At 36.3% G+C, this 115,343-nt stretch carries 106 protein-coding genes and 1 pseudogene (1 of these 107 running past the window's edge); 75 read left to right on the top strand and 32 right to left on the bottom strand.

The features are described 5' to 3' along the window. Window positions 1-589: 589 nt before the first annotated feature. Together ACZ11_RS03115 and ACZ11_RS03120 are read right to left on the bottom strand one after the other, a co-directional pair. Window positions 590-1,114 (bottom strand): SpoIIIAH-like family protein, encoded by a 525-nt coding sequence (locus ACZ11_RS03115; RefSeq protein WP_049663701.1) that lies wholly within the window; start codon window positions 1,112-1,114, stop codon window positions 590-592. 361 nt (window positions 1,115-1,475) lie between these two features. Beyond that, entirely contained in the window at window positions 1,476-2,510 is a 1,035-nt protein-coding gene (locus tag ACZ11_RS03120; protein WP_049663704.1) for a YdcF family protein, read from the bottom strand. 272 nt (window positions 2,511-2,782) lie between these two features. On the opposite strand from ACZ11_RS03120, the gene ACZ11_RS03125 reads away from it, so the two are divergent. Next, the gene (locus tag ACZ11_RS03125; RefSeq protein ID WP_049663706.1) at window positions 2,783-3,292 is read left to right on the top strand and encodes a GNAT family N-acetyltransferase; all 510 of its coding nucleotides are present in this window, start codon (window positions 2,783-2,785) and stop codon (window positions 3,290-3,292) included. Between the two features lie 162 nt (window positions 3,293-3,454). Here the strand turns inward: ACZ11_RS03125 and ACZ11_RS03130 are convergent, their stop codons facing one another. The 3 genes from ACZ11_RS03130 to ACZ11_RS03140 form a co-directional block, all read right to left on the bottom strand. Then, window positions 3,455-3,880 carry a GNAT family N-acetyltransferase gene (locus ACZ11_RS03130; protein WP_049667016.1) on the bottom strand — a complete coding sequence of 142 codons (426 nt, stop codon included), beginning with the start codon at window positions 3,878-3,880 and terminating at the stop codon, window positions 3,455-3,457. Between the two features lie 17 nt (window positions 3,881-3,897). Then, window positions 3,898-4,440 (bottom strand): GNAT family N-acetyltransferase, encoded by a 543-nt coding sequence (locus ACZ11_RS03135; RefSeq protein WP_049663707.1) that lies wholly within the window; start codon window positions 4,438-4,440, stop codon window positions 3,898-3,900. 122 nt (window positions 4,441-4,562) lie between these two features. Continuing rightward, window positions 4,563-5,432: a cation diffusion facilitator family transporter gene (locus tag ACZ11_RS03140; RefSeq protein ID WP_049663708.1), complete on the bottom strand. Its 870-nt coding sequence runs from the start codon at window positions 5,430-5,432 to the stop codon at window positions 4,563-4,565. An 837-nt stretch (window positions 5,433-6,269) separates the two neighbouring features. Between ACZ11_RS03140 and ACZ11_RS27390 the strand changes: the two genes are divergently transcribed. Next, window positions 6,270-6,422, top strand: coding sequence for a YoaP domain-containing protein (locus ACZ11_RS27390; RefSeq protein ID WP_403089267.1), 153 nt, complete (start codon window positions 6,270-6,272; stop codon window positions 6,420-6,422). 9 nt (window positions 6,423-6,431) lie between these two features. Here the strand turns inward: ACZ11_RS27390 and ACZ11_RS26135 are convergent, their stop codons facing one another. Further along, complete coding sequence (locus tag ACZ11_RS26135; RefSeq protein WP_161804423.1) at window positions 6,432-6,587, bottom strand: hypothetical protein; 156 nt, start codon at window positions 6,585-6,587, stop codon at window positions 6,432-6,434. A gap of 207 nt (window positions 6,588-6,794) precedes the next feature. Here ACZ11_RS26135 and ACZ11_RS03150 point away from each other — a divergent pair, with 207 nt between their 5' ends. Next, on the top strand, window positions 6,795-7,787 hold the full coding sequence (locus ACZ11_RS03150) for a zinc-dependent alcohol dehydrogenase family protein (RefSeq protein ID WP_049663709.1): 993 nt from the start codon (window positions 6,795-6,797) through the stop codon (window positions 7,785-7,787). An 82-nt stretch (window positions 7,788-7,869) separates the two neighbouring features. On the opposite strand, the gene ACZ11_RS03155 is transcribed toward ACZ11_RS03150, so the two are convergent. Continuing rightward, window positions 7,870-8,865 carry a PLP-dependent cysteine synthase family protein gene (locus ACZ11_RS03155; RefSeq protein WP_049663711.1) on the bottom strand — a complete coding sequence of 332 codons (996 nt, stop codon included), beginning with the start codon at window positions 8,863-8,865 and terminating at the stop codon, window positions 7,870-7,872. A gap of 523 nt (window positions 8,866-9,388) precedes the next feature. On the opposite strand from ACZ11_RS03155, the gene ACZ11_RS03160 reads away from it, so the two are divergent. The 7 genes from ACZ11_RS03160 to ACZ11_RS03190 all read left to right on the top strand — a co-directional run bounded on the left by ACZ11_RS03160 (window position 9,389) and on the right by ACZ11_RS03190 (window position 15,424). Next, window positions 9,389-10,147 (top strand): formate/nitrite transporter family protein, encoded by a 759-nt coding sequence (locus tag ACZ11_RS03160; RefSeq protein ID WP_049663712.1) that lies wholly within the window; start codon window positions 9,389-9,391, stop codon window positions 10,145-10,147. Between the two features lie 283 nt (window positions 10,148-10,430). Continuing rightward, a complete protein-coding gene (locus ACZ11_RS03165; protein WP_049663713.1) occupies window positions 10,431-10,733 on the top strand; it encodes a hypothetical protein in 303 nt (100 codons plus the stop codon). A gap of 67 nt (window positions 10,734-10,800) precedes the next feature. Beyond that, window positions 10,801-11,226: a GatB/YqeY domain-containing protein gene (locus ACZ11_RS03170; protein ID WP_049663714.1), complete on the top strand. Its 426-nt coding sequence runs from the start codon at window positions 10,801-10,803 to the stop codon at window positions 11,224-11,226. Between the two features lie 808 nt (window positions 11,227-12,034). Then, the gene (locus ACZ11_RS03175) at window positions 12,035-12,577 is read left to right on the top strand and encodes a hypothetical protein (RefSeq protein ID WP_049663716.1); all 543 of its coding nucleotides are present in this window, start codon (window positions 12,035-12,037) and stop codon (window positions 12,575-12,577) included. A 179-nt stretch (window positions 12,578-12,756) separates the two neighbouring features. Next, window positions 12,757-13,284 carry a cell envelope integrity protein TolA gene (locus ACZ11_RS03180; RefSeq protein WP_049663718.1) on the top strand — a complete coding sequence of 176 codons (528 nt, stop codon included), beginning with the start codon at window positions 12,757-12,759 and terminating at the stop codon, window positions 13,282-13,284. A 539-nt stretch (window positions 13,285-13,823) separates the two neighbouring features. Continuing rightward, a complete protein-coding gene (locus ACZ11_RS03185) occupies window positions 13,824-14,402 on the top strand; it encodes a TetR/AcrR family transcriptional regulator (RefSeq protein ID WP_049663719.1) in 579 nt (192 codons plus the stop codon). 74 nt (window positions 14,403-14,476) lie between these two features. Continuing rightward, complete coding sequence (locus tag ACZ11_RS03190) at window positions 14,477-15,424, top strand: SDR family NAD(P)-dependent oxidoreductase (protein WP_049663721.1); 948 nt, start codon at window positions 14,477-14,479, stop codon at window positions 15,422-15,424. 80 nt (window positions 15,425-15,504) lie between these two features. On the opposite strand, the gene ACZ11_RS03195 is transcribed toward ACZ11_RS03190, so the two are convergent. Both ACZ11_RS03195 and ACZ11_RS03200 read right to left on the bottom strand, forming a co-directional pair. Beyond that, window positions 15,505-17,202 carry a methyl-accepting chemotaxis protein gene (locus ACZ11_RS03195; protein WP_049663722.1) on the bottom strand — a complete coding sequence of 566 codons (1,698 nt, stop codon included), beginning with the start codon at window positions 17,200-17,202 and terminating at the stop codon, window positions 15,505-15,507. Next, the gene (locus ACZ11_RS03200; RefSeq protein WP_049663723.1) at window positions 17,180-18,829 is read right to left on the bottom strand and encodes a pyridoxal phosphate-dependent decarboxylase family protein; all 1,650 of its coding nucleotides are present in this window, start codon (window positions 18,827-18,829) and stop codon (window positions 17,180-17,182) included. Before ACZ11_RS03200 ends, ACZ11_RS03195 begins: the two co-directional genes overlap by 23 nt. Window positions 18,830-19,537: 708 nt before the next feature. On the opposite strand from ACZ11_RS03200, the gene ACZ11_RS03205 reads away from it, so the two are divergent. The 3 genes from ACZ11_RS03205 (at window position 19,538) to chrA (ending at window position 23,237) form a co-directional block, all read left to right on the top strand. Next, a complete protein-coding gene (locus ACZ11_RS03205; RefSeq protein WP_049663724.1) occupies window positions 19,538-20,728 on the top strand; it encodes a DHH family phosphoesterase in 1,191 nt (396 codons plus the stop codon). Window positions 20,729-21,121: 393 nt separating this feature from the next. Beyond that, window positions 21,122-21,967 (top strand): DUF4179 domain-containing protein, encoded by an 846-nt coding sequence (locus tag ACZ11_RS03215; protein WP_236690765.1) that lies wholly within the window; start codon window positions 21,122-21,124, stop codon window positions 21,965-21,967. A gap of 109 nt (window positions 21,968-22,076) precedes the next feature. Further along, window positions 22,077-23,237 (top strand): chromate efflux transporter, encoded by a 1,161-nt coding sequence (gene chrA / locus ACZ11_RS03220; RefSeq protein WP_082172648.1) that lies wholly within the window; start codon window positions 22,077-22,079, stop codon window positions 23,235-23,237. A gap of 66 nt (window positions 23,238-23,303) precedes the next feature. Here the strand turns inward: chrA and ACZ11_RS24850 are convergent, their stop codons facing one another. From ACZ11_RS24850 to ACZ11_RS24855, 3 genes are all read right to left on the bottom strand, one after another. Next, a complete protein-coding gene (locus ACZ11_RS24850) occupies window positions 23,304-23,531 on the bottom strand; it encodes a helix-turn-helix domain-containing protein (protein WP_236690766.1) in 228 nt (75 codons plus the stop codon). A gap of 244 nt (window positions 23,532-23,775) precedes the next feature. Then, window positions 23,776-24,738 carry an RNA polymerase factor sigma-54 gene (rpoN, locus tag ACZ11_RS03230; protein ID WP_161804424.1) on the bottom strand — a complete coding sequence of 321 codons (963 nt, stop codon included), beginning with the start codon at window positions 24,736-24,738 and terminating at the stop codon, window positions 23,776-23,778. Further along, a complete protein-coding gene (locus ACZ11_RS24855; RefSeq protein WP_161804425.1) occupies window positions 24,710-25,039 on the bottom strand; it encodes an RNA polymerase factor sigma-54 in 330 nt (109 codons plus the stop codon). The genes rpoN and ACZ11_RS24855 overlap by 29 nt, the downstream gene beginning before the upstream one ends. Window positions 25,040-25,493: 454 nt before the next feature. Between ACZ11_RS24855 and hemW the strand changes: the two genes are divergently transcribed. The 17 genes from hemW to ACZ11_RS03310 all read left to right on the top strand — a co-directional run bounded on the left by hemW (window position 25,494) and on the right by ACZ11_RS03310 (window position 44,631). Further along, window positions 25,494-26,639 (top strand): radical SAM family heme chaperone HemW, encoded by a 1,146-nt coding sequence (gene hemW, locus ACZ11_RS03235; protein WP_049663734.1) that lies wholly within the window; start codon window positions 25,494-25,496, stop codon window positions 26,637-26,639. 89 nt (window positions 26,640-26,728) lie between these two features. Further along, window positions 26,729-27,757 (top strand): heat-inducible transcriptional repressor HrcA, encoded by a 1,029-nt coding sequence (gene hrcA / locus ACZ11_RS03240; RefSeq protein ID WP_049663736.1) that lies wholly within the window; start codon window positions 26,729-26,731, stop codon window positions 27,755-27,757. Between the two features lie 17 nt (window positions 27,758-27,774). Further along, on the top strand, window positions 27,775-28,350 hold the full coding sequence (gene grpE, locus ACZ11_RS03245) for a nucleotide exchange factor GrpE (RefSeq protein ID WP_049663737.1): 576 nt from the start codon (window positions 27,775-27,777) through the stop codon (window positions 28,348-28,350). 73 nt (window positions 28,351-28,423) lie between these two features. Next, window positions 28,424-30,262 (top strand): molecular chaperone DnaK, encoded by a 1,839-nt coding sequence (dnaK, locus tag ACZ11_RS03250; RefSeq protein ID WP_049663740.1) that lies wholly within the window; start codon window positions 28,424-28,426, stop codon window positions 30,260-30,262. A 235-nt stretch (window positions 30,263-30,497) separates the two neighbouring features. Continuing rightward, window positions 30,498-31,607 (top strand): molecular chaperone DnaJ, encoded by a 1,110-nt coding sequence (dnaJ, locus tag ACZ11_RS03255; protein WP_049663743.1) that lies wholly within the window; start codon window positions 30,498-30,500, stop codon window positions 31,605-31,607. Between the two features lie 21 nt (window positions 31,608-31,628). Then, window positions 31,629-32,570, top strand: coding sequence for a 50S ribosomal protein L11 methyltransferase (gene prmA / locus ACZ11_RS03260; protein ID WP_049663744.1), 942 nt, complete (start codon window positions 31,629-31,631; stop codon window positions 32,568-32,570). An 83-nt stretch (window positions 32,571-32,653) separates the two neighbouring features. Further along, window positions 32,654-33,391, top strand: coding sequence for a 16S rRNA (uracil(1498)-N(3))-methyltransferase (locus ACZ11_RS03265; protein WP_049663746.1), 738 nt, complete (start codon window positions 32,654-32,656; stop codon window positions 33,389-33,391). An 844-nt stretch (window positions 33,392-34,235) separates the two neighbouring features. After that, window positions 34,236-35,039 (top strand): CsxC family protein, encoded by an 804-nt coding sequence (locus tag ACZ11_RS03270; RefSeq protein WP_049663748.1) that lies wholly within the window; start codon window positions 34,236-34,238, stop codon window positions 35,037-35,039. Window positions 35,040-36,174: 1,135 nt separating this feature from the next. After that, entirely contained in the window at window positions 36,175-38,166 is a 1,992-nt protein-coding gene (locus tag ACZ11_RS24655) for a BC_2427 family protein (RefSeq protein WP_053093187.1), read from the top strand. 120 nt (window positions 38,167-38,286) lie between these two features. Continuing rightward, entirely contained in the window at window positions 38,287-39,093 is an 807-nt protein-coding gene (locus ACZ11_RS03280) for a CsxC family protein (protein WP_049663750.1), read from the top strand. 265 nt (window positions 39,094-39,358) lie between these two features. After that, entirely contained in the window at window positions 39,359-39,517 is a 159-nt protein-coding gene (locus ACZ11_RS26140) for a hypothetical protein (protein WP_161804426.1), read from the top strand. Between the two features lie 292 nt (window positions 39,518-39,809). Further along, window positions 39,810-41,159 carry a tRNA (N(6)-L-threonylcarbamoyladenosine(37)-C(2))-methylthiotransferase MtaB gene (mtaB, locus tag ACZ11_RS03285; protein ID WP_049663752.1) on the top strand — a complete coding sequence of 450 codons (1,350 nt, stop codon included), beginning with the start codon at window positions 39,810-39,812 and terminating at the stop codon, window positions 41,157-41,159. Window positions 41,160-41,361: 202 nt separating this feature from the next. After that, entirely contained in the window at window positions 41,362-42,033 is a 672-nt protein-coding gene (deoC, locus tag ACZ11_RS03290; protein ID WP_049663754.1) for a deoxyribose-phosphate aldolase, read from the top strand. 770 nt (window positions 42,034-42,803) lie between these two features. Further along, on the top strand, window positions 42,804-43,289 hold the full coding sequence (locus ACZ11_RS03295) for a DedA family protein (RefSeq protein ID WP_049663756.1): 486 nt from the start codon (window positions 42,804-42,806) through the stop codon (window positions 43,287-43,289). A gap of 184 nt (window positions 43,290-43,473) precedes the next feature. After that, window positions 43,474-43,701, top strand: a complete 228-nt coding sequence (locus ACZ11_RS03300) for a spore coat associated protein CotJA (RefSeq protein ID WP_049663759.1) — start codon at window positions 43,474-43,476, stop codon at window positions 43,699-43,701. Next, window positions 43,694-43,957, top strand: coding sequence for a spore coat protein CotJB (locus ACZ11_RS03305; RefSeq protein ID WP_049663760.1), 264 nt, complete (start codon window positions 43,694-43,696; stop codon window positions 43,955-43,957). Before ACZ11_RS03300 ends, ACZ11_RS03305 begins: the two co-directional genes overlap by 8 nt. A 104-nt stretch (window positions 43,958-44,061) precedes the next feature. Then, on the top strand, window positions 44,062-44,631 hold the full coding sequence (locus tag ACZ11_RS03310; RefSeq protein ID WP_049663761.1) for a manganese catalase family protein: 570 nt from the start codon (window positions 44,062-44,064) through the stop codon (window positions 44,629-44,631). Window positions 44,632-44,860: 229 nt separating this feature from the next. Here ACZ11_RS03310 and ACZ11_RS03315 read toward each other — a convergent pair whose 3' ends face one another. Together ACZ11_RS03315 and ACZ11_RS03320 are read right to left on the bottom strand one after the other, a co-directional pair. Then, the gene (locus tag ACZ11_RS03315; protein WP_049663763.1) at window positions 44,861-45,514 is read right to left on the bottom strand and encodes a potassium channel family protein; all 654 of its coding nucleotides are present in this window, start codon (window positions 45,512-45,514) and stop codon (window positions 44,861-44,863) included. Between the two features lie 25 nt (window positions 45,515-45,539). Further along, the gene (locus ACZ11_RS03320; RefSeq protein ID WP_049663764.1) at window positions 45,540-46,877 is read right to left on the bottom strand and encodes a TrkH family potassium uptake protein; all 1,338 of its coding nucleotides are present in this window, start codon (window positions 46,875-46,877) and stop codon (window positions 45,540-45,542) included. 411 nt (window positions 46,878-47,288) lie between these two features. Here ACZ11_RS03320 and rpsU point away from each other — a divergent pair, with 411 nt between their 5' ends. From rpsU to ACZ11_RS03390, 14 genes are all read left to right on the top strand, one after another. Continuing rightward, entirely contained in the window at window positions 47,289-47,462 is a 174-nt protein-coding gene (gene rpsU, locus ACZ11_RS03325; protein WP_004227078.1) for a 30S ribosomal protein S21, read from the top strand. Between the two features lie 299 nt (window positions 47,463-47,761). Next, the gene (locus ACZ11_RS03330) at window positions 47,762-49,090 is read left to right on the top strand and encodes an NfeD family protein (protein ID WP_049663767.1); all 1,329 of its coding nucleotides are present in this window, start codon (window positions 47,762-47,764) and stop codon (window positions 49,088-49,090) included. 3 nt (window positions 49,091-49,093) lie between these two features. Further along, window positions 49,094-50,098, top strand: coding sequence for a flotillin-like protein FloA (floA, locus tag ACZ11_RS03335; protein ID WP_049663768.1), 1,005 nt, complete (start codon window positions 49,094-49,096; stop codon window positions 50,096-50,098). A gap of 26 nt (window positions 50,099-50,124) precedes the next feature. Then, a complete protein-coding gene (locus tag ACZ11_RS03340) occupies window positions 50,125-50,601 on the top strand; it encodes a hypothetical protein (RefSeq protein ID WP_049663769.1) in 477 nt (158 codons plus the stop codon). A 54-nt stretch (window positions 50,602-50,655) separates the two neighbouring features. Next, on the top strand, window positions 50,656-50,916 hold the full coding sequence (locus ACZ11_RS03345; protein WP_049663771.1) for a hypothetical protein: 261 nt from the start codon (window positions 50,656-50,658) through the stop codon (window positions 50,914-50,916). After that, on the top strand, window positions 50,906-52,024 hold the full coding sequence (locus tag ACZ11_RS03350; protein ID WP_049663775.1) for a sporulation protein YqfD: 1,119 nt from the start codon (window positions 50,906-50,908) through the stop codon (window positions 52,022-52,024). Before ACZ11_RS03345 ends, ACZ11_RS03350 begins: the two co-directional genes overlap by 11 nt. A gap of 2 nt (window positions 52,025-52,026) precedes the next feature. Next, complete coding sequence (locus ACZ11_RS03355; protein ID WP_049663777.1) at window positions 52,027-52,983, top strand: PhoH family protein; 957 nt, start codon at window positions 52,027-52,029, stop codon at window positions 52,981-52,983. Between the two features lie 458 nt (window positions 52,984-53,441). After that, entirely contained in the window at window positions 53,442-55,562 is a 2,121-nt protein-coding gene (locus ACZ11_RS03360) for an HD family phosphohydrolase (RefSeq protein ID WP_049663779.1), read from the top strand. Window positions 55,563-55,570: 8 nt separating this feature from the next. Continuing rightward, window positions 55,571-56,044: an rRNA maturation RNase YbeY gene (gene ybeY / locus ACZ11_RS03365; protein WP_049663781.1), complete on the top strand. Its 474-nt coding sequence runs from the start codon at window positions 55,571-55,573 to the stop codon at window positions 56,042-56,044. Further along, window positions 56,045-56,395, top strand: coding sequence for a diacylglycerol kinase family protein (locus ACZ11_RS03370; RefSeq protein ID WP_049663782.1), 351 nt, complete (start codon window positions 56,045-56,047; stop codon window positions 56,393-56,395). Between the two features lie 467 nt (window positions 56,396-56,862). Further along, complete coding sequence (locus ACZ11_RS03375) at window positions 56,863-57,276, top strand: cytidine deaminase (protein ID WP_082172652.1); 414 nt, start codon at window positions 56,863-56,865, stop codon at window positions 57,274-57,276. After that, window positions 57,263-58,180 carry a GTPase Era gene (era, locus tag ACZ11_RS03380; protein WP_049663785.1) on the top strand — a complete coding sequence of 306 codons (918 nt, stop codon included), beginning with the start codon at window positions 57,263-57,265 and terminating at the stop codon, window positions 58,178-58,180. Before ACZ11_RS03375 ends, era begins: the two co-directional genes overlap by 14 nt. Window positions 58,181-58,501: 321 nt before the next feature. After that, window positions 58,502-59,296: a DNA repair protein RecO gene (gene recO / locus ACZ11_RS03385; protein ID WP_049663787.1), complete on the top strand. Its 795-nt coding sequence runs from the start codon at window positions 58,502-58,504 to the stop codon at window positions 59,294-59,296. Between the two features lie 778 nt (window positions 59,297-60,074). Next, window positions 60,075-61,790 carry an HD-GYP domain-containing protein gene (locus tag ACZ11_RS03390; RefSeq protein ID WP_049667019.1) on the top strand — a complete coding sequence of 572 codons (1,716 nt, stop codon included), beginning with the start codon at window positions 60,075-60,077 and terminating at the stop codon, window positions 61,788-61,790. A 50-nt stretch (window positions 61,791-61,840) separates the two neighbouring features. On the opposite strand, the gene ACZ11_RS03395 is transcribed toward ACZ11_RS03390, so the two are convergent. Continuing rightward, window positions 61,841-63,226, bottom strand: coding sequence for a glycine--tRNA ligase (locus ACZ11_RS03395; RefSeq protein WP_049663788.1), 1,386 nt, complete (start codon window positions 63,224-63,226; stop codon window positions 61,841-61,843). Window positions 63,227-63,852: 626 nt separating this feature from the next. Between ACZ11_RS03395 and ACZ11_RS03400 the strand changes: the two genes are divergently transcribed. The 13 genes and pseudogenes from ACZ11_RS03400 (at window position 63,853) to ACZ11_RS03460 (ending at window position 75,971) form a co-directional block, all read left to right on the top strand. Next, on the top strand, window positions 63,853-64,485 hold the full coding sequence (locus ACZ11_RS03400) for a helix-turn-helix transcriptional regulator (RefSeq protein WP_049663789.1): 633 nt from the start codon (window positions 63,853-63,855) through the stop codon (window positions 64,483-64,485). 19 nt (window positions 64,486-64,504) lie between these two features. Next, window positions 64,505-65,317: a pyruvate, water dikinase regulatory protein gene (locus tag ACZ11_RS03405; protein WP_049663792.1), complete on the top strand. Its 813-nt coding sequence runs from the start codon at window positions 64,505-64,507 to the stop codon at window positions 65,315-65,317. Window positions 65,318-65,524: 207 nt separating this feature from the next. Continuing rightward, window positions 65,525-67,360, top strand: a complete 1,836-nt coding sequence (gene dnaG / locus ACZ11_RS03410; protein ID WP_082172776.1) for a DNA primase — start codon at window positions 65,525-65,527, stop codon at window positions 67,358-67,360. A gap of 32 nt (window positions 67,361-67,392) precedes the next feature. Beyond that, entirely contained in the window at window positions 67,393-68,520 is a 1,128-nt protein-coding gene (gene rpoD, locus ACZ11_RS03415; protein WP_049663796.1) for an RNA polymerase sigma factor RpoD, read from the top strand. A gap of 299 nt (window positions 68,521-68,819) precedes the next feature. Beyond that, a complete protein-coding gene (locus tag ACZ11_RS03420; RefSeq protein WP_049663798.1) occupies window positions 68,820-69,383 on the top strand; it encodes a hypothetical protein in 564 nt (187 codons plus the stop codon). Between the two features lie 452 nt (window positions 69,384-69,835). Next, entirely contained in the window at window positions 69,836-70,183 is a 348-nt protein-coding gene (locus tag ACZ11_RS03425; RefSeq protein ID WP_049663800.1) for a c-type cytochrome, read from the top strand. A gap of 180 nt (window positions 70,184-70,363) precedes the next feature. Then, window positions 70,364-71,056 (top strand): tRNA (adenine(22)-N(1))-methyltransferase, encoded by a 693-nt coding sequence (locus ACZ11_RS03430; RefSeq protein WP_049663803.1) that lies wholly within the window; start codon window positions 70,364-70,366, stop codon window positions 71,054-71,056. A gap of 1 nt (window position 71,057) precedes the next feature. Then, a complete protein-coding gene (locus ACZ11_RS03435) occupies window positions 71,058-72,179 on the top strand; it encodes a Nif3-like dinuclear metal center hexameric protein (protein ID WP_049663805.1) in 1,122 nt (373 codons plus the stop codon). A 15-nt stretch (window positions 72,180-72,194) separates the two neighbouring features. Continuing rightward, the gene (locus tag ACZ11_RS03440; protein ID WP_049663806.1) at window positions 72,195-72,419 is read left to right on the top strand and encodes a hypothetical protein; all 225 of its coding nucleotides are present in this window, start codon (window positions 72,195-72,197) and stop codon (window positions 72,417-72,419) included. Window positions 72,420-73,181: 762 nt separating this feature from the next. Further along, the gene (locus ACZ11_RS03445; protein ID WP_049663809.1) at window positions 73,182-73,430 is read left to right on the top strand and encodes a DUF2164 domain-containing protein; all 249 of its coding nucleotides are present in this window, start codon (window positions 73,182-73,184) and stop codon (window positions 73,428-73,430) included. A gap of 206 nt (window positions 73,431-73,636) precedes the next feature. After that, window positions 73,637-74,173, top strand: a complete 537-nt coding sequence (locus ACZ11_RS03450) for an NADPH-dependent FMN reductase (RefSeq protein WP_049663813.1) — start codon at window positions 73,637-73,639, stop codon at window positions 74,171-74,173. A 292-nt stretch (window positions 74,174-74,465) separates the two neighbouring features. Continuing rightward, a complete protein-coding gene (gene lepB / locus ACZ11_RS03455) occupies window positions 74,466-75,032 on the top strand; it encodes a signal peptidase I (RefSeq protein ID WP_049663814.1) in 567 nt (188 codons plus the stop codon). A 49-nt stretch (window positions 75,033-75,081) separates the two neighbouring features. Next, window positions 75,082-75,971, top strand: a pseudogene (locus tag ACZ11_RS03460) (PhzF family phenazine biosynthesis isomerase). 67 nt (window positions 75,972-76,038) lie between these two features. Here ACZ11_RS03460 and ACZ11_RS03465 read toward each other — a convergent pair. Next, window positions 76,039-76,218, bottom strand: a complete 180-nt coding sequence (locus tag ACZ11_RS03465; RefSeq protein WP_049663817.1) for a hypothetical protein — start codon at window positions 76,216-76,218, stop codon at window positions 76,039-76,041. 218 nt (window positions 76,219-76,436) lie between these two features. Between ACZ11_RS03465 and ACZ11_RS03470 the strand changes: the two genes are divergently transcribed. Continuing rightward, a complete protein-coding gene (locus ACZ11_RS03470) occupies window positions 76,437-77,162 on the top strand; it encodes an alpha/beta fold hydrolase (RefSeq protein ID WP_049663819.1) in 726 nt (241 codons plus the stop codon). 195 nt (window positions 77,163-77,357) lie between these two features. On the opposite strand, the gene ACZ11_RS03475 is transcribed toward ACZ11_RS03470, so the two are convergent. The 3 genes from ACZ11_RS03475 to ACZ11_RS03485 form a co-directional block, all read right to left on the bottom strand. Continuing rightward, entirely contained in the window at window positions 77,358-77,894 is a 537-nt protein-coding gene (locus ACZ11_RS03475; RefSeq protein WP_049663820.1) for a tubby C-terminal domain-like protein, read from the bottom strand. Between the two features lie 185 nt (window positions 77,895-78,079). Further along, complete coding sequence (locus ACZ11_RS03480; protein ID WP_049663822.1) at window positions 78,080-79,342, bottom strand: dicarboxylate/amino acid:cation symporter; 1,263 nt, start codon at window positions 79,340-79,342, stop codon at window positions 78,080-78,082. Between the two features lie 288 nt (window positions 79,343-79,630). Next, window positions 79,631-80,680: a TRAP transporter substrate-binding protein gene (locus ACZ11_RS03485; RefSeq protein ID WP_049663824.1), complete on the bottom strand. Its 1,050-nt coding sequence runs from the start codon at window positions 80,678-80,680 to the stop codon at window positions 79,631-79,633. A gap of 112 nt (window positions 80,681-80,792) precedes the next feature. Between ACZ11_RS03485 and ACZ11_RS03490 the strand changes: the two genes are divergently transcribed. Next, window positions 80,793-82,373, top strand: a complete 1,581-nt coding sequence (locus ACZ11_RS03490; protein ID WP_049667020.1) for an ATP-binding protein — start codon at window positions 80,793-80,795, stop codon at window positions 82,371-82,373. A gap of 241 nt (window positions 82,374-82,614) precedes the next feature. Continuing rightward, the gene (locus ACZ11_RS03495) at window positions 82,615-83,316 is read left to right on the top strand and encodes a response regulator (protein WP_049663826.1); all 702 of its coding nucleotides are present in this window, start codon (window positions 82,615-82,617) and stop codon (window positions 83,314-83,316) included. Between the two features lie 186 nt (window positions 83,317-83,502). Here the strand turns inward: ACZ11_RS03495 and ACZ11_RS03500 are convergent, their stop codons facing one another. The 7 genes from ACZ11_RS03500 to ACZ11_RS03525 all read right to left on the bottom strand — a co-directional run bounded on the left by ACZ11_RS03500 (window position 83,503) and on the right by ACZ11_RS03525 (window position 91,566). Continuing rightward, window positions 83,503-84,471 carry a 4-hydroxy-3-methylbut-2-enyl diphosphate reductase gene (locus ACZ11_RS03500; protein WP_049663829.1) on the bottom strand — a complete coding sequence of 323 codons (969 nt, stop codon included), beginning with the start codon at window positions 84,469-84,471 and terminating at the stop codon, window positions 83,503-83,505. 74 nt (window positions 84,472-84,545) lie between these two features. Beyond that, entirely contained in the window at window positions 84,546-85,085 is a 540-nt protein-coding gene (gene vrrA / locus ACZ11_RS03505; RefSeq protein WP_049663831.1) for a VrrA/YqfQ family protein, read from the bottom strand. Between the two features lie 419 nt (window positions 85,086-85,504). Beyond that, window positions 85,505-85,684, bottom strand: coding sequence for a FeoB-associated Cys-rich membrane protein (locus tag ACZ11_RS24860; RefSeq protein WP_082172654.1), 180 nt, complete (start codon window positions 85,682-85,684; stop codon window positions 85,505-85,507). A gap of 10 nt (window positions 85,685-85,694) precedes the next feature. Further along, on the bottom strand, window positions 85,695-87,674 hold the full coding sequence (feoB, locus tag ACZ11_RS03510) for a ferrous iron transport protein B (protein WP_049663833.1): 1,980 nt from the start codon (window positions 87,672-87,674) through the stop codon (window positions 85,695-85,697). Further along, the gene (locus ACZ11_RS03515) at window positions 87,671-87,898 is read right to left on the bottom strand and encodes a FeoA family protein (protein ID WP_049663835.1); all 228 of its coding nucleotides are present in this window, start codon (window positions 87,896-87,898) and stop codon (window positions 87,671-87,673) included. The genes feoB and ACZ11_RS03515 overlap by 4 nt, the downstream gene beginning before the upstream one ends. 131 nt (window positions 87,899-88,029) lie before the next feature. Beyond that, on the bottom strand, window positions 88,030-88,734 hold the full coding sequence (locus ACZ11_RS03520) for a response regulator transcription factor (RefSeq protein WP_049663837.1): 705 nt from the start codon (window positions 88,732-88,734) through the stop codon (window positions 88,030-88,032). Window positions 88,735-88,845: 111 nt separating this feature from the next. Then, the gene (locus ACZ11_RS03525) at window positions 88,846-91,566 is read right to left on the bottom strand and encodes a sensor histidine kinase (protein WP_049663839.1); all 2,721 of its coding nucleotides are present in this window, start codon (window positions 91,564-91,566) and stop codon (window positions 88,846-88,848) included. Window positions 91,567-91,939: 373 nt separating this feature from the next. Between ACZ11_RS03525 and kdpA the strand changes: the two genes are divergently transcribed. The 4 genes from kdpA (at window position 91,940) to kdpC (ending at window position 96,735) form a co-directional block, all read left to right on the top strand. Continuing rightward, window positions 91,940-93,643 (top strand): potassium-transporting ATPase subunit KdpA, encoded by a 1,704-nt coding sequence (gene kdpA, locus ACZ11_RS03530; RefSeq protein ID WP_049663840.1) that lies wholly within the window; start codon window positions 91,940-91,942, stop codon window positions 93,641-93,643. A gap of 205 nt (window positions 93,644-93,848) precedes the next feature. Then, window positions 93,849-94,007 (top strand): hypothetical protein, encoded by a 159-nt coding sequence (locus tag ACZ11_RS26145; protein WP_161804427.1) that lies wholly within the window; start codon window positions 93,849-93,851, stop codon window positions 94,005-94,007. A 15-nt stretch (window positions 94,008-94,022) separates the two neighbouring features. Continuing rightward, window positions 94,023-96,086 carry a potassium-transporting ATPase subunit KdpB gene (gene kdpB, locus ACZ11_RS03535; RefSeq protein WP_049663842.1) on the top strand — a complete coding sequence of 688 codons (2,064 nt, stop codon included), beginning with the start codon at window positions 94,023-94,025 and terminating at the stop codon, window positions 96,084-96,086. Between the two features lie 10 nt (window positions 96,087-96,096). Continuing rightward, window positions 96,097-96,735, top strand: a complete 639-nt coding sequence (kdpC, locus tag ACZ11_RS03540) for a potassium-transporting ATPase subunit KdpC (RefSeq protein WP_049663844.1) — start codon at window positions 96,097-96,099, stop codon at window positions 96,733-96,735. Window positions 96,736-96,971: 236 nt separating this feature from the next. On the opposite strand, the gene ACZ11_RS03545 is transcribed toward kdpC, so the two are convergent. Continuing rightward, window positions 96,972-98,027 carry a 2,3-butanediol dehydrogenase gene (locus tag ACZ11_RS03545; RefSeq protein ID WP_049663847.1) on the bottom strand — a complete coding sequence of 352 codons (1,056 nt, stop codon included), beginning with the start codon at window positions 98,025-98,027 and terminating at the stop codon, window positions 96,972-96,974. A gap of 594 nt (window positions 98,028-98,621) precedes the next feature. Here ACZ11_RS03545 and ACZ11_RS03550 point away from each other — a divergent pair. After that, a complete protein-coding gene (locus tag ACZ11_RS03550; RefSeq protein ID WP_049663848.1) occupies window positions 98,622-99,923 on the top strand; it encodes a DEAD/DEAH box helicase in 1,302 nt (433 codons plus the stop codon). A gap of 12 nt (window positions 99,924-99,935) precedes the next feature. Next, the gene (locus ACZ11_RS03555) at window positions 99,936-100,829 is read left to right on the top strand and encodes a deoxyribonuclease IV (protein ID WP_049663850.1); all 894 of its coding nucleotides are present in this window, start codon (window positions 99,936-99,938) and stop codon (window positions 100,827-100,829) included. A gap of 50 nt (window positions 100,830-100,879) precedes the next feature. Here ACZ11_RS03555 and ACZ11_RS25540 read toward each other — a convergent pair whose 3' ends face one another. Both ACZ11_RS25540 and ACZ11_RS03560 read right to left on the bottom strand, forming a co-directional pair. Beyond that, window positions 100,880-101,038 (bottom strand): hypothetical protein, encoded by a 159-nt coding sequence (locus ACZ11_RS25540; protein ID WP_161804428.1) that lies wholly within the window; start codon window positions 101,036-101,038, stop codon window positions 100,880-100,882. Window positions 101,039-101,066: 28 nt separating this feature from the next. Then, window positions 101,067-101,303 (bottom strand): endonuclease IV, encoded by a 237-nt coding sequence (locus ACZ11_RS03560; RefSeq protein ID WP_049663851.1) that lies wholly within the window; start codon window positions 101,301-101,303, stop codon window positions 101,067-101,069. Window positions 101,304-101,534: 231 nt separating this feature from the next. On the opposite strand from ACZ11_RS03560, the gene ACZ11_RS03565 reads away from it, so the two are divergent. Genes ACZ11_RS03565 through ACZ11_RS03575 form a run of 3 tightly spaced genes read left to right on the top strand, consistent with a single transcriptional unit; the run spans window position 101,535 to window position 103,578 of the window. Next, entirely contained in the window at window positions 101,535-102,281 is a 747-nt protein-coding gene (locus tag ACZ11_RS03565) for a metal ABC transporter ATP-binding protein (RefSeq protein ID WP_049663853.1), read from the top strand. A 14-nt stretch (window positions 102,282-102,295) separates the two neighbouring features. Further along, window positions 102,296-103,159, top strand: a complete 864-nt coding sequence (locus ACZ11_RS03570) for a metal ABC transporter permease (protein WP_049663854.1) — start codon at window positions 102,296-102,298, stop codon at window positions 103,157-103,159. After that, window positions 103,156-103,578, top strand: a complete 423-nt coding sequence (locus ACZ11_RS03575) for a Fur family transcriptional regulator (RefSeq protein ID WP_049663857.1) — start codon at window positions 103,156-103,158, stop codon at window positions 103,576-103,578. The genes ACZ11_RS03570 and ACZ11_RS03575 overlap by 4 nt, the downstream gene beginning before the upstream one ends. 315 nt (window positions 103,579-103,893) lie before the next feature. On the opposite strand, the gene serC is transcribed toward ACZ11_RS03575, so the two are convergent. Continuing rightward, complete coding sequence (gene serC / locus ACZ11_RS03580) at window positions 103,894-104,982, bottom strand: 3-phosphoserine/phosphohydroxythreonine transaminase (RefSeq protein ID WP_082172655.1); 1,089 nt, start codon at window positions 104,980-104,982, stop codon at window positions 103,894-103,896. Window positions 104,983-105,619: 637 nt separating this feature from the next. Here serC and ACZ11_RS03585 point away from each other — a divergent pair. After that, window positions 105,620-106,156: a hydrolase gene (locus ACZ11_RS03585; protein ID WP_049663862.1), complete on the top strand. Its 537-nt coding sequence runs from the start codon at window positions 105,620-105,622 to the stop codon at window positions 106,154-106,156. 190 nt (window positions 106,157-106,346) lie between these two features. On the opposite strand, the gene ACZ11_RS03590 is transcribed toward ACZ11_RS03585, so the two are convergent. Both ACZ11_RS03590 and ACZ11_RS03595 read right to left on the bottom strand, forming a co-directional pair. Then, window positions 106,347-106,856 (bottom strand): PCYCGC motif-containing (lipo)protein, encoded by a 510-nt coding sequence (locus ACZ11_RS03590; RefSeq protein ID WP_049663864.1) that lies wholly within the window; start codon window positions 106,854-106,856, stop codon window positions 106,347-106,349. Between the two features lie 80 nt (window positions 106,857-106,936). After that, window positions 106,937-109,258, bottom strand: coding sequence for a YhgE/Pip domain-containing protein (locus ACZ11_RS03595; protein WP_236690767.1), 2,322 nt, complete (start codon window positions 109,256-109,258; stop codon window positions 106,937-106,939). Between the two features lie 184 nt (window positions 109,259-109,442). Here ACZ11_RS03595 and ACZ11_RS03600 point away from each other — a divergent pair, with 184 nt between their 5' ends. The 5 genes from ACZ11_RS03600 to ACZ11_RS03620 all read left to right on the top strand — a co-directional run. Then, entirely contained in the window at window positions 109,443-109,922 is a 480-nt protein-coding gene (locus ACZ11_RS03600) for a thioredoxin family protein (protein WP_049663866.1), read from the top strand. Between the two features lie 145 nt (window positions 109,923-110,067). Then, a complete protein-coding gene (locus ACZ11_RS03605) occupies window positions 110,068-110,769 on the top strand; it encodes a tetratricopeptide repeat protein (RefSeq protein WP_049663867.1) in 702 nt (233 codons plus the stop codon). 794 nt (window positions 110,770-111,563) lie between these two features. Then, complete coding sequence (locus ACZ11_RS03610) at window positions 111,564-113,741, top strand: bifunctional diguanylate cyclase/phosphodiesterase (RefSeq protein WP_134008333.1); 2,178 nt, start codon at window positions 111,564-111,566, stop codon at window positions 113,739-113,741. A 172-nt stretch (window positions 113,742-113,913) separates the two neighbouring features. After that, window positions 113,914-114,471, top strand: coding sequence for a hypothetical protein (locus ACZ11_RS03615; RefSeq protein WP_049663869.1), 558 nt, complete (start codon window positions 113,914-113,916; stop codon window positions 114,469-114,471). Window positions 114,472-114,783: 312 nt separating this feature from the next. Further along, window positions 114,784-115,343, top strand: partial view of an alpha/beta hydrolase gene (locus tag ACZ11_RS03620; RefSeq protein WP_049663870.1) — the 5' portion only. 94 nt of this gene lie beyond the right edge of the window; 560 of the gene's 654 nt are visible here — the first part of the coding sequence; the start codon lies at window positions 114,784-114,786; the stop codon falls past the right edge of the window.

Consider the following 115,343-nt stretch of genomic DNA (forward strand, 5'->3'; position numbering starts at 1 on the left):
TTCTGAAGATGGATGATTCGAAGTAACGTTGATATAACAGCGTTTATAAGGATTTGAAATGTGTGTTTTTATATTAGTATGGTGGAGGTTGCCACCGATTTGCCACCGCTTTAAAATTGTGCCAGCAATTTATAAATCTTTTGCGATGGAATCAAAAATATCGGCAGCATCTCTTGCCATCTTTTGAGTTAAATGGACATAGCGGTCTTCAGTAGTTGCTGACCTGCTATGTCCTAATCTTTTTTGTAACAGTTTTAATAGATGTGCCGTTCTCGATTAATGTTGTTGATGAATGGTAGTTAAAACTATTGTTTAATCTTTCACTAATTTTTCTAGTGTTATATTTAATGACGCTTTGCGTACAATGTTCGCCATTTTCTTTATTACATACATAATTACGTTCTGGACCCTGTTTAGACGCCCCAAGGGAAGAGTTCAGTCGGATCTGATATTAACCAACATTATGGTAATGATCCAAAATAATATGAGTTTTGTATAATAATTTATATATTTTAGTGAAGGCATGGTTGTGAATGATCTCTAATAACGCTGTTTTTCGTAAAGAAAATGAAAACCCCATTTTCTATTTTTAATAATTATTTGCGCCAAATTTAACTTGCACATTTGCATCCTCGTACTCTTCTTTTACCAGATAAATAATCTCATTAGCTTGATATTTTGATACTTCCTCGGCCATCACTGTTACGGAAACGTCTTCTCCTTCTATTCGTACTAAAGCATCGGGAAAGCCTAATGATTTAATTTGCTTCTCAAGTATTGCTTCTGTAGATTCTTCTTTATTGAGAGTCTCAATTTCCATAGAGGCCATATTTTTCTCTTCAACAAAAGACTCATCTGACGTTATTTTTTGCGTTAACTTTTGACGAATTTGGTTTCTTTCGTTACTAACTTGAAGGCGAGTTTCTTCAAATAAAGAGCTAGGAGAAGATACTTCCTTCGTCACACTCTGTATTGCTGCTTTTTGACCTGCATCTACAGGCAAGGTAATATCCTCTTTTGATTGTTTTGTAGAATCCATTAAATATAAAACTGAAATAACCGCTATTAGGGTTAATAATGCAAGAAACCAAGAAGATTTTTTTTGTAGGTGCATCCACAGTCCCTCCATCGATAAATTTGATGAAATACTTCTAAGCATCTTTTCAATGTCTGTTTCATTAGAGATATTTAAATAAAAAATGAAAATATATGAACACGTGTAGCAGTTTATTTTTATTTATAAATATGCCAGCATTTATACGAAAACAACTCATTTTGTCTGTCCGGTTTTTAGAAGCTACTTTAAATTATCAAAAATAAGTTTTGCATTCGCATTTAAAACAGGTGTCATGAACGAGCGTATTGTTATATTTCCTGTTTGGTGTATAGGAAAAACGCCTACTGCGAACAAAAAATAAAAGGGTACTAGAATATTATGATTCAGTACCCTTTTATTGATTAATTTTTATATTTAACTATAAGAATAATAAGCTAATTAAAGAAAGGAGAAGAGAAATTCCGAGAACTACCCCAACAACCTTCATATGTCTTTTCCGTCCCATTACAACAATTGCAACATACTCACGAACCATTGCATTTGGCCAATAATAAAATGCAGTTTTTGAGCCGATACCTTGGCTATTTAGACCAGCTTGTCTAGCGTATAGACCAGCACGGAAAAGATGGAAATTATTCGTTGTAAAGATACTGTTGTATTTACCATCTGGCTTTAACGTATCCATAACCTGTTTAGAAAATAACATATTTTGATAGGTGTTTACGGAACGATTTTCTTGCATAGTATGCTCAAGAGGGATCCCTTTTTCAACAGCGTATTTTTGCATCGCTTCCGCTTCAGGTAGATTTTCATCGGGACCTTGTCCACCAGAGAAAATAATTGTTGGTGGTGTGGTAACCGCTGCTTGTTTCTGATAAAACTCAATAGCTTTATTAATTCTACTTGCAAGAAGTGGTGGTACTTTATCGTTAATTAAACCACTGCCTAGTACGATGATAAAATCTTGGTTATACTTTGGTCTATTAAACTGATAGAGGAAATATGCAGATAGAAAGTTTGATAAATGAATCAAGAAATAAAAAATAATAAGCGATATTCCACCAAACATAGGTTGAAATATACTTGATAACAAACTGGACGGACTAATAATAGTCATGACAATAAATAATAAAATAATAATAGCTACTATTAAAGTTAAGGAATTTGCTAAGCGTCTTCCTTCTCTTTTCATTAAAATTCTCGCATTAAGAAATAGACCGAACATTAAAGCTACAATTCCAAAAGGTATAATAAAGAAAAGTGCTATTAAAGGAATAATAACTAAAAGCTTTATAATATTGCTTTCAGATGCTAAAGAAATAATCGTACAAAATAAAAGAAATGAACAGAAAAAAATATTAAATAAAAAGCCATTTACTATCTTTCTGGGATCTTTCAAGTAAGAATACAGAAAAATAAAAAATAGGATAAGCGGAATAATCCCAAAATACATCAAAATCCTACACCTCGACTATATATTATTGATTGTTCTATTTTATAAAAAATATCCACTAAAGAAAAAGCTGGGATTAATATATATGTTTTTCTATTAAAGCTTCTATATGTTAGCATAGTTTTTTGAAATTACATCCTTGTTACTTAATCCTTACATAAACCTTAAAAAATATTGTTAATTGTTCAATAGAATAAATGTATATATTTTGTACTGATTCTTTTAAAATTGGAATCAGGACAATAATTTACATATTTAAGGAGGAGAGTGTATTGAAAATTATGGAAACTGAAAGATTGGTATTACGAGAGCTAAATGATGATGATATTTCTGTCCTATATTCAATTTTTTCAGATGCAGAAACAATGAAATATTATCCGTCCCCATTCAATTTAGAACAAACAAAGAACTGGATTGAGAAAAATAAACAAAGATATCGAGAAGATGGTTATAGTTTATGGGCTGTATGTTTAAAAGAGTCGAATGAATTAATAGGAGATTGTGGACTTGTTAAACAAATAGTTGATGGAAAAACTGAAGTGGAAGTGGGCTACCATATTCATAAAAAATATTGGTCTAAAGGATATGCAACTGAGGCAGCTAAAGGTTGTATGGAGTATGGATTGTCACATTTAGGACAAGAAAAATTAATAAGTATTATAGACCCTAAAAATGGACCATCAATTCGTGTCGCTGAAAAAAATGGTTTTATGAAGGAGAAGGAGTCGTTTATCTTTAATAAAATTCATCATATATATTCAATACAACTTTCAGAAATATAATTAATGTATATTTAGTAAAAAATAAGTTGTGATTGTAAAAAGTGAAGACTAAGTGATTACAATTACAACTTATTGATACCTTTATATAGAGAATTATTGGATATTTCGTGTTTGATATAATTAAGTTAGATAGGATCTTTTCAAATAGTTACAAGGAAAATCCTATGAAAGATCCTTTTTTAAATAGTAGTGTTTATGATCCCTTCCAACGTTGTCCAATGTACCGTAGACTTGATATCCGTTATTTTTATAAAAATCTAAAGCCTGAAAACTTAAAGTATCTACCTTTATGAGATCACATTTATTATTCAAAGCAATTTGTTCAATTTCTAATAACAATTTAGATCCATAACCTAGACCACGAATATCCTCATCAATCATAAGTGTATGTATCTCTAACCAATTCCAACAAATTTCCCCCAATACGCCACCACAAATTTGATCATTTTCATCTGTAAGGAAGAGGTTGATTTCTTGATATCTGCCTCTTAGATCTTTTGGGAAATGTTTTAAATTGTATTCGTAAAGCTTATTATTAATCAAAGATTTTTTACGTTCATTTTGTTCTTGTGAGATTTTGTATTGCATAATTTTTTCCTCCTCTTTTATAATGTGATATTTCGTTTCCATATCATATGATGGCTATTTTCACTCCAATAATGTTCCAGTAAAAAGTTTGGCCTCCCAAATTTTTTCTGCCAAAAAATTTGGGCCTGTTTGTAGCCACTATCTAAACAAAAACCTCTCACATTTTTACTCTCTAGCGTAGTGACCATTTTTTGAAGTAATATTGATCCTATTCCACGTTTTTGATAGTTAGGGTGCACAAAAACCGTCCCTATCTCAGGAAAGTCTGTTAGATCTTCCTTTACTGTTTTTTGAATTAATTCATTCGCCGCGCCATATTCGATTGTACCAATAATTTCCTCTGTTTCCTCATTAACTACTATCCAGAAAAATCGTTGCTCTCCTTGGCTCTCCAAATCCCATTGTAAATAAAGTTTTTTTATTTCCCATTCGTCTTTTTGATCATCGTGTAGACCTGCAAGACCTTCTTTTGCAAAAGTATCGGTAATCACAAGGAGAAAAAACTCATGCAACTTTTCAGTATCTGTTGGATGAGGACGTCTTATATTAATTTTCTCCAAATAGCATCCTCCTTTTAGAATGAATGTAATATTATTGTAAATGATAAAATAAAAAAGTTAAATGTATTTAGCAATTAAACAAATAACCAGGTTCTTTAAAAAAAGACCTGGTCATTTGCAAATTATTCATTTATTTTTTCATTCTCCGGTTCTAGGTGAATAAGAATATTGGCTTGATGAAATAGGTTATTAATCTTTTCTTCAATACGATCACATAAATCATGAACGGTTTCAATGCTTTTATTTGATGCTACTACTAAATGGAAATCGATGTATTCTTCCGCACCAGAACGTCTAGTTCGAAAATCGTGATACTCGATGTATTCATCTTTAAATGATTCAATAATTTGAATAATTTGTTCTTCTTCTTCCTTTGATAATCGTGCATCCAATAATGGAGGAAACGCTTCTTTCATCAGTTTGAAAGCTTCAATCATTATATAACAAGCTAATATTATTCCGATAATTGGATCTAAAATGTACCAACCAGTTAAATGGACAATCAATAAACTCAAGGCAACACCCAATGATGTATAGACATCTGTAAGTAGATGCAGTGCATTTGATTTCATGGCAACAGAGTTGATATTCTTTGCAGTTCTATAAACAATTCTTGATACAACAAAGTTAATCAAGGCGCCAAGTAACATGACCAGTATTCCTAGAATTGGGAGTTTGATTGGAGTGGGAGTGATAATTTTATGAATACATTCATAAATAATCCAAATCCCAGCAACAAAAATTAAAAGTGTTTCAATTGTTCCTGAAATATTTTCAACCTTCCCATGTCCGTAAGGGTGTTCTTTATCAGCTGGTTTACTGGATATTCGTACAGAGAGAAAGGCAATAAAAGAGGCGAGTAAGTCTAGAAGTGAATGGATTGCCTCAGACAAAATTGCAACTGATCCAGTGAACAATCCAACGATAAGTTTTAATATGACAACAGTAGAATTACTTAAAACTGATAAAAATGCAACTTTTGATGAATTCACCTGAAATCACCTCCTGATATATATAGACCTATGATAACAAGTAAATTTTGAGTGGGTCTATAGCAACGTTTTTTCCTAACTCCGATTAAATAACTAGTGTGAAAAAAAGTTGTATAAAGGAAAATAATTAACCATTTTGAAACTCATATATCAAAAAAGAGTGGAGTTTGCTGCTAAATCCTTTGTGATAAGACCGTTAGAAAGCAAGTGAAGAATAATGACTATATTATGTGTTGATGTGATAAGGTTAATTTAACTTCTTTCAGTAGATGTTCTTTGTAGCGAAAGTGAAACGTCAGCTACAGAAGTCTCCTACCTCTATAGGAGATGGGATGAATGCGGATTTAAGTTACTTTTCAGTGGGGCTACAAACACCTGTACCTCCTGTCGCTACGCTTCTTAGAGGATGTTAGCCTAAAATCATCGCATCCATGCGATAACGGCTAACTGACCTGCGTCGGTGCCGCTGCCGCTACGCTTTCGCGCAAAAAACATCTGTTGCTGCGCTGCGTCAGCACTACGCTTCCGCGCAAAAAACATCTGTTGCTGCGCTGCGTTAGCACTACGCTTTCGCACAAAAAACATTTGCAGGCCTATGCACAAAGCCGATTCTGGACGCAATTATGCCGAGGCATAATTGATAGTTGTAGATCAAGCTCTACCTTATTTCCAGCTAATTGTCTATAAATTTAACGATTGTGCTGATGATCCTTCCTTTAAAATACAGGTGAAAAATCCTTTATCTAATAACAGTGGTATTGTGATATACTTCACTGCCCAATATCCGTTTACCGTAGGTGTTATAGATGATCTGAAAAAAATACAGAGAAAAGGGGCATTCCTTTTCATGCATATCAACTAATGACGAAAGATGAAGCACAGAATGCACCTATCATATGGACTACCGTTGGACTGTTTTACAATGGTATTTTTATGACACATGAAATACCGAGTGCAAACAAGTTCGAAAAAATATTAAATACATTATGAATAGGGAATTTATCTCTCTTTTATGATCATTAAAATTAGAGCAAATAAACAAATACCTATAAATGAACCTAGAGTAAACGACCAAGAAAAATAATCGAAAAAGATGTATGCAATTATTAATGCCAGCATATAGCCGAGAGCAGTGCCCAGCAATTGTGCTTTCAACGATCCCACTCCTTCTGCGTGATAGTTAATGTGCTTATTTGTATTTTATGAAAATATTGGATAAATATCTATAGCAATCAAGATAAAAGGAAGGTGAACATCGATTTTGAAAATTAGCAAACAGTATGCAGAACATTATTTAGTGAAGGAAAATGTTTCACTTTATTCTAAAAATATTATTAATCAATCATAAAGGAGTAATATTTTTTGAAAGCAAAAAGCATTAAATTATATGAATTTGGAAGCCCTCGGGAGGTTTTGAAGTTTGAAAATAAAACGATTCAACCTCCCCATGAACATGAGATTCTTGTTCGAATGCTAGCACGACCTATTAATCCTTCTGATTTAATACCAATATGGGGGAAGTACGCTCATCGAATTTCTTTACCAACTATTCCTGGCTATGAAGGAGTAGGAGTTGTAGAGGATGTAGGTCCATATGTTTCTCAAAATCTTATCGGAAAGCGTGTACTACCTTTAAGGGGAGAAGGAACTTGGCAGGAAATTGTAAAAACAAGTGCAGAATTTGCAGTATCCATCCCCGATTCCATTGATGATTTTACCGCAGCGCAAGTGTATATCAACCCAATGACAGCTTGGGTAACTTGTACTGACATATTACAATTGCAGCCAAATGATGTTTTACTAGTGAATGCTTGTGGGTCCGCAATTGGACACATTTTTGCTCAGCTAGCAAAATTGTTAGGCTTTCAGTTAATCGCGGTTACGAGAAATAATAGACATACTGACGATTTAATTCAGCTTGGCGCTTCCTATGTAATAGATACTTCAGTAACACCGCTCTATGAGACAGTCATGGAGCTAACAAATGGCAGGGGGGCTGATGCTGCTATTGATTCTATCGGGGGGACAGCAGGTAATGATCTTGCTTTCTGTCTGAAATCTGGAGGGAATTTTTTAGCTATTGGTCTTTTATCAGGTGTGCAAGTGAATTGGCAAAGAATCGTTAAAGAGGCAAATGTAAAGGCAAATATGTTCCATTTACGTCATTGGAACAAGCAAGTCTCGGTAGAAAGATGGCAAGGTACATTTCATCACTTAATCAATCTAGTTAATAGTGGAAAGTTAAAAATGATGGCAGTGGATTCACATTATGATTTGTTAGACATTAAAAATGCGATAACGGCTGTTGAATCGTCTAAAACCACTAAAGGAAAGATTTTTTTAACAAGTTATTAATTCGAACGAAGGGTAATTTATTTTACCCTTCGTTTTTTATAGAGTGTATATGCTACTGCGATATTCTTCGATGCACTTGTTTCTAAAATAAATCTGTTGATAAATATCGTAAACCAGTATCGGGTAGGATAACGACAATCCGTTTCCCTTTGTTCTCTGGGCGTTTGGCAAGGGCTGTGGCGGCAAATAAAGCAGCCCCTGATGATGTACCTACTAATAGACCATCTGATTTCGCAACAGCGCGTGCAGCCTCATAAGCTTGTGCAGTTTCCACCTCGAGTACCTCATCAATTATTTCTAAATGAACATTCGATGGCACACGAGCCTCGTCTGCATCGGAGAAGCGGTGAACACCTGTGATTTCAATAATATCTGGATTTTCGACAGTTGCAATGGAATTCACAGCAGGCTCTACACCAATGATTTGGATATTTGGATTTTTAGATTTTAAGTATGCACCAGCACCACTTATCGTACCACCTGTGCCAATTGCCGCTACGAAAATATCAATTTGTCCGTCTGTATCCTCCCATACTTCAGGACCAGTTGTTAACTTATGAATATTTGGGTTGGCATCATTATCAAGCTGATTTAAAAATACAACATTTTCTTCTTGTTCAACGACTGTTTCTCGAAATACTTTGATCGTTTCAACAAAGTCACCATCCGTTTCCTCGAAGGCAGCTACCATTTCCGGAACATCTGAAAAAGGTACAACCTCTGTTCCGTATGCCTTAACGACCTTTGTACGCTCTTCACTTACACCATCTTGCATGTAAATTCGTAGCTTATAGCCTTTTGCAGCTGCAATTGCTGCTAGACCAATACCAGTATTGCCACTTGTTGTTTCGATTATCGTTTTATCTTTTGTCAATACACCACGAGCTTCAGCATCCTCAATCATCGCTTTAGCAACACGGTCCTTCACACTATTAGCAGGATTAAAATACTCTAGCTTTACAATAATTTCAGTTTCTAGCTGTTGCTCTTTTACATACTGATTTAATGCTAAAAGTGGTGTATGACCGATTAACTCTGTAATAGATTGTTTAATTTTATTCGTTACAATTCGACCCATCCCAATCAACCCCTCCTGTTTAACCTACTTAACATACTTGTTTTATAGGAATTAGTGGAATCATATCAATATAAATCCATATAAGCAATAAAATCACTAATAGAAATATTAAATGTAGCAATAGAAAAAAATAATTAATTAAATCTATAAATTAATTTTTTCTTGATGTAGTACATAGGAGAAATATGGATTATTATGGATGATGTTTCTTTGCGAAAGCGAGTAGCCCCGAACACAAATTGACGTCTTCTTAGAAAGAAAATCCTGCACAATATTTGATTAACTATCTCATTTTAATCCAAATGAACTAAAAGAGATCCTAAAGTAATCTTTAAAGTGCATGAAAATATGTTTATTTGGAGGAATTTACTTTAAATTTGTTAATTAACGTTATTTTGGAATAATATCTGTTAAAATGTAAGTCTTGTATAAAAAATGGTTAAAGTGGGAATTTGATGCCTACTTGAAATCAGCGTAAATATGAGTTATTAGTTTAGCTTGATGTTGTTTGGGAGATGAAAGTATGAAAGAGACAATTTCTTCAGTTTGTATAACAGCTGAAACAAAAATTAACATGATGAAGCAAAGGCCAGTTAATTATTTATTGTTAGCTATTTTTGGCGGACTTTTTATCGGATTTGGAATTTTGCTCATCACTACTATTGGCGGCTTATTAAGTCCAGCTGGGGTACCGAGTATGAAGATCGTACAAGGATTAGCATTTGGTGTGGCACTTAGTATGGTCATGATGGCTGGGGCCAATTTATTTACCGGTGATAATCTAGTGTTAACGGTTAGTACACTATCAAAAAAATCATCACCATTAGAGATGTTGGGCATTTGGACGTTTAGTTACATAGGAAACTTTTTTGGTTCTCTTTTAGCAGCCGCATTATTTTTTTACTCGGGGCTAGCAGCAGGAGACACAGCAGCTTACATTGAAAAACTGGCTACAGCTAAGATGAGTGGTAGTTTCGTTGAACTTTTATGTCGAGGTATTTTATGTAATTTGCTTGTATGCTTGGCAGTATGGTGTACCTATAAATTAAAAACAGAGACTGGAAAATTAGTGATGATTTTCTGCTGTATTTTTCCTTTTGTTACAATTGGATTTGAGCACTGTATAGCAAATATGACATTGTTTTCACTTGCTTTTTTAGTACCTCATGGTGAACTTGTATCGTTTGCTGGAGCCTTTTCAAATTTATTACCTGTAACACTAGGTAATATTATTGGGGGAGCCGTTATTGGTTTTGTCTATTGGGTAAGTGGAAGAGATTAATAATTAACTAGATATTGTTATTCAGTTAATATCATTTGCTTGGCTAAGTAAAATACTACGTGCCATGGCAAATTAAGAAGTGAATTAAAGTCATTCAATTTAATTCACGGATGAGTACATGACAGATTTCATCTATTAATATTTTGACTTTGGAATAAATGAAAGATAGAATGACAGGTAGAGTTGCTTAAGTGACTCTACCTATTTTATTTATGTCAAAGTTATTAACGCTGTGAAATTTATAGATAATGTAATGAATATAAAAGAGCGGAGGAAGTTAAAAATGGAACAAGAAGTAAACCAACATACGATACTTCAAGCAATTTTAGAGCTTTCTAAGCAAATGCAAGACATGAAATCAGATCTTCAGCAACAAATAGAAGTGGTTGAAAAGAGATTAGAAGCGAAAATCGAAGCTGTTGAAAAGAAATTAGAAGCAAAAATTGAAACAGTGGAATCAAGATTAGAAAAGGTTGAACAAAATCTAAGTCGAAAAATTGATCTTGTAGATGCAAAATTTGAAATTTTATCACGAGATTTATTAACGACAAAAGCTGAAGTATCTATGCTCCAACAAGTGAAATAGTTACCGTATCCATTAAGGATACGGTATTTTTTTATGGTATAATAATTGTCACGAAGGAGTGAAAATATTGTTAAAAACAGAGGTATTTGAACAATTAAAAAAGGCAATGAAAGAAAAGGATGTATTAGCAAAAGGTGTATTAACGCTTTTGAAATCTGCCCTAGATTTAACTGAAAAAGAAAAGGGAGAGGCTTTATCGTCTGAAGAGGAAATGGCGATTATAAATCGTGAAGTCAAGCAAACAAATCAGGCTTTAGAGGGTGCTCAAACTGCAGGGCGAGCTGACTTAATTGAAAAAGAGGAAGCGAAATTAGCACTTTTAAAATCATTTTTACCTAAGCAATTAACTGAAGAAGAAATTGCAGAAAAACTTGTGGCAGCTGGTGTTATAAAAGGGATGAACATGGGGGAAGCAATGAAAATTGCAAAACCTTTGTTAACTGGTCAAGCTGAAGGCGCTGTTATTTCAAAAGTTGTGAAGGGTCTAATTTAACTTATTTCAGCGGATGCCCAAACATCGCTGGGATAAAGGAACTCAGTCTAAGAACGCCACGTCCTGTGGCAACGACTGAGTAACCAACATCGTATTGGCCCAAAGCCTCCGGCGGATGTCACGGAATCGGAAAGGAGTTAACAAAGGATGTTAGCCTAAAATCATCGCATCCATGCGATAACGGCTAACTGACCTGCATCATGGAGGCCTAAGCACAAAGCCGATTCCGGACGCAATTATGCCGAGGCATAATTGATTGGCGTTAAAAACAACCTCCTACTATTTATTAATATAGGGTAAATAGTATAATAAAATAAAACCAGACCTTATATTTAGATATTTTGAGTTTGATTATATATAATCAAACTTTTTATATTTCATTAAGTGTAGCTTTGTAATAAAGATTGATTATTTATATTAAAGTTCGATTATTTGTAATAAAGATTGATTAAAATCATCTCTCCTCTGTATATTCCTTAGAGGTTAGATGATTTTTTATTGGATATTTATGTTAATGTAATTGTAAGGATTGTGAAGAAATGTACTTAAACTAACGAAGCAGTTTAGTTGAAGAGTGTTGTTCAACAATCGGGCCAGATTGTGGAGCAACATTTTTTAAATAATAGGTGTTCTTATGACGAAATATGTTTAAAATAACGCGTCAGTTTTACTTAATAGGAGCCTGCCATAATTATTAATGACTGATATAAAACTACTAAATATTAAATACTTTCATGTCATAATGTAATATAATTTATTCAAGTTAAATTTTAACAAAATAATTAATTGTTTATATTTGGAGGTTGCCTTGAGACGTATTGCTGATATTATTTATCTAATTACTAAACCATTTATTTTATTTGAACTACTACTATTAATTATTAATTTAGTAGTTCGTCCAATTTTATTCAAAAGTCTATCAAAAACATTAGTTTATGATCGTATAACCAAAAAGGTGGCGATGGATATTCCACCGTGTACTTTAGTGAAATATTGGTTTTCTGGAAAAAATAGAGATGATATGGCGATTGAATTAGAAGATACATTTTTTGAGGGATTAATAAAATTAAAGGAAGTTTATGGGACAAATAAAGAATTTAAAACTGACGTTTATTCTGCTTTTTTTAGATTAATGAAACTTAAAGCGACTGAATTAAACGTCTCGTTTAATTACGAAATAATAGAAAAGATATCTACAAGACAAATTACTGCTAGGTTAATGTTAATTTCTCCTTTTCATTTTTGGTGCTACCTTTTTTCTTCTATGCTAGGAAATAAGGAATCACGTAAAAGGCTAAAAAGTATCTTTAAAGTAGTAAAGGTGTATAAAGTTACATTTAAATTTAATTAGTAAGAGTTAATTGATTTTAAGCTTAAAATTCTGTTTTAGTTATTCAAGTAAAGGGCGCGATTCTATAACAAGGATCAGCGCTCGTTTTCATTAAAGGGCCATCTTAAAAACAATTTAAAGGGAATAATCCACAAAGGAAAACATATATATTTATGAATAATTAAAATGGGGGTTATTAATTGCGCCTATTTGGTAAAAAGAGAGTTGAAAGTGTAAATAGTGAGGTATTGATACCTGAAAAAATTAAATTATCGACGTTATTAGATTTAGTTCAAAATGGGCTTCTGATTGGCTTAGAAATAAAAGATTATGATAGTTCTGATGCTATGTATAGGGTGTTAGAGTTTGATAATTTTAGGGTGCATTTCTCAGAGTGGTCTGAATGGACAGTTCGAATAGATGTTTATAATGAAAATGATACTTTTCAAGTGTATAAATCACCGGGACTAAAAATTGACTGGTATAAGAGAACAATAGAATTAGCACAGTTTGGAAATGGTAGTTTAGATATTGAGTGGGATCACGAAGGTACATGGTGTACTTATATTACAGATCAAATTAAAGAAGCGAAATCTAAACTGGAATTAAAAAGAGAGAAGAATAAAAGAAATGAAGAACTAAAGAGGAAACAAGAAGAAAAGGATGAAAAGAGAGTTATTGAAGAAAAAAGGAAGAATTTCAATAGCTTATTTAAAAATAAACTATAAGAATTTTTATGTTCATAACTTCAGTTATCATCTTTTTATGTTTATCGTAAGAATAATAACTAACTTTAGCGTTAATCCAACATGGATTTAACGCTCTTTAATTCGATTATTTAAAATAAAATATTGTGTGTTATGAAGAATTTTTTCTTATTCCACAATCAGGCGCGATTGTTGAATAAGCGTCTCTGTTCTTATTAAACTAACGGGGTGCGTTAGTTCTGTAATAGAGACAAAGTGTACTTTCTCTATTATATTTATTCGTTAGCAACAATATATACGAACAGAGCCTAAAAAATACATCCATTATCTCAAAAACGATTGATTTAATGGATGTATTTTTATATACAAATAAAAAGTTTAATTATAAAGTTTATATAAGGTCTAGTTTTATTTTATTATACTATTTACCCTATATTATTATACAGTAAGAGGTTGTTTTTAAGTTCCAATATTTTTTGTTTCATGTTATTGTCACTATTGCCCAAAAATGAAAACACCTATATACTAATTATTAACCACTGGTCAATAAGGAGGGCAATATGTCGCCACGTAAGCCGTCTACAAAAGATTTGACGAAAGAAATAATTATAAATGAGGCTCATAAGCAATTTATCACGAAGGATTTTCACCAAGTATCGATGCGTAGTATTGCTAAAGAGCTTGGTTGTAGTCATGGGGCAATCTACTATCATTTTAAAAATAAAGCAGAAATATTTTATGCTATATTAGGTGATTATTTTTCTGAACTAAATAATATTTTAGATGAAAATATGAACGGTCCTGAAGATCATAGCACTAAACTACTGAATGTTTTCGTAGGATATATGGCGTTTGGTTTAAATCATCAAAGTCAGTATGAATTAATGTTTATAATGAGGGATAGCGAAATTGATGGGCTTTCGCAAGAGGCAGCGAACCTTAGTTATGAGAAATTTGCACAATCTGTACAGTCCTTATCAAATACTGAACTATCGATTTCAGATATACATTCCACATTCATTGCTCTGCATGGATTTGTTGCACATTATCGTCATTATGTAAAAAATTATGAGGAAGCGAAAGAAGCAGTGGATGTACATGCAAAATTTCTTATCAAGGCTTTAAAGTACAGAGAGTAGCTCTAGTTAAAAATCTAGAGCTTTCATTTAAGAGTTATTTGACCAGTGGTTAATTAATAAAGGAGGAATAAAGTTTGCAAACAGCATTAGTTATTGGAGCATCTGGTGGTATGGGATATGCACTAGTAAATGAACTAGTGAGTCGAAATCTACAGGTGAAGGCATTTGCTAGAAATAAAGAAAAGTTAGTTGCACTTTTTCAGCATCACAAAAATGTAGAAATTATTTCAGGTGATGCATTTAATGAAAAGGATTTAATGAGGGCTTCAAAAGATGTGGATATAATTTTTCATGCTATTAGTTTTCCGTATCAGGATTGGGAAAAGCTCCATATGTGTTGCGTAGATATGGTGATTAATATAGCCGAAAGGCAAGGAGCGAAGATTGCACTTGTAGATAATATTTATGCATATGGGAGACCATCGACAAACCCTGTAATAGAGCAAGTTAGAAAGGAACCACAGACGAAAAAGGGGAAAATTCGTTTAACGATGGAAAATAAATTAAAAATCAGTAATGTGCCCTCGTTAATTGTACATTTCCCGGATTTATACGGACCAAATGCAGAGAATACAATACTCTATGAAACGTTAAAAAATGTAGCACAAGGTAAAAAAGCTAATTTTGTAGGAAGTATGCAGGTGAAAAGGGAATTCCTTTATACAGTTGATGGCGCAAAGGCTATGGTTGAGCTTGCTTTACGAGATGACACATATAATCAGAATTGGAACGTGCCAGCTGTTCATCCAATTGCAGGGGAAGAACTAGTAAAAATTTTACGAGAAATTACAGGCTATAAAAAAAGTATTCGTACAGTTTCTAAAGGCATGATCCAACTAATTGGATTATTTAATACTTCTATGAAAGAAGTAGTTGAAATGTTGTATTTAACAGAAGAACCAGTCATATTAAGTGGGGAAAAATTCGAAAAGGAAATAGGCGCTTTACCACGTACTTCATATAGAGTAGGGCTAGAAGAAACGATTGCATGGATGAACGAGAGAGCACTAAAAGGCTTTTAAAAATCAATGAAAAATCCGCATAGACTTCTATAGGTAAAACTTACCTACAGAAAGTAGCGGATTTTTGTTATTAGTTTTTCTTATAGCTGAAATTTTTGAATGATATTACGAAGTTGCTGTGCCATCTCAGCTAAATTATTTGAAGACGCCGTAATCTCCTCAATACTAGCGGATTGCTCCTCAGAAGCAGCAGCCACATTTTGAATGTTTCCTGATGATTGTACGGCTACTACACCAACTTCCTCAACAGAAGTTGCAATGCTGCTAACCCCGTCATTAATATTTGAAATGATGTTATTGACATAATCCATTTCTTGAGTTAGTGAAGTAATATTCGAATATATTGCCTTAAAGGCTTTACCTGATTCGTTAAAGGTAGTTGAGCTTTCTGCAAGGTTATTACTACTAATTTCCATAGATTTTACAGCTTGCATAGACTCTTGCTTAATCGTTTCAATACGTGTTCGAATACTATTCGTTGCTGCTAATGATTGGTCAGCAAGTTTACGTACTTCTTCTGCTACAACTGCGAAACCTTTACCATGCTCACCAGCACGTGCTGCTTCAATTGATGCATTTAAAGCGAGTAAATTTGTTTGATCCGTAATTTCATTAATTAAAGTTACAATGTCGCCAATCTCATTTGAGTATGTGCTTAAACGTTTTACAACCTCTGAAGTATCTTGAATAGCATTAGATGTGATAGACATCTTTTCTGTAGCGCTTTGAATAGTCGTATTACCTGTTTCGGAAATAGAAGATGCACTAATTGCTTTAGTAGTGACATCATTCACGCTCGATACAACCTCTGACATCTTTGTGGAGATTGTCGTAATATGACTTTCTACTTCTTCAATAGAGGATGTTTGTTTTTCTGATCCTGAAGCTACTTCTTGCATTGAAGATGTAATTTGTTGAATAGATGCACTAGTTTGCTCAGAACCTGCCGATAACTCTTCAGACATAGCAGCTACTTGCTCAGCATTTTCAGCAATTTGCTGAATAAGTGAGCGTAAGTCTTCAGTCATATTTTCAATGCCTTCAGATAGCTGAGCAATTTCATTTGAACCCTTTATTTGAAGTGACTCAACAGTTAAGTCTCCTTGTGCCACCTTACCAACATAATTCGTCATATTTTTAATTGGTTTGATAATGCCTTTACTAATGAAATACGCCACAATAACACCGAAAATCAAAAACATCACGGTCATAGTGATACAAGTCCAAAGAGTCTTAGTTTGAAGTTTAGAAATGAAGGAAGCGTCCATATCTAAACCAAAAAGAATATCGGTATCCTTAAATGGTATAAAAACTGATTTATGAATACCGTATTCATCTTTATAAATATCACTAGATTGAACGGTTCCAGTTTTTAGCGCTTCTTCCATATCCTTACTAAAAACATAGGGCTCTTGATAATCATCTTTTTTACTTAATGCCACAATATGTTCTTTGCCATTTGCACGTGAAAGAACGTAAGCATTTTGAATATCGTACTCGTTCATTGTTTCATTTAATGCATTTAATAATTCTTTATATTTATCCTTATCGCCGTTATCAGCAGCTTTGATGTCATTTTTGTCTAGATCATCAAAAATTGTTTGAGATATAACATCTAATGATGACTCAAATTGTGTAATAACGAAATTATCGATAATCTGATAAGATGAAATAAATAATACGCCACTAAATATTACCGAAATAATAGCAATTGGAATAGTAAAACTAGCAATATATTTATATAGTAAAGAGCTTTTAAACTTGTTGACTATACTCAACTTTAACACCCTCCAATACTTTTATCTTTTGTTGTAAGAAATGAATCATATCACTAATATGTTCTGTCTCTGTATAAGGAGAAATTGAAAAGAATTTTGCAGCAGCGACTGGAATTTGTTGTTTTGTATCGCTAGTGTTGACAGTGCAAACACGTGTTGTATCACCGAAAAATACTTCGTCGCGACCTTCTCCTATAATTTCAAATAAAGAAGCGTTAAGGCCATTAATATATTCAAGCTGATCTTGTGTATAGCTACCTGACTGTTCAGATTTCCAATTAAAGCCTTCAGGATACAAACGAAAGGCTGTGACTGGTCCAATATTAGACTCATTGACTACTTGTAACATTGGAGTTTTCTCTGCTAACTGCGCACGGAACGCTAAGTTTACACGCACATAATTAGCTAATATTTGTTGGTAGCCTTCTTTACCAAACGCCTGTAATGCAGCATAAATAGCAATTGAACTACCCATACGAGAGCACTCTAATGTATAGCCTGTATGATAAGAACCATAGCCTCGATTGCCAACATAAGGTGTGTCGAAGTCTTCAATATCTAATAATTGTAGATGTTTTCCTTCTTTTATTAAGAATAAGCTTGTTAAATACGGTGTTTGACCAAGCTTTTGGAAGTCGAAGCAAAGGCTATCTGCAATAGGTAGGTATTGCATACGTTCTTTAATTTGTTCTAGTGCTTGTAAAACATTAGCCTCTAATTGAAGTGGATTTGCCTTGAAATCATAATCGTTGAAAAATGCGTAAAAACCACCTAAAGCTGAATCAGCGTGAATATGTATAGGTTTTAAGGAATGTTTTTGTTCAAGGTCAGTTGTAACTTTTTTGATTGCTTGTACATCATCAATGGCAAATTGATCAGTTGCGCCTGTTGTAGCAACTACATACACTGGAATACCACCATTTTCGATAACCTCAGTCATACGCATACGTAAGTCTTCGATATCCATTGAATGATCTTTTCCAGCTTTAATACGAATTAAATGCTTGCTACCGATGCCGACTGCTTCAATTGATTTTAATAAGCTGTAATGAGCATTTTCTGAAGCGAAGCAATATAAATTATTCGGTACGCCATCTTCTTTTGCATTTGGGAATTGTTTAGCGATCGCAAGACGAAGCCCACTGAAGACTGCCCCTTGTCCACCCCAAGTTGTGTAACCAAAGCTTTGTGTATAGTCGTAGCCAACTAACTTCGACATCATTGCAACTACCTTTACCTCACATTCTGCGGCAGCAGGTCCGTATACATCCCATAGATTGTTACCGTTAAGCAGAGCATTAGTAAATTGGCCTAATATGCCTGGAATGCTAGCCATTGGCAAAACGTTTGTTACAAAGTTGCGTGTATGGTATGGATGTCCTTGCATTAATTGTGTTAGATCATTCACAACCTGATCAAGTCCGACACCTGCAGTTGGTACTTCATTTTCTTGCATTAACTCTTTATAGAAATTATCAGAGCGCTCTTTCATTGGTCCTAGAGTTGTTGTTTTTGGATTTTTTAACTCATCTAATGATGAAACAATTTTCTCTAATAAGGATAAAAAATTCTCTCTTTGTTCGATATTTCCATCTTCACTTTGGAATAATTGTTGGATTTTTTTCATTTTCATCGTCCTTTTTAGTTCGTTTTTCCTCTATTTTTGCGTTTAGTAAAAATAGGTCGTTTTACTAAAATAATGATAACATATTATAACAAAAAATGAATTTATATTTTATAGGATAATTAATTTCAGTCATTTCTAAATAATCTGATTAGGTTAAAATGGAAATATAAGGGATAGAAATTTAATTGATCGTATTTGTAAATGTTGAATTTAAAGGGTTTTTATTACTTTTTTAAAATAAGTTGTTGTAAAGCTAATGATGGGGAAGTGCTATGAAGGGATAAGTCTTTTTATTACAAATACTATGTCCAAAATAATTTTAATTTCTAAAGTACGGTGAATATTTATGACTATTAAGGAGGGAAATATATAAATAATAATCTGCTTTAAGATAATATTTAATATTGACCGTTAAGTAATATGAATCAGGCTCCAAATCTCATGTAATTGTATCGCGATATTTTTCATAACTAATTAGTTTTTTACCATATAGCGGTCGGACGGGTGGAGTTTCTGTATAGCTTATATTTCTATTTAGCATATCGGTATCTTGATTTCTTTTTTGTAAAAGTAGTGTCTTTAAACACCATTCGCTTATGTAAATAAGAATGATTTCCAATTTGGTGACCTGTTTGACAATTTTTTGTAGCACCTTACGATACCGATAATTTTTTCAAAGATAAACCATACTAATACGGAGGTGAAAAAATGTATAAATTGCTATCGCATAATGATTTAGATGGTATAGGTTGCGGGATATTAGCTAAGCTAGCTTTTCAAGAACAAGTGAAGGTAAAGTACAATTCAATCTCGTCGCTAGATCGCGAAATTGAGTATTTTTTAGAAAATAACGAACGAGACACATTTTTATTTATTACCGACTTATCTCCAAACGAAGAAAATGAAAAGAGATTAAATGATTATTATATCGCAACTGGCAATGTTCAACTGCTTGATCATCATAAAACGGCTTTTTATTTGAACGAATATGAATGGGGTAAAGTATTAACAGAAGATGAAAATGGCTATTTAACATCAGCAACGTCTTTGTTTTATCAGTATCTTGTGACGCATGGATTTTTAGAACAAACGAATGCCATCACAGAATTTGTAGAGTTAGTGAGACAGTACGATACGTGGGAATGGGAAAAGAATGATAATCAGCAAGCACGTCGACTAAATACTCTATTTTTTTTAGTGTCAATCGAGGAATTTGAAGAAAAAATGCTTGAACGTTTAAAAACAAACGAACATTTTTACTTTGATGAATTTGAAAAGAAAATTTTGACTATGGAAGAAGAGAAAATAGAACGGTATATCCGCCGGAAAAAAAGAGAACTAGTGCAAACAGCGATAGGGGAATACTTTACAGGTGTGGTTTATGCAGAATCTTATCATTCAGAGCTTGGTAATGAATTAGGAAAAGAAAATGTACACCTTGATTTTATAGCTATATTAAATATGGGTGGCAAAAGAATTTCCTTCCGTACGATTCATGATCACATAGATGTTTCGGCAATTGCATCAGAATTCGGAGGGGGAGGGCATCAAAAAGCAGCTGGTTGCTCTTTAACAGATGAAGCGTATGAGCAGTATGTGGTTCAAATATTTCATATAGCCCCATTACCAGAGGATGCGAAACGAAATCGCTATAATTTAAGGTTTTCTTCTTTTGGGACAATGTATAAAAACCTTAAGGGAGAATTTTTCCTCCTATATTCAAAAAGTGATTTTGATTGGGTAATTGAAAAAAATAAACTTCCATTAGATCAAATCTTTACAAGTTTTTATGAAGCGGAATGGTTTTTAAAAAGAAATTATCAAGCATGGTTAGTTAAAGATGAGTTATTTGTAGACTATTTAATGGAAGAGGCCAAAAAGGTTCGTCATCGAGAGTAAGGGGATATAATTATCTCTCTGAGAGTGTAGAGAAATTAAACAGCCAGGGGGATTTTTTGAATGTTGTGGTGTTATAAATAAAGGGTAAATTTAGTTTCAGATTTACTAAGGGCATGTGTTGAGCCGCTTTCTTCACTACCATAGTTGTTGCCGCTACGCTTTCGCTCAAAAAAACAACCTGCCACCCCGACGCCCACTGGAAAGCGCACATTCGGAACGGAAATCTCCCTCATTTTGCAGAAGAGCCATAAAATAAAGGAATAAAAATTATTCCTTTAGATACATAGTGAAATCAGCCAAACCTTGACATCGTTAGAGGTTATATAATGTACAACTAAAAACTACAATAAATAAAAAGCATTTGTCTAGATATTTTCTTAAAATGAGGTGTACATGATGTCCAATGATATGCTTTTTGTCGAGAGTCAACCTAAGGAAAATCGATGGCAGAAAATATGGTTTATTGTAGTATTGCTTTTATTGATAGTTACTTGTGTAATTGTTTATTATTTTTTGTTTAAGGAGGATTTGAATTTTGAAGACTACAAAACAGTTGTCGATATAACTACTGAAAATGGGCTTGGACGTTTAACGTTAAATGAAATAATAATTGATGATAACCAAATACTATTGAATGCTACCTTTAAGCCAGTAAAAGACTTGAATTTCGACCACCAAATCTTTTTCTTTCCACAGGTTTTTGTGAATGGAAAAGAATTCACGGTTAGAAATGGAGGACAGACAATCCAACAATCTGATAAATCCTATACAATCTATAGTAGTGTGAAATTAAGTGAACTTCCAGAGGATAAAATATTAAACTTAGATATTCGTTATAACGACTGGAACGGGGAAAAAAAGATTGACGAGCCGTGGGAATTTCAAGTGGAGGCTTCACAAGAGCGCCTACAAGAAGATAAAAAGGTCTTTCCTGTTGAGAAAAAAGTAAAGCTGTTAGATGGGCAAGAAATAACAATAGAGAAGGTTGTTTCTACACCGATATCAACAACGATATACTTTCTCTCCGAGAATAGTTTATTAAATAAAGCATTACATTTTAAAATCCAATCAGCAACAGGGGAATCTTGGCCATTTAACGTAGCATATCCCTTAAATGAAGAGTATACGAAGTGGGGTGTCCGCATCGATGCATTATATTTAACGGGGAAGAGCTATGAACTAATTCCGATAGCTGCAAATGGAAGTGAGCTTGGTTCTGCTATCAAAATTGGAGATTAAGAACGAAACCTGTTACAGTAGCTATTTTAAACTTTACAATATCTTAAACCAAAAGGATCATTGCTCCTTGTACTATGAATATAGATGACATGGAAAGTAGTTGAAGATATTGCGAAGGTTATGGGGAATTTTTTTAGTTTCGCTTAAATTAGGTTGTACATCCTTTGGAGGTCCCACTGCACATTTAGGGTATTTTCAAAATGAATATGTTCAGAAGCGTAAATGGTTATCTGATAATGACTTCAGTCAGCTTGTTGCACTCAGTCAATTTTTACCTGGTCCAGCATCGAGCCAGGTAGGGATGGGTATTGGCTTATTAAGAGGTGGTCTATTCGGGAGTATTGTGTCGTTTCTTGGTTTTACATTACCATCAGTTTTGCTGCTAATGGCATTTGCGTATTTTTCAGCACATATAGGGATTGATGTGGGTTGGATTCATGGCTTAAAATTAGTGGCTGTTGCGATTGTTGCACAAGCAATTTTTGAAATGTCGAAAAAATTAATTCCCGGTATTCTCCATTTTTTAATCGCTTTGTTGGCACTTGTAGTAGTGCTTTTATGGGTTCATCCACTTGCCCAAGTAACTACTATTATTGTTTCTTCTTTTATAGGCTATTATTTTTTTAAGGAAATTAATCAAAGAGATGACTCGAAAGAAACGGTTGTACCTATTTCAAAAAAGACGGGTATATGTTTTTTAACGCTGTTTATGATACTTCTTGTTGGTTTACCAATTGTTAGCTCGCTAATTCAATATGAGTGGTTTTCAATCGTTGAAAAGTTTTATCTATCAGGCGCTTTAGTGTTTGGTGGAGGTCATGTCGTATTGCCTTTATTAGAGGCACAGTTTGTCCAAAGTGGATTAATGAGTTCTTCAGAATTTTTAGCAGGTTACGGAATGACGCAGGCAGTCCCTGGTCCATTATTTACGTTTGCTTCCTACATAGGTATGGTCATTGCTGGGGTACCTGGAGCCATTATCGCTACGATAGCCATTTTTTTACCGGCATTTTTGCTAGTAGTAGGGGCAATGCCTTTTTGGCTAGCTCTTAATCGTTTCGCTGGATTAAGAGGGGCGATGGCTGGTGCAAATGCAGCAGTTGTAGGAATATTAGCTGCAGCTTTTATTCATCCGATTGTTACACAGACAATTCAAAATGGTCTAGACATAGTAATTGGGGCCGTTTTTTTATGGTGCTTGATACGTTGGAAAGTTCAACCTTATTTGCTTGTACTAATTGGCGGTTGTGTAGGAACTGTATGTTATTAAGGACACATAAAAAATCAAAACCATTATTGCTTTGGTTTTGATTTTTTTGTGAAAGGAATTGAATACTTAGATAAACTCTTCTTTTTGAATGGCTAGTTTCTTCATATGATACTGCAGAGATTGGCGAGAAATATTTAATTGTTTAGCAGCGGCTGAAATATTTCCTCCACACAGCGTTAAAATCTTGCGGATGTATTGCTCCTCATTTGTATGCTTCTCAAGCAATTTTTTTAGAAAAAGCAGAGCATCAATTAGCCCCGACAACACGAAAATTTTTAGAAATAGTACGTTCATTCTGCCCACCATTAGAAGGTGATAAGGCCATTGGTGAAGAGACCGAAGCTCTTGCTCATTATTTATTAAGTAGTAATGATATTTTAAGCATTGAATAAGACAAAATCTGGGTTATCCCTAATAAGAAAAAGTATGCTTGAAGGTGTCTTCTAGCATACTTTTTTGTTACCAAGATAATAGTCACGAAGCTTGTTATTCTCGCAAATGGAAGTATTGCCGAAATCCCGTAATATAGAAATCGTTTTCATAATTCCTTACGTTTGCTTGCTGCTGGTATTCCTAACTCTTCTCGATACTTGCTAATAGTACGTCTAGCCAAATGGATTTGAAACGAGCTGGCTAAGCTTTCAGCAATCTTTTGATCGGATAAAGGCTTTTGTTTATTTTCAAAGGTGATTATTTTTTTAATCGTTTCTAAGATAGAAGTTTGAGAATGCTCTTTTTGAGTGCTTTCAATTTTAGAAGAAAATAGATCCTTCCATAAATATGTTCCAACAGGTGTTAGTATTATTTTATTCCGAATTGCTCGACTTACTGTTGACTCGTGCATCTCGATTTGTGTTGCGACATCTCTTAGAGATAAAGGTTTTAAATAAGATAGCCCGTGATAGAAAAATTGTTGTTGATGCTGTAGGACAACTGACATGATACGAATAATTGTTTGACGGCGTCGCTGTAAACTATGGACGAGCCATTCATAATGCTTATATTGCTGTTTTACATATGTTTGTTCGACTATGGGGAGTAAAGATGCTGCATTTTTATAGCTATTCTGAAGCTGAATAGTTGGCAGTGAGCGATCATTTAAACTGAATTGTAATGTGCCATCTTCGATCACAACAACAATATCTGGTGTGACATATTCGATATTATCTACTGAGTTCAAAGCGCAAGGTATCGGTGTTAGTTGCTGTAGCCGATTAATAAGTGCTAATAACTGTTCCTTAGAAAGTTTAAGAGATTTCTTCAATTCAGGAAATTTACGTTCAGCTAGTAGGAACAGCCCTTTTTGAATAAGTTGCTGTAAATCATAATCATTCTCTTCGATTTGTAGCAAAAGACATTCTTGCAGATTACGTGCGCCAATTCCCGGCGGCCCGATTTGTTGTAAAAGCTGAATACCATAATAATGTTGCTTATCTGCAACATTAGAAAGGTGTGCTGGAGAATAGCCCTTGTTATCTAGCTGCAATAAGAAACTGTACAATCTGTAAATCATTTCCTGTGAAAGTGAGTGTAGCTAGTTGCAACAATTCCTCTCGGTAGTTTGGTTCTGCAATTTTTGTATATAAATCATTCTCAGTTGATCGAACGTGAGAATGTGAATCTCCAAAAATACGTTCTTGAAATGATGGTGGTTGAAGTTCTATTAACGGATTCTCTAATTGTTGATCATAAAGAAATTGCTCGAGTTCAAGTGTTGAATATTGTAGTAATTCAATAGATTGCTGTAATTGAGGTGTCATCATCATTTTTTGCTGCTGTTGTTGCTTTAAAAACATGTCCATCATGATTCCTCCGTTTTTTGCTTTTTATAAGCATATCATAAAAATGATAGAATTTTCAGACTGTTAATAAAAGTAAACAGTGCTAAAGATTAAAACTAAAATCTATTCTGGATTAAAAAAAGTTGGTTTGTATGAAAGTATATGAAGTAGGGGGAGGCTAGAGCCCGCCCAGTAACTTTGCTTTCGTCGAAGGGCAAAAGATTATTCCTGCTGAAATAGCGTGAGAACTGTGACTACACAGGAGCAAAGTATGAGCGGCGAGGAGTCCCGGGCCACACCCACGGAAAGTATCCTCTTAGAGTGGAATGTGCAGTCTAGTACATAATTTGTGGAAAATTGCTAATACTATATTGTTTTGATTTAGTTATTTTACTAGTTGGATTCATGGCGTTCCCTGCCTCGATTGTTTATAATGAGGAAATGGAAAAAGACTAACGAGAAAGAAGGGATAGCTATGGCACGAGGTGTTTACATTCATATTCCTTTTTGTCATCAAATTTGCAACTATTGCGATTTCAATAAATTTTATTTTAAAAACCAACCAGTGGATGAATATATAGAAATGCTTGGCAAGGAGATGGAGCTTGCTACAAAAAAATATCCCGAGAGTTTTAAGCAAATCGAAACGGTATTTCTTGGTGGTGGTACACCAACAGCATTATCTCCTCAACAAATAGCAAGACTTCTTGAGCTTATTCGTACGTATATTTCAATGGACTGTGTGACAGAATTTACATCAGAGGCAAATCCGGACGAGCTATCAGAAGCAAAATTACATGCATTATTTGATGGTGGTGTAAATCGCTTAAGTATGGGTGTTCAATCCTTTGATCAAGAGTTGTTAAAGAAAATTGGTCGTACTCATAGCAACAATCATGTTTATGAAACAGTTACTTTGGCGAAAAAGGTAGGCTTCAGAAATATTAGTTTGGATTTAATGTACGGTTTGCCGGGTCAGTCGATGGCACAATGGAAGGACACCTTAGAAAAAGCGTTCGCTCTTGATATACCACATTATTCTGCATATTCACTAATAGTGGAGCCAAAAACTATTTTTTATAATCAATACACAAAAGGTAAGCTCCATTTACCAACTGAAGATCTTGAAGCGGATATGTATGATGTGCTAATGAACCAGATGGAGGCGCATGGACTTCAACAATACGAAATTAGCAACTTTGCTCAATCTGGCTTCAGTTCTAAACATAATAAAATATACTGGGAAAACGATGAATATGCAGGCTTTGGTGCTGGTGCTCATGGGTATTTAGCTGGTGTGCGTTATTCAAATCATGGACCATTGAAAAAGTATATGGATTTAGTAAATGCAGGGGAACTACCAATTGTATATGAAAATATTGTAACTGAGAATGAGAAACGCGAAGAGCAAATGTTTTTAGGTTTGCGTAAAACAGAAGGAATTACACACTCTATATATGAAGAAAAATTTAAAGAATCAATGCATAGGGATTATTCACATGTCATTGAAAAGTTAGTGTCAGAAGGTCTTTTGGAACATGATCCTATAGGAATTCGTCTTACGCGAAAAGGTCGCTTTGTAGGTAATGAAGTATTTCAACAATTTTTACTAGAAGATTGAGCGATATCGTTGACATAAAATGTAGGATTTGATAACTTAATAATAGTATTAGCACTCCTCTTAGTTGAGTGCTAACAGAGGTGATGATCATGCTAACAAATCGGCAATTACAAATATTGCAAGCTATTGTAGACGATTTTATTATGTTTGCACAGCCGGTAGGTTCTCGCCAAATCTCCAAAAAGCAAGAGATTACATTTAGTCCAGCCACAATTCGAAATGAAATGGCGGATTTAGAGGAATTAGGCTTCTTAGAAAAAACGCACACTTCCTCTGGTCGAGTGCCTTCGGAAAAGGGTTATAGATTTTATGTAGATCATTTGTTGAACCCACAAGGCATTAATTCGCGGGATATTCAACAAATCCAATCAATTTTTAACGATCGCTTAGTAGAAGTAGAGCATATTATCCGAAAGTCAGCCAATATTTTATCAGAGCTGACATCGTATACATCGATTCTTTTAGGACCAGATGTTCAAAGACATCGAGTAAAACGATTTTCAATTGTGCCACTCTCGAGTGATTCAGCAGTAGCGATTATCGTAACGAATAACGGGCATGTTGAAAATCGCATGTTTAGTCTACCTCCTAATTTTACCGCTTCTGATTTAGAGAAAATGGTTAATATCTTAAATGAACGTCTAGTTGGTGTGTCATTAGAGGATATTCATAAAAAACTCGAAGCTGAAGTGCTAACAGTATTACAACAGCATGTTCGATCAGCGGATGATTTTATTCACGCTCTCGTGACAGCGACGATGCATAATTCGGAAAGTAAAATTTTCTACGGTGGTAAAACAAATATGTTCAACCAACCGGAATTCCATGATTTAAATAAAGTCCGAATGATTTTGGACTTAATGGAAACGACTAGCCAAGTGCAGTCGCTCTTCCATCCTAATGAATCGGGCATTCAAATTCGTATCGGCTCAGAAAATAAACAACTAGAAATGGAAAACTGTAGTGTCATTACGACCACTTATTCTATTGGTGAAGATCAACAAGGAGCTATAGCAATTATTGGTCCTACACGAATGGATTATAAGCGTGTTGTTGCTTTACTAGACGTAATGCGCATGGATTTAACACAAGCCTTTACGAAGAATCGTAGTGATTGATAATGAGGAGGATTCAAGTGACGGAAACAACTGAAAACAAAGACCTTGTACAAGAAGAAAAGGACGTACAAGCTGAAAATGTAGTAGAAGAAACAGAAGTAGTAGAAGAACAAAAGACTGAATTAACAATCGAAGAACAGTACGAAGCAAAGTTAGCTGAGTTACAAGCTAAGTTAGACGACGAGGAAAGTCGTCATCTACGCTTACGCGCTGACTTCGATAATATGCGCCGTCGCCATCAACTTGATCGTGAGGCTGCTGAAAAGTTTCGCGCTCAGAGCTTGCTGTCTGATTTACTGCCAGTAATCGATAATTTTGAGCGTGCCTTACAAGTTGAAGCGTCTTCAGAAGAAACTGCTTCTATCGTAAAAGGTATTGAAATGGTGTATCGTTCTCTGATAGAAGCTACTGAGAAGGAAGGCTTACAGGTTATTAAAGCTGAAGGTGAGCAATTTGATCCGAATGTTCACCAAGCTGTCATGCAAGAGCAAGATAGTGAAAAAGAGACGGGTATTGTCTTACGCGAGCTTCAAAAAGGCTTTATGTTAAAGGAACGCGTATTGCGCCCAACAATGGTATCTGTGAACGAATAGACTTAGTACTATTTAGTTAATTACATTAGTTAGAAACGCATTATTTGCGTTTATATAATAGGAGGAAATATTTATGAGCAAAATTATCGGTATTGACTTAGGAACAACAAACTCTTGTGTCTCTGTACTTGAAGGTGGAGAACCAAAAGTAATTCCAAATCCAGAAGGAAACCGTACAACGCCATCTGTTGTTGCGTTTAAAAATGGCGAACGTCAAGTTGGTGAAGTAGCAAAACGACAATCAGTAACAAACCCTAACACAATTATTTCTATCAAATCTAAAATAGGTACATCTGAAAAAGTTAAAGTGGAAGATAAAGAATATACTCCACAAGAAGTTTCTGCAATGATTCTTCAATACTTAAAAGGCTATGCTGAAGACTACCTAGGTGAAAAAGTAACAAAAGCAGTTATTACTGTACCTGCTTACTTCAACGACGCTCAACGTCAAGCTACTAAAGATGCTGGTAAAATCGCAGGTTTAGAAGTAGAGCGTATTATCAACGAACCAACAGCAGCTGCACTTGCTTATGGTTTAGATAAACAAGATACAGATCAAAAAGTATTAGTATTTGACCTTGGTGGCGGTACATTTGACGTATCTATCCTTGAATTAGGTGACGGTGTATTTGAAGTATTAGCAACAGCTGGTGATAACAAACTAGGTGGGGACGATTTCGACGACGCTATCATCGAGTACCTTGTAGCAGAATTCAAAAAAGAAAACGGCATTGACCTTTCTAAAGATAAAATGGCTATGCAACGTCTAAAAGATGCAGCTGAAAAAGCGAAAAAAGACTTATCAGGTGTAACATCTACTCAAATTTCTTTACCATTCATCACTGCTGGTGAAGCGGGTCCATTACACTTAGAAATTTCTTTAACTCGTGCAAAATTTGACGAAATTACATTACCATTAGTAAATCGTACAGTAGGTCCAGTACGTCAAGCATTATCTGATGCAGGTCTTTCAACATCTGAAATTGACCAAGTAATCTTAGTTGGTGGTTCTACTCGAATTCCAGCTGTACAAGAAGCTGTACGTAAAGAAACTAATAAAGAGCCACACCGCGGTGTAAACCCTGACGAAGTTGTAGCGATGGGTGCTGCTGTTCAAGGTGGCGTATTAACTGGTGATGTAAAAGACGTAGTTTTACTTGACGTAACTCCACTTTCTTTAGGTATCGAAACTATGGGTGGCGTATTCACAAAATTAATTGACCGTAACACTACGATCCCAACATCTAAATCACAAGTATTCTCAACTGCAGCTGACAACCAACCAGCAGTAGATATTCACGTACTACAAGGTGAACGTTCAATGGCAGCAGACAACAAAACATTAGGTCGCTTCCAATTATCAGATATCCCACCAGCACCACGTGGTGTACCACAAATCGAAGTAACATTCGATATTGATAAAAATGGTATCGTATCTGTTAAAGCAAAAGACCTTGGTACAAACAAAGAACAAACAATTGTTATCCAATCTGATTCAGGTTTATCTGAGGAAGAAATCGAACGTATGGTAAAAGATGCTGAGGCAAATGCTGAGGCTGATACTAAACGTAAAGAGGAAGCAGATCTTCGCAACGAAGCTGACCAATTAGTGTTCCAAGTTGATAAAACAATTGCTGACTTAGGCGAACAAATTACAGAAGACGAGAAAAAATCTGTAGAAGATGCTCGTGATGAACTGAAAAAAGCGCTTGAAGCTGGCGAATTAGAAGGCATTAAATCTGCTAAAGAAAAACTAGATGGCGTATTACAGCCATTAGTTATGAAAGTATATGAACAAGCTGCAGCAGCTGCTCAAGCAGCTCAAGGTGGCGATGCAGGTGCAGATGCTGGCGCTGGTAAAAAAGACGATATCGTTGACGCTGACTTTGAAGAAGTAAAAGACGATAAATAATAGTAAGTAACACAGTTAAGTGAAGAAGCCAAAGACCGCTTGCGGCTTTGGCTTTTCTCTATATTATTAGGTATAACCTACAAACATTTAATCGTTAAGTTGCATAGGTTAACTGCGAGAAAAGTGAAAAAACATATATGCAACATTTTTAATGAATATTTAATATTAAAATAGAGGCAGTTTTTTTAACTGCGTGATACAATAGATTTTATGCAAAAAGAGCGGAGTGTGAATCATGGATAAACGCGATTACTACGAGGTGCTTGGTTTAACAAAATCGGCTTCTAAAGATGAAATTAAAAAAGCATACCGTAAATTATCAAAGCAATACCATCCTGACCTTAATAAAGAGCCGGGTGCAGATGAAAAATTCAAAGAAATCGCTGAAGCTTATGAAGTATTAAGTGATGATCAGAAAAAAGCACGCTATGATCAATTTGGCCACGAGGATCCAAATGCAGGCTTCGGAGGCGGCGGCGGCTTTGGCGGCTTCGAGGATATTTTCAGCTCATTCTTTGGTGGTGGCGGTCGCCGTCAGGACCCGAATGCACCTCGTAAAGGTGATGACCTTCAATATCGTATGAATATTACATTTGAGGAAGCGATCTTCGGGAAAGAAACAGAAATCGAAATTCCTAAAGATGAATTATGCGATACTTGTCACGGTTCAGGTGCAAAATCAGGTACTAATCCTGAAACATGTTCAACATGTCAAGGGGCAGGTCAAGTAAATCAAGCTGTAGATACACCTTTCGGCCGTATGATGAATCGTCGAGCTTGTTCTACATGTCATGGTACAGGTAAAATCATTAAAGAAAAATGTTCAACTTGTCGTGGCGAAGGAAAAGTTCAAAAACGTAAGAAAATCAAAGTAAACATTCCTGCAGGAGTGGATGATGGTCAGCAAATTCGTGTGTCTGGTCAAGGTGAGCCAGGTATAAATGGAGGACCAGCGGGGGATTTATATATTATGTTCCGCGTTCAAGGACACAAAGAGTTTGAACGTGATGGCGATGATATTTATTTCGAACTTAAACTGACATTCCCTCAAGCAGCTCTTGGTGATGAAATCGAAGTACCGACTGTCCATGGGAAAGTAAAACTACGTATACCAGCGGGAACACAGTCAGGTGCGCAATTCCGTCTAAAAGACAAAGGTGTCAAAAATGTACATGGCTATGGCACAGGGAATCAATATGTAACAGTAAAAGTTGTAACGCCAGAAAAATTAACAGAAAAACAAAAACAATTACTACGTGAATTTGCAGAAATCAGTGGTGATATTCCTGAAGAGCAAGGAAGCTCACTATTCGATAAAATTAAGAAAAAATTCCAAGGTGAATAATTAGAGGAGCTGAAGAGCTACGTGAAGTGGTCAGAATTATCCATTCATACAAAAAATGAAGCGGTAGAAGCAATTTCGAATATTTTGCATGAAGCAGGGGCAAGTGGTGTGGTTATTGAGGATTCTGCAGAATTTGCGAAGCCACGAGAAGATCAGTATGGTGAAATTTATGCGTTAAATGAAGCGGATTTTCCGAAAGATGGTGTTATTGTTAAGGCTTACTTATCGGAGTCTAGTTTTTTAAATGAAACAGTCGAAGAAATTAAGGCGGCTATAACAAATCTAACGAATTTCAACATCGATATTGGTGAGAATGTTGTATCGATTGTGGAAGTTAACGAGGAAGACTGGGCGACAGCATGGAAGCAATACTATCATCCTGTAAAAATTTCTGAACGCTTTACAATTGTACCAACATGGGAAGATTATGTACCAGTATCAACAGATGAATTAATTATTGAATTAGATCCTGGTATGGCTTTTGGTACAGGAACACACCCTACAACTGTTATGTGCTTACAAGGGCTTGAGAAGGTTGTAAAAGAGGGCGATACGGTTATCGATATCGGTACGGGTTCAGGCGTTCTATCAATTGGTGCAGCATTACTAGGAGCTAAGAGCGTACATGCACTTGATTTAGACGAAGTAGCTGTACGTTCAGCACAAGAAAATATTGCGTTAAACAAAGTAGATGATAAAGTATCAGTATTCCATGGAAATCTATTGGATACAGTTAAGGAACCAGCTGATGTTGTTGTGGCTAATATTTTAGCAGAAATTATTATGTCCTTTACTGACGATGCATTTTCAGTTGTTAAACCGGGTGGATTATATGTCACTTCAGGCATCATTGGCGCGAAACGTGATGATGTAAAAGCAGCACTAGAAGCTTCAGGGTTTGTAATCGAAGAAGTATTACTAATGGAAGATTGGGTTGCTATTATTGCCCGTCGACCACAATAAATTGATTGAGAAAGCGCCAAATCGTGAGCCGAGTGCTGGCGATTTGGCGTTTTTCTCTTCTTGCTATAAAGGAGTATGGTAACATGCAACGTTATTTTATTGAGACGACCATTGAAGAAGCACGTATTAGCGGAGAGGATGCGCGACATATTGAACGAGTAATGCGCATGAAAGAGGGCGACAAAATCGTTGTAGTTGCACAAAATACTGCCTATATTTGTGGAATTGTAGCCTTTGAAGCAGATGAGGTACACATTCAAACTACGGGTGAAAGTATTCCTTCTCCAGAGTTACCTGTTCATGTAACAGTGGCATGTGGTTTGCCGAAGGGCGATAAACTAGAACTTATTACACAAAAGGCAACAGAGCTTGGAATGTTTGCATTATTGCCTTTTGAAGCAGAGCGTTCCATTGTTAAATGGGATAAAAAGAAAGGTGCTAAAAAGCAAGAGCGTCTACAAAAAATTGCAAAAGAAGCAGCTGAGCAATCCCATCGTACACATATCCCTGAAATCTATGAACCAATCTCTTTTAAACAGCTACTAGAACAAGTTGGCAATTTCGATGCCGTTTTTATAGCAGATGAAGAGGATGCAAAAGCAGAAAAACGCACAAGATTTGCAGAGAAGCTAAAAAACGTAAATGACAAGAAGTCGAAATCAATTCTTATTATCTTTGGTCCAGAAGGTGGTATTGCTAGAAAAGAAGCAGATGCTCTGCTTCAAGCCGGTGCCCAAACGATGTCTTTAGGACCCCGAATTTTACGAGCAGAAACAGCGCCTCTCTATGCACTGTCTGCAATATCTTATGAATTTGAATGAAATAGGCGTTCAGCCTAGTTAAAAGAAGTTTTTCATCACCTTGCTGAGCATGAGTAAATTGCATTTTGATTGAGTATAAGTGCAGTCGTGACAAGGTTTAAAGAGATAGAGATCCACCTTAATGACTGCTTATATTAATATTCCTAACAATAAGAGCCGATTCAAAAAACTTTGAATCGGCTCTATTATATTTCAAAAAAGGCAGCACCAATAAAATTAGCGTCCGTGTAGTATCAACATAACTAAATAACTTATGATGAATTGCCATTCTACCGCTTAAAGAGGGTTTTAAATGACGGTAAAAATATGTTGTTATATTCCATGTTTTACATAGTAACCTCTTTTTATAGGGGATCTCAACTTCGGAGGGGGATAAGCAAGTGAATAAATTAATTATCTCATTAACTTTTTTGTAATAGCTGCTATGATCTATTCTTCTACTTTAATTGCTACAGGTTTATATACCATCTCATTTCCTGAATTATTTAACTTCTTTCAGCAATTATTTATATGTAGCAAAAACACGGTGCTGACGCTGCGTTAGCACTACGCTTTCGCGCAAAAAACATCTGTTGGCCTAAAGCCTCCGGACGCAATTATGCCGAGGCATAATTGATTATTGATTTACCATAAATAGGTAAAATACCAATTACAATTGCAATATTAGCTTTATGTATTGGGTTTGGATTCGGTATTTTACAGTTTTTGTGTTCATTCTTCAGCTCATAAATTCCTTTTTTAAAATAAGTAAAAAACTAGTATACACGTCCATTCATAGATTTAATTGCTACATATTCTGATATGGAGAGCTCTCAAATAATACAAAATGAATGGGGAGAATTTTTTGAGTAATCAACCAAATAATGAAATTATACCTTGTCCAGTAACATCAACTGAACAAATACCATTTACTAGTGAAGTTACTCCAGTAGTAGCTACACCAGTTACGGCTCCAACTATTAAAGTTCCAGTTGTAGTCGCAGAACCGACACTTCAAATAGTTGTAGAGTCAGATATTACACTTGCTCCTGCAGCAACTGAAATCAAAAGAGTGAAGAAAAATGTATTCCTAAATCAAGTTAAACTAGTACCGGTTAGCTTTGCACGTATTGCCAACACGGACTTTTTTAGGGTAACAAGGGCTAAATTATTTGTAGCAGGACATATTCGTAAAAATATTGAATATGCTTCAGCAGCATGTAATGCGGCACTTCAAGATAGAATTGCTGATATTCCGTTTTCAGGTTTTACAGATTTAACTTTCCCACAAACACCAGGAGGCCCTACTCCAATCTTAGGAATTTCCGAGTTTGCCGAAGCGAACTTCCTTAATGAAAAAACGCAAATGGATGCTCGTTTGGATAAGGCATTCTTCCAAAATCTCGTTAAATACAATGAACAACCATTTGGCGAGTTAGTAGCTGCAAACTTCTTTGAACTTGATTTTTCACCAATGATGGTAGCACCAGAAGCCGCTTTCAGAACATTGCGTGAAAAAATTGTACTGGAACTTACTGTGAAAGTAGTGCAAGTTCAACAAGTCCGTCTTGGAGCTGGTAGTAATGTAATAACTCCTGTTCTTTCCGGATTGACTCCACCAGTTAGTACGGTTATGGACCCTCCTCCTACTAATTCTTCTGATTGTTAATCTCTAATTTAGGAGCAAATTAGATGTAAAAGGATATTCGAGGGTACTGAAAAATATCCAATATTTGAGTTGGTAGTTGAAAATTTGATTAAAATGATTTTTCAACTGCCTTCTTGTTATAAAATATTGATCGTTGGATGCACTAATAGGTGCTATCAAAATAATTGAGTTGAAAAAATGTAAAGAAAAACTTTAGATTTTACTACTAAGCAATCGTCTCTCAAACACATTAGTTCTCAACTGCTACTGAGATTTTTGGAAGTACTCGGTGACAAAAGTAAAAGTCAAGCATAAAATGGATTGTAATTATAAGTGCAAAACTTAGACCAAAATAATAATAGCTCATAATGATGTCGTTAACTTCTTTCAGCAATTATTTTTAGTAGCGAAAGCGAAGCGTCAGCTACAAATGTTTTTTGTCCGAAAGCGTAGCGACAGGTACAGGTATCCAAACACCCACTGCAAATAGAGGAACTCAGTCTAAGAGCGCCACGTCTTGTGGCAACGACTGAGTGACCCGCATCGTGCCGCTGCCGCTACGTTAGCACTACGCTTTCGCGCAAAAAAACCTGCTGTTGCCGCTGCGGCTACGCTTTCGCGCAGTTAAAACCCTGTTGCTGTCGCTACGCTTTCGCGCAGTTAAAACCCTGTTGCTGTCGCTTCGCTTTCGCGCAGTTAAGACCCTGTTGCTGTCGCTACGCTTTCGCGCAGTTAAAACCCTGTTGCTGTCGCTTCGCTTCCGCGCAGTTAAGACCCTGTTGCTGTCGCTTCGCTTTCGCACAATAAACATCTGCTGGCGTAAGTACAAAGCCTATTCCGGAAGCAATTATGCTGAGGCATAATTGATATTGTATTTGACACATTGGAAAAAGGGAATTCATTATAAGTTATATATCTATCATTTCTTTGAGAAAAAATAAAAGAAAAAGATTTTAGCTATTATCAGATATTAGAAAATGAAAGTGGAAGTAATATAAATGAAAAACGGGTTACTTCATGAGCTTTTCCTGAAGAAAACAGATTTTGAACATTAATAAATCGACCAAAAAGACGTCTTGGGTGGAAAAATGCCTAGAAGTTTTGCGGATTAACTGATGCACTTTATTTGTTAAAACATTATTTGGGGGGTGAACTAATGAAAACTCCATGGATTAACTATAGTGAGATGAAGGAAATAAGTTCCAAGCAAAAAGTTTTCATCAATTTTAATTATCTAACTAAACCCAGAAAAAAAATAGATCATGAATCTCAAAAAAATTCTTCATTTGAAATTTTAAATTCTCCATATTCTGATATTGTAAATCATCCCCTAGATATAGAAAAAGAGGATGAAACAAACAGCCTTGCAGAGGAACATGAACTTGCAACACATTTAGATTCTAATCACGAGTTACTCATTCCTTCTGAAATTGTAGTTGAGGATGAAATGAATGATGTCCTAGATATAGAAGAGACGGATAAAACCAATCCTGTAGAGGAACATGAACTTGCAACGCATCTAGATTCTAATCACGAGTTACTTATTCCCCCTGGAATCGATGTAGAGGATGAAATGAATGATGTCTTAGATATAGAAGCGGCGGATAAAATCAAACCTATAGAAGAACAGGAACTTGCAGAGCATTTAGATTCCGACTATGAGTTACTCACCCCTTCTGAAATTGATGTTGAGGATGAAATGAATGATCTTCTAGATATAGAAGAGGCGGATAAAATCAAACCTGTAGAGGAACATGAACTTGCAGAGCATTTAGATTTCGACCATGAGTTACTCACCCCTTCTGAAATTGATGTTGAGGATGAAATAAATGATCTTCTAAATATAGAAGAGGCGGATAAAATCAAACCTGTAGAGGAACATGAGCTTGCAGAGCAATTAGATTCCGACCATGAGTTACTCAATCCTCCTGAAATTGATGTAGAGGATGAAATAAATGATCTTCTAAATATAGAAGAGGCGGATAAAATCAAACCTGTAGAGGAACATGAACTTGCAGAGCAATTAGATTCCGACCATGAGTTACTCAATCCTCCTGAAATTGATGTTGAGGATGAAATAAATGATCTTCTAAATATAGAAGAGGCGGATAAAATCAAACCTGTAGAGGAACATGAACTTGCAGCGCATCTAGATTCCAATCGTGAGTTACTTATTCCTTCTGAAATTGATGATAAGGATGAAATGAATGATCCGCTTGATATAGAAGAGGCAGACAAAACCAATCATGTGGAAGAACAATTTTTTGCATCTCAACTAGACTCTAATCGTAAATTTTTAAGTCCTTTTGAATCCGACGGGGAGGATAAAATTAGGAGTACTATTGATACAGAAGAGATGGAGAAAAACACTCCTGCAGGTCATGATAGTGCGTCTACGGAATCAGTTCAAGGAGAAATATATTTTAGAACCCAAGAAATCCCAATTTCTACTCACGTGGAAATTGATGATTTTCTTCATGCTCCTATCTGTGGTGATATTGTTAAAAATACATTTGATTTTCTCGATTTAAACAATCATCTAACTCCTCAATTTGAAACCAAACTATTTAATATTACAACGGATTATCCTGAACTGCCTGATTGTCGTTTGGTTAACTCAAAAATGAATGAAATTATATTTTTTATGAGAAATGATACTTATGATAAAAATAATCAGAACAGGAATCCGTCTAAATCAGTTGTAGTTCCTTTACATAACACACAATCAATTAAAAAAGGAAAAACAAATAATCATTCTTACAGTTCCGATGATTTTATGAATATTAGAGTTCCAGTTGTATTAGGGGAATATAAAATAGAAACATGCCTTGAAGAGAATATCGTATTTGAAAAAGGAATTGTGGGAGTTAAAGATATCTCGAGTGAAGTAGTATTAACGAATTGTAGATTCGTACCAAATCAGTTTTCTCAATCATTAGGTAATGGGACATGTTCAGCTTTGAAGGGGAATTTATTTATTGAAGGCTGTATTTATCAGAATATTGAATATACTACACATTGCACTAAGAATGCAGTACCTACACAAAAGGAGTCATTAATTCATTCAAATCAAATGTGTCTAAACATAGTATTAGAATTAATCATTCATATGCTACAAGTGCAGAAAATTCGAGTGCCAAGAATCTAGAGGATAATTGAAACATATCTAATCTGCTCAAAAACTCTTTTTATAAAAAACTGGTGTATCGTCCATATATGGATTAAATCCCAACATATTCTAGCGATATGAGAGCTTTCTCACAAAAAAATGAAAAGAGGGAATACTTTGAGTGATCAATTAGATAATCAATTAGATAGTCAAGTTCGTCCATCTGAACCTTGTCCAGTAGCATCAACTGAACAAATGCCATTAACTAATGAAATTACTCCACTAGTCGCTACGCCGGTTACGGCTCCAACTATTAAAGTTCCAGTTGTACTTGCAGAACCAACACTTCAAATCGTTGTGGAGTCGGATATTACGCTCACTCCTGCAGCAACTGAAATCAAAAGAGTGAAAAAAAATGTATTCTTAAATCAAGTTAAATTAGTACCGGTTAGCTTTGCGCGTATTGACAACACTGACTTTTTTAGAGTAACAAGAGCAAAATTATTTGTTGCAGGTCATATTCGCAAAAATATAGAATATGCTTCATCAGCTTGTAATGGGGCACTTCGTGATAGAATTGCCGATGTTCAGTTTTCTGGTTTTACAGACCTTTTTTTCCCACAAATACCTGGAGGCACTACTCCGATTTTAGGAATTTCCGAGTTTGCCGAAGCGAACTTCCTTAATGAAAAAACGCAAATGGATGCTCGTTTGGATAAGGCCTTCTTCCAAAATCTAGTTAAGTACAATGAACAACCATTTGGCGAGTTAGTAGCTGCAAACTTCTTTGAACTTGATTTCTCACCAATTATGGCAGCACCAGAAGCTACTTTCAGCACATTGCGTGAAAAAATTGTGCTGGAGCTTACTGTAAAAGTACTGCAAGTTCAACAAGTACGCCTTGGAGCTGGCACTAGTGTAGTAACTCCTAATCTTTTAGGACTTACTCCTCCTGTGAGTCCTTAAAAAACTCTAGTTTTTAGAGGAGTAGAACAAGTAAAAAAGGCAGTTTACTGAAAAAATGAAATTGAAAAAAACAATGTAATATTTAATTGTCTAATGGTCACTGTAAAAAATCCAATCTAAGTAGGTAGTTGAAAGTTAGGTTTAATCTAATTTTTAACTGCCTTTTGCTATTACCAAATTAAAAATTGATTATAAATATTTTATTATTTACCCATAGGTTTTAAACATCTAAATAGATGAACTCAGTCTAAGAACGCCACGTCCTGTGCTTTATCTGTGCGAAAGCGAAGCGACAGCAACAGGGTTTTATCTGTGCGAAAGCGAAGCGACAGCAACAACAACAACAACAAACAACACACGACTGAGTGACCAACATCATGTCGCTGCCGCTACGCTTTCGCGGAAGAGACATTTGTTGGCCTAAAGCCTCTGCCGATTCCGGACGCAATTATACCGAGGAATAATTGAGATTGATTTAGGGTATTTAAAAGGAAATATCAGGTGTCTCATTTTGACTATATGAATCAATAACGAAAAAATGGGTTTTTGGTTCGAACACTGATTATAAAGCAGGTACCCAATTATGGTACCTGTATTTTTATACAAAAAAATAAGCTTAGCCAAAAAGCTAGGCTCATTATATTTATTTGTGCTATTATAAGACACGTTAATAATTTTATTTATTGTAGTGTACTCTTGAAAGGATGATATATATTATGAGTAACGAGCGATCGAAAATCGTGAGTTTCCATACTCTAGGTTGTAAAGTAAATCATTATGAAACAGAAGCAATTTGGCAACTATTTAAAGAAGATGGCTATGAACGTACGGAGTTTGATCGTCAAGCAGACGTTTATGTCATTAATACATGTACTGTAACAAATACAGGGGATAAAAAATCACGTCAAGTTATCCGTCGAGCTATTCGTCAAAACCCAGACGCTGTTATTTGTGTAACTGGATGTTACGCTCAAACATCTCCAGCTGAAATTATGGCGATTCCTGGAGTTGACATTGTTGTAGGAACACAGGATCGTACAAAATTACTTGGCTACATAGACCAATATCTTACTGAACGCCAACCAATTAATGCTGTACGCAACATTATGAAAAATCGTGTTTATGAGGAATTAGATGTGCCTGCATTTACAGATCGAACACGCGCATCTTTAAAAATACAAGAAGGCTGTAATAACTTCTGTACGTTTTGTATTATTCCATGGGCACGTGGGTTAATGCGCTCTCGAGATCCTCAAGAAGTATTGAACCAAGCCCAACAACTAGTGGATGCTGGGTATCTTGAAATTGTTCTAACTGGTATTCATACAGGTGGCTATGGACAAGACTTAAAAGATTACAATTTAGCTCAGCTACTACGTGATTTAGAGGCAAATGTGAAGGGCTTAAAACGTCTTCGTATTTCTTCGATTGAGGCAAGTCAATTAACAGATGAAGTGATTGAAGTTTTACGTGAATCAAAAATTGTTGTTAATCACTTACACATTCCAATCCAATCTGGCTCTGATACAGTTTTAAAACGTATGCGTCGTAAGTATACAATGGAATTCTTCGGTGAACGCTTAACTAAACTTCATGAAGCTTTGCCAGACTTGGCTGTCACTTCTGACGTAATCGTAGGTTTCCCAGGAGAAACTGAGGAAGAGTTTATGGAAACATATAACTTTATTCGTGATCATAAGTTTTCTGAATTACACGTATTCCCGTTCTCTCCACGTACAGGTACACCAGCTGCGCGTATGGAGGACCAAATTGACGAGGGCATTAAAAACGAACGTGTACACCGATTAATCGCTCTAAACGACCAATTAGCAAAGGAATATGCTTCCCGCTTCGAAGATCGAGTACTAGAGGTAATTCCTGAAGAATTCATGCATGATGGAAGCGAAGAGGATGGGCTTTTAACGGGTTATACAGATAACTACTTAAAAGTAGTCTTTGAAGGTCCTGAAAGCCTAATCGGTCAGCTTGTGAAGGTGAAAATTACTCAAGCTGGATATCCTCATTCTAAAGGACAATTTGTTCGTATTTTAGAAACTGTAAAATAAAAATAGAGTAACTATGAAGCGAAACACCGTTCAAACTTTGGACGGTGTTTTACTATATTTTTGTTTAAAGATATCACATATTTATCTTCTAAGTACTTTTATTAAATTCACCTAACTAGAAAGAAATTAGACGGCAACGTTGAAAAATGTTATGATTTCAAGAGGTACGTACAACTTGTTGATAGAGGAGAGTTTAATAAAAATGGAACAAAACTTCGCACGTATGATTGATCACACATTATTAAAGGCTGAAGCAACAAAAGAGCAAATCGAAAAACTGTGTGCAGAGGCAAAACAATTTAACTTTGCTTCTGTTTGTGTAAATCCAACTTGGGTAAAAAATAGTAGCGAACTTTTACAAGGCTCAGATGTTTTAGTTTGTACTGTAATTGGCTTCCCTTTAGGTGCTAACACGCCAGCTGTTAAAGCATTCGAGGCGAAAGATGCGATTGCTAATGGTGCTCAAGAGGTAGACATGGTTATTAATATCGGTGCATTAAAAGATAAAAATTATGACCTTGTGCAAGCAGATATTGCTGCAGTTGTTGAAGCGGCAAAAGGCAATGCACTTGTAAAAGTAATTATTGAATCTTGCCTTCTAACTGACGAAGAAAAAGTAAAAGCATGCGAGCTAGCTGTGGCAGCGGGTGCTGATTATGTGAAAACATCAACTGGTTTTTCTACTGGAGGCGCAACAGCAGAAGATATTGCCTTAATGCGTAAAACAGTAGGCCCAGATTTAGGTGTAAAAGCCTCTGGTGGTGTACGAAGCTTAGAGGATATGAAAAAGATGATTGAGGCAGGAGCAACTCGTATTGGAGCAAGCTCTGGTGTTGCTATTATGAACGGATTAATTGCAGATTCTAATTATTAATAGTAATGAAAAATACTTATATGTAATGTTACGGGGCTGTTCTATACGAACTAGCCCCACTTTCATTTAAACTTTGTCTAATTACCACTACAGAGGGAATAGAATTGGGTTGTTTGAGTATCACAATAAGGTAGAGGAAAGTCAACGTATTAAAACAATACTTGGGAATATAGTTTTTTAGCAACTTGATTTAAAGATGTATTTAGACACTGCTTTTTTATAGCAGTGTTTTTTTCTTTGGAATAAACCAAGCGACTAGGATCTATTTTTATTGGTTCATCCGCAATATCCCTCTTTTTAACTCATAGTAGATGATGTATTATGGAGAGTAATTGCAAAAATGTAATGGGAGGAATATGATAATTTTTATGGTTTATATTCAAGTTTTTATTAGATGAAAAAACTTGATTCTTGGACTGATAAATTTTTTCTTTATATGAACAGTGTATAGTTATGAACCAAATTCTTACATAACTTAGTAACATCGATACCATATAATATCGTAAGCTTGTATACGTAAAATTAACGGGTCAATCATTCATTAATTACTATTTTAAAATCTGAATTGCCTCTCTTTTTAACTTCTTTCAGCAAATGTTTTGGTAGCGAAAGCGAAGTGTCAGCTACAAATACTTTTTTTATAACGTAGTGATATGGCAGTAACAGAATAATTGATTAATCATTCCCAGTGTTTAATAAGAAAAAATAGGGGAATATATGATATTTGATGATAAAAGCAACGAATTGTATTAAAAAAGGAGAAACTATCCGTGGAATTCATAAGTAGTTTTATAAGTCAATATGGATATCTTGCTATATTTTTACTCTTGTCTTTAGGAATAATAGGCTTACCCATTCCCGATGAGATCTTGATGACGTTTGTAGGATTTATGTGCCAAGAGGGGCATTTAAACTATTTCTTGAGTATTTTCTTAAGTTTTCTTGGTTCATCTATTGGTATGATAATTAGCTATTTAATCGGTAATAAATTAGGAAAGCCTATAATATTAAAATATGGAAAATGGATTGGTCTAAATAATAAACGGTTTATTAAAGTTGAACGATGGTTTCATCGTTTTGGACCATGGACAATAATTATAGGATATTATGTTCCAGGTATTAGACATGTAACAAGTTACATGTCTGGAATAACACAGATGAAGTTTAGGACTTATCTTGCTTTCGCTTGTTTTGGATCTTTGACATGGGTAATTATTTTTATTTCAATTGGGTATTTTCTTGGTGTAACTATATAAGAGTGCATAACAGGTACAAAATTCAGCTCGCATTTTTCAAAATGCGAGTTACTTTTTGTGGTCTTGGCACGCTAGTGATTACCTTTCTGGTTATGCGATTTCCTACAGGACAATATATCTGAATAAAAATTTCAGCTACCTCATATACTCCACTGATGTAATTGAATACAGAAGGGAGGATACAATGTTTACTCAATATAAATATTGGAAGCCTTTTATTAGCCCATTCGATCCATGTCCACCTATAAGGGTTAAAAGTTTTTCTACACCGCCCCAATTGTATATGAGTTTTCAACCGCCTGGGCTACCACAATACCAAACCCCTAAAGAAGCTCTCAGATCCGGCACATTATGGCCTCAATTATTTAGCCCCTACCCAAATCCCCAAGAAGGAGGGATGAAGAATGAGTAAAAAGATGCCACCAGAATTTTATAAACTACTTGAAGAAATACAAGCCATTGATTTTGTAATAGTGGAATTAAATCTTTATTTAGATACTCATCCTCACGATTATGATGCTATTCAACAATTTAATGAAAACACTGAAATAAGTATGCGACTTAAGGTTGAGTTTGAGCAAAAATTTGGTCCGCTTATGAATTTTGGGAGAAGTTATTCAAATTATCCTTTTAATTGGGTAGATACACCTTGGCCATGGCAAGTTTAACTTTGTTCAGAAGTTGTTTTAGGGGTTCTTTGTGCAAGCAAAGCCGATTCCGGCCGGAATTATGCCTCTGCATAATTGATTATAAGTAACTAGGAGGAATTTTTTTGTGGTATTACGAAAAGAAGCTCCAGTATCCAGTAAGGGTGAGTACGTGTAACCCAATTCTAGCTAAATATTTAATTGAGCAGTATGGTGGTGCAGATGGAGAATTAGCGGCAGCACTTCGATATATGAATCAGCGCTATACTATTCCTGATAAAGTGGTTGGTCTGTTGACAGATATAGCTACAGAGGAATTTTCTCACTTAGAAATGATTGCCACAATGATTTATAAACTTACGAAGGATGCCACTCCAGAGATGCTTAAAGAGGCAGGTCTTGGAGAGCATTATGCCAATCATGACAGGGCATTATTTTATCAGAATGCAGCTGGATCACCGTTTACGGCAACTTATATTCAGGCTAAAGGGGATCCGATTGCTGATTTGTATGAGGATATTGCAGCTGAAGAAAAGGCACGAGCGACATATCAGTGGATTATTGATTTATCAGATGACACTGATTTGAATGATAGCTTGAAATTTTTACGCGAACGAGAAATCGTCCATTCCCTACGTTTCAGAGAGGCTGTAGAGATTTTAAAAGACGATAGGGATAGCAAGAAAGTCTTTTAACTTCTTTCAAACCGCTAATGAGGGACTCAGCCTTAGAACGCCACTGCCTGTGGTAAGGACTGAGTGACCAACATCATGTTGTTGCCGCTGCCGTTACGTAAGCACTGCGCTATCGCACAAAGCAGATTCCCGACGTAATCATGCCGAGGCATAATTGATAAAATATTACAGGCTGTTTCAAAGGAAGATCATCTTTTGACGCAGCCTAATTTATTTTGGCTTTTTTCTATTAGATATTTGAAAATACAGTGAGATCCTTTCTATGCCCAATCATAACTAATATATCTTTTTCCTTAATAATCTCATCGGGAGAGGGCAAAATGGTAATATTACCATCTCGAACTATGGCAATTACACTGACATTATATTTAGCCCGAATGTCTAAATCTCGTAAATTATGGCCAGCCATTTTAGAAGGAATCATAATTTCCTCAATACTGTATTCTTTTGATAATTCAATGTAATTTAGCATATTCGGCGAAAGTAGCTGATTAGCTACACGTTCCCCCATATCCCGCTCAGGGTAAACAACCCATTCAGCACCCACCTTGTCTAAAACTTGTCCATGTCTTTTTCCAAGAGCCTTTGCAATTATTTTTTTGATTCCAAGCTCCTTTAATATGGAGACCGTTAAAATACTTGATTGCATATCTATACCTATAGCGACAATGACACAATCGAAATTTCGTATCCCTATAGAGTTTAGTGCTTTTTCTTCTGTAGAATCAGCAACTACTGCATGTGTAACATAAGGTTCGGCATCTTCGACTCTTTCCTCATTAATATCGATTCCTAAAACTTCATGCCCAGCTTCATACAATCTACGGGCTACGCTTACACCAAACCTACCAAGACCTATGACAGCATATTGTTTGATAGTCATTTGTATCTATGCTCCTTTATCATGGTTAACCAATCATAATATTACCTTTTGGATGACGGAAAGCCTCTGCCTTTCGACGATTTGTGATGGCAAAAGCAATTGTTAAGGGGCCTAATCTTCCTGCAAACATTGTTAATATGATAAGAAGGCGGCCACCAGTTGATAGCTCGGGAGTTAGTCCCATTGAAAGTCCGGCTGTACCGAATGCAGAGGTAGCCTCAAATAAATACATCATAAAACTATGACGTTGTTCAATAATGCTTAAGACGATGGTAACAAGTACGACAATCATCATTCCGCACATTGTGACTGTTAAAGCTTTTAAAATCGTTCCGTGAACAATTCTACGTCTAAAAAGCACAACATCTTCTTGCCCTTTTAATTGAGACCACATCGTAGCAACTAAAACAGCGAAAGTTGTAATTTTAATACCTCCAGCAGTTGATCCAGAACCTCCGCCTATAAACATTAGCCAAATTATTAAAAATAATGTTGAATGTGTTAAATCACTTATAGGAAGGGTATTAGAGCCAGCAGTTCTTGGTGTAACTGCTTGGTATAATGAACCAAGAATTTTGCCCCATCCAGATAGTTGCCCAAGGGTTTTACTATTTCCGTATTCAAATAAGAAAATTAAAAGCGTCGAGCCGACCGTTAAAATAAGCGTTGTAGTTAATACAATTTTTGAGTTCACTGAAAGTCGTTTCGTTCTGCGGTAATCATATAGTTCATTGATAACAATAAACCCTAAGCCTCCAATCGTAATAAGTGCACAAATAGTTAATACGACAAAAGGATCGTCTACGTACTCTGTTAAGCTCCTATAGCCACCCATTAAATCAAATCCTGCATTATTAAAATTCGATATGGCATGGAAAAATCCGAAATAAAAGGCTTTACCTACAGGCATATCGAACGAAAAACGAATAGATAAAATTAAGCCACCTATAAATTCAATCAGTGCAGTAAATAACAGTATTCTTTTAACCAATTTCACTAGACCAGCAATTGTAATGTTATTAAATGCTTCCTTTAACAAAAGCCTTTCTTTTAAAGAAATCTTTTTTCCTAATAGCAAAAATAAAAACGTCGCGAACGTCATAAAGCCCAATCCGCCAATTTGGATAAGAAAAAGAATAACTAATTCCCCGAAAATCGAAAATGTATCACCGGTATCTACAACAACCAATCCTGTTACACACGTAGCAGAGGTAGCAGTAAATAAAGCATCTAAAAATGAAAGACCTTTACCATCGACTGTTGCAATGGGGAGCATTAACAAAAATGTTCCGATTAAAATGATGACAGCAAAGCCTAGCACAAGTATTTTTGGAGGATTTAATTTATTTTTAAATGTTTTCATTTTTTACTCCTCTTTGGACCTTTAATTTAACTTCTTTCAGCAGGCGTTCAAATATCCGCTGAAATAGAGGAACTCAATCTAAGGACGCCAAGGCCTGTGGCAACGACTGAGTGACCAGCATATGATGTTGCCGCTGACGCTACGCTTTCGCGCAAAACACATTTGTAGGCCTAAGCACAAAGCAGATTCCAGACGCAATTTATTCCAAGGTATAATTGATCACTTTGTATGTTTATGGTGTCCAAAAACAAGCTGAAAATTCTTAAGTTAAAAAAACCAAAAATTCATCGGATTAATTCGTGTACTTTCTATTGACCATTTTTAGACAATACGTTATAATTCTTTAGTACACAACAGTTGGTTATTTGCCTACTTGTGTATTGACGTGTGTTCGGAGGGAGGGAAAGAGAGATGTCAAAAACTGTCGTTCGCAAAAACGAATCGCTTGAAGATGCTCTTCGCCGCTTCAAACGTACTGTATCAAAAAGTGGTACAATTCAAGAAGTTAGAAAGCGCGAGTTCTACGAAAAACCTAGCGTTAAACGTAAAAAGAAATCAGAAGCTGCACGTAAACGTAAGTGGTAATTTAATTTCCCATTAAAAATCCCTACGTTCATAACACGCAATTGTATGATTCACTGAGCAGACAAAGATATACCTGGAATTAATCGCATGTCGATTAATTTCAGGTATTTTACTTTAAACTCAAATTTACGTACATATTGGAGAAGCCGAATGTGATCCCTGAGATTCATTCGGCTTTTATGTTATATACCCCGCAAATTAAAATTCACTGTATAATAAAATTATTAGGATTTATGAAACTTTTTGCATAGTCAGTCGTATATACAGGAGAGAAGCATGATTAGAAGGGAGGGAAGAAGATGCGGAGACGAAGAATCCTCAGCTATTTATTAGTTATTTGGGTGGCATTTTTGTTAGCGTTTCCATTAACATCTGCTTTTGCAAGTAGTAAGGTCTACCACATACCTATTCATAATGAAGTAGAACGAGGACTTCACGCATTTTTAGAACGAGCTTTTAAAGAGGCGGAAGAAAACGATGCAGAGGCGATTATTTTAGACATTCATACGCCTGGCGGATTCGTGAGTGCAGCAAGTGATATTGCTATGCTTATGGATGCAACGGATATACCTAAGATTGCTTATATTAACAAAGATGCGCATTCTGCAGGTGCCTTTTTAGCCTTACATGCGGATAAAATCTATATGGTGCCAAATGGAACAATCGGGGCGGCTGCAGTTATTGACTCAGCAGGAAATGCGGCGGACTTAAAGGCTCATAGTGCATGGGTTGCTCAAATGGAGGCAGCTGCAGAATCGAAAAAACGCAATCCGTTATTTGCACGAGCAATGGCTGATGCATCTGTTGATTTACCAGAATTTCGAGCGGGAGAAGGGAATTTATTAACTTTATCTGCTTCGGAGGCAAAAAAGGTTGGTTATTCTAATGGGACGGTTTCGAATTTCCAAGATCTTTTAAAAATAACGCAATTAAATGGTAGTGATATCGTTCCAATTGAACCTACTTTTGCTGAAAAACTTGCTCGTTTTATTACGAATCCGATTATAGTTCCAATTTTATTGTCGATTGCAAGTTTGGGACTTGTAGTTGAGCTATATTCGCCAGGTTTTGGTGTTTCAGGTATAATGGGGCTGTCAGCACTTGGGTTATTTTTCTTCGGTCATATGGTAGCGGGCTTGGCAGGTTATGAAACATTACTTTTATTTATTGTAGGTTTGGCGCTTGTTATTGCGGAATTTTTTGTCCCCGGAGGTATTGTTGGTATTTTAGGTGGTGTACTAGTCTTACTAAGTCTAATACTGGCAGGTGCGAATATGATGCAAATGATTATAGCGATTTTCATTGCGCTTGTTGTAGCGATAATAGGAATGGTGATCCTGATGAAATTTTTCGGTAAAAAATTGCATGTTTTAAACAAGTTGGTCTTGATGGATGCGACAACGACGGAAGAGGGCTATGTATCTAACGTGAATCGTACAGAGCTACTCGGAAAAGTGGGTACAACGATTACACCACTTCGTCCAGCAGGTACAATGCAATTTGGTAATGAACGCATTGACGTAGTATCAGATGGTGGCTATGTTGATGCTGAGAAACATGTAGAAGTTATTAAAGTAGAGGGCTCACGTATTGTTGTGAGACAAACAGAAAAAGAGATGGAGGAATAACAAATGGGATTTGATTTAGCTTTAATAGGTCCAATCGCAGGGCTAGTCATATTATTCATTGTTGTCGCGGTATTCTTTACCTTTGTACCAGTGGCGCTATGGATTTCTGCACTTGCTGCAGGTGTCCGTGTTAGTATTTTCACATTAATCGGTATGCGTTTACGTCGTGTAATCCCTTCACGAATTGTGAACCCATTAATTAAAGCACATAAAGCAGGGTTACCTGTTACAATCAATCAACTTGAAAGTCACTATTTAGCAGGTGGTAATGTTGACCGAGTTGTCAATGCGTTAATCGCAGCCCATCGTGCAAATATCGAGTTAACTTTTGAACGTTGTGCGGCAATTGATTTAGCGGGTCGTGATGTATTAGAAGCTGTACAAATGTCTGTTAACCCGAAAGTCATTGAAACACCATTTATTGCAGGTGTTGCTATGAACGGTATTGAAGTAAAAGCGAAGGCACGTATTACAGTGCGCGCAAACATTGAACGTTTAGTCGGTGGTGCTGGTGAAGAAACGGTTATTGCCCGTGTAGGTGAAGGGATCGTTTCTACAATTGGTAGCGCGTCTAGTCATACGACAGTTCTTGAAAATCCTGATATGATTTCTCAAACTGTATTAGCAAAAGGCTTAGATTCTGGGACAGCATTTGAAATCTTATCGATCGATATTGCAGACGTTGATATCGGCAAAAACATCGGTGCTGAATTACAAATTGAGCAGGCGCAGGCTGATAAAAACATTGCCCAAGCGAAAGCTGAAGAACGACGTGCAATGGCTGTAGCGAACGAACAAGAAATGATTGCACGTGTACAAGAGATGAAGGCAAAAGTAGTAGAAGCAGAAGCTGAAGTACCACAGGCGATGGCAGAAGCTCTACGTTCGGGTAATCTTGGTATTATGGATTACATGAACTATCGTAACATTCAAGCGGATACAGCTATGAGAGACTCCATTTCTAAAGTAAGCTCAGATAAATCAGAAGCAAATGAATCTAACGAATAAAAAACTGAAAGGAGCGGTACTAATAAATGGAACAATTAATTATACTTGTGATAATTGCCATAGTCAGCTCTATTTTCGGTAAATCAAAAAAGAAAGAACAAAAACCAATGCCACCTTTTAATAAGAATTCACATGTTGAGCCTCCTGTTGAGATGACTCAAGAGCGACGTCCTACTTCTAAACCACAAAGTTTTGAGGATTTTGCACGTGAATTTTTAGGTGAATGGAAAAATGAACAGCCTCAAGTTGAAGAGCCGAAAAAAATTGTCGAAGAAACAGTGAAAAAGGACGTTCCAAGCTATGCTGCTCCACCGTTAATCCCAACTGAGAAAGTGAGTCGTACTACGAAAAGAGAAAGTATCGGTCGTTTGGCAGCGGGGAAAAAAGTTGTGGAAGTAGCTAAATCACAATCAGCTTTTCAATTACCAAAATCAAAAAAATCATTAATGCAAGCTGTTGTAATGGCAGAAGTTTTAGGTCCTCCAAAAGCAAAAAGAAAATAACTAGCATGTCCTCCTTTTTCGATGCATATATTGCCGAAGAAGGAGGCATTTTTTATGAGAAAACTATTTCAATTAACGCCACTACTTGAATTATTACAATATGATACTTTAAAAATCATTGGCCCATATCGTTTTCTACATGCTGATGCTTCATCATGCTCTTTTATTTATGCAGACTATCATATTACTGTGCGTGGAAAATCGGTGGAAATTAATGCTCTTAAAGAAGAAATGCTTCATCTTTCTGTAGAGGATTTGCAGGAGCTTCATCTGAAAATGACAAAGGATATGGGTGTGAGCGATAATGTGGAATAATCGGCCAATTATCATACGTATAAAGCGCCATGAAAATGTTCATCCTTTTATTCAAGCATTGCATGCACAACATGTGCCATTAAAGCGGATTGTCTTTCGTGAGCAAGAGGTTACTTTTGAAACAACTATGCATTATCTACCAAAGATACGCCGTGTACGTAGTCGTTTCCGACTTAAAATGGCTGTCTATTATGCAGATGAGCTTCAAGTTTTTCGAGCGCAGCTTTGGACTTTGCTCGGTCTAGCGTTGATGATATTAATACCATTGCTATGTGCACAGATTATTTGGCGTATTGATATTGAAGCGGCAACGCCAGAATTGGAGGAACGTCTAGGAAAGACCTTTCAAGATACATTTCAACTAGAAACACCCATTTCTAAAACAGACTTACCCTCAGATGCTGTCATTCGACAGAAGCTATTAGAAGGGCATCGAGATCTATCATGGGTGCATATTGAAAAGCATGGTGGACGTGTAACTTTACGACCTCAGGAGTCCCCGAAACAAACAAAACAAACGAATGAGAAACTAGCGACGCATTTAGTGGCAACAAAAAGTGGTGTTATTACTCACTTTAATATTCAAAATGGAGAACGAAAAATTTCAGTTAACGAAACTGCTTACGAAGGTGATGTTCTCGTAAGTGGTGTAATTGAAAGTGGTGAAGATCAGGTTTTCGTTGGTGCAAAGGGAGAGGTCTACGCTGATTATTGGCTAGAGTGTTCATTTAAAATTCCAAAAAAGCTAACGATGGAAACGCTACAACAGAAGCAGTGGCGTGTATTAGTGAAAGGCATTCATCAAGAAAAAGAAAAAGTTGACTATGTGCAGAAGAAAGATTTACCAAGCTGGCTCGATCCATATGTTTCAATTGTTGAGGAGCAGTACACTAAAAAAATGCAAGTAGAGCTTGATGAATCCAAAATAGATTCATTGCTCATACCATTACTTCATGAAAAGGTAATACGTTCATTACCTGCGAAAACGGTTATAAAAAAAGAAAACCTTTTACAGGTAAAGTGGGGGAATGGTACAGTTGAAGGGAAAGTTCTATTTTTAGTCAATGAAAACATTGCCAGTCCAATACAAGGCCTACAAGGAGAATGATTATGTCAGAACATTTAACTGTATTACAAGTGGATAATCCAAACGAAGCGGTTATGCTTCTGGGAATTTCCGATGCAAATATGAAGTTAATCGAAGAGGCTCTACAAGTCCACATTATTACACGTGGTGAACAAATTCAGCTTGCTGGTGAAGAGGATGCGAAAGAACAAGCGACATTCCTTTTACATGCTCTTCTAAAGGTCATTCGTAAAGGAATTAATATTGATCAGCGTGATGTTACAACTGCGATTGAAATGACACAAAAAGGAACGATTGAATATTTTGCGGAACTTTATGATGAAGAAATAGCACGCACGACGAAAGGAAAGCCTATTCGTGCAAAAACAATCGGTCAACGAGAATACATACAAGCAATCCGTCATAAAGACGTTGTTTTTGGTATCGGTCCAGCGGGTACTGGGAAAACGTATTTAGCGGTAGTCATGGCAACGCAGGCGCTAAAAAATGGGTACGTTAAGCGAATTATTTTAACACGCCCTGCAGTTGAGGCAGGAGAGTCTCTAGGCTTTCTTCCGGGGGACTTAAAGGAAAAGGTAGATCCTTATTTACGACCTCTTTATGACGCTTTAAACGATATTTACGGGACAGAACAAACTCAAAGGCTTATTGAACGAGGCACAATTGAAATTGCACCTTTAGCGTATATGCGAGGCCGTACATTAGACGACGCCTTTGTTATTTTAGATGAAGCTCAAAATACGACACATCAACAAATGAAGATGTTTTTAACGCGACTAGGCTTTGGCTCGAAAATGGTCATTACAGGCGACAAAACACAAATGGACCTTCCGAAAAACACGGAATCTGGGTTAATCGTAGCAGAACGTACACTAAAGTATGTAAAATCAATACATTTCCAAATTTTAGAACAAGGCGATGTAGTACGCCACCCAATCGTAGCAAAAATCATCAAAGCCTACGAAGAACAGCAACTTTAGAATTGCGCTATGCGCAATTCTAAAGTCTGCACCGAAAGCGAAGTGAAACGTAGCGACAGGTGCAACGGGGTTTAAAAGTCTGTACCGAAAGCGAAGTGAAACGTAGCGACAGGTGCAACGGGGTTTAAAAGTCTGTACCGAAAGCGAAGTGAAACGTAGCGACAGGTGCAACGGGGTTTAAAAGTCTGTACCGAAAGCGAAGTGAAACGTAGCGACAGGTGCAACGGGGTTTAAAAGTCTGTACCGAAAGTGAAGTGAAACGGAACGGCAGGTGCAACAGGGTTTAAAAAGTCTGCACCGAAGATTTTTGACTGATCTAAAATTTAACAAACATGAAAATGGAAAAAATTGTGACAGCTATACAAAATGTATAGCTGTTTTTTTACTTTCTTATACATTTTTCGGGAAAAAAGTTTTTCGAATTGGTATGATAGTAGATAGATAAGAGGAGGTGCCAGATGGAGAAACAATTAAAAAAATTTACAGAACTTATAGGCTTCCGCTACTTTTTAATTGTCGTTCTCATCTTAACGGGAGCCCTACAATTTGCTTTAATGTATGGCAATGTTAAAGGTGTTACATATGATTTTAAACCATTACAACTAGCGCCTGAAACAGTACGATCTACTAAAACGATAGAAGATACTTATAAAACACAACAGGAACGAGATAAAGCAGCAAATGCGATTGAACCAGTCTATCAATTTTCTGCGGATGTTGCTAAACAACGAGCTGCGATAGTAACGTCTTTGTTTGACTATGTTCTAGAGGTAAAGACGGATGTAGAGAGTAGCAAAGAACCAATTCCGGTTGCCGACCAAGTGACGAAGCTCCGCAAAAAGTTCGAATCCATAGATTCAGAGCAAATGCCAATTATCTTTACTGATTCACAGCTAGAGGGTTTGTTAGTACAAAGTGAAGCAGATTTAAAAAGAACAAGTGCACAACTATCAAAATCTGTGCAGGAATATTTGCAAAAATCCATTCGTTCAGAAAATGTGTTTGCGGGTCAAAATGATTTTGAGACAAAAATTCGTGGACAACGAGGCTATCCAGATAAAATATTTAATACGGTAGTTTTAATTGGACGTATGAGTATTATCGAAAATGAGACGATAAACGAAGAACAAACGAAAATTCGAAAAGAACAAGCGAAGGAATCGGTTGAACCCACTCGAATTCTTCAAGGCCAAATCATCGTACAGGAAGGACAAATCATTGATAATGAGGCGTTTCGTCAATTAGAGCTTCTGGGTATGGTGAGTAATAAGGCATCGATGAAGCCGATTGCAGGGCTGATTATTTTAATACTTTTGGAAATGACGTTCATGTTTGTTTTATTTGAACGTTGGGATACACATGTAGACAAGAAACATAATGCCTTGTTGGTTACAGTAATTGTTTATAGTTTATCCATCCTGCTAATGAAAATTGTAAGCCTAGTCTCAGGTGGCTTCGATGTTACTGTTGCCTTCCTTTTCCCAACAGCATTGGCAACAATGCTTGTGCGGTTATTAGTGGATGAACGTGCTGCGGCACTTATTACGGTTATGACAGCGGCATCTGCGGGTGTTATTTTTCAAGAGGGCTATTCATCTGTTATGCAGATGGAAATTACACTGTATATAATTTTTGGAGGCTTTGCGAGCTTATTCTTTTTGGATAGTATGGAAAAGCGTTCGCATATTTTACATGCTGTAGGTGTTATAGGGCTAGTAAATATATCGTTTATCGCATTTTATTTACTGATGACACAATCTACTTATGGTTTGTCAGAGTTAATGTATTACTTTATAGCGGCAATGATATCGGCTCTATTATCGGGTGCTCTTGCAATGGGTCTTTTACCATTCTTTGAATCAGCCTTTAGTGTATTGTCGTCGTTGCGATTAATTGAATTATCGAACCCAAACCATCCATTGTTGAAAAAATTACTAATGGAGGCTCCGGGAACATATCATCATAGTGTAATGGTGGCGAACTTAGCAGAGGCAGCATGCGAGGAAATTGGAGCGGATGGATTACTAGCTCGTGTAGGATGCTATTATCATGATATTGGCAAAACGAAGCGTCCTGCCTTTTTCATCGAGAATCAAATGTCTGGTATTAACCCACATGATTCATTGCCCCCAGAAAAAAGCGCGGAAATTATAATCGCGCATACAACTGACGGGGCTGAAATGCTAAAACGTTATAAGATGCCACAGGAAATTATCGATATTGCCTTGCAGCATCACGGATCTAGTCTATTAAAATTCTTCTACTTTAAAGCGAAGGAAGAAGGACAATGTTTAGATGATACAAAGTACAGATATCCAGGTCCAAAGCCACAAACGAAGGAAGCGGCAATTATTAGCGTTGCAGATAGCGTTGAGGCAGCAGTTCGATCGATGAAGGAACCGAATGCAGAGAAAATTCAAAAGTTGGTACGAGCAATTATTGATGATCGAGTACAAGACAATCAGTTTGATGAATGCGATATTTCAATAAAAGAGTTAAAATGTATAGAGAAAGTACTTTGTGAAACGATGAATGGAATTTTCCACTCACGAATTGAATATCCAAAGGCAGATAAGTAGGAGGATCTATGATTTTAACAATTGATTTTACAGATGAAACAAATGAAGTGACTGCTGAGCATATGGAGCTTGTTGAAAAGCTTTTACAGCATGCTGCGAAACAAGAGAATATTGAGCCAGAAACAGAAGTTTCAGTGACGTTTGTTACAAATGAAGCGATTCAAGAAATAAACCGAGAATATCGTGATAAGGATCAACCGACAGATGTTATCTCGTTTGCCCTAGAAGAATTAGGTGAAGGAGAAATGGAAGTAACGTTTGAAGGAATGCCTCGAGTATTAGGGGATATTATTATTTCAACGGATCGTACAAAAGAACAAGCTGAGGAATATGGGCATACATTTGAACGAGAATTAGGCTTTTTAGCGGTTCACGGTTTCTTACATCTACTCGGCTATGATCATATGGTGCCAGAAGATGAAAAGGTGATGTTCGGTAAGCAGGATGAGATTTTACAATCTTTCGGCTTAGGACGAGAGTAAATGAATGTTCGCAAATTTGTACGCTCTTTTGGGTATGCCTTTAAAGGTATTCTTACAGCCTGTACTGAGCAAAATTTTATATCCCACTTGCTAAGTGCGGGAATAGTTTTGATTGCTGGCTATTTTACGGAATTATCACGTATAGAATGGTATATTGTGTTGCTATTGATAGCACTAATGTTTGCACTTGAAATGATTAATACTGCAATCGAACGAGTAGTAGATTTAGCTTCACCTAATATTCATCCACTAGCTAAGCAGGCAAAAGATCTTGCAGCAGGCGCAGTACTTGTATTTGCGATATTCAGTGCTATAATCGGATTACTCATATTTATACCGAAATGGTTTTAAAAATTATTACTCGGTCATGAAGTGGTAACAATTGTGCTGGAGAATTATGATTATTGGGCTCGTCACCAAAAGTTAAGCGGGGACATTTGTTAATCCATGCAATAAGTTGATTGAAGTGGAGGCTGGGCGACTCCTTGGGGATCAGCAAATAGAGGAACGAAGGCTAAAACCATCACATCCTGTGATAACGCCTTCGTGACCAACATCGGTGCTGTTGCTGTCGCTTCGTTGCACTACGCTTTCGCACAGAATGAACCCCTTCTGCTGACGCTGCGTTAGCACTACGCTTTCGCGCAAAAAACATCTGTTGGCCTGAGACCCTGGAGCGCAAGCGAAGCGGCTCATCGGACGCCCCCAGGAAGCTCTGCTCTGCGCGAAAGCGAAGCGTCAGCAACAAAGCGCCCAGCCGGAACGGAAATCAACCCACGTTATGGTGATGAGCTATTTTTATGTAGAGGTGGACATTAATGACAATTGATATGCATGAATTACTAGAGGAATCAAAAAAAGCGCGTGAAAAGGCTTATGTACCTTATTCAAAATTTAAAGTTGGCGCGGCGATTTTAACGAAAGATGGAGAGGTTATTCATGGCTGCAATATTGAAAATGCTGGCTATAGTATGACCAACTGTGCTGAACGTACAGCATTTTTCAAAGCCGTATCAGAAGGTATTTATGATTTTGAGGCGATTGCTATTGTAGCTGATACGGATGGACCATGTGCGCCATGCGGAGCTTGTAGACAAGTGATGATGGAATTTTGCAAACCATCTATGCCTGTATATTTAACAAACTTAAAAGGTGATGTCACGGTAACGTCTGTAGGCGAATTACTACCGTTTGCATTTACAACGGAGGATTTAGAGAATGCTGGAAAATAACAATGGCTATAAGTCAGGTTTTATCTCCATAATCGGTCGACCAAATGTAGGAAAATCAACATTTTTAAACCGTGTTATTGGTCAAAAAATTGCGATTATGAGTGATAAACCACAAACAACACGAAATAAAGTACAAGGTGTACTAACAACAAATGATAGCCAAATGATTTTTATAGATACACCAGGAATCCACAAGCCGAAACATAAGCTAGGGGATTTTATGCTAAAAGTTTCTAAAAATACATTGCGTGAAGTGGATGTTATTATGTTCATGGTAAATGCAGAGCAGAAACTTGGGAAGGGTGACGAATTCATCCTTGAGATGCTGGCGGGTAATCCAACGCCTGTCTTCCTAGTGATTAATAAAATCGATCAAATTCATCCTGATGAATTAATGGGGATTATTGAAAGCTACAAAGAGCGTTATGACTTTGCAGAAATAGTACCGATTTCTGCATTACAAGGGAATAATGTAGAAAATTTATTAGAAACATTATCGAAATATTTACCAGAGGGTCCACAATATTACCCAGCAGATCAAGTAACAGATCATCCTGAGCGTTTTATTATTTCAGAGTTGATTCGTGAAAAAGTGTTACATTTAACGCGTGAAGAAATACCCCACTCCATTGCTGTTGTTATTGATAAAATTCGCCGTGATGAAGAGAATGAAGATAAAATTCGTGTAGCAGCAACGATTATCGTGGAAAGGGATTCTCAAAAAGGGATTGTCATTGGTAAACGTGGAGCGCTATTAAAAGAAGTAGGGATACGTGCAAGAAAAGATATTGAAATGCTTCTTGGTTCAAAAGTGTATTTAGAGCTTTGGGTAAAGGTTCAAAAGGATTGGCGAAATAAATCAACACATTTACGTGACTTCGGTTTCCGTGATGATGAATATTAATAGGATATACTGTAAAGCTTGAAACAACTTTACAACATTCCTATTTGTCGCTGTAGTTTTAAATGGAGCTGTCCAATAATTTATTGGAGAGCTCTATTTTCACTTCTTTCAGCACGTGTTTTTTGTAGCGAAAGCAAAGCGTCAGCTTCAGGTGTTAGGACACCCGCTGGAATAGAGGAACTCAGTCTAAGAACGCCACATCCTGTGGCATTACCGAAATGACCGACATCGTCGTGTCGGCCCTCGTGCAATCCTAAGCACAAAGCCGATTCTGGAAGCATTGTTTATCTGTAGCGAAGCTTGTTGAAAGGAGGAGAATCGATGCTTCATAAATGGGAAGGAATTGTCCTAAAGGTGCGTGCCTATGGAGAATCAAATAAAATTGTAACATTACTAACAAAAGAAGCAGGAAAAGTTGCCACGATGGCTCGAGGAGCGAAGAAGCCTTCCAGTAGATTAGCTTCTGTGACACAGCCATTTACATATGGCATGTTTATGGTACAGCATCATACCGGTATGGGGACTTTGCAACAAGGTGAGCATGTCAATTCAATGCGACATATTCGCGAGGATATCATAGCAACGGCCTATGCAAGTTACATAATGGAACTTGTCGAGCGTGTAGTAGAGGAGGGGAAACCTGAGCCACTTGCATTTGATGTGCTCCTTCAAGCGTTACAAGCAATTGAGGAAGGTTACGACCCGGAGGCCATTACATTGTTCGTTGAATGGAAAATGCTACCCTATACTGGCGTACAGCCTATATTACATGCTTGTGCAGCATGTGGTGCAGTAGACGGTGAATTTGCATTTTCTTTTGTGCAGGGAGGTTTTTTGTGTCATCGTTGTTATCAGCATGATCCTTATATCATTCGATTAACACCGACTCAGCTTAAGCTTATCCGGATGTTCTATACTGTACCGATTGACCAGATTGGGAAATTAGAATTAAAAAAGGAAACAAAATATTTTATTAAAAAAATAATTACTACAATTTATGAAGAACAAACAGGAATTCGTTTTAAGACTAAAAAATTTATAGAGCAGCTTGAAAGAACGCCTGAATTACAGTTAAGAACGAGTCCTAATCAAGAAAAAACGCCAGAAGACCATTAATATTGATCTTCTGGCATTTTATTTTTCTACACTACTAATTGATTATGGATCGAAGTGGTGTAGAGATTATTTCCGTTCCAACTGAAGGGCTTTCAGTGAGGATCATCGATAAAATAAATACATATTAACAAAGGTCACTATCGAACTTTGGAGATGAGTCGAAAGGTAGAAAAAAATACAGAAAAAGGATTAATCTCCTATGTTTCTAACTGTATATTGAGCAGTTATATTGTCGAAATGTTAATATTTCCACATTGGTTTTAATTTTTCGCCAATACCATTAGGAAAAATTGATTAATACTTAATAATTTACAGAAATATTATATATGATAGGAATTTAACTTTAACTTATAAATATACACTTTTAAGTTCTGGAGTATAGGTCTTTATATCTTTTTAATTCAAAATTAATAACTATTGACCAAGGATGATGTTAGATATAAATCACTAATTGCGGAAGAGTTTTTAACATAAACATAGTAATAACTATTCATTCCAGTACCATAAACTAGTTGAAAAGGCATTTTAATCTATGATATTGTAAATATTATAGATGATTGTATTTTAACTATTCTCGTCTTACTTATACGTTTCGTACCCAATGAATCTAGGCCGATTTATATAAATTTGACATGCATATAAAATGTGAATGGAGTGCTGTAAAAACAAAGCCAATTCCAGACACAATTATGCTGAGGCATAATAGATGAATAACGCAGTCTTATGAAAGAGGGAGGGAGTCACATAATGCTTAAATATTTCGTATGTGGCAGAAAATATGCTAAGAAAAGTGAAGTTAAGTATTGAAGAAGTTGAAGCAAATGATATTTTAGCTGAAGATATTTTTTCTGAGTATCGCTTACTAGCTAAAAAAGATCTAATTTTAACGGAACGAATTATTGCCTTACTTAAACTTAGAAAAGTAGACGAATTATCTGTATATTTACCAATTGATTCAGTCCGAATAGTTCATGATTTAAGTGTTCAACGTACAAAGGATTACGGGGATGTATTTGCACCACTTATGGATAAAAAGGATGAGGTAGATGAGTATAAAGATACGGTAAATAACCTTTTTATGACTACATTAGAGAATGTCGTGCATGAATTACGCTATGGTCAAATTTTAAAAAGTATCCAAGATACTGCTTATGTACGAGGTGTTTTTGAAAAAATTTTAGAAAAAAAACAGCGTTATGAATTACTCATGCGATTAAAAGAATGGGATGAGTATTCTTTTGTTCATTCATTTGATGTTTTCGTTTTAGGTACAATTTTTGCACGTTATTTAGGTTTAACGGATATTGAAACGCTAGCAACGGGCTATTTGTTCCACGATATTGGGAAGGTATTTATACCACAAGAAATATTAAATTTAAAACGGAAATTATCAGAAGATGAGTTTGACATTGTTAAAACACATACGACTAAAGGTTATGAGTTGCTCATGGGAAATGGGGAAAAGGATATTGCCTATTTAGCACGTGATCATCATGAACGCTTTGCCGGTAAAGGTTATCCGAATCAGCTTTGTGAGGACGATATGTGTGAGGGAGTTCAATTACTGCAAATTATTGATGTTTATTCAGCTATGACATCAAAGCGTGTATATCATTCGGGATATGCTGCAACAGATGCATTAGCTGTTTTATATCGTGATCGACATTTATATAACGAGAAATTTATGCACAAATTTGTAGAGTGCCTAGGGATTTATCCTGTCAACTCGGTCGTTCAATTATCTGATAATCGAAGTGCACAAGTAGAACTAGTCTATGATTTATTTCCAACGTTACCTAAAGTTAAGTTGTTGGATGAACAAAAGTCTATGATCTTACCTTTGAATTATAGTGTGAAAATTTCGAAAATGATTGATTATCGTGCTAACAGCTTTGAAGAAATTTTTAACTTATTTATAGAACAATTAATTCGCTGTGACGAAAATAGCTTAAGAGTCTACTTTGATAAATTAATAGATCATTTACATCCAAAAGAAATTATTTTAAAAATATTTTTACCTGCCTTTCAAATTCTACGTTTATTAACAAGAGAAATTCAAACGGATATTACAAAATATAGGAATTCTATTAATATATTAAAGAAACTATTAGAAGAGCAATTAAATGTATTGTATATGGATTATCAGCATGAGAAAACAACTATATTAGTTGTGGAAACTTCACTTCGTGAAAATTTCTTCATAAAACTTGTGCAAAGTATTTTGTATATTGATAAAATTGTACCGTTTTTTATTAATCCAGATGATGACCAGCGCATTACGCAATTAATGGAACATTGTAACGTAAATGTAGCTTACTTTATCGATGATGAACTCACAGTAGATAAGAGAGTTCGCCCAATGCGAGAAGGAACATTCCTTTTTTATTCGCTTGTAGATATTGAGGAATTACTTATTAGCTTAGTAGGCATGAATATGAAAAGGTTTTCATTTGAGGAGAAGATGCAAGAGCGCTTGTATTCATTAAAGACATAACAAGAGGGAGTCGCTTAAAATGCAACTCCCTCTTTATATATTGATGAATTTTAGAATTGAAGATGTTTTTCGATGTATGCTTTAACCTCTGTAATTGGCATACGAACTTGAGACATTGAATCACGATGACGCACTGTAACTTGACCATCTTCTTTTGTGTCAAAGTCGTATGTGATACAGAATGGAGTACCAATTTCATCTTGACGACGGTAACGTTTACCAATTGATTGTGACTCGTCAAAGTCAACTGGGAATGACTTGCGAAGCTCTGCCCAAACATTAGTAGCTTCATCCGAAAGCTTTTTAGAAAGTGGTAGGACTGCAGCTTTAAATGGCGCTAGAGCAGGGTGGAAGCGTAAAACTGTACGCTTATCATCGCCTTCAAGTTCTTCCTCGTCATAAGCATCGCAAAGGAATGCTAATGTAACACGGTCTGCACCTAAAGAAGGCTCGATACAGTATGGAACATAACGTTCGTTTGATACTGGGTCAATGTAAGTGAAATCTTCACCAGAATGCTCCATATGCTGTTTTAAATCGAAATCTGTGCGATCTGCTACGCCCCATAGCTCACCCCAACCGAATGGGAATTTAAATTCGATATCAGTTGTAGCGTTTGAGTAGTGAGACAATTCGTCGTCTTCATGGTCACGAAGACGCATAGACTCTTCTTTCATGCCTAAATTTAACAACCAATTTTCACAAAATTCTTTCCAGTACGCGTGCCATTCAAGGTCCTCGCCTGGTTTACAGAAAAACTCAAGCTCCATTTGTTCAAATTCACGTGTACGGAAAGTGAAGTTACCTGGAGTAATTTCGTTACGGAATGATTTACCGATTTGTGCAATACCGAATGGTGTACGTTTACGCATAGAACGTTGTACGTTTTTAAAGTTCACGAAAATACCTTGAGCTGTTTCAGGGCGTAAATAAATTTCATTAGTAGAAGATTCTGTTACACCTTGGAATGTTTTAAACATTAAATTAAATTGACGAATATCTGTAAAATCAGCTTTACCACAATCAGGGCACACTACGTCATACTTAATCATCGTTTCTTTCATTTGATCAAATGTCATACCATCGACAATGATTTCATCGCCTTTTGCTAGTGCAGCGTCCTCGATGATTTTGTCAGCACGATGGCGCGCTTTACATGCCTTACAATCGATCATTGGGTCATTAAAGTTGCCAACGTGACCAGAAGCCACCCAAGCTTTTGGGTTCATTAAAATTGCAGCATCTATTCCAACATTGTGCTCTGATTCTTGGACAAATTTTTTCCACCATGCTTTTTTAACATTGTTTTTTAATTCAACACCTAGTGGACCGTAATCCCAAGTGTTTGCTAAGCCTCCGTAGATTTCAGAACCTGGGAAGACAAAGCCGCGATGCTTCGCTAATGATACGATTGTTTCCATTGATTTGTTAGCCATAAAAATAGCCTCCTTCATAGTTTTCACAGAGTGAACAATAAATTTGTTTAAGTGAATTTGCCTAAAATCATCGCATCCATGCGATAAAGGCTAACTGACCTGCATCAAGTTGTTGCTGCTGCCGCTACGCTTTCGCGCAAAACACATCTGCCGCTGCCGCTACGCTTTCGCGCAAAACACATCTGCAGATCAAAGTAAAAGCCGATTCCGGACGCAATTATGCCGAGGCATAATTGATAATTCACTAAAGATATTTTTTAATTTAGTAAGGACTAAATTAAAAATAGCACCCGTCTCCGGGCACAATAAATGCCCAGGGACGAGTGCTAAAACCCGCGGTTCCACCCTGATTGTTTTAAACGCGTTGTTTAAAACCTCTTTTCAAAAAGTTAGCTCAAGGAGTGCCTTTTCTCTGTTACTATGTAGACTTTCACCATCTTCTACTCGCTTAAAAGTTGAACAGATACTTTTTTCCCATCATCGCCTGTATAACGCAAATCGCTCGAAAATACATTTAGAGCAAGCGTATGTGTCAATATTGTAGCATGTAGTTCTTTTCTTCGCAATAATTATTAAAATAGTATATAATAATTGAGCATAAGTATAACACTATTAGATTTGAGGCGGTGAGTCCAATCGAACTCAACAAACGTCAGGAAGACATTTTACAAATTGTGAAAGAAAACGGCCCAATCACAGGCGAACATATTGCAGAACGTCTCAATCTGACAAGAGCAACTTTAAGACCAGATTTAGCAATACTCACAATGGCGGGCTTTTTAGATGCTAGACCTCGTGTTGGCTATTTCTATTCAGGTAAAAAAACATCCGTTACATTGACGGATAGTATTCAAAATTTAAAGGTGAAAGAATTTCATACAGGACCAGTTGTTGTACCGGAAACAATGACTGTCTATGATGCGATTTGCTTCATGTTTTCTGAGGATGTTGGCACACTCTTTGTCGTAGATAAGAATGAATTTTTGACAGGGGTACTTTCTCGTAAAGATTTACTACGTACAAGTATTGGTACACAGGATTTAAACAAAATTCCTGTACATATAATTATGACACGTATGCCAAATATTTCGTACTGTGAGAGATCAGATTCATTAGTTGTTGCAGCGAATAAACTAATTGATCGAGCAGTTGATTCTCTACCAGTAGTAGAGCCACAAGAAGGTGGATTGAAAATCGTTGGTCGTCTTACAAAAACGACGATTACACGAGCGTTCTTATCACTTGCACAGAATGTCTAAATATTTGAAGGAGAGCAGCATGAAAAGACTACGGGTTTTTGTTGTATCTGATTCAGTAGGTGAAACTGGTGATCAAGTAGCGAAAGCGGTTATAAGCCAGTTTCGACCTGGTTTGGAAAACACGGTAATTCGTCGTTTTCCTCATATACAATCAGAGGAGCTCATTCGAAAAATTGTATGCCTTGCAGCAAAACAGAATGCATTTATTGTGTATACGCTTGTTCGTCAGGAGATGCGATCGTTATTACATGAACTGTGTGAGAAAGAAATGGTCTATGCTGTCGACATCTTAGGGCCTGCTTTAAAAACAATGGCAACATTTGTGGAAGAATTCCCATTAGAAGCACCAGGAATGGTTCACCAGCTAGATGATGATTATTTTAAAAAAATAGAAGCTATTGAATTTGCAGTAAAATATGATGATGGTAGAGATCCACGTGGTCTATTACAGGCTGATATTGTGTTAGTCGGTGTTTCACGTACCTCTAAAACACCGTTATCACAATACTTAGCACATAAACGTTTTAAGGTGGCGAACGTACCTTTAGTACCAGAAGTTGAGCCACCTGAAGAATTATTGAAAATTGACCCGAAAAAATGTTTTGGTTTAATTATTTCTCCTGATAAATTAAACTCAATTAGAAAAGAGAGATTAATGTCTCTTGGATTGAATGATGATGCTATCTATGCGCAGCATAATCGAATATTAGAAGAAATTCAGCATTTTGAAAAAATTGCCGCTAAAATCGGTTGTAAGGTTATTGATGTGACGAACAAAGCTGTTGAAGAAACAGCGAACGTCATTATTGAGCATATCTCGAACTGTAAATAAGAAACGAATTGTGATAAACCACCTCGGTTGTTAGAGGCGGTTTTTTTGAGTCGGTTTTGAAAATAGTATAGATAAAAACTAATTTTTGTTTTATAATAATAAAATTGTGGTAAAAATATTTATTAAGAGAAAAATCCTGTTTTTTTGTCGAGAAATAAAGGATTTTTAAATCGGATAGCGAATTGTGTTTTAGAACGTAATTTAAAGATGGTGATAGATTTGGCAGGGAAGATTCCTGAAGAAGTGATTGAACAGATTCGCTCACAATCGGAGATTGTTGATGTCATAAGCGAATACATGCAGCTTACAAAGCGTGGGCGCAATTGGTTTGGGCTCTGTCCATTTCATGGAGAACAAACGCCATCTTTTTCTGTGTCATCAGACAAACAAATTTTTCATTGCTTTGGTTGTGGTGCAGGTGGTAATGCTGTTACTTTTGTAATGGATATAGAAGGTATTTCTTTTCCTGACGCTGTCGTGAAACTTGGTGAACGTGTTGGCATACAGTTAGATATTGGGCCAAGTTTACCTGAAGTAACGAAAAAGGTATCTAAAGCAGAAGAAAGGATGAAAGAAGCTCACGCTTTTGCAGCAGATTTTTTTCAACATTTACTGTTAAATACTGAAGATGGAGAAGAACCTTTAAATTATTTGCTAGAAAGAGGATTTACAAGGGAACTTATAGAATCTAATAGCATTGGATGGTCTCTTCCAAGCTTTGATGCATTAACGATATTGCTTGAAAGAAAAGGTTATAACTTACAAGAAATCTCGGAAAGTGGTTTAGTAATCAAGCGTGAAGGGGAAGAACGCTATTTTGATCGTTTTAGAGGGCGTATTATGTTCCCCATTCGTGATGAGAACGGTAAGATTATAGCATTCTCAGGACGAATCCTTGCATCAACTGGAGAAGAGGCAAAATATTTAAATAGTCCAGAATCACCAATTTTTCAAAAGAGTGAAGTGCTATATAACCTAGATAAAGCACGAACCTCGATTAGAAAAAATCGTCAAGTAGTATTGATGGAAGGATTTATGGATGTTTTAGCAGCAACCTCTGTAGGTGTAACGAATGCTGTAGCAACAATGGGCACTTCGCTTACGAATCAGCATATCACAAAGCTAAAGCGCTTAGTAGAGCAGATTACGATTTGCTATGACGGTGATAATGCTGGGTTTGATGCGGCGAAAAGAGCAGCACAGTTACTTCAAACGGAACGCATGAAAGTCGATATTGCGGTGTTACCAGATAAGCTGGATCCCGATGAATACATTCGTAGTTTAGGTGGACAAGCATTTAAAGAACAAATTTTGGAAAACCCTCATGCGTATATTGCTTTTATGATGATGCATGCTAGACGAAATAAGAACTTTCAGTTTGAAAATGATACGCTTCAATATATTCAAGAAGTTCTTGAGCAACTGGTAGGTAGATCATCACCAGTTGAACGAGATTTGTATATAAGACAGCTATCGAATGAAACAAACATCTCGGAAGAAGCGATTTATGCTCAATTCCGAAAGCTAGAGGCAAATCAGGTTCGTTCTGCAAAAGTAGAAATGCCTGTTCAAACGCCTTCGATGCCGGTCACTCAGCAACAACATAAGCCTATGGACGCAGCTGAACGCGCCGAACGTTTATTACTGGCTCATATGCTTCATAATATAGATGTAGTGGACAGGGTATTACGTAGTGAGCAAAAAGATCCATTTGTACGAGATGCCTATATGGCAGTTTTTGTTCGCTTAGTAGGATTTTATGAGGAATATGGTCATCCTGATTATCAGCGTTTTGTTGAGATATTAGATGACTCTGAATTACGCAAGATTGTAATGGAAGCGGCTTTAGCGGAACGGGATCCCGACCAAGCAGAGGCAGAGGTCACAGATTCAATACGTCAGCTGCAAAAATATAGAATTGAGCAAGAAATTCAACAAAAGATGCATGAGTCAAAGGAAGCGGAGAAGATGCATGAGTATGCGCGTGCACTTGAAATCGCCCAACAGATTATTCATTTAAGAAAATCGTTATCGGCGATTTAACCCGATTCGGTTGTTTAGAAGGAGGAAGGTTTATGGCGGACAAGTCAGAACGTTCAAAAGAGGTAGAAGTAGAAATTACATTAGATGAAGCAAAAAAAATACTACAAGAAAAAGCAAAAACAGAAGGTGAAATTTCAATGAAAGAAATTTCAGAGAAACTAGCGCCTTATGAATTGGAGAACGAAGAGATTTTCCACTTTGCTGAGGATCTTGAAAAGGCTAAAGACATTCAAATCATTGGAAAAGAAGAGTTTGAAGAAGAAAGCTTAATGAAAGAAGAAGCAAACGAAGAGACTTTCGATTTAAATGATTTGAGTGTACCACCAGGTGTTAAAATAAATGACCCTGTTCGCATGTATTTAAAAGAAATTGGTCGAGTTGATTTACTTTCTGCCGAGCAAGAAATCGCATTAGCTGAGCGTATTGAGCAAGGTGACGAAGAAGCACGTAAACGCCTAGCAGAAGCGAACTTACGTCTGGTTGTATCTATTGCAAAGCGATATGTTGGCCGTGGAATGCTATTCCTTGACTTAATTCAAGAGGGGAATATGGGGCTTATCAAGGCTGTTGAGAAATTTGACTACCGTAAAGGCTTTAAATTCTCCACTTATGCAACATGGTGGATTCGCCAAGCAATTACGCGTGCAATTGCGGACCAAGCACGTACAATTCGTATTCCAGTGCACATGGTAGAAACAATTAATAAATTAATTCGCGTACAACGCCAATTACTACAAGACTTAGGTCGCGAGCCATCTCCAGAAGAAATTGGCGAGGAAATGGATTTAACACCTGAAAAAGTACGTGAAATTTTAAAAATTGCACAAGAACCAGTATCTCTTGAAACACCAATTGGAGAAGAAGATGATTCACATTTAGGGGACTTTATTGAGGATTCTGAAGCTCAATCTCCATCTGACCATGCAGCTTATGAATTATTAAAAGAGCAATTAGAGGATGTGTTAGATACATTAACTGACCGTGAAGAAAATGTCCTTCGCTTACGTTTCGGTTTAGATGATGGTCGCACACGTACTTTAGAAGAGGTAGGGAAGGTATTTGGTGTAACACGTGAACGTATTCGCCAAATTGAAGCTAAGGCGCTTAGAAAGCTACGTCACCCTTCTCGTAGCAAACGTTTAAAAGACTTCCTAGAATAAAGATAAAAAATTGGGGCTATCTAATTAGTGATGACTAATTGGATAGCCCTTTTTTCTGACTACTATTATATTCATATGAAATAGGAGAATACCTGTGAGAGCGAAGTTAATACCCACACAAAATTTTTCATTTTTTCCCTAGATCATACTAAACATAGTAGATATTTTTTCGATAAATGTTATATCGAGCAATTAATGAATTAGTATTATTTTTGCTACTTTATACAGATGTGTTCTTACAGATTTTAAGATAAAATTGTAATAACAACCATTATTAAGCAATGTTTGGAGTATACACTATGACAAATCCTCGGAAAAAAATAATCTTGAATGAGATATTGTTTTGGAAGCAGAATAAGCTATTACCAGAGCATTACTGTGATTTTTTAGCGGCTCTATATGCAGAGGGGTCAGATGTAGAGGAGTTAGAACCGGTACATCATAAACAGGCAATATTACCTTCAGAAAAGAGGAGGCTGCTACTTGTAATTGCATGTATATGTATTGCAATGATTACACTGCTGTCTATTTATTTTACAATATCATCCTTAATGATAATTTTAACGGTTGTCGTTGGAATAGCTGCTGTGATGTTATTTCTGACGGCGTTTAGAATGGCAAGTAAAAATGATTTATTAGCCCCTATTTTTCATCTTATGGGTGCTGTTCTATTGTTTAGTATGTCAATTCGAATTTACACTACATATTTTAATGGGAATAATATTGCATTGTTTTGCTTGATTGCAGCAAACTGTGGGGTTTGGCTTTGGTCAGGTTTAAAAATGAAGCTACTTTATTTCACGGTCTCAGGTGTCCTAGGTTTACTGGCACTGATTAGCTATTATATCATAAACTTATTATAAGAATTTATTTTGTAAAATAGTTTCGCTAACAATGACAAGAATCTGTTTGCTTTCCAATAGCTAACGGATTCTTTTTTTTGTATCAAAATTGTGTCTGTAATTTATCCTACATTAACTTAAACGCTCTATTGGTGAAGACTATAATCGTATAGCTTTTTAGCTACACATATAAAAAAAGATATTTTGATTTCCTTGGTATATGAATGCGCAAAGAGTGGAAAGATAACAGCGAGTAAGGATGTAAATTAATTATTAAAAAAATACTGGAATGTGCAAATATTGGGGATTTCAAGACATATTTTATCCAATAGTTACAGAAATGTCGAAATTGTTACAAACAAAGGAAAACTTAGCGAATAGGCTTTTCGTTTCATAGTTAATGAAGTACAATATTAGATGTTGACTGATTCTATATTATCATAGAAGTAGATTTAAATGAGGAGGGGAAACATATGAAAAACAATCCAGTCGTTCCTTACATTCTAATTTTAGCATTTGGTATTGGTCTTATTTTCTTCATGTCTTTAACAGGCGCAGAGAACAAAAAGGAAATCGCTGCTGAAAAAGAGGGTGGTGGCGAAAAAACAGAAGCTACTGATGATTCTGCATTAGTACAATCTTGTATTAGTTGTCACGGTGCTGACTTAAGTGGTGCTTTTGGTCCTAATCTACACGGCTTAGATGAAGCGCATATCGTAGATGTTTTAACAAACGGTATCCCAGGAACTCCAATGGAGCCTGGCATGAAAAACGAAGCGGAAGCAAAAGCAATCGCTAAGTACATTTCAACTTTAAAATAGTCTGAAAAAGTAGCTGTACTGAAAGCGTTTAATCGTAATCGGTACAGCTACAATTTATTTATCATCATTCATTAAATGAAAAATGGAGTTGCTCAAAATTTTTGAGACAACTCCATTTGTTTTTTTTCACGACATCATACATACTAAGGATGGACACTATTTTAGACAGGCGGTAAAAAAATGAACGCACAAAAATTATCAAAACGATTAGAAACAGTAGCAAAATTTATTCCCACTGGTGCGGTTGTAGCCGATATTGGCAGCGACCATGCATATTTACCATGCTACTTAATTCATAAAGGTATTGCTTCTTATGCAATAGCAGGGGAAGTTGTGAAAGGACCATTTGAATCAGCAGTTGGACAAGTGCAAAAGGAAGGCTTAACAGAAAAAATTACAGTACGACTTGCGAATGGTTTAGCGGCTGTTGAAGAAGCTGACCATGTAGATACAGTTACTATTGCTGGAATGGGTGGACCTCTTATTGTCTCTATTTTAGAGAAGCATCCAGAAAAATTACATGGTGTAACAAGACTTATTTTGCAGCCGAATATTCATGCAAAAGTGATTCGCGAGTGGGCGTTAGCACATAATTGGGCAATACAGGATGAAGAGATTTTAGAGGAAGACGAAAAAATTTATGAAATTCTTGTATTGCAAAGAAGCTCAATGACGTTAACGGAACCGGAAATTTCATTTGGGCCGAAATTAATGCAACGAAAATCACCAGCATTTATTAAAAAATGGTCGCGTGAAAAAGAAAATTGGCAACGTGTATTAAAGTCCATTGAAGGGGCAGATCAAACACCTGAAATTGAAGAAAAACGTGCAGAATTAGTAGCTCTACTCAATTTAGTGGAAGGGGTTCTGTGAGATGAAAACAGTTAACGGTCAAGAAGTTATACAATTGTTCGAATCATGGTCGCCTAAAAAGCTAGCCTGTATGGAAAATGACCCAATTGGTCTTGCGATCGGTACATTAAATAAACCTGTAAGTAAAGTATTAGTCACATTAGATGTTAATGAAGCAGTAGCAGACGAGGCTATTGCTCAAGGATGCGAGCTAATAATAGCGCATCATCCACCTATTTTCAGACGTCTTTCCAATATTCGTACTGACAATCCAACCGGGCGTTTATATGAAAAACTTATAAAAAATGATATTGCCGTTTATGCAGCGCATACGAATCTAGATGTGGCTGAAGGCGGTGTTAACGACTTACTAGCAGATGCTCTACAGCTTGAAAACCGTTCTATTTTAGAAGAAACATATGCGGAAAATATGTTGAAGCTGGCAGTTTTTATACCGACTGCAAATGCCAATGATTTACGTGAGGCATTAGCAAAGGCAGGAGCAGGTCGCATTGGAGATTATGAAGCGTGTAGCTATACTACATTGGGAGAAGGACGTTTCCGTGCACTTGAAGGTGCAAATCCACACGTAGGTTCTATTGGTGAATTACATGTTGAAGAAGAAGTAAAAGTAGAAGTGGTATTTCCGGAATCTGTAAAAAAACGTGTATTAAAGGCAATGTTAAATGCACATCCATATGAAGAACCTGCCTATGATATCATCCGTTTAGACCAGCAAACAAATGTAATGGGCTTAGGACGAGTTGGTTATTTACCACAAGAAATGACTCTTCATGAATTTACGCAATTCGTAAAACAGCAGCTAGACGTGCCTGCTGTCCGCGTTGTTGGTGATTTACAATCGAAGGTGAAAAAAGTTGCGCTTGTCGGTGGCGACGGCAATAAATATATCTATTCTGCGAAACGTGCTGGGGCAGATGTATTTTTAACAGGAGATATGTATTTCCATACTGCCCAGGATGCTCAAGCAATTGGTCTACAAATCGTAGATCCAGGACATCATGTGGAGAAAGTGATGATTGCAGGAGTAGCTAAAAAGATGGCAAGAATGTGTGAGGATAAAAAATATTCTGTTGATTTTGTACAATCTACTATTCATACAGAACCGTTTTTATTCGTGTAAGAGAGGGGAATAGTTGTGGCAAGTGAAAGACCTGCTGGCAATAAAGCCGGCAAGTTATGGATGATGATTGGTTTGCTGATTGCTGTGTTTGGAGTAGGGATGACATTTATGACGAATACGATGAATGCCAAAAAAATTGATACTATGACCGAGCAATGTGAAAAAGACGGTGGAGAAGCCATCGTCTCAAAGGAAAAGAGTTTTCTATCAACAAACTATTCATTTAAATGTAAACAGTAATAATAAAAAGACTGAATTATAGTATTAAATATAATTCAGTCTTTTTAATGTAAAAAAACAATATGTTCAAGGAAATCTTGGTGAATGTTGTGCTTTTAAATAAGGGTGATTTCCGTTCCGGGCTACTTGCTTTCCTGTGAGCGAGCGTCGAGTGGCTTCCTTCGCTTTTGTTGTTGCTGTCGCTGTGCTTTCGCACAGATATAACCCTATTGCTAAGGTTTAGTTTTATCACTATAAATAAGAGAAACATGCAAGAAAATTTATGCTATGTGAAGTAGTTGATTGGAGTGGAGGCTTGGCGACTCCTTGGGGATTAGCAATATAGGAACGAAGGCTAAAACCATCACGTCCTGTGATAACGCCTTCGTGACCAACATCGTGTTGGCCCGAGACCCTGGAGCGAGCAAATAGGGGAACGAAGGCTAAGAACATCACATCCTGTGATAACGCCTTCGTGACCAACATCCTGTTGGCCCAAGCGGCTCATCGGACGCCCCCAGGAAGCTCTGCGCGAAAGCGAAGCGTCAGCGGCAAATGTTTTATCTGTGCGAAAGCGAAGCGTCAGCAACAAAGCGCCAAGTCGGAACGGAAATCAACCCCTCGTTTTGCCATTGAGCTATATATAATAAGACACCTTAACTTCATTGACATATTAGTTCTTCAACATCGTGAAATATAATTCAGTCTTTTTGTGTATGCATGGATTAATTTTAGAGTGTTATGATAGGTGAGTATAAATTGCTATGAGAGGAGAGTTTTGGATTGTTTATTCGATTAACAAAAGAACAACAAGAAACAATAATAGCTGATATTCAACGATTTTTCTATAATAATCGTGATGAGGATATTACGGAATTCGAAGCAGAAAGAGTATTAGACTTTGTAAAGGAAAATATTGCTCCACATATTTATAATGTAGCTATCTCGGATGCAAAATATGTTGTAGAAAGACAATATGCATCGATTGAGGATGAACTTGCAGCATTAGAAAGACCGATTAAAATAAAATAATTTAATTATTGGAAATTTTTAAAAATATATGATATTTTTATCTTGTATTAAAGATAATTTAATTCGAAGTAAAAAACAATGGTTTCATTAACCATCCATGTATTGAATAAAGAAATGGATTCCTGTACATCATGGCTAAGAGAACCACTTTTAGTTCAAATGAATGATTTGGTCACAATTTGAGGGATGAGTGAAGGGGGAACAACATGTTGAAAATAGGGGTAATATTAGGTAGTACGCGTGAGGGTCGTTTAAGCCCACAAGTTGGCGAATGGGTAAAGGCAGTAGCTGAAAAACGCGGTGATGCGGAATATGAAATTATTGATATCGCGGATTTTAAATTACCATTTCTAGGTGAGCCGGGTGGAGATGCTTCAGGAGCAGCTACATGGTCACAAAAAGTTGCTGCATGTGATGGGTTTGTATTTATCGTTGCAGAGTATAACCATTCCATTACTGGGGCATTAAAAAATGCATTAGACTACTTACGTGTGGAATGGAATAATAAGGCGGCAGGTATTGTTTCTTACGGTTCTGTTGGCGGTGCAAGAGCGGCTGAACATTTACGTGGAATTCTTGGCGAATTATTAGTAGCGGATGTTCGTGTCCATCCTGCTTTATCTTTATTTACAGATTTCGAAAACGGCAAAGTATTTAAACCAAAGGAAGTGCAAGCAGATTCAGTAAATCAAATGCTAGATCAACTTATCCCTTGGGCAACTGCATTAAAAACAATTCGATAAAGGCCTTAAGCAATATGTACAGTAAAAAGTGCATATTGCTTTTTTTATACATATAGAGACGTATGGCTGAGTAGTCGTTTCCCTGAATTTAGATAAGATGATATTTAAAAGAGTGTTAATGTTCTTATATTTTCTATTGTTAAAAAACTCTCTGTGCTAATTCTTTTTATGATAGAGAAAATAATTCAAAATACTTAATAGCATTCTTAATTATGGAACTTTTCTGTTATTTGCTCGTATCTATTAATGTAAGGGATTATGATATTAGAGAAGAAGGATGGGAGCGTAACGTGTGACACAAAAACAAACTAAGAGTGAATTTTGGGCATGGTTTAAAGCAATTGGGCTAGCAATCATTTTTACAATGGGTGTACGTTATTTTATTCTATCTCCTGTAGTTGTAAAAGGTGCTTCAATGGAGCCGACTTTTGAAAATGGAGATAAAGTCATTGTGAATAAAGTGGGACCGCGAATTTCCGATTATGACCGCTTCGATGTTATTGTCTTTGAAACAAAAGAAGATAAAAATTATATTAAAAGAATCATCGGTTTACCAGGAGATCATATAGCCTATAAAGATGATGTTTTATATATAAACGGGGAGGCTTTTGACGAGCCTTATTTAACTGAGTATAAAGAAGAATTACTTGATAAAGGCGATTTTACATATGATTTCACACTAGAGGAACAATTAGGAGAAATAACTGTACCAGAGGGGCATTTTTTCGTTCTTGGGGATAATCGTCGACGAAGCATAGATAGTAGAAGTCCAGATGTCGGATTCATTTCGCAGGATAAAATTTTAGGAACTGCAGGCTTTGTATTGTGGCCATTCGAAAGGCTTGGTAGTACACGCTAATTAAATTAGCTTTTATGTACATGGCTTACATTAGGGAAGGGAAAAGTAAATGAAAATTGTTACCGTCCATCATTATGATGCGTTTAGTACGATACCTAATATGGGGAATCCAGCAGGTGTCGTCGTAGAGGGAGATCAATATAGTGAAATAGAAATGCAGGCTATTGCTAAGCAGGTGGGCTTCAATGAAACAGCCTTTGCGCAAAAATCGGATAAAGCAGATTTACGTATACGTTATTTCACGCCAGGGCATGAGATGGATTTATGCGGACATGCAACAATGGCAACGATATATGCACTTAAAACAAAAGGTTTACTAGAAGATAAGTCAAGACTGACTATTGAAACGAAAGCAGGAATTCTCCAAATTGAGATAAAGGAACAAAAAGGAAAAATTCATATTACTATGCAACATGCAGCACCTCAATTTAAAGCCTTTAACGGTTCAAAAACTAAGCTTGCACAATCTATTGGACTAACAGAGGAAGCGATACATCCTGAATTACCGATAGTCTATGGAAGTACAGGAATTTGGACATTGATAGTACCTATAAAAAATTTATCATACTTTGAAAAAATGACTCCGCAAATGCAAATTTTCCGGATATCCTTGACGAAATGCCAAAAGCATCCGTCCATCCTTTTTGCTTAGAGGCATTTGATAAGAATGCAGATATGCACGCAAGACATTTTTCATCACCTTATTCTGGAACAATTGAAGATATAACTACAGGTACTGCCTCTGGTGTTATGGGGGCATATTTTGCAGAGTATATCGATCGAGCAGCTCAATTACCAAAAACACTTACCGTAGAACAAGGTCAGGAACTTGAGAAAGATGGGCGTGTGCATGTACACGTGAAAAATGTTGAGGGGAAACTGAATATTTCGATTACAGGAACGGCTGTACATGTGAAGGAACTAAAAGTGCATATATAAAAAGGAAGCCGCTTATAGTATTTTTTTAACTAGGAAGCGGCCCCTTTTTAAAATGCCATTCATTCCATTAATGTTTAATTTCTTCAATAACTTTTTCTTTTAAATCTGCATCCATAGATGAAAGCTTAACGTTATTTGTAAGACGTTCTTTTAATTCTCGATCTGTCATAATACCGCGTTCTTCTAGAATTTGAACAAGTAAATCTAACGTCATTAAATTTTTAATATCTGCTGCTTTTGTATCCATTTTAAATGCCTCCGAATGTATAGTATTTCTACCTCTTTAGTGTACTCCTTTTTTAGAAGGACGACATAAAATGGTCAAAACAAAGCGAAAATATTTCGTGTCCCGGAATATATTGAATGATTCTAGCGGTAGTGGAAAATAAAAAAAGGCTGATCTTTTATTAAGATATCAGTTCTTAAATATTCGATGAAGTCTAAGATAAAAAAGGAAACTATAATATGTCTAAAGAAATGTTTGTACCAATAAATGATTTTAAATTGTATGCCAAATTGATAGGTGAAAAAAATGGTAAACCTACAGTGGTTATGGATGCGGGATATGGTGATTATTCTAAAGGGTGGATTTCTATAGTCTCTGATGTTTCAGCATTTACAGAAGTGTTAGTTTACGATAGAGCTGGACTTGGTAAAAGTGAGAAAAGTTCAAATCCTAGAACAAGTCGAGAAATGGTGAAGGAACTGAAAGAGCTTCTTACTAAATTGGAAATAGCCCCTCCGTATATATTTGTAGGTCATTCATTTGGTGGAGTAAACGCAAGATTATATGCGAGTGAATATCCTAATGACATTGCTGGATTGTTGTTAGTTGATTCTACTCCAGAGGATTACCAAGAAAGATTCTTGCCAACTATGAGAAGGGAATTTCAAGAGGCTTATAAAAAACAATTTATACACGAAGGCAATTATAAAGAATTTAAGGTAAGCTTAAAACAATTAAAAGACAATCAGATAAAATTAAACATACCGTTAATTGTTCTTTCAGCAGGTAATAAACATCACTATACTAAAGAATCTCAAGAACTGTGGAATAAAATGCAAAAGGAAATATTACAAATTTCCACTCAAAGTGAATTTATTATTGTTGAAAATAGTGCGCACTACATACAAAATGATGCCCCTTCAGTAGTCGTAGAAGCAATAAATAAGTTACTTAATAATTTTTAATATCAAAAAATCCTAGCAATAGGAGTTTTATTGTTCATCATCCAAAATCGGTGATGACATTTATTAAACCATATGTTATGTATATATGTTGATTGGAGTGGAGACTGGACGCCCCCAGGAAGCTTTGCTCTCGCGACAGCGGCAAAGCGCCCAGTTGGAACGGAAATCAACCCCACTCTATGATGATAAACCTACCTAATTATTCATTGAGAATAACGCCTGATACAAAGTTGCTAGCAAAGCAACAAAGAGCATATCGTCAGAGTTAATAAGCTTAAAAGATATACCAGTACGCACAAGTTCAGTTTCTATATTACTAGCGCTTGCTATTTTTTCATCGTTACAATATAAATAGGCGGTTGAGGTAAAATCCTTTTCAAAGCGAAAAGCGAGTCCATCCATTGTAAAAGAGTAGGAAGATTCAAGTAGTTGAACCGTCTTCCTTTGTATCGGTAAAATGGATCCATCTGGCATAATAAGCTGATGGCTAACTCCCTTTGTTAATAGTGTAGATTGCACTTGAAAAAGAGATGCCCCTAAAGTAGTTCGTGTTTCATATCGATGTGGTAATGACTGTTGTGCAGCAACTAGCATTACAGCATTGATTACTTTTCCTACTGATGAACGTTCAACCTTTTGTAGCACACAAACCGTCTCATTTTGTTCATTCACAATAGGGATATTTGAAAAGCTTTCGAAAGCTTTTGGGTATGTAAGAGTAAATGTAGTCATAAAAAAGCCTCCAATCTACTTACTATACGGAAATGATTTACTTCAGGTTTCAACTTTAACAAAAATTTTGATAAACAGGTAAAGAGGTACATCCAAAGGGATCAATTATGTCGAGACATAATTAATCAATGAAAAAGGCTGATCGATAATGTGAAATTTTCACGATCAGTCAGCCTTTAATTTTATTATTGAGGTGTGACTTCTCCTGCAAGAGCACGTTTTTCCTGCTCTGGATCGAATTCTTTTTCCATTTTTGAAACGACAACTGTTGCTACACCATTACCAATTAAGTTGGTAACTGCACGAGCCTCTGACATAAAGCGGTCGACCCCGATTAAAAGGGCAATCCCTTCTACTGGAATCATTGGGAATGCTGCTAATGTTGCAGCGAGTGTAATAAAGCCTGAGCCTGTTACACCGGCCGCACCTTTAGATGTTAGCATTAAAATAGCAAGCAATGTAATTTGATGCCAAACATCTAAATCAACCCCATAAGCTTGTGCGATAAAAATAGCCGCCATAGATAAGTAAATGGACGTCCCATCTAAGTTAAAGGAGTACCCCGTTGGAATGACAAGACCAACGACTTGTTTAGAGCAACCATAGTTTTCTAATTTGCGCATCATCGAAGGTAGAGCAGATTCTGATGATGATGTCCCAATAACGATAAAAATTTCATCTTTAATATATTTAATAAACTTAAAGATACTGAATCCAAAGTAACGTGTAATAAGACCAATGATGACTACGATAAAGATAAACATTGTAATATAAACGGAAAGCATTAAAAATCCTAAGTTTCCTAGTGATTTAAGACCGAAGTTTCCGATTGTGTAGCTCATAGCGCCAAATGCACCAATCGGGGAAACCTTCATGACTATATTAACAATTTTAAAGAATATATCTGCTACTTGTTCGAAAAATTTAATAACTGGTTTAGCTGGTTCACCAATAGCAGCAGCAGCTATGCCGAATAAAACAGCTGAAAATAAAACAGGTAATAACTCTCCATTTGCAAGTGCTCCGACGACATTATCAGGTATAATTTGCATAATAAATGCACCAATACCATGCTCCGTAGCGGCAGCTGCCTCTGTATATTGGGAAACATCTGCACCGTTTGCAGCCTCTGTATTAAAGCCTTTACCGGGTTGTACAATATTGACAACGATTAAGCCGATTGCTAGTGCGAAAGTAGAGACAATTTCAAAATAGATTAATGCCTTCCCGCCAATTTTACCAACTTTTTTTACATCGCCCATACTACCAATTCCAATAACAACTGTTAAGAAAATGATAGGAGCTATTAACATCTTAATTAATTTTATAAAAATATCAGCTAATATTTTCAACTTCGCTCCGAACTCTGGGAACGTAGCACCTACAATAATACCTAGCACAATAGCAATCAGTACTTGTACAGTTAAATTTTTGAAATTTATACGCATAAAGTTCTCCCCTAACACTATTTATGAATATTATGTGAACGCTTTCATGAGGTTATCTTAGCTGAAATTTTCCGACAATAGTTTTTATGATCGTAAAGTTTCTATTGTTCATTTTGTTCATTTTCAGCTGGTAGATTGATAAAACTAGTGATAGCAAGGGTTTGCGGCTGTTTTATAGTAGTTTTGCAATTTTAGAATCTATTATAATACAAAAGAAAAAAATCCCCACGCTAGTGAGGATTTTATCATTAATGAACAGAAGCATTGATCCCGCAGTGTAGAAATACTTTAAGGGGAAACAATTTTTTCGATTTCTGATAAAACATCGTTTTCTTGTACATTGTTTCTATAAAAATCATAAACAGGTGCTAGTTTTTCTTTAAAGCGTTGGCGTTCCTTATTGCTCATCGTATAGATCTCAAAGTTATCCTGCTGCTTAAGTTTTTGCAAATCTTCTTCGTTCATTTCTACAGCTTGTTCAAATTGCCAGTCTGTTGTTTCTTTCATAGCCTCCATAATCTGTTTTTGGATTTCTGTAGGTAGAGATTTCCAAAACTTGTCGTTAATTAAAACGGCATATCCTAAAATGCCATGCTTAGATAATGTCATATGTTTCTGCACTTTATAGAAACCTTTAGAATATATATTGGATGCTGTATTTTCCTGAGCATCAATGGTATTCGATTCTAAATCAGTAAAAACCTCGCTAAAGGAGGTCGGGATTGGTGTAGCCCCAACAGCCTCGAATTGCTTTTCAAGGGTTTCACTTGGCATTGTCCGGATACGTAAGCCTTTTAAATCTTCAAATGTATGAATAGGTTGATCGACAGAGGTTAAATGTTTAAAGCCATTATGCCAAAAGCCCAGTCCTTTTATATGAAAAGGTTTAAGCTCACTTAACAATTGATCACCAATCGAACCTGTAAGTACTTCATGCACTTCATCATCCGTATTAAAAAGGTAAGGTAAATCAAGAACCTGCCAATTTAGTATATAGGATGTCATCTTTGAGAAAGTGGGGATAATCATTTCTACTTCTCCATTTTGCAAAGCCTGAAACTCGTTTTTATCATTAAACAAGGAGGAGTTTGGGTAGACGTGTACCTTCAACTTACCATTCGTTTTTTCCTCAACAAGCTCGGCGAATTTACTTGCCGCTTGTCCTTTTGGTGTATTCTCAGCTACAACATGACTTAAATGAATCGTAATTTGTGTATCTAAGCCAAGTTGCTCATCGTCATAGGGGAGAGGCTTAGCAAATAGTAAGCCTTGTTGAATACCAACTGCTAATGTTAACAATAAAACACTTACTATTGTTCCGATAATAAATTTTTTCATCAATTACACCCAATTTATTCGTATTTTCTGATGTTTTTGTTATTCTAACATATGGAGTAAGGTAAAATATAGTAGGAGGGAGGCGTACATCTTGAAATTTCAAAAATTATCGATGAAGAGAAAAATTATGTCTCTGACTTTTTTTATTCTCATGCTCTCCTTTAGTATAGGTGGTACATTTTTGCTAGGGTTTGTCATGAATGAACAAAAAGATAAGCTTGGAAACCAAGCTTTACTTGTAGCTAAAACTGTATCACAGCTTCCTGAACTAAAAACTTACATTGCAAACAATAATTTTAACGAGGCTACGAAACACATTAATCCTGTAGTGGAGGAAATACGTGATATAAATGGGGCGCAGTATATTGTTGTACTTGATATGCAAAGGCGCAAGTACTCACATCCAAATACAGAGGAGATCGGACAATTCTCGCAGTCAGGTGATCTAAACGCAGCGTTTTCTGAGCATTATTATACATCCATCGCACATGGTGAACATGGAGATATGGTAAGAGCATTCGTCCCGATTATGAGTAAAGAAGGTAGACAAATAGGAGTTGTAGTAGTAGGCTATAGTGTTTTAACTGTAGCAGAGTTACTACAATCTATTCAAACAGAATTAATGATTACTATTTTATTATCTCTTTTCTTTAGTGCATGGGGGGCTCATACATTAGGGCTTCATATGAAAAAGCAAATGTTTGGGCTAGAGCCCCATGAAATTGCTAAAATGTATGTAGAACGAACTGAAACCTTTAACGCGATGCATGAAGGGATTATTGCCATTGATAATGACTTGACAATCACAATATTTAATGAAAAAGCATGTGACATATTAGGTGTTCACGAGCAACCTTCAACATTAATAGGGAAGAAAATTTTTACTGTATTACCGGATACACGATTACCGGAAATTTTGGAGCTAGATCACCCCATTTTTAATCGTGAGCTCTATATTAATGATCACAGTATTATGAGTAATCGTATTCCTATACAAGTTAATGGAAAAACGGTTGGAGCTGTGGCGATGTTTAAGGATCGTACAGAAGTTAAAAAGCTTGCAGAGGAGTTAACAGGTGTTAAGGCATTTGTACAAGCATTACGCGTACAAACCCATGAACATAAAAATAAATTGCACACAATTGCTGGTCTTTTACAGCTTGGACATCATGACCAAGCACTTTCTTACTTAACGCAAGTAAAAGAAGAACATGATGAAATTACAAATTTTCTAAATGAACGAATTAAAAATGAAAATATTTCCGGGCTATTGCTTAGTAAAATCTCCTATGCAAAAGAACAGGGAATTCTACTAGAAATTGACAGGGAAAGCCGTTTGACAACCTTTCCTAACAATTTAGATCATCATGATTTCGTTATTTTATTCGGTAACTTAATAGAAAATGCTTTTGATGCATTAAGGGATGTACAAATGGAAGAGAAAATTATCCATGTTTCTGTTGACGAGGATGAGGATGTACTAGCAATTTTAGTAACGGATAATGGTATAGGCATGACAAATGAAGTAAAGGCTCATATTTTTGATAATGGATATTCAACAAAAGAGAATAAAGGTCGTGGCATTGGACTTTTTTTAATAAAAGAAATTGTACAAAAAGGACAGGGAGAAATCGAAGTCATAAGTGAACCGAATAAAGGAACAAGCTTTTTAATAACTTTTTACTATACTTAATAGGCTCATCATCTGATGATAATATTTGTTTTTTGATTGGAGTATAGACTGAACGACTCCTTAGGATTCATTTGACGTCCTTAAGAAAGCGCTTGGTTGTAATGGAGATCAACCCTATGAGTAATGTAATATGAATAGATGCGAAATATTCTATGGGAACAGCGTGGCGCTCTCTTAGATAGCTTTCTTAAGTAAATATTTGCACATATAGAGATAGAACAGAGTGTATGGAGGACTAACAGTGACACAAACAAAGGTTTTATTAATAGAAGACGATCCAATGGTGCGAGAGGTTAATCGCCAATTTATTGAAAAGATAGCTGGATTTGAAGTAATTGGACAAGCCTCAAATGGAGTTGAAGGGATTGCTCAAATTCAAAAACTTAAACCAGAATTAGTATTTATGGATATTTTCATGCCAGAGCAGGATGGAGTGACAAGCTTACGAAAAATTCGTGAACTCAAGTTACCTGTAGATGTAATTACGGTAACCGCTGCAAATGATATGAAAACTGTAAAACAAGTCCTGCATCTGGGCGTCTTTGATTATATTATGAAACCTTTTTCATTTGAACGAGTGCAAGGAACGCTTGAAAATTATTTGCGCTTCAAAAAGCAAATGCAAACGGAGCGTGGATTAACACAAGGAGAGCTTGATCAGTTATTCCATTATCATGATGGACATAATGAGGTTCAGCAATCCAATGTCATACGGTCAGAAAAAAGTTTACCTAAAGGTTTTAATCGCGCAACACTGGAGAAAGTTGTGCACTATTTACAATCTGTAGAAGGAGCATCGGCAGAAGAAGTAGCCAGTGGTGTAGGTATTGCGCGCGTAACAGCAAGAAGATACTTAGATTATTTAGAGAAGCAAGAGGAAATTACGATGGATGTACATTATGGTGGCATTGGTCGTCCGGTTAATTATTATTTCAGTAAATAAAAGGAAATCCTGATCGTCAAAATAGACAATCAGGATTTTTTACTACTTTAGATTTTTAAGTTGTGGATAACCAAAGTCATAGTTATCGTCTAGGCTAAAGCGCTACATCCTCGAGGTCGCTTCGATCCCTCGGGCAAAAGTGGTGGAGCGTTTACTTTTGCTTCGGGCTCTCCAGCGCATTTGTTCTTAGTAAGGCATAATTTTGTCTACAGGCTTTGGCGTTTTAATTTTAGGTAAAATTTTATCTAATGTAACTGTACGCTTAATGTTATGTGTTGATTCATCAATTTCATCGAATTGCTCAAGGAATGAAATAACCTCTTTGACAATTGGTGTTGGCGTAGAAGCACCTGCTGTAACAGCGACGGAATTAATTCCTTTTAACCATTCGATTTTTATCTCAGAAACGTCTGCAATTCGATAAGATGGTGTCCCTGCAATTTCAACGGACACCTGCGTTAAACGATTCGAGTTATTGGATTTTGGGTCACCAACAACAATAAGTAAATCTGTTTCCCCAGCTTGCTTAGCAACTGCCTCTTGACGTACCTGGGTTGCCAAACAAATCTCCTTATGCACTTCAATTCGTGGGAATTTCTCTTTTAAACTATCCATTAAATGAGCGACATCCCATTGACTCATCGTCGTTTGATTCGTTACTAGTAATTTATCATTCGTTAAATTTAATGCATCAATATCAGAGGATGATTGCACTAAATGCACATGATCAGGTGCAACCCCAATTGCTCCCTCTGGCTCGGGGTGGCCTTTTTTACCGATATATATAATATCATAGCCACTCGCTGATTTTTCACGAATTAAATCGTGAGTAACTGTTACGTCAGGACATGTAGCATCAATGGATACTAAGCCTTTTCGCTTCGCAATTTCACGAATTTCAGGTGAAACACCATGCGCTGTGAATATAACAGTGCCAGTTTCAACTTGTTCAATAATTTCTAAACGATTGTCGCCATCTAATGTGATGATGCCATCTGCTTCAAAGGCATCCGTGACATGTTTATTATGCACAATCATACCTAAAATGTAGATAGGTCTTGGTAATGTTTTATCGAGTGCGGCGTTTCGAGCGATGACCATCGCATCAACAACACCGTAGCAATAGCCACGTGGATTAATTTTTAATACTTGCATGGTTGTGACTCCTTTCAAGCTTACCTATCTACATTATAACGGACAGGGACGGCGAACACAAAGAAACCTTCATCTTACATAGGCGGCTGGAAAATACGCGGCTTAGATGGAAGTGGGTCAGCAGGAGTAAATGATCCACTTTGCCGAGACGATTTTCTACTTTTAGCAGAACTTGCTCCTTCGCTAGCCGCTGCTTCAGCTGCTACTGCTGCAGCCCCTGCGGCAGCTCCTGCAGCAGGAAGACCTTGAAATCCTTTATACAATTTTAAAAGTGACGGAATATTTTTTACCATTGGCATTGCTTGCTGAATGTAAGGAGTATATGTTTTCGCTGAGTTAAATAAGCTATTCGCCTGCTGCAAAAATGAACCGATTTTTGAAGGTTCCTGCATTGATGGCATTTGTCCTCCAAATGCTCCTATTCCACTGGCCATAGGAAAGCCACCGGGAATTCGTGGTTGATTTGGGAAGCCTCCGGGCTGGAAAAAGGACTGCGGTGACATCTGTGGAGGTGTTGGCATTTGCATCGGCATTTGCATTGGCATTTGCATCGGCATTTGCATGGGCATTCTCATGCCACCAGGATACATCGGGAACTGTGGTCTAAATACCATAACGATCTCCTTTCGATAGTGAATTAACATTGATGACATACCTGATTATAAATATGATATGCAGATGGGTAAGTTAGCGTTCGAACGCGCAATAAATAACTAGGGCGATTGTAAATGTATCTGTCTATATCCTGTAAGGTTTATTTCTTTAACTTCTTTCAGCAATTATTTTTGTTTATCTGCTCGAAAGTGTAGCGAAAGCAAAGCGACAGCGGCAAATGTTTTCTGTAGCGAAAGCAAAGCGACAGCTACAAATGTTTTCTGCGCGAAAGCGAAGCGACAGTGGCAATTATGCCGAGGGATAATTGATATACTTTAGCTTTAGAACACAGCGCTTCATGTCTAAAAGCACACAAAAAAGCGAGGTAGTCTCCAATGGAATTTTCCATTTAGATTACCTCGCTATATTTTCTACAAATTTATTTGTGGGAAATATCTTTCAGTTTAGAAGGGGGGACACAAACGTTAGAGGAACAACTTTTCTGTAATGAGCATGATGCGCATTTACCCTTCTTCTGTTTCTTAATGCTCTTATATAAGGTAATGCCAGCATAGCCAAATATAATGCTACCAATTAAGATATTAATCAATAAAGTCATTCTCTACACCTCACATGAATAAGTTCCCGATACCATAAATCATAAGTGCAATAATATAGGCTACAACAAATGGATATATTGTTGCAAATAAAGTCCATTTCACAGATTGTGTTTCCCTTTTTATTGCGCCAACTGTGGCTAAACAAGGCATATAAAGTAAAACAAAGGCCAAGAATGTATACGCGCTTAAAGCAGTAAAATGTGTTGTCATCGTTGAGGATAAGACACCTTCACTTACGCCATAAATAATCGCCATTGTCGAAACAATTACTTCTTTTGCCAGGAATCCAGCAATAAGAGATGCACCGGCTTGCCATGTTCCAAAGCCAAGTGGGATAAACAACACACCAAAAGCGCCCCCAATAATTGCTAAAAAGCTGTCATCCATATTGACGTTAGCGCCATGTGGTCCTAAATAAGAAAGAAGCCAAATAATAACGGAGCCAGCAAAGATGATAGTACCAGCTTTGCGGAAAAATCCTTTCCCTTTTTCCCAAGTAGAACGCCAAAGTGTTTTAAGTTGTGGTACATGATAGGCTGGTAACTCAACAAAAAATACAGAGGTTTCATTTTTTAAAATTGTCATTGATAATATTTTTGTTACAATAAGCGCTATCACTATACCCATTACATATAGGGAGAATACTACTAACGATTGATGTGCAGAAAAGAATGCTGCACCGAACAAAGCATATACAGGTAACCTTGCAGAGCAACTCATAAACGGCGCAACAAGAATTGTTAATAGACGTTCTCTTGGCTGTTCAATTGTTCTTGCAGCCATTACACCTGGAACATTACATCCGAAACTTACAATCATCGGAATAAAGGCTTTGCCGTTTAAACCGAAAAATTCCATAAGGCGATCCATCACAACAGCGATTCTCGCCATATACCCTGAATCTTCTAATAGAGAAATAAAGAAAAATAGTACAAAGATTTGCGGAATGAAAACTAAAACACCGCCAACACCTGCAATGATCCCGTCACATATTAAATGAACAATAAAAGGAGCTGCACCAATAGCTTCTAAGCCCTGAGTAACAGTATCTGTAAGAGGGCCACCTACAATGCCATCTAGGAAATCAGAAAGTGGGGTACCGATCCATGCAAATGTTGCTTGAAACATTAAAAACATTAGTGCTAAGAAAATCGGAACACCTAAAATTGGATGTGTTAGAATTTTATCAACTTTCTCTGACCATTGTGTTTCACTTTTCTCTTGTATAATTACTTCGCTGTAAATGTTAGAAATATATAAATCACGTTTTTTAGTAATAGCTTTATTTAATGGTTCACCAATTTTCTTTTCTAAAGCATCTCGCATTGCAGCTAGCTTTTCATAGTATTCCTTTTCTTTCAAATAAGCGTCAACGGCTTCATTTTCCATTAAAAATTGAATTGTGCACCATCTTCTTTGTTCTTCAGGAACATGCTGTAACAATGCTTCAATTTTTGAGATGCCTTCTTCAATTAAGTCATCATAGGTTAATGCAAAACGTTGTTGAGTACGATCGGAGGCTTGAATAGCAGCATAAATACCTTCGACACCTTTACCAGTACGAGCGCTTATTGGAATAACAGGTACTCCTAAAGAACTCTGCAATTTTTCGACATCAATCGAAATGCCTTTCTTTTTCGCTACGTCAATCATATTTAAACAGATGAAAACAGGCTTTCTAAGTTCAAGTATATCTACTGTTAATTGCATATTTCGTTCGAAGTTAGAGGCATCGATAATATTTAAAATTCCATCTACCTGATCTTCAAGTAAAAATGAAGTAACAACACTTTCATCTTTTGAAATAGGGTTAAGCGTATAGACACCAGGTAAATCAATTATTTCTTTTTGTAGTTTTTTTACTTGTCCTACTTTTTTTTCAACGGTTACACCACTCCAATTGCCAACGTATTCATATGAATTTGTCAACGTATTGAACAATGATGTTTTACCGATATTTGGGTTTCCTATTAAAGCTAATCTACTCATACTTGTTCGACCTTTATATCCATTAAATCTTTTTTTCTAAGCCCGATTTTCTGACCTTGACATTCTAATATGCAAGCTCCAGAAAACCATCCTTTTTGGACCATGCAAACTTGACAGCCTTCTTTTATTCCAAAAGCATTTAATCGTTTACATAAAAGAGAGTCAATTTGCTGTAGATCTTTTACTTTAACTTTTTCTCCCAATTGAACCGCGTGAAGGTTCATAAGATCTACCTACTTTCTTGTGAGTGATAATCATTATCAAAAAAATCTTATCATTTTTTATCTAGTGTATCAATAATAAGTTTACTGTTGAAAGTAATATTGGGATAGCAAAGTTAAAGTGAGATCAAACCTTATTCTTCATCGTGACAACGAAGCATCCTGTATCCAACACGGACATGTGTCTGGATTAACTTCGGGTTAGCTGGATTGTTCTCTACTTTCTTTCGAAGAGTAGCCATAAAAACCCTTAGACTTGGAACATCCGATTGAAGTGCGTTGTGCCAAACTTCCTTTAAAATAAAATTATGCGTTAAAACTTTGCCAACATGCTTTGATAAAATAACCAAGAGCTTATATTCAATAGGCGTCAAATGTACTTCTTTTTCATTTACAAACACTGTATTTGCCGCATAGTTTATTTGTAAATGACCATTTACAAAGACAGAAGGCTCATTTCCTTGCTGATGCTCAAACGACATTCTTCTTAAAGCTACTCGAATTCGGGCTAATAGCTCTTCAACACTGAAAGGCTTTGTAACATAATCGTCTGCACCGGCATCTAAAGCATTGATTTTATCGTGCTCTTCGCCGCGTGCACTAACTACGATAATAGGGGTTTGAGTCCAGCTTCTAATTTTCGATATAAGCTCTACACCGTCTATATCTGGTAGTCCTAAATCCAAAATAATAACGTCTGGATTCATGGCAAGAGCTTTTTGTAGAGCGCTATTACCATCTTTTGCAATGTCGTATTCATACTGTTGAGTTGCTAATGTCATTTTAATTAAATTGCCAATGGCTATATCGTCTTCTACTACTAGAATTCGTTTACTCATCAAATTTCATTACTCCTTTTTGGTTCATCACCAGCGTGAAGGGTTGATTTCCGCTAAGACCGGGAGTAGCCCAGTCTTAGCTTCAACCAACTCATATAGATGGCATACCTTTTAACAAATGTCATCCCCAACTTTTGATGATAAGGTTCCTTTTTTTAGTGCGAAATTAAAAACCGTTCCTTTTGGTTTATTATCTGAAACTGTTATTTCACTACCATGTAATTTTAAAATAGTTTGACATAGAGCTAAGCCTAATCCTAAACCTCTTCGACTATCGCTACGCTGTACTTTTCCGGTAGTAAATGGCTCAAAAAGGCTGGTTTTTATAGCATCATCTATACCGGGGCCATCATCAGAAATGGTAAAGTGCACGAAACATTCAGATTCTTTGACCGTTATAGTAATAGCACTACCTGATGGTGTATAGGTCAATGCATTATCAATAATATTAATTAGAACTTGAATAATCAGTCGCGCATCCATTTCAGCAAATAAAAATTCTGGTTCAATATGATAGGATATTTCATGTGTATTGTTTAGACGAACGACATGCGTTAGTGCCTCTTGAATAATATCTTCTACAAGTTCCAATTGCATCTCCATTGCAAATTGTCCATCTTCTAACTTAGACACAGCAAGTAAGTTTTCAACCATTTGCACAAGCCATTTTGAATTTTTATAAATATCCTCGTATATTCTGCTTTTTTCATCCTCTCGTATTTGAGATGCACTGGATAGTAATATATCTGCATTACCAGAAATAGCAGTTAGCGGTGTTCTTAAATCATGAGAAACTGCGCGCAAAAGGTTTGCTCGCATTTGTTCCATTTCAGCTTCTCTAGCTACTTCTGCATTGAGTTTTTGTAAATACCATTTATCAAGTGCGAATGAAAAATCATTAATAATGGCATGCAAAATATTACGCTCAAATGCAGGTAATGGTGATTGCTTTGATAGGGCAATACCGATAACGCCTTTAACATTCCCATTTGAAATAACCGGTAAATAGTAGGCATTCACTTCAGGAAATATATCAGTGGACACACCTGCTCCATGCTTATTACTGATAACCCAGCTTACTACACCATGCTCATTCGGATTCTCAAAAAAGGAAGCTATCTTATTATTTTCAATAGTAGATATGCTCTCGGCACGGAAAAAAATAGAGTTCACAATTAAATTATTTTCTATCTCAAAAAATTGTACTGGTTTTTCTACTAATTTAACGATTTGTGACATGCCTTCAGTAATAATTTCTTCTATTGACTTAGCATGTTGTAGCCTACGATTTGTATCAAGGAGAACCTCCATTCGATAAGATTTACGAACAGCTGCAATAGTTTGCTCCTTTATTTTTTTCGTTAAGCTACTAGTAATCAATCCGGAAAGGAACATGATCACAAAGGTCATCGGATAGTCGCGATGATAGGCGTTAAATGAAAATCGTGGTTCTGTAAAAAAATAATTAAAAAGCAGTACTGCTATGATGGAGCTAATAATGCTCATCATCCATCCTGATGACCAAATGGCAAGAATTAAGACACCTAAAATGTAGATAGTGATGATGTTCGAGTCACTGACACCAATTGTGTAAAAATATAGCCCAACAACTGATACTATGCCAAACACTATAGCCATTTTTAATAAGTCAAGCCATTCAAACGACAGTTTATTTTTTACAGTAGGGAAGTAGAATTGTTCATTTTCTTGATCTGGGACTATGTGTATGGCTAAATTCGGCACAAATTCGTTGAGTCGATCACTAATTTTTGTGTTTGGTCGCCACCATTTTTTTCTCATGCTAGTTCTACCAAGGACTAATTTAGTGACACCACTAATTTGTGCATAGTTGGCAAGGGCAGCAGCTACATCATCTTCCTGAACAATTACGACATGACCGCCAAGCTGTTCAACAAGTTTTATATGCTGCTGAAGTCGTTCAGAATTTGCATTATTTCTAGCATGTTCCTGTACGTTTTGAACGTAAAGAGCTGTAAATTTCCCATGTAATGCCTGTGCTAATCGTGCGGTAGTTCGAATAACCTTAGCATTCGTAGGAGAGCTACTAATACCAACAAGTAAATGCTCTTCGATTTGTACATGATGCTTAATAGATTCGTCGCTGTTTACCTGCTTATAATTAATCGTATCTGCAGCTCTCCGTAATGCAATCTCTCGAAGTGACACTAAATTTTGTTTGCGAAAAAAAGATTCTAACGCTTTTTCAGCTTGTTGTTTTACATAAATTTTGCCTTCTTGTAGGCGCTGGATTAACTCATCTGGTTCAATATCGACAATTTTTATTTGTGCGGCTTGATCAATTAAATAATCTGGAATACGCTCCCGTACTTTTATCCCGGTTATTTCTTCTACTATATCGTGTAGGCTTTCAATATGTTGAATATTTACGGTTGTATAGACATGAATACCTTTTGCAAGTAATTCCTCTACATCTCCAAAACGTTTCTTGTGACGCATTGTCGGAACATTGGTATGTGCCAATTCATCAATAATGACAATTTCCGGTTTGCGCTTTAGTACTTCATCAATATCTAATTCCTGAAAAGGTTTCCCTTTATAAATTATTTTTTTTGTAGGGATTTGCTCAAGTCCCTCTAGTAAAGCTAACGTATCTGGTCGAGGATGTGGTTCTACATAGCCCACTACCACATCTTTACCAAGTTTTTGTGCTTGATGTGCTGCATCTAGCATTGCATAAGTTTTTCCTACTCCAGCAGCATAACCAAGAAAGATCTTTAGCTTCCCTATAAATGGTTCTTCCTGCTGAAGCCTCGCTAAAAACGTCTCTGGAGTTGGACGTGTATTTTCCATCCTCTTTCACCTCATTTGTATTATAGCGCTATCTTCCATTAAGAAAGTATTAAGATTTTCCCTCTTTATAGTTTCTTAATAGGAAAAGCGATTTCCTAACACTACTTTAATTTGAAAGTCAGTATGATGAGAACATCCAATTAGAGAAAGGGTGTTTCGATTGATGGACTTTTATATGATTGGCTTACTCATCATAAGCTTTGCATGTCTTTATGCGTTGACAGCTTGGTGTTTCAAGCTTGTCGAAGAAAAGTAAGGGGGAATAAAAATGTGGATTGTTATGGGGATTGTACTCATGTTCCTTTTCGGTTATCTAGGGCATGCATTACTTTATCCTGAAAACTATTAATAGGCTTGTAGGAGGTATTGCGGTATGTGGCAAATCGCCATTGTATTAATTATTTCTTTACCAATCGTAATTTTAACTGGTCATTATCTATTTCGGGTGACAATGCAACAAAAAACATGGCTTGATCCAATAATGGATAGATTTGATGCCATAATTTATAGGTTATGTGGCATTAAGCAAGTAGATATGACGGGTAAACAGTATGTGCTTTCGTTAATTTTGTCGAACGCCTTTATGGTGTTTATTGGATACGTTCTTTTACGAATTCAAGCTATGTTGTTTTTAAACCCAAATGATATTGACAATATGGAAGCAACACTTTCATTTAATACCATAATTTCATTTATGACGAATACAAATCTTCAGCACTATAGTGGCGAATCAGGACTAAGTTATTTATCACAAATGCTAATCATTATCTTTATGATGTTTACATCTGCAGCTACTGGTTATGCCGCTTGTATGGCGTTCTGTCGTCGACTTGTTGCGAAAACCGACACTATTGGTAATTTCTTTGTGGATTTTGTTCGTGTTATCACACGTGTGTTAATGCCTATATCTATTGTTGTTGCCATTATTTTAGTATCTCAAGGTTCACCACAAACCTTGAGTGCGAATAAAACTGTACAAACAATAGAAGGTAAATTACAAGATATTGCACTTGGACCTGTAGCTTCTCTTGAATCTATCAAACATATAGGAACAAATGGTGGTGGCTTTAATGGGGCGAATTCAACAACACCTTTTGAAAATCCAACGGTCATTTCTAATATTGTGGAAATGCTATCTATGATGCTATTACCAGGTGCTTGTGTAGTTGCATTTAGTTTAATGGTTGTATATAGAAAAAAGAAAACTATATTTGGAAAGCAAGGGCTAGCCATTTTTGTGGCAATGAGTGCGCTGTTCCTAGTTGGATTGGTGACTGTGTATGTAGCGGAGAGAGCAGGTAATCCGATCATTAGTGAGCTCGGAATTACTCAGGAGCTAGGAAGTATGGAAGGAAAAGAGATGCGCTTTGGGGTGGAACAATCAGCGTTATTTACGACAGTGACAACTGCCTTTACAACTGGGTCTGTCAACAATATGCATGATACATTAACGCCGCTTGGTGGTCTTGTACCGATGTTTAATATGATGTTAAATGTTGTGTTTGGAGGCAAGGGAGTCGGCCTGATGAACATGATGATGTATGTGTTATTAACAATTTTTATCGCCTGTTTGATGATTGGTCGAACACCACAGTTTTTAGGTAAGAAAATTGAGGAAAAGGAAATGAAGTTAATTGCACTCTGCATTCTAATTCATCCTGCTATTATTTTGCTATTTTCAGCGCTTGCAGTACTAACACCGTCAGGAGTTGCAGCCATAACGAATCCAGGGGCACATGGTTTATCTCAAGTTCTATATGAATTTGCATCTGCCTCTGCAAATAATGGCTCAGGTTTTGAAGGATTAGCTGACAATTCAACATTTTGGAATGTCACGACAGGGCTTGCAATGTTCTTTGGGCGTTATTTAACGATTATTATTCAACTAGCTATTGCGTCTCTACTAGCGAAAAAAATGTTTCACAGTGATTCGGTGGGAACATTAAAAACAGATAATACTATTTTTACATTTTTACTTGTTGCTATCGTTTTAATGATTGGTGCTCTTACATTTTTACCGGCATTAGCACTTGGGCCAATTACAGAGCACTTACAACTTTATCTTCATTCATCTTAACCTGTTAATGTGGTGAGATGAATGTGGATGTGGTTCCTTTTTAGTGGGGACCCAAATACCTACTGAATGAAGATAAAGCCTCCGGCGGATGTCACGGATTTTGAAAGGAATGAATAAAGGATGTTAGCCTAAAACCTTCGCATCCTGCGAAAACGACTAACTGACCTGCATCGGTAAAAACGCCACGTCCTGTGGCATTACCGAAATGACCGACATCGTGTCGGCCACTCGTGCAGGCCTGGACACAATTCAAAATCCGGACGCATTGTTTATCTGCGCGAAAGCGAAGCGTCAGCGGCAAATGTTTTCTGTAGTGAAAGCAAAGCGACAGCTACAATTACGCCAAGGCGAAATTGATTTTTAATAAGGAGAGACACCTATGGAAACAGCAAGAAAAGGTTTGATTACGGGCAATATGCTAAAAAGCTCGATTATAGATGCTTTAAAGAAATTTAGTCCAGTATATATGTTGAAAAATCCTGTTATGTTTGTAGTAGAAGTAGGGTTTATGTTTGTCTTACTATTAACCCTCTTTCCGAATATGTTTGGTAGCGGAGTAGGAGAGCATGATCGATTGTATAATGCAATTGTCGCTGTCATTCTTTTTGTAACCATTCTATTTGCAAACTTTGCTGAGTCGATTGCTGAAGGGCGAGGAAAAGCACAGGTTCAAACGTTAAAAAATACTAAAACAGTTACACAGGCTCGTGTCTTACTGAGTGATGGCTCTGAAATACTTAAACAGGCACATGAATTAAAAAAGGGTGATATTGTTTTAGTTCAGGCAGGAGAGGTTATTCCAAATGATGGTGAAGTCATTGAAGGAATCGCTACGGTAGATGAATCGGCGATAACAGGTGAATCTGCGCCTGTTGTAAAGGAGCGAGGTGGAGATTTTTCATCAGTGACAGGTGGTACGACGGTTACGAGTGATTGGTTAATGATCGAAATTACCTCGATGCCTGGTGAATCATTTTTAGATAAAATGATCTCGCTCATCGAAGGAGCCAGTCGAAAAAAAACACCAAATGAGATAGCGCTCAATACACTTTTAGTAAGTTTAACAATTATTTTCTTATTAGTTGTTGTGACGCTCTATCCAATGACAACTTATTTAAATGTACCAATTTCTATCGCAACGTTAATTGCACTTACAGTTTGTTTAATTCCCACGACAATTGGTGGACTATTGTCGGCAATTGGTATTGCAGGAATGGATAGAGTTACTCAGTTTAATGTTATTGCGATGTCTGGAAGAGCAGTAGAGGCGTGTGGAGATGTAGATACATTAATTTTGGATAAAACTGGAACTATCACTTATGGAAATCGCATGGCAGCTGAATTTCTCCCAGTAAAAGGGGTGGAAAGTAAAGATTTAATGCAAGCTGCATGGCTTAGTTCCTTAACAGATGATACACCTGAAGGAAAGTCTATTTTGTCACTTGCTTGTGAATTAGGAGTGAAAACTGACGATGAAGAAAACATTATCAAGTCAAGTGAACATATTCCCTTTACCGCACAGACTCGTATGAGTGGCTTGGATATGAAGGATGGAACAAAAATTCGTAAAGGAGCCTATGATACGATAAAAAAAGAGAGCATAAACGCAGGTCATAGCATTCCTACAAATTTGGAACAACTGATTCAACAAGTTTCTTCTGTTGGCGGGACACCGCTAGTAGTAGCGATAAACGATAAAATTTTAGGTGTCATTTACTTAAAGGATGTCGTAAAGGCCGGACTCAAGGATCGCTTTGAGCAGCTCCGAGCAATGGGTATTAAAACGATCATGTGTACAGGAGATAATCCACTAACCGCAGCAGCCATCGCAAAGGAAGCGGGGGTGGACAGCTTTATTGCAGAAAGTAAGCCAGAAGACAAAATTCAAGTTATTAAAGATGAGCAGGCACTAGGAAAAGTAGTAGCTATGACAGGGGACGGAACAAATGACGCTCCTGCATTAGCACAAGCTAACGTAGGTCTTGCCATGAATTCGGGAACGAACGCAGCAAAGGAAGCTGCGAACATGGTCGATTTAGATTCAAATCCTACTAAAATTATTGAAGTTGTAGAGATAGGAAAGCAGTTGCTGATGACGCGAGGTGCGTTAACGACTTTCAGTATTGCAAATGATATAGCAAAGTATTTTGCCATTATTCCAGCAATGTTAATGGTTGCTGTACCAGAGATGAGTACATTAAACATTATGAATCTCAATTCTCCATCAAGTGCGATTATTTCTGCATTAATTTTTAACGCAGTGATTATACCACTATTAATACCTATTGCAATGAAGGGTGTAAAGTATAAGCCGATGAGTGCTACAAAATTATTAAATAAAAATTTACTTATTTATGGAGTAGGCGGGATTATCGCTCCGTTTATTGGCATTAAGTTGATTGATTTACTAGTTGGACCACTATTCCATACGTTTGGGTTATAGGAGGAAGTACATGCGAAAACTTTTTGAGAATTCAAAGCAAGCATTACTCATTACAATGACAATGTTCGTTTTATGTGGTTTTATATACCCATTTGCAGTGACTGCATTAGCTCAAGGGCTATTTCATCATAAAGCAAATGGTAGTTTAATAGAAGCGGATGGTGAAACTGTCGGTTCAGAATTAATAGGTCAAACTTTTACTGCACCACAATATTTTTGGGGTCGTGTCTCCTCTGTTAACTATAATGTCTATACAAAAGAGGATACGATACCAGACGAAAATGGTCAGGTGAACTATAGTGGTGTTAGCTCTGGAACTTTTAACTATGCACCATCCAATCCAGAATTGAAGAAACGGATAGAAGCAGATATCGAGAAGTTTTTACTAGCAAACCCATCGGTAAAACGACAAGACATACCCGCTGATTTAATGACCGCTTCAGGCTCAGGTTTGGATCCACATATTAGTATGAAGGCTGCAGAAATACAAATCGAACGAATTACCCAAGCAAGTGGGCTTTCGAAGGATGAGATAGAAAAAATTATAGAAGCAAATACAGAAAAGCGTTCATTAGGGATTTTTGGAGAAAATAAAGTGAACTTCCTAATGGCCAATCTGGATATAATGAAAAAAATGGAGGGGGAATAAGTTAGTCACTATAAGGTGGGGTGAGATTTATTAATAGATTTACCTTGTATATAAGTTGATTGGAGTGGGGGCTGGGCGACTCCTAGGGGATCAGCGGCTCATCGGACGCCCCTGAGAAAGCGCCCAGTCGGAACGGAAATCAACCCTACGTTATGATGATGAGAAATAGAGGCGGAACAACAAATTGAAAAACAGGTAGAGAAGCTATTTTCTCTACCTGTCTTTATATAAATAAATTATGCTTGTGAATTTACAAGGATTTTAATATGGTTTCGCTCTTTCATTAGTGCCTCGAAGCCTTCTGTTATGACTTCATCAAGTGCAATTCGTTTCGTTACAAGTTTTTCAGCAGGGAAGTAGCCTTGTTTCATTAATTCCATAACTGCTGGGAAAATATCGCGATAAGCAATAATCCCTTTTACAGAACGCTCTGTCAATACGATATTGTTTGGCAGAATAGAAGCTTCAGTTTCCCAAATAGAAACGATAATTGTTTCACCTTCAAATGTTGTTGAATCAATAGCTTGTTGTAATACTACAGGAACCCCAGTTACTTCAAATGCAACATCTACGCCACCATTTGTTAATTCATGTAGACGAGCTACTGCATCCTCATCTTTAGGATTAATAACTGCTGAAGCGCCTAGCTCTAATGCTTTAGCAGCACGTTCTACCGAAAGCTCTACCGCATAAATTTCGGCTGCTCCAGCTGCACGCAATGCCTCGATAACAAGAAGACCGATTGGCCCAGTTCCAAAGACAGCCGCTGTATCGCCAGCTTTTAGTTTACTTTGACGAACTGAATGTAATGCTACTGCCGCTGGTTCAACAAGTGCACCTTGTTCGTAGGAAAGACCCTCTGGCATTTTGTGTACCATTTTTTCATCTACCATTGTATATTCAGAGAAACCTCCGCCACCGCCAGAAAGACCATGGAAGCCTAAATGCTTACAAATATTGTATTTCCCTTTTTTACAAGCGGCACATTCGCCACATGCAAGAATAGGTTCTACAACTACAGGATCTCCAACTTGTACCTTTGTAACACCTTCGCCAATTTCTACTACTTCACCAGAAAACTCATGTCCCATAACAATTGGTGCAATATCTTTACTTACATAGTGAGGTTGTTCCACTGGAATGAATATTGGGCCAGCCGCGTATTCATGTAAATCACTACCACAAATCCCTGTCCAATGTACTTTAATTTTTACTTTTCCAGGTGAAATTACGGGTTCTTCAATGTTTTCTACACGGATGTCTTTTGCTTTATACCATCTTGCTGCTTTCATGATAAGTCAACCTCCTCTAGTATCTTACATTTTAATCGTAACATATGGAAATTCTACGAGGCATTAGTTAACAATTAATTGCCATAAAAAATACTAATTCGTGTTCTTCTTTTCGACAAAATATAAATAAGGTGTGTCGAAAAAACAAAGGTTGATGTTCATTCCGAGTAGTGTTTTTCGCGCAAGCTCATTCCGAAGGAGTCGCCACTCTCAGTGAGTTCATCATTATAATAAGTAGCAAACTGAATCAAAATAGTATTAATTTTTACATACTTAGAAAATATCGACTAAATTATATTGGAAACTCATCCTAGAAGAAAACGAGTCAATTTCGACGTTCCTCACAAAATGGGAATGTCGAGGTCTTACGATTACATTACTAAACAGCTTTATGCAATTAGGAGTAGCATTTGTCTAAAGGTCTGAATGCTTTTTTTTATTGCATATTCACAGTATTTCGAGTAACTTTGATAAGGGCTTCGCTACAGCCATGATAAAAATATAAAATTATGTTCATGCTTTAGATAATGGGACGTTAATATACCTAAAAGTTGAATCATGATACAATGGGAAAGATGTTAGGAGGAACGAATTATGTCAAAATATACTGATTATAATTTTCAGCCATTTTTGCAGGACGCAATTGCAAAACTTGGCTTTACAGAACCAACGCCGATTCAAAAGGAAATTATTCCGCTAATACTAAAAGGGAAGAGTGCAATCGGACAAGCGCATACAGGGACGGGAAAAACACATAGTTTTTTAATTCCGATTGTGCAACGCATTAATGCTGACAAGCAGGAAGTACAAGCTGTTATTACGTCACCTACACGTGAGCTTGCACAACAAATTTTTGATGCATTAAATCAATTAATAGAAGGAACAACTATTCAAGCGAAACTATTTATTGGAGGTACGGACAAACAACGCTCCATTGATAAGTTAAAAACGCAACCACAAATTGTTGTCGGAACGCCAGGACGTATTCGTGATCTCGTTTCAGCGCAAGCGTTATTTGTGCATACGGCGCAAATGTTAGTTGTCGATGAGGCAGATTTAGCCTTCGATATGGGCTTTATAGAAGAAATCGATGGTTTTGCTTCCCAAATGCCAGAAAACCTTGAAATGTTTGTATTCTCAGCAACAATTCCAGAAAAGCTTCAGCCTTTCTTGAAAAAATATATGGAAGCACCTGTTCATATCCATATGAACGATAAACGCCCGGTCGCAGAAGGAATTGACTTTGTGCTTGTCCCAGTACGTTCTAAATCTCGTAACAAACGTTTGTTGGAAGTTATTGAAGGGATTAATCCATTTTTAGCTGTAATTTTCACTAACACACGTAAAACAGCAGAGCACGTTGCTGGCTACTTAAATGAAAATGGGATTCGCTGTGGTCAAATTCATGGTGACTTAAGTCCACGTGATCGTAAGAGGATGATGAAGCAAATTCGAGAATTGGACTATCAATATATCGTTGCAACAGACCTTGCAGCACGTGGTATCGATATTCAAGGAATTTCACATGTCATTAACTACGAAATTCCAGAGGACTTAGAGTTCTTTATTCATCGTGTGGGACGTACAGCGCGTGCAGGGAATAAAGGAACGGCTATCACGTTGTTTGAGCCATCAGATGAGGATGCAGTAGTACGTGTTGAAAAAATGGGCATTCCATTTGTTCAAAAAGATGTAAAAGATGGCGAATGGTCTGAACTAAAAGAGCGCCATGCACGTAAAAATCGTGTGAAGCAAGAAAATGAAATCGATGTGAAGGCTAAAGCATTAGTGCGTAAGCCGAAAAAAGTAAAACCAGGCTATAAGCGTAATATGAAATGGGAAATGGAAAAAATTAAAAAACGTGAACGTCGTTTAAAAGCTCGCGGTAAAAAATAAGGAGGCATTCAAATGCTACTTGGATCACATGTTTCAATGAGTGGAAAAGAGATGCTGCTTGGATCAAGTAAAGAGGCCCTATCATATGGGGCAAATACCTTTATGATTTATACAGGTGCACCGCAAAACACTCGTCGTAAAGCAATTGCTGATCTTAATATTATGAATGGTTTACTACACATGAAAGAGCATGGCATGACAAATATTGTTGTCCATGCTCCATACATTATAAATATTGCGAACACAGAAAAACCCGAAACTTTCCGTCTAGGTGTAGATTTTTTACAGACTGAAATCGAACGAACAGCAGCATTGGAAGCAACACAAATTGTTTTACATCCAGGTGCCCATGTAGGTGCGGGAGCAGACGCAGGTATTGCCAAGATTATTGAAGGTTTAAACGAAGCGTTGTCACAGGATTTCCCTGTACAAATCGCATTAGAGACAATGGCGGGGAAAGGAACTGAATGTGGTCGTTCCTTTGAAGAGCTTGCTAAAATTATAGATGGTGTAACACATAATGAACGTCTTTCAGTATGCTTTGATACATGTCATACTCATGACGCTGGTTATAATGTTGTAGAAGATTTTGATGGTGTCTTAAATGAGTTTGATAAAATGATAGGTGTTGATCGTATCAAAGTCCTTCATATCAATGATTCAAAAAATGTTCGTGGTGCAGGAAAAGACCGTCACGAAAATATCGGCTTTGGTCATATTGGCTTTGATGCATTAAAATATATTGTCCATCATCCACAATTAATGGAGATTCCTAAAATCTTAGAAACACCATTTGTCGCATTAAATAGTGATGCCAAATCAAAATCGGCTCCTTATAAACATGAAATTGAAATGCTTCGTAATGGAGAATTTAAACCAGAGTTAATCGATGCTCTAAGAGGATAGAATAAATAGCCCGAAATCAGCATAAGACTGATTTCGGGCTACTTTTTTCTTTATTCAAATGTAATTGTTGCGACAGCAACAATTGTTTTTTGTAGCGAAAGCAAAGCGGCAGCGGCAAATGTTTTCTGCGCGAAAGCAAAGCGGCAGCGGCAAATGTTTTTTTCTGCGCGAAAGCAAAGCGGCAGCGGCAAATGTTTTTTTCTGCGCAACAGCGCAATTACACCAAGGCGAAAATGATTATTTCGTAAACAATGCAATCAATTGTCTGGAGCGCTTTCTACCTAAAACAGCTTCAACCTCTACAAGAATATCTTTTGGAATACCTAAAAAAAGCCATGAAAATGAGAATTGCTCCAAATAAGGCCGGAGTTTTTTTACTTCAGAACTAGTAATTTCAAATCCTTCAGCACGTGCAATAGCAACAATTTCCTTATCACTACTATGTGTTAATTGCTGTAAAAATTGAATACTCAAAGCTAATCCTCCTTTTAAAGTTGTTTAGTTTTTTGAAACAAAATCATTCTTGTGAACGTCGTGGTAACTATGAAAAAGCTTCACATTAATGTGTCAGAATCAATGTCTATAACAACTGAAATTGAAAACAGTAGAATAGCAATCTTATTTTCTTTACAAATACTGTACTTTCATTTATACTTACAACTTGTTAAATCGTAATGATTTTGAATTAGAAAGAAGAGAAGATACATGAAAAAATCATTAATTGACATTGAAAACGTGTCATTTCAATATGACTATACTCAAGTATTAAAAAATATCTCTTTTCGTGTAGAAGAGGGAGATTTTTTAGCACTTCTTGGTCCGAATGGTTCAGGGAAATCTACATTATTAAAAATTATTTTAGGGTTACTAAAACCAATGTCTGGAGAAATAAAGCTATTTGGTGAACCAAGTTCAACTTTTAAGCATCGAGAATGGATAGGGTATGTGTCACAGAAATCTAATGCCTTCAATTCGGGTTTTCCAGCGACTGTCCAAGAAGTAGTAAAAAGTGGATTATCGAAAAAATTAGGATTATTTAAAAGACCTGGACGAGATGCAAGGGAAAAAGTGTTAGAAGCATTAAAAGCTGTTGGAATGGAAGCATTTATGAATCGTAATATTGGTGAATTATCTGGTGGGCAACAGCAACGTGTATTTATTGCAAGAGCATTAGTTAGTGAACCAAAGCTACTAATATTAGATGAACCAACTGTCGGCATTGATCATGAGAATGTGCAGTCATTTTATGATATGCTGGCGAAATTGAATCGGGAACAGGGAATTACAATGATTCTTGTTACACACGATGTTGACACTGTGTCGAACCGTATCAGTCATGTAGCATGTTTAAATCAAACAATACACTTCCACGGTTACAAAAATGAATTTGATACAATTTCTCATGATGCGCTTGATGCTTGGTATGGCCATTCTGTGAGAAAGATTCACTAGAAGGAGAAGGCAAAATGATTGAAGCAATTTTTAACTATGAATTTTTACAAAACGCCTTTTTCTCTGGGCTATTAATTGGCATATTAGCACCACTACTAGGTGTTTTTATTGTCGTTCGCAGGCTCTCGCTTATTGCTGATGCCTTGTCACATGTAACGCTGGCAGGTATAGCGGGGAGCTTATATATCAGTCAATCTGTTACAGCCTTGGCAATGCTAAATCCAATTTACTTAGGCATACTGGCCTCTGTCAGTGGATCGATTTTAATTGAGCGTCTTAGACGTTTATATAAGCACTATGAAGAGCTTGCCATTCCAATTATTATGTCAGGTGGGATTGGTATTAGTGCTATATTTATCTCGCTTGCAAGTGGCTTTAGCACGGATTTAATGAGCTATTTATTTGGTTCGGTGTCAGCTGTATCTCGTCAGGATTTATGGGTAGTAGTAGGAATTGCTGCCGTTGTCATTATCTTTTTGTTTATATTTTTTAAAGAACTTTTTGTTTTATCTTTCGATGAGGAATATGCAAAAGCAAGCGGACTGCCTGCGCGTTGGATTCATCTCTTATTTATGATCGTTACAGCGCTTGTTATTGCTGCAAGTATGCGCATCGTCGGTATTTTACTGGTATCGTCACTTATGACGTTACCAGTTGCTGCTGCAATGCGACTTGCAAAGGGCTTTAAGCAAACAATCATCTATGCAATTGTCTTTGGCGAAACGGCTGTGTTAATCGGTTTAGTCAGTGCTTTTTATTTAGATTTAGCACCCGGTGGTACAATTGTCGTTACTTCTATCTTAATTTTGTTACTTGTAATACTAGTGAAGAAAATAGTATTTAAAATAGCTACAAATCGGGAGGAGGTAGCGCAGTGAATGTTTCAAGAGCGTGGGGAATTTTAAAAGAAAACGGCTTTAAAAAAACAGATAAGCGGGAGTTAATATTAGATATGTTTGCAGCGACAGATAAATATTTAACTGCTCGAGATTTATTAGATGTTTTGAAAAAAGATTTTCCAGGTATGAGTTTTGATACGATTTATCGAAACCTTGCAACGTTTGTGAAGCTAGGAATACTAGATGAAACTGAGTTATCTGGGGAACGAAATTTCCGTATGCATTGTGAGTCTGAACATCATCACCATCATTTTATTTGTATGGATTGTGGTAATGTTAAGGAGCTAAATCTCTGCCCTATGGAAATGCTTGGAGAAAAGCTGCCAAACTATGAAATTGAAAATCATAAATTTGAGATCTATGGTAAATGTCCAGAGTGTAAACATGAAACTTTGTAAGATCTGAAATGACAATATTTGAAGAAAGGGGTAGTTCCAACGGAGATTTAACTTGGAGCTACCCCTTTTATAGTAACTATGTGGTAATCGAGCAGCTTTAATTTTATTGTATAAAGGTCTTCTCCGACTATTATTGCGCATTACTCTAATAATCTATGATTTTTGAATGAAAAGAGATTGGTAATATGTCCGCTAGGCATTTAAAAAGATTTTTTTCATTCTGAATAGAAGGTATTTATTGCTTCATGGGTATTTGTTTTCTTTCCGCAAATAATAAAAAAGACGAATGATTACATATCATTCGTCAAATTTTTATTATTGATGTTTTTGTTGGAATTCTACCATAAAGTCACGTAGTGCTTCACAAGTCTCTAACGGTACAGCATTATAAGTAGAAGCACGGCAGCCTCCTACAGAACGGTGTCCATTAAGTCCAACAAATCCTGCTGCTTTTGCTTCAGCAAGGAATTGTTTTTCAAGCTCTTCATCAGCAACACGGAAAGTGATGTTCATTAAAGAACGGCTTTCAGGTGTTGCATGACCTGTATAGAATCCGTTGCTATTGTCAATAGCATCATAAATTACTTTTGCTTTTAATTCATTATGCTTAGCAATTTCAGCAACGCCACCTTTTGATTCTACCCATTTTAATACTTCACCTAACATATAGATACCAAAAGTTGGAGGTGTATTGTATAAAGAGTTGCTGTCAGCGTGTGTTGAATATTTTAGCATTGTAGGAATATTTTTATTCGCTTTCTCTAGCAAATCTTTGCGAATAATGACTACTGTTACACCAGATGGACCAAGATTTTTTTGAGCACCTGCATAAATTAGACCAAATTTACTTACATCAATTGGTTTAGAAAGGATATCACTAGACATATCCGCAATTAACGGTACATTTCCTGTTTCAGGGAATTCCTTCCATTGAGTACCGTAAATCGTATTGTTTGAAGTGATATGCAAATAGGCATCCTCTTCATTGAATTGGATATCTGCTAAAGCTGGGATATTGCGGTATTTATTTTCTTTTGTACTAGCAGCTTCTACAGGCGTACCAAAAAATTTAGCCTCTTTGAATGCTTTTTCAGACCATGAACCTGACAATACATAGCTTGCTTTTTGATCTGCCTGTAGGAAGTTCATCGGTATCATAGTAAATTGTAGACTAGCGCCACCTTGTAGGAAAAGAACCTCATAGTTTTCTGGGATAGCATAAAGCTTTTTCAATAAAGCAATTGCTTCATTATGTACTTCGTCGAAAATGGCACTGCGGTGGCTCATTTCCATAATAGACATACCTGAGTCACGGAAGTTTACTAATTGTTGTTGGGCTTTTTCTAATACTTCTAGTGGTAGGGCAGATGGGCCTGCGTTAAAATTGTATGCACGATGTGTCAAAGTGGTACACTCCTTGTTTGGTTTTATAAGGTTAACTTTAATCATAGGGGTTATGCGTCCCTACTAATAATTAGTTGTTGAATCTATCAAGCTTTTACGATCATAGATTGAGAAATATACTGAACGTTAAAGCGGGATAAAAGCACTTTACTGGATTATAACTTAATTTTCAAGATAAAAAATAAAATTCTCACTATTCGAGCAGAATAATGACAGGCTCGCTACAAAATGTACACAATTGAGGTAAAATTCATAAATGCTTTTTGAGTTTAAATACGAACAAATGGAAACGTTGTTGTACATATATGAGTTAATATTTCGTGATTTACATGTTGCTTAATCAGTGGAATTATAAAATGTTCGTGTTTGTTCAAGTGGAATTTCTCCATTCTAATATATGCTCGTTTGCGCATTCCACTCCAGAAAGACGCTATCTGCGAGTGTAGTCTAAGCTCTTATAAGGTATAGATTAATCCAGAGGGAAGGGGTAGTTAGGTAGAGAGAAAGGAACACATAAAAAGCAACTAACATTGACTGCTCTTCTAGCACTGATTAAGTTGGATGGACATAATCTATCACATAAACAAGTAACTTTCGGTATAATGAATGGTGAAAACGGATAGAAGGGGTGTTTTAAATGTTTACTATAGAAGAAGCATGTTTAGTTGTCGTTGACGTACAAGGGAAGTTAGCGACAATTGTTGATGAAAGTGAAGAGATGATTGCAAATGTGGCCAAGCTGGTACAAGGTATGCAAGCATTGGAGGTACCTATTTTATGGCTTGAACAAAATCCTAGTCGTTTAGGTGGGACTGCATTAGATATCTCTCAGCATCTTCAAGGGCAAGCTATTGCTAAAATGGCATTTAGTGCTTGTCAGGAGCAAGAATTTGTAGATGCATTGAAAGCAAGTGGTCGTTCTCAATTTATCGTGACAGGTATCGAAACACATATTTGTGTCTACCAAACAGCTCGACAGCTAAAAGAACAAGGCTTTGAGGTTGAAGTTGTTGCAGATGCAGTGTCCTCTCGTACAAAAGCCAATAAAGAGATAGGGCTTGAGAAAATGAAGGAGCTTGGAATTTTACCGACAAGTGTGGAGATGATTTTATACGAGTTATTACAACGTGCAGATCATCCACATTTTAAAACGGTGCTACAACTCGTTAAATAACAAAAGACTGCAAAAAGGTTAAGTAGATGTTTGTGAATTTTGAGGTGTTTGTTGATTGGAGTAGAGGCTGGGTGAAGAACCCTTCGTTTTGCGGAAAAGCCCTACTTATTTAAAATGACGCTTAATTTCATTAACATCATATTTTTCAACAACATGAAAAAACTCATCTTATCGATGAGTTTTTTTGTTATTAAGCAGGCATATCAGTCGGTGTTGGTTTTGCGTATCCTTCTTTATATGTGTTATCAATTGTTTGACGAATTTCTTTCAGGCTCATACCATCTTTATGCATTTTTGCAGACTGTACAGCAATTTCTAGGCAAGTAAGACAACGAGTACCGTGATCATCCCAGACGATTGTGCCATCTTCACGCTTTTCCTCAATAAAGCAGTTTAAATTGCTTTTATGGCCAGCTGATTCACCACATCCACAATAGCATGGCATCCACTCTAGAATTTCTGTAGACTGTCCAGCAATTTGATACACTAATCGAATATCTTCTGATTTATTATCTAAAAACGAAGGTAAAACATCAGCAGATGCAGTTTCTTCCTGAATATCTCCAGAAGCATGTCCATGTTCTTCATGTGAAGCTTCTTTTTGCGCTGCATTCTGATTTTTTTCAACAGCCTGTTTATCTTCACCACAAGCACTTAACACCAATAACGACAAAGCGAAAATAGATAGTAGTTTTTTCAACAAAAGCGCCTCCTACATGTTTACAATACTTCCATTATAACATCGTTCATTTAAACATTTACAGGAAGCGCAAGTGAAAATTAATGAAATATATCTAATCCACGTGTTTTGTTCATTAAAAGTTCCATTTTCTCACTCAGTAATTTTTTCAAGAAGAAACCAAATAGAATGAAAATGAGCCAGAAGAAAGATAAAAAGGCAAGATCAACCCAGACCTTTGACCAAATAATACCACCAACTGCCTCTCGCATCATTCCAATTGCATAAGTGAAAGGAAGAAATGGATTTATCATTTGGAAAAACTTTGGTAGTAATTCTACAGGATATGTGCCACCGGAACCAGCAATTTGCAGTACTAACATGACTATGGCTAAAGCTTTTCCAACATTTCCGAATACGGATACTAGCGTATAGACAACGGTAATGAACACTAAACTAATAAATAGCCCAAATGGAATAAAGAAGTAAGGCGCACTAATTGATCCATCTAATAGAACAACATCTCCTATTGTAATAATGAGCGTTTGAATAAATGAAAAAGTTGCAAATGTTAATAAACGTCCAAAGTATATTTGGCGAATACTATATTGATTATTGTCGTGAATATCTACAGATAAAAGAGAAATTAATAATAAACAACCAACCCAAACGGAAAGCACAGTGTAAAACGGTGTCATAGCTGTTCCGTAATTAGCAATTGGAAACATTCTATGTTCCTCAAGCTTAATAGGCTCCTCAAAGAAGTCTCGCTCAGCGTTAACGTCGTTTTTCAATAATTGAACGATTTCCGAAATATCAGCTTCACTTTCTAATTTTCTCAGCTTGTCTGCAAGAGCTTTAATTTTTGTACTTAAAGCAGGGAAATCTGATTGTACTGTACCAATTGTCTTATTAGCTGTTGCTAACATACTTTTAGCATTTGTTAAACGATCGGTTGCTTTAGGCAGTACACTTTTTACATTCGTCAGCATGGTTGATGCATTTGTTAACGTATTTTTAGCAGAAGACATAGTCGTATGAATTTGTGGCTCTAGGTTATCGTTATAATGAGTAAGGAATTGATGAAGATTGTTAGAAGCATTTTGCGCAACATTTTGAACATCGGCAAGATCTTTTTTTATTGTCTCGACATCAATATTATTTAACTGCTGTACTTTAGTTGAGGCGTCCGTTAATAAAGTATTTAGTTGATTTAGTGCTGTTAAAGAGCTTAAGGAATAATCGGTTAAACTAGGATTTGCCTGTAAATCTCCACGTATAGCTTCAAGTTGTTCAATAATTTTATTATTTGCTAGCAACGACTTAACATCTTCAGAAGTGCTTTGCTGCAGCGCCGTCAGGATGTTTTGCACTTTGTTTTCAAGCTGTTTACGTGTCGAAGCATCAGCTTGTGTTAATTTTTGAAGAGCTTCAAGTGTTTGGATGCTAGAGTTTACTTTATCACGGGATGCATCCAGTTGATTTTTAATCGTATCCTTTATTTGTGCAAGGGTAGCTGAATCCACATTAGCATTTTGTATTTTTCCTATTATATCTGTAAATCGTTGTGCAATATTTTGTACAGTTTCTAGATCTTTTTTTATGATAGGGGACAACTCGTTGAACAATGTATCAGCTTCATTAATTAATTTTAAGCCTGAGTTGATAGTTGTTAGACCATCATTTGTTAATTTTTCAACTTCAGGAACTTGGGTAATCGTATGGTTCAGTAAAGTCTCAGCTTCTTTGCCACCTTTAGCGGTTTTTGCTAAAAACGTTCCGATATCTGGGAGATTATGTTCGATTGTAAAAATGTAATTTTCGAATTTCTTAAAATCTGGAATTTCCTTTTCCATCTCAACACCGACAGTATTAAAAATAGAAAAAAGTGTTCCGCTGACAGTTGAGATAAACTCACTAGAAACTTGTTGCGTCAGTCCGCTTGCACCTTTACTTGTAATTTTGGGTGCGATAGGATTTATTTTTTCATTTACATAATAATCGATATGCGCTTTAGTAGGCACATTTGATAGTATGGAGGTCAGTTTTTGAGAAAAATCACTAGGGACAACAATAACCGCAAAATAGTTACCGTTTTTTAAATTATCGATGGCTTGTTCATGAGAGGTAAATTCCCAAGTAAAGTTTTGATTGGTACTTAAATTGTCTACTACCTCGTTACCGACATTAATATCTTCTCCTCTAACATTAGCTCCTGTGTCTTCATTGACAATAGCAATTTTCATGTTGGCTGTATGCGCATAAGGATCCATAGAGGCATAAATATTGAGCCACGCATAAAGAGAAGGTAAAAAAATAAGCCCACCAATAATGACAGCAACTACCCAGTTTGTTAAGATATTATGGATATCACTTTTATAAATTTGAAAAATATTTCGGATAGTGTGTTTAATATTAATCACTCCACATTCGTATTGAGCATTATATATGTATGTTCCCAAAATTGGGTCGAAATTATGTTTGAATTATGGAAAAACTTAATTTTAAAGACTAATTAGTTTACTAGGTTTTAAAAACGATTTATAATCAATCGCGAATACACTAAAACTAGGGTTTTTTGGTGTAAAAAAGGAGGAACACATTCTAGTGAAAAAACTACTTATTATTGGCTCAGTTATTGTTTTGTTATTTGTGGCAATTATTGTGCTTACGAATGTCTCGAACAAAAGTAAATTATCAAGTGCAAGTAATCCTTATGGCGACAAAGAACTGAAACAAGAAACAATTGATCAATTAGATGACAAAAATTATCAAAACATTATGTTGCCCGACGAACTTGAAAAAAAATTAGCGGCCGGTGAAGATGTAAATGCTTATTTCTTCAGTCCAGTATGTGTGCACTGTAAGGCTTTTACACCTAAGTTAATGCCAATTGCTAAGGAGCTTGGTGTTGATGTTGCCCAAATAAATGTTTATGAATACGAAGATTTATGGAGTAAATACAATATTGAAGCGACTCCAACTTTTATTCGCTTTGAAGGTGGTAAAGAGGTTCAACGTTTTGTAGGTGCTTTATCAGAGGAAGATTTACGTACATTTTTAAATAAAGAAGTATTAAAAAAATAAGTCAAGCTGAGACTGTATCAAAAGTTATTTTTGATCAGTCTTTTTTTGTTGGCCTAAAGCCTCCGACGAAATTATGCAGAGCCATAATTAATTTTTGTAGTGTATACTAAATATACTGAAGAGTTGTACATTGGAGGAATATTGAATGACGATGGATGATTATTTTTATAATGGCGAGCTAATGAAGTGCTATGAGGAGGCTAAGCAAGTAACAAATGAAAATGAGAAAGCGTTAGCTGATAAATATATAAAATTACTAGAAGAGTATGATTTTGCTAACTATCCAAAAGCAACGCTGTCTGTGGAAACCCAACATGGAGAACGAGCAGATGAAAGCTATCCTGAATCGGATGCCGTTGTCGAGATTCGTGCGATAAAAGATGAAACAGAGTTTTCAAAGCGAATTAAAGAACTAGAGGATGTAGCGGCAATAGGTACTCCAAATGAAAAGGCTCATTCATTTTTTACACAGGGTGAACTTTTTTTGTATGCACATCATTACAATGAGAGTGTCCATTGTTTTAGACAAGCAGTAAAAGAAAACCCTAACAAGGCATTATATTGGGGCATCACAGGTCAAACGATGCATCGCTTTGGGTGGATGCCATTTGATGCACTTGGCTACTTAGAGCAAGCTATTAACTTAGATCCCAAAAATGCCCGCTGGAAATGGAATAAAGCACTCGTTCTTATTCAATTAGCGAAGGATTTGCAGTTGGCACCGTTTATGGCAAATGCTGCGATAACATTAGAAGAGGCAATAGCTGATTGTGGCGAACATCAGTGTTCATTAAAAGATGCTATCCAAAATACAATAGATAATATGGATAGCTATGTATTTTCATAAAGGATGTTAGCCTAAAATCATCGAACGGCTAACCGACCTGCATCATGTTGTTGCTGGCGCTACGCTTTCGCACAGAGAAAACCATGTTGTTGCTGGCGCTACGCTTTCGCACAGACAAAACCAAGTTGTTGCTGCCGCTACGCTTTCGCACAGACAAAACCAAGTTGTTGCTGCCGCTACGCTTTCGCACAGACAAAACCAAGTTGTTGCTGCCGCTACGCTTTCGCACAGAGAAAACCATGTTGTTGCTGGCGCTACGCTTTCGCACAGAGAAAAACCATGTTGTTGCTGCCGCTACGCTTTCGCACAAAAAACATTTGTAGGACTAGGCACAAAGCCGATTCAAGACGTAATTATGCCGAGGAGTAATTGATTAGATGTTTCAATAAGTTGAGGCATCTTTTTTTGTGCCGAAATTTGACCTGGGGAATGATAGTTAAAAGTATCACGTCCTATGATAATGCCTCTAGACAAACTCCTGTTGTTGCTGCCGCTACGCTTTCGCACAGACAAACTCCTGTTGTTGCTGTCGCTACGCTAACGAACCCGTTTTTTGTAATTTATCCCTAATTCTATTCGGTTTTGAGTTTTGATTGAAAAGTAGATATTTCGTGGTAATTTTATAGTATAATTATTCCATAATTTCTTCATTTATTGAGAATACAGGGATTATTCGGGGAATTTCGCTATATTTCTAGAACTACAAGCTGTATGAAATCAGCTTTAGATTTTGTAATAAATAGACTGAATCAACACATCTGTGATAATTTTTTCAGTTTAAGGATGGGAGATAAATGTGGAAATTTAATGAGGATTTTTCATTTGTAAGGCACGGCTTTCGATTCATCCTATTCTCTATGATTTTCTTAATCGTAATTGGATTAGGTAGTTATAAATTTTATGAAATATTTGGTGAGAACAACTATGTAGCGATTCATTTAATGATGGGAATTCTTATTATTGTGGTGACGATGTCTATTTCGATTCAGTCATGGTTAATATCACCTTATATTTTATCTAATAGATTTCTCTATGTTGGGGCATTGTTTTTAACTATTAGCTTCATAGAAATAGCACATACACTCACCTATAAAGGAATGCCGTTTTTCATTACTGAAAGTACACCGTATGTGGCAACTTGGTTTTATATGCTTAGTCGGTTACTATTATCGATCGGTTTTCTTTCCATGTTTTTTATCAAAGAGAAGGGAATCAAATTAATTTATCGCTGGCTTATTTATAGTTTGCCATTTGTAATAATCATTGGTTGTTTTAGTGTTCTCTATGCCCAATCGCCTATATTGCCACCTCTTATGATAGAAGGTGAAGGTCCTACTGTTTTAAAAAATACTTTACAATATACAGCTGTAGCGCTTCAAATGGTGATTATGGTTCTATTGCTTAAAAATTTTAAAAAAGCACCTAAAATTATATTTTTATTATTATGTAGTTCGATTTATTTAATAATGAGTGATTTTCTTTATACAATGTATCAAGATGTTTATGATATTAAAAACTTCGTAGGACATACGTTTGAGTTAGGTGCATTTTATCTTTTATTTAGAGCTATGTATTATTCATCTATCGAAAAACCATTTAAGCAGCTAGTTGATACACAAGAGCATTTAGAAAAATCTCGTGAAAAGATGCATTATATGGCATATCATAATGAGATTACGAATTTACCAAATGAACGTTTTTTGATGGAATCATTAAAAAAAGATTTATACATATCTAATTCACAAAAGGCAATTCTTGCTATCGGTATAGAAAGAATTGCAGCTATTAAAGCGTCTTTAGGTAGTACATATGCAGACCAAATGATAAGTCTAATTGCGCAAAGGTTGAAAAATGTTTTACCAGAGAAGTATTTACTTTGCTTGCTGAGAGAAGATTATTTTGTCGTTTATATTGATGAGGTGAATAATACCCATCAATTGGAGCTGCTTAGTCAACAGCTCCAATTTGTTATGGAAGAATCATTCCAAATACAACATTTTTCTCTCAATAGTCAATTAAATATTGGTATTGCATTATTTCCAACAGATTCAAATAGGGAAGAAGAACTTATTAGATTTGCACTCTATGCTATGCATGAAGCACAGAAAACGCCAATTCGTATCCGGTTTTATGAGTCCTCAATATCTAATGAAATGACAGAACGACTTTTATTAGAAAATGATCTACATGATGCATTAGCTAATCAAGAGCTTTTTTTAGAATATCAACCGCAACTAGATTTATATACTGGACAAATTAAGTCAGTAGAGGCTTTAGTCAGATGGCAGCATCCAAAAAAGGGTTGGATTTCACCGGGAGTTTTCATTCCAATTGCTGAGGAATCGGGATTAATTATTCCTATAGGACAATGGGTACTAGAAACAGCCTGTAAACAAGTAAAGAGTTGGGAAGCAGCCGGATTGCCGCCAATTAAAGTAGCGGTCAATTTGTCATTAGGTCAACTTTTTCAGCAAAATTTAGTTGAATTAATACACAATGTTCTTGAGAAAACGCAATTAGAGCCAAAATATTTGCAGCTAGAGATAACAGAAAGTATGACTATCAATATTGATCATATGACGACGATCTTGCACAAATTGAAGGCACTTGGAGTTACAATCGCAGTAGATGATTTTGGGACGGGCTATTCGTCATTATCTTATTTAAAGGATTTCCCTATAGATTGTTTAAAAATTGATCGGTCTTTCGTTCAGAAAATACAATCGAACTCTACAGATAAAGCATTAGTTGGCATGATTCTCTCTATGGCAAAGCATCTACAGTTAAAGGTAGTTGCAGAAGGGATAGAAGAGATAGAACAGCTATCATATCTAATAGACAGCGAATGTGATACTGTACAGGGCTTCTTATTCAGCAAACCTGTACCTCCACATATATTACAAGAGAACTACCAAACGCTTCACAATAATGCAAAGTCTATCTTAGAATCAATCACTACTTCTGAAGTATAACGTGTTCATAAAACATCCTTGTTTCATCTTATGACGAGGATGTTTTTTTGTTAGCTATGTAAATCTATGACAACCTGATTGTAGACCTAAACGTTAACCGTTTCTTTATATTCTGCAATCATGGTATGATAGTGAGAAAATGATTTGTAGAGAAAAAGGACGGGTTTTTTTCATGGCACAAGAAGTGGCAAATAAATTTATTGAAAATGTATGTAATCATTTAGTGCGCAATATGGATATTACAAAGGTTGAGGAGCACTTTAAAGAGGCGTTAGAGATACAGCGTAAATCAGCTCAATCCCAAATCGATTTTTGGGATATGTTAATGATGAATATGCTGTATTTTACTGAAAATGAGCAAGTTTGGGAAAAAGAATTTTTGAAGATGCTCGAAAAGAAAGAGTGGTTAAAGACCACTGCACTAGAAGAAGAGCTATTGATGCATCAAATGCGAATTCGTCAGCAGGTCGCGGAACAAATGGATGCCGCTAAAGAATTGTTTCATAAGCAGTATGAGACAAACAATGTGACAGAGGAAGATATTGTTTACGATTATGCATATAGTTCTGCTGGAAATTCAATGCGTATAGATTTATTAACGGTACTTGTTTCAACACCAGAGCAGTCAAAAGTACTATTTAACGCAGATCCGCAAGAAACGATTCGCATAATTAACGGTTATATCGCTTATCACACTGATGGGCTTATTAATAAAACAAAATTAATATAGTACCAAAAGTTTTATGCTATGTATATAAGTCGATTGAAGTGCCTTGGAGCTAGCCGATAGAGGAACGAAGGTTCGTAACCATCATGTGATTACGCGAAGATTTCGTACATAAAACATCGTGTTCCAAGCGTCATATCGTACGCACCAGGATAGCACCTAGGCGGAACAGAATTCAATCTATCGTTATGATAATAAGTTTATAGACTAAAAATAATGAAAGCTATTTATGATAACGAAGCAATCCTGTTTTTGTCTAGATATTTTTTGCAGTATAATAAGGTGACACCAAGTTCACCTGAAAGGAATTTTATTATGAATACACCATTTACATTTAAACATACACAACCAACAAATATGGACCCAAATAGAAAATATCCAGCAATTTTTTTATTGCATGGAATGGGTAGCAATGAAGATGATTTACCACAATTAGTGCAGGACTTTAAAGAGCAATGTCATATCTTTAGTTTACGTGGACCTATTACGCAAAAGCCTGGATATGCTTTTTTCACAATCCAAGATATCGGTAAACCAGACCGTGAAGTTTTCGATAAAGTGTTAGTTGCTCTACAACGATTTGTGCTAGAGGCAATTGATGAATATCAAATTGATCCACATAAAGTGTACATGCTTGGATTTAGTCAAGGAGCAGTTTTGGCACAGTCACTTGCTTTTGCAATGGGTAATTTAATTACAGGAATAGTAGCATTAAGTGGCTACACGCCGAAATTCGTGACAGAGGAATATGCAATTCGCCCAATCAATCACTTACATGCATTTATTTCTCATGGTGATTATGATTATGTCATCCCGTCGCAATGGGGCGTTGAAAGTAAAGAAATATTTGAGCAATTTGGAGCTACTGTGACATT

Source organism: Lysinibacillus xylanilyticus (assembly GCF_001183605.1).
GTDB classification, from domain to species: domain Bacteria; phylum Bacillota; class Bacilli; order Bacillales_A; family Planococcaceae; genus Lysinibacillus; species Lysinibacillus xylanilyticus.

Coding starts and splice junctions, on each gene's coding strand:
- ACZ11_RS03475 (WP_049663820.1), bottom strand. CDS start 77,894: ATGACTACATTTACTCTTACATACCCAAAAGCTTTCGAAAGCTTTTCA.
- ACZ11_RS03265 (WP_049663746.1), top strand. CDS start 32,654: ATGCAACGTTATTTTATTGAGACGACCATTGAAGAAGCACGTATTAGC.
- ACZ11_RS03355 (WP_049663777.1), top strand. CDS start 52,027: ATGTCAGAACATTTAACTGTATTACAAGTGGATAATCCAAACGAAGCG.
- ACZ11_RS03615 (WP_049663869.1), top strand. CDS start 113,914: ATGGCACAAGAAGTGGCAAATAAATTTATTGAAAATGTATGTAATCAT.
- ACZ11_RS03515 (WP_049663835.1), bottom strand. CDS start 87,898: ATGAACCTTCACGCGGTTCAATTGGGAGAAAAAGTTAAAGTAAAAGAT.
- rpoD (WP_049663796.1), top strand. CDS start 67,393: ATGGCGGACAAGTCAGAACGTTCAAAAGAGGTAGAAGTAGAAATTACA.
- ACZ11_RS03435 (WP_049663805.1), top strand. CDS start 71,058: ATGAAAACAGTTAACGGTCAAGAAGTTATACAATTGTTCGAATCATGG.
- rpsU (WP_004227078.1), top strand. CDS start 47,289: ATGTCAAAAACTGTCGTTCGCAAAAACGAATCGCTTGAAGATGCTCTT.
- ACZ11_RS03120 (WP_049663704.1), bottom strand. CDS start 2,510: ATGTATTTTGGGATTATTCCGCTTATCCTATTTTTTATTTTTCTGTAT.
- ACZ11_RS03500 (WP_049663829.1), bottom strand. CDS start 84,471: ATGCAAGTATTAAAAATTAATCCACGTGGCTATTGCTACGGTGTTGTT.
- dnaJ (WP_049663743.1), top strand. CDS start 30,498: ATGGATAAACGCGATTACTACGAGGTGCTTGGTTTAACAAAATCGGCT.
- ACZ11_RS03115 (WP_049663701.1), bottom strand. CDS start 1,114: ATGCACCTACAAAAAAAATCTTCTTGGTTTCTTGCATTATTAACCCTA.
- ACZ11_RS03315 (WP_049663763.1), bottom strand. CDS start 45,514: ATGACTATCAAACAATATGCTGTCATAGGTCTTGGTAGGTTTGGTGTA.
- ACZ11_RS03405 (WP_049663792.1), top strand. CDS start 64,505: ATGAAAAGACTACGGGTTTTTGTTGTATCTGATTCAGTAGGTGAAACT.
- ACZ11_RS03420 (WP_049663798.1), top strand. CDS start 68,820: ATGACAAATCCTCGGAAAAAAATAATCTTGAATGAGATATTGTTTTGG.
- ACZ11_RS03605 (WP_049663867.1), top strand. CDS start 110,068: ATGACGATGGATGATTATTTTTATAATGGCGAGCTAATGAAGTGCTAT.
- ACZ11_RS03300 (WP_049663759.1), top strand. CDS start 43,474: ATGTTTACTCAATATAAATATTGGAAGCCTTTTATTAGCCCATTCGAT.
- ACZ11_RS24855 (WP_161804425.1), bottom strand. CDS start 25,039: ATGGACATGTTTTTAAAGCAACAACAGCAGCAAAAAATGATGATGACA.
- ACZ11_RS03215 (WP_236690765.1), top strand. CDS start 21,122: ATGATGTCCAATGATATGCTTTTTGTCGAGAGTCAACCTAAGGAAAAT.
- ACZ11_RS03525 (WP_049663839.1), bottom strand. CDS start 91,566: ATGGAAAATACACGTCCAACTCCAGAGACGTTTTTAGCGAGGCTTCAG.
- hrcA (WP_049663736.1), top strand. CDS start 26,729: ATGCTAACAAATCGGCAATTACAAATATTGCAAGCTATTGTAGACGAT.
- deoC (WP_049663754.1), top strand. CDS start 41,362: ATGGAACAAAACTTCGCACGTATGATTGATCACACATTATTAAAGGCT.
- ACZ11_RS03345 (WP_049663771.1), top strand. CDS start 50,656: ATGAGAAAACTATTTCAATTAACGCCACTACTTGAATTATTACAATAT.
- ACZ11_RS03550 (WP_049663848.1), top strand. CDS start 98,622: ATGTCAAAATATACTGATTATAATTTTCAGCCATTTTTGCAGGACGCA.
- ACZ11_RS03555 (WP_049663850.1), top strand. CDS start 99,936: ATGCTACTTGGATCACATGTTTCAATGAGTGGAAAAGAGATGCTGCTT.
- ACZ11_RS03360 (WP_049663779.1), top strand. CDS start 53,442: ATGGAGAAACAATTAAAAAAATTTACAGAACTTATAGGCTTCCGCTAC.
- ACZ11_RS03370 (WP_049663782.1), top strand. CDS start 56,045: ATGAATGTTCGCAAATTTGTACGCTCTTTTGGGTATGCCTTTAAAGGT.
- era (WP_049663785.1), top strand. CDS start 57,263: ATGCTGGAAAATAACAATGGCTATAAGTCAGGTTTTATCTCCATAATC.
- feoB (WP_049663833.1), bottom strand. CDS start 87,674: ATGAGTAGATTAGCTTTAATAGGAAACCCAAATATCGGTAAAACATCA.
- ACZ11_RS03565 (WP_049663853.1), top strand. CDS start 101,535: ATGAAAAAATCATTAATTGACATTGAAAACGTGTCATTTCAATATGAC.
- ACZ11_RS03320 (WP_049663764.1), bottom strand. CDS start 46,877: ATGAAAACATTTAAAAATAAATTAAATCCTCCAAAAATACTTGTGCTA.
- kdpA (WP_049663840.1), top strand. CDS start 91,940: ATGTGGCAAATCGCCATTGTATTAATTATTTCTTTACCAATCGTAATT.
- dnaK (WP_049663740.1), top strand. CDS start 28,424: ATGAGCAAAATTATCGGTATTGACTTAGGAACAACAAACTCTTGTGTC.
- ACZ11_RS03610 (WP_134008333.1), top strand. CDS start 111,564: ATGTGGAAATTTAATGAGGATTTTTCATTTGTAAGGCACGGCTTTCGA.
- ACZ11_RS03130 (WP_049667016.1), bottom strand. CDS start 3,880: ATGCAATACAAAATCTCACAAGAACAAAATGAACGTAAAAAATCTTTG.
- ACZ11_RS03375 (WP_082172652.1), top strand. CDS start 56,863: ATGACAATTGATATGCATGAATTACTAGAGGAATCAAAAAAAGCGCGT.
- ACZ11_RS03545 (WP_049663847.1), bottom strand. CDS start 98,027: ATGAAAGCAGCAAGATGGTATAAAGCAAAAGACATCCGTGTAGAAAAC.
- ACZ11_RS03390 (WP_049667019.1), top strand. CDS start 60,075: ATGCTAAGAAAAGTGAAGTTAAGTATTGAAGAAGTTGAAGCAAATGAT.
- recO (WP_049663787.1), top strand. CDS start 58,502: ATGCTTCATAAATGGGAAGGAATTGTCCTAAAGGTGCGTGCCTATGGA.
- ACZ11_RS03430 (WP_049663803.1), top strand. CDS start 70,364: ATGAACGCACAAAAATTATCAAAACGATTAGAAACAGTAGCAAAATTT.
- ACZ11_RS03465 (WP_049663817.1), bottom strand. CDS start 76,218: ATGGATACAAAAGCAGCAGATATTAAAAATTTAATGACGTTAGATTTA.
- ACZ11_RS24860 (WP_082172654.1), bottom strand. CDS start 85,684: ATGACTTTATTGATTAATATCTTAATTGGTAGCATTATATTTGGCTAT.
- ACZ11_RS03485 (WP_049663824.1), bottom strand. CDS start 80,680: ATGAAAAAATTTATTATCGGAACAATAGTAAGTGTTTTATTGTTAACA.
- kdpC (WP_049663844.1), top strand. CDS start 96,097: ATGCGAAAACTTTTTGAGAATTCAAAGCAAGCATTACTCATTACAATG.
- ACZ11_RS24850 (WP_236690766.1), bottom strand. CDS start 23,531: ATGAACGTACTATTTCTAAAAATTTTCGTGTTGTCGGGGCTAATTGAT.
- ACZ11_RS03155 (WP_049663711.1), bottom strand. CDS start 8,865: ATGGGTCGAATTGTAACGAATAAAATTAAACAATCTATTACAGAGTTA.
- ACZ11_RS03570 (WP_049663854.1), top strand. CDS start 102,296: ATGATTGAAGCAATTTTTAACTATGAATTTTTACAAAACGCCTTTTTC.
- mtaB (WP_049663752.1), top strand. CDS start 39,810: ATGAGTAACGAGCGATCGAAAATCGTGAGTTTCCATACTCTAGGTTGT.
- ACZ11_RS03585 (WP_049663862.1), top strand. CDS start 105,620: ATGTTTACTATAGAAGAAGCATGTTTAGTTGTCGTTGACGTACAAGGG.
- ybeY (WP_049663781.1), top strand. CDS start 55,571: ATGATTTTAACAATTGATTTTACAGATGAAACAAATGAAGTGACTGCT.
- ACZ11_RS03470 (WP_049663819.1), top strand. CDS start 76,437: ATGTCTAAAGAAATGTTTGTACCAATAAATGATTTTAAATTGTATGCC.
- floA (WP_049663768.1), top strand. CDS start 49,094: ATGGGATTTGATTTAGCTTTAATAGGTCCAATCGCAGGGCTAGTCATA.
- ACZ11_RS03480 (WP_049663822.1), bottom strand. CDS start 79,342: ATGCGTATAAATTTCAAAAATTTAACTGTACAAGTACTGATTGCTATT.
- ACZ11_RS03165 (WP_049663713.1), top strand. CDS start 10,431: ATGGAACAAGAAGTAAACCAACATACGATACTTCAAGCAATTTTAGAG.
- ACZ11_RS03340 (WP_049663769.1), top strand. CDS start 50,125: ATGGAACAATTAATTATACTTGTGATAATTGCCATAGTCAGCTCTATT.
- ACZ11_RS03205 (WP_049663724.1), top strand. CDS start 19,538: ATGTATAAATTGCTATCGCATAATGATTTAGATGGTATAGGTTGCGGG.
- ACZ11_RS03330 (WP_049663767.1), top strand. CDS start 47,762: ATGCGGAGACGAAGAATCCTCAGCTATTTATTAGTTATTTGGGTGGCA.
- ACZ11_RS03200 (WP_049663723.1), bottom strand. CDS start 18,829: ATGAAAAAAATCCAACAATTATTCCAAAGTGAAGATGGAAATATCGAA.
- ACZ11_RS03520 (WP_049663837.1), bottom strand. CDS start 88,734: ATGAGTAAACGAATTCTAGTAGTAGAAGACGATATAGCCATTGGCAAT.
- ACZ11_RS03305 (WP_049663760.1), top strand. CDS start 43,694: ATGAGTAAAAAGATGCCACCAGAATTTTATAAACTACTTGAAGAAATA.
- hemW (WP_049663734.1), top strand. CDS start 25,494: ATGGCACGAGGTGTTTACATTCATATTCCTTTTTGTCATCAAATTTGC.
- ACZ11_RS03185 (WP_049663719.1), top strand. CDS start 13,824: ATGTCGCCACGTAAGCCGTCTACAAAAGATTTGACGAAAGAAATAATT.
- kdpB (WP_049663842.1), top strand. CDS start 94,023: ATGGAAACAGCAAGAAAAGGTTTGATTACGGGCAATATGCTAAAAAGC.
- ACZ11_RS03280 (WP_049663750.1), top strand. CDS start 38,287: ATGAAAAGAGGGAATACTTTGAGTGATCAATTAGATAATCAATTAGAT.
- vrrA (WP_049663831.1), bottom strand. CDS start 85,085: ATGGTATTTAGACCACAGTTCCCGATGTATCCTGGTGGCATGAGAATG.
- ACZ11_RS03395 (WP_049663788.1), bottom strand. CDS start 63,226: ATGGCTAACAAATCAATGGAAACAATCGTATCATTAGCGAAGCATCGC.
- ACZ11_RS03490 (WP_049667020.1), top strand. CDS start 80,793: ATGAAGAGAAAAATTATGTCTCTGACTTTTTTTATTCTCATGCTCTCC.
- ACZ11_RS03425 (WP_049663800.1), top strand. CDS start 69,836: ATGAAAAACAATCCAGTCGTTCCTTACATTCTAATTTTAGCATTTGGT.
- dnaG (WP_082172776.1), top strand. CDS start 65,525: ATGGTGATAGATTTGGCAGGGAAGATTCCTGAAGAAGTGATTGAACAG.
- ACZ11_RS24655 (WP_053093187.1), top strand. CDS start 36,175: ATGAAAACTCCATGGATTAACTATAGTGAGATGAAGGAAATAAGTTCC.
- ACZ11_RS03160 (WP_049663712.1), top strand. CDS start 9,389: ATGAAAGAGACAATTTCTTCAGTTTGTATAACAGCTGAAACAAAAATT.
- ACZ11_RS26145 (WP_161804427.1), top strand. CDS start 93,849: ATGACCGACATCGTGTCGGCCACTCGTGCAGGCCTGGACACAATTCAA.
- ACZ11_RS03350 (WP_049663775.1), top strand. CDS start 50,906: ATGTGGAATAATCGGCCAATTATCATACGTATAAAGCGCCATGAAAAT.
- ACZ11_RS03450 (WP_049663813.1), top strand. CDS start 73,637: ATGTTGAAAATAGGGGTAATATTAGGTAGTACGCGTGAGGGTCGTTTA.